The sequence below is a fragment of the Saccharopolyspora sp. NPDC049357 genome, from assembly GCF_040677225.1.
Taxonomy (GTDB): Bacteria; Actinomycetota; Actinomycetes; order Mycobacteriales; family Pseudonocardiaceae; genus Saccharopolyspora.
In genome coordinates, this window is the sequence record NZ_JBFAQJ010000004.1 from 168,921 (window position 1) to 263,268 (window position 94,348).

Genomic DNA, 94,348 nt, shown 5'->3' on the forward strand with positions numbered 1-94,348 from the left:
ATCATCGTCGACGGAGGCAACGCGAACTTCCACGACACCATCGCCCGGGAACAACGCATCGCCCCCACGGGAATCCACTTCGTCGGTACCGGAATCTCCGGCGGCGAGGAAGGCGCACTACGCGGCCCGTCCATCATGCCTGGCGGTTCACCCGAATCCTACGAAACCCTCGGACCGATCCTCGCCTCCATCGCAGCCGTCGCCGAAGGCGAACCCTGCGTCACCCACGTCGGCACTGACGGCGCCGGGCACTTCGTCAAGATGATCCACAACGGCATCGAGTACGCCGACATGCAGCTGATCTCCGAAGCATATGACCTGCTGCGCACCGTCGGCCGCCTCCAATCCGCGGCCATCGCCGACGTCTTCACCGACTGGAACGCTAGCCCCCTCGAGTCCTACCTGATCGAGATCACCGCCGAGGTGTTGCGCCAGGTCGACGCCACCACAGGCAAGGCGTTCGTCGACATCGTCCTCGACCAAGCCGGCTCCAAGGGCACCGGCGTCTGGACCGTGCAGAACGCCCTGGACCTCGGCGTCCCCGTCGGAAGCATCGCCGAGGCCGTGTTCGCCCGCGCGGTCTCCGGCAAATCCACGCAACGCGCGGCGGTGCAACGAACCATCACCTCACGCCCCGACGTGCAGGACGCCGATTCCTCCTTCGCCGATGACGTCGCCAAGGCGCTCTACGCGTCCAAAGTGGTTGCCTACGCGCAGGGATTCGACGCCATCGTCGCCGGCGCACAACAGTTCGGCTGGCACATTCGCAAGGATCAGATCGCCAAGATCTGGCGCGGCGGCTGCATCATCCGCGCGCAGTTCCTCAACCACATCGCCCAGGCCTACGACGACAACCCCGACATCACCACCCTGCTCGAAGCCCCTTACTTCGCCAAAGCCATCGCCGACGGCGAAGCCGCCTGGCGCCGAATCGTGTCAACCGCAGCCCTCTCCGGCGTCCCGATCCCCGGATTCAGCGCCGCACTGAGCTACTACGACTCACTCGCCGCCAAGCGCCTCCCCGCAGCGCTCGTGCAAGGCCAACGCGACTTCTTCGGCGCCCACACCTACAACCGCGTCGACACGCCCGGAACCTTCCACACCCGCTGGTCCAGCGACCGAACCGAAATCAAAGAGTGAACGGCTGCGAACACCGAAAACGAAACAACCCGATCACCACCTGATGCTCCTGCCACCAGCCCAATCAGCATCGAACTCCGTCGCGCCACAAGCCGCGTCGTGCTAGCACCAAGACCACCTCACGACCGCAATCCGCCCGCAACACGCACCAGACATGTCACACACGCAGCAACAGTCACCACCGGCTGCTGTTCGTCAAGGTCGGCGCCGGCATCGGCTCCGGCGTCGTCACAGCCGAGGGCACCGTGCTGCGCGGCGCCGACGGAGCCGCCGGCGACATCAACCACCTGCGCATCGCCCACGACAGCGAGGTCGTGTGCGCCTGCGGGCACACCGGATGCCTCGGCTCGGTCGCCTCCTACCGCGCCGTGCTCCACGACCTCGACATCCCGTTCACCGAGGACCCGCTACACGGCTCCCGGCAACTGGCCGAGCTCACCGCCAGCGGCGACCCCACCACACTGCGACGAATCCGCCGCGCCGCAACGCACCTCGGCGAAGCCGCGGCCCTGCTCATCCAGGTCCACAACCCCCGCACCCTCGTCCTCGGCGGACTGCTCGCCCAGCTCAACGACGAAGTGCTCTCCGGCGTCCGAGCCGCCGTCTACGACCGCGCCGCTCCCCTGTTCACCCGCAAACTCACCATCACCACCAGCACACTCAGCGACCGAGCGGGCGTCACCGGAGCCATCACCCTCGCCTTGGAGCGAGCCTTCAACCACGACGGCCTCAACAGACCGCTCTCCGGGACGCAGTGACCGCCCTCCGCACTTTCTGCCGAAGGACGGGCGGGCACGAGGCCACTCCCCAGTGCGAGCACCACCGGGCGCTCGGTGCGATCTAGAACGTCCGCAGCGCGCCCTTAATCGGCGGACCGACGGCGTTGCGAAGAGCTGTCATTGCGCCCCGTGGAGGCCGGCGGCGTGGAATCAGATCTGGCTGGGACGACCGCCGGTCGATCCGTGCTCCTGCGAATCGCTGAAACCACGGCACCGACCACGAGGCATGCCGTGATCGCAGCGCAGACCACGACACCGACGCTTCGGCCTCCAAGCAGGAGGGGCAAGTTGTTGATGGCGAGGTAAGCGACGCAGGACAACCCCGCCAGTGACAGGACAGGGGCGATCACAACCTTCCACACTGGCCCCCGGTCGCCACGTCGGCGGAAATAGACCACGACGGCCAGACTGGTCAGAGCCATAAGGATGATCACGCCAAGGGTCCCTGCCCCGGACAGCCAGGTGTAGATCTCGGCGACCGGATCCAGGCCCAGCACGGCGAGCGAACCGAGAACCGCGACGCAGACCGCCGTGACGACGGTGGAGGAGTTCGACGGAGCGTGATGCTTGGGGTTGACACGTCCGAGGCGATCAGGGAGCAGACCACCATGCGCCAGGTTGAACTGGTAGCGGGTCACCACGTTGTGGAAGGACAACAGGCAGGCAATCATGCTGGTGAGAAGCAGCACCTGGAAAACGTGCTGGAACGCCTGCCCCACGTAGGTGTGCGAGAGGCTGAGCATGAACCCGGCGGTGTTGGCCGTTGCCTCACCGACGACTTCATCGGTGCCGACTCCGACTGCCTGCGCCCAACTGGTGACTCCGTGGAGGAGGACGATGAGAAGGATCGCGCCATAGGTGGCTCGCGGGATCGTCCTGTCCGGATCGAATGCCTCGCTGCGGAACACGGCCGTAGCTTCGAAACCCACGAAGGCGAAGAAGGCGAACATCAGTCCGAGACCGGGTGCACCGTCGAACGCCTGGGAGACGTCCAAGGGTGCAGCTGAGAGACCGGACGCGCCCCCTCGGGCGATGATGGCCACGTCGACGGTCACGATCACGAGAATCTCCAGCACGAGCAGACCGCCGAGCACCTTGGCGCTCAAATCGACATCGCGATACCCAAGAGCCCCAACCAGTGCGATTGACATCAACGACAAGATCCACCACGGCGCCGAAACGCCCGCATATCCTTCGAGCAACACGGCGGCGAAGAAGCCGAAGTACGCGTAGATCGCAACGAGCAGCGCAACGTATGAGGCCAGCGCGAGAGTAGCCGCCGCAGCACCCGCTAAGCGCCCTAGCCCTGCTTGGATGTAGGTATAGAAGGCACCTGCATCGCGCACGTTGCGGCCCATCTGCGTGAACCCAACTGCGAATAAGCAGAGGATCACGCCTGCTCCGACAATGTAGAGTGGCGAGACCGGGTTTTCACTGGCCGCAAAGATGGTGGGGAGAACCACCGACGCAGCGCCCAGCGGCGCAACGGCGGCGACGACCATGAAGATGATCGAGGCGGTCCGGAGTGCGCGTGGTAGATGTGGGTGCTGACCGAGCGGATTGGTCCGTGCATTCGGTGATTCGCCTGGCATCGACATCTGCTTCTCTTTCCTGGTTCGCGATGACGGCAGTTCGTCGCGCGGGTCTGGAAACCTTGAGGGCAGGTTCAGAGGTCATAACAGTTGATGTCGGTCGATGCGGGTAAGTCAGTCTGGTTCTTCAGTTGTTCATGGCCGGCTCGAGACATTTGCTAGGAGAAAGCGAGCGCTCAGATCAACCCCGACTGAAGTGACGCTGGTTCGTCCAGGGTTACTGGAGCGTGTTCGAAACGCGGAACTTGGTCAAAGGCCCAGATCGCGACCAATGAGCTCTTTCATGATCTCGTTCGAACCGGCCCAGATCTTCGTGACGCGAGCGTCACGCCAGGCCCGGGCCGCGCGGTACTCGTTCATGAAGCCGTAGCCCCCGTGCAGTTGTACGCAGTGGTCGAGCACTTCGGACTGGGTTTGCGATGACCACCATTTCGCCTTGGCTGCCTCGATGGCCGTCAGCTCGCCCCTGCTGTGCGCAAGAACGCACTTGTCGACGTAAGCCTCGGCTACCTCGATCTGGGTAAACAGTTCGGCGAGCAGGAACTTGTTGTGCTGGAACGCGCCGATGTTCTGCCCGAACGCCCTGCGCTCCTTGGCGTACTGAAGCGTCTCGATCAGGATCTGCTTCGCATGGGAGACATTGGCGACGGCTGCTCCGAGCCGCTCCTGCGGCAGGTTCTGCATCATGTGGATGAAGCCCTTGTCGACCTCGCCGACCACCTCCGCATCGGTGACTCGTACTTCTTCGAAGAACAGCTCGGCCGTGTCGGATTCGTCCTGTCCCACCTTGTCGAGCTTGCGGCCTCGAGAGCATCCCTCCTTGCTCATCTCGATGGCGAAGAGGGTGATTCCACGAGCTCCCTTCTCCGGGGAGGTCCGAGCCGCCAGAAGCACCAGGTCTGCGGAGTAACCGTTGGTGATGAAGGTTTTAGATCCATTGATGACCCACCCATCACCGTCGCGCGTCGCCGTCGTCTTCAGCGCGGCGAGGTCGGATCCGCCGCCGGGTTCGGTCATTCCGATCGCGCAAAGAATCTCGCCTGAGGCGATTCCCGGCAACCAGCGCTTCTTCTGCTCATCGCTGGTGAGCGTGACCATGTACGGCGCCACGGTGTCAGCGTGGATCCCCCAACAGCTGACCAAGGCTGCGTTGACCTTCGCGAGCTCCTCGCCGACGACAGCGTTGAACCGGTAGTCCCGGGCCTCGCCGCCACCGTGCTCCTCCGGAATTTCCAATCCGAGCAGCCCCTGCTCCCCCGCTGCTAACCAGACTTCCCGGGAAATGGAACGATTCTCGGCGTACGTCTCGAGATTGGGGACCACCGATCGCTTGAGAAACTCGCGCACGGACTCCCGAAAGTCCTCGTGATCGTCGTTGTAGATGTCACGCCGCATGCGTTGTGCCTTTCGCGCTTGAAATTGCTCTTGGCCGCGGATGCTGACCTCCGACGGCGCGTTCGTCGTCTTTGCCACCTGGCCGCGGTACCTCCCGCCCAGGCCTACAACTGCATCGGGTGAATCGTTCACGTGAAGGCAGATCCGGGAGCCAGCCTGTGACCGGTCATGTGAGGATCGATGCGTCGCCGGCACGTCACCCGATTCTCGGGCTCATTCGAGCTGCGCGAGAACCTCTTCTGCCACACGATGACCAGAACGGACGGCCCCGTCCATGTAGCCGTTCCACACGTCCGAGGTCTCCGCACCTGCCCAGTGAAGTCGTCCAATGGGTTCGGCGAGTGCGGCACCGTACTGCGTCCACACGCCCGCACCCAAACGACCCCCGTAGCAGCCCCGCGTGTACTCCTCGTCCATCCAGTTCTGCTCGAGGTAGTCGAAGGGAAACGCAGCGTCGGACCCGAAGAGCTTCACCAAACTCCTCGCCACAACCGCACGACGCTCCTCGAGGCTCATGCGCACGGCTCTGCGGGCATGGGCGCCTTCGAAGAAGGCGACGAGCACACCGCAAGACCCATCCGGCGGGGAGGTGTCCAGGGTGACACTGACTTCATCGTCCAGGTTGAAAGCCAACCCACTCAGCCCCGCCTTCCGCCAGAAGGCGGTCTCATAGGCGACCTGCACTTTGATCACCGACCCCATCGGCATCTGTTGAGTGAGAGCGTCTCTGGATCCGGGTATCGCGGGTTCGTAGGTGAGTCGACCGGCCAGCGTCGGTGGCATCGCAACAATCACACGTTGCGCGGAGAACTGACCGCCATCGAAATGGACCCGGACCTCGTTCCCCACTTGTGAGATCTTCCGGACCGGACAGCTGAGGCGGACGGCGTCGGCGAGCCTGGCGGCCAGGCGTTCGGAGATCTGGTGGGCGCCGCCACGGACGCACATCTCCTGAGCGCCACCGGTGGTCCCCGTGAGCGTGCTCAGCATACCGCCCGATTTGATGTAGAACAGGAAGTGCAACAGCGACATCTCCGACGCCTCCGCCGAGAAAAGCGCGGGAACCTGCGTGGCCCAGAATTCCAGGGCTTCGGCGTTCTCGGTGTTGGCGCGCAGCCATTCGTCGAGGGTCCTGCGGTCCAACGCCTCCGCCTCCGGCGACAGCCAGGGAGATGACAGCGAGATCCTCTCGGCCAATGACTCCGCCGCCACCTGCAAGCGAACGACCTCGGAAGCCGCGTCCTCCGAAAGGCCGAGCTCCCGCCCGGTGTGCCGCGTCAGGACGCCCCGGTGGAGTGTGACGGCCGCGCCCTCGTCGTGCGTCCGATAGGTCTCCAGACCGAGATCTGTGACCAGCTTCAGCACCTCGGTCTGGGTCGGGCCGATCCACTGACCGCCCATGTCGACCGGAGTTCCATTGGAAAGTCGGCCACCGAAATTTCGTCCGGCCACGCGATCACGGGCCTCCAGTACCGTCACACCACGTCCCGCCGCATGCAGCGCCGTTGCCGCTGTCAGGCCCGCAAGTCCGGCTCCCACGATGATGACATCACGATCCGTCACCTTGCTCTCCCAAAAAATCGGTCGGTCGTCCGACTGACGGTAGTGCCACGTAACCTGTCCAGCAAGAGTTGGGCAGGGGAAGTTCTCGAACGAGGGGGGCCACGATGGCCTACGTCAAGGCAGCGGAACGTGAGGAACAGATCGTCGAGGCCGCGAGTCGAGTCCTTAGCCGAGAGGGCGTGCCGGGAACGACCCTCCGCGCAGTCGCTGCAGAGGCCGGCGTCCCGCTGGGCACCCTGCACTACGTCTTCCCGAGCAAGGACCAACTACTTCGCTCTGTCATCGCCGCCGTCATCCGCGACATCTCAGATGCCATGCGCGCCGAGGTCGAGCTCGATAAGGGGATGGAGCACGCCCTACGTCATGCCTGCACCAGCTTCTGGAACAAGCTGGTCGAAAGCGACATCAACCTCCAGGTCATGCAGTACGAGCTGACCACCTACTCCCTGCGGGCAGAGGGTCCGGGCGGGTTGGCCCAACTGCAGTACGAGCGCTACACCTCGCTCGTCACCGAGTTCTGCGAGCAGGCAGCACTGACCGCAGGGGAACGCTGCGAGATCGGTTTCGACACCCTCGGCCGGCTGACCGTAGCCGCAGTCGACGGCCTGATCCTGCAGTACGTCGCGAACCCTGACCATGACCGCGCGATGCACGACCTCAACTGTTCAATAGACATGATCACCAAGCTCGCCGACCCACAACCCTCCCCTGCTCGGCAATCATCGAGCCGCCGGGCCGCCCAGCGCTGAAAAGCGCACCGCGTCATCCTTCCCGCTGGTCCGCACACACGTGCACATGGTTGGTACTCGGAAGTGCGGTACTCCCGAGTGCCAACCGTCAGTCGTCCTCGCGTCGCCGAGTTGACGGTCCGCGTCAGTCCACCGGCCAAATCCTGGGCAATTCCAGAGCACTCGCGCGAGGGCACCAAGAACCATAGCCGGGCAGTCACTTCGCCGCGGACTTTGCAGCCGCGCGGCCCGCAACTTCCCTCGGAAAGTTCATGGTGGGTCCGAGGTCATGGTCGGCCTCGCCGGGTCTACGGCGACCGGCTCATAGTGCGGTTCGTGGTGATTGCCGTTCTTGGGAGTGTCGAAGACCTCGCACGTGCGGACGTCCACTGTGTCCTGATCGACCTTTCCTCTACCTCCCAGGACCGTCTCAAGTGCGTGGACCCAGTGCTGGTAGTAGGACCACGATGCGCCGGCGTCGTCGGCCGAGTCCTCCCACTTCCTGATGGATGCGATGAGTGCTTCCTGGAACTCAGGCCAGGCGTAACCACCCGCCTTGTGCGCCGCGACCACGAGAGCGAAGGCACGCAGTTCCCACGGCTCGCCGAAGGCGAGGTCGCCGGGCCGGCCGGGGAGGTCGCCGACCAGCTTTTCGAGGCTACGCCGCTGTTCTGCCGTCGACTCCGAGCGCGCCACGGGCGTCTTCACGAGATTGCCTTGACGGGAGCGACACCGATCATGGAGTCGCGGGTGACCAACGCGGCCAGCTGCTCCTCTGTCCATCCGTCGGTGCCCAGCGGACGCTGAGGCAGCACCCAATAGCGGATCTCCGAGCTGGAGTCCCAGACTCGGATCTCCTTGGTCTCCGGGATCTCGTACCCGAACTCCTCGGCCAGCACCTGTCGCGGCGCTCGGACCATGCGCGACCGGTACTGCGGCTCCTTGTACCAGTTGGGTGGCAGGCCCAGGACCGGCCACGGATAGCAGGAGCACAAGGTGCAGACGATGGCGTGGTGGACGTCGTCGGTGTCCTCGAGCACCACCATGTGCTCGCCCTGCGCCCCGCCGATGCCGAGCTCCGCGCACGCCGCTGTCGCGTCCTCGAGGAGCCGGGCCCTGAACTCCGCGTCGGTCCAGGCCTTGGCCACCACCTTCGCGCCGAGCTGCGGGCCGACTTCGTTCTCGTAAATGTCGACGTAGCGGTCGACCATCTCGGTGGTCAGCAGGCCCTGCTCGATGAGCAGAGACTCCAGGGCCTTCACCCGCGCCGCGATCTCCTCCGACGTGCGGTCAACTTCACTCAAGCTCTCGCTCCTTCACTCGCGCACCAGCTCGATGTACGGCTCCCAGACGTCGAAGGTCGAGGAGGTCCGCGGATCTGCATACTCCTCGCCCCACAGCTCGGCGCCGTCGAGCTGGATCGTGTACAGGTGCCGCGGGTCCTCGCCACGGTCGTTGCCGGCTGAGTCCGGGAACACAAACGAGCCCCGGTACGCCACCACGGTGCCCAACTTTCCGCGGACGTATCGAGCCATCCGCGTGTGTCCCAGGGGCGCGACGCCACGGACCCGGACGACATCTCCCACGTTGAAGCCGATCGGTGCGTCGGTCGGTCGCTGCGCCGGAGCACCGTGCTTCGAGGATGTCTCAACGACCTCGATCAGCTCCGGCTTCGGCTCGTGGCTCGGGAGCGGTGCGTCCGGGTTGTCCAGGAAGTACTGCGTGCGTCGGTCCAGCTCCTCGGGGTCGATGTGGCCCTTGGCGATCCCGTGATGCTCGAACGAATGGAGCCAGTGTTCGTAGTACGACGAGCTGAGATAGGCCGCCGGGTCCATGAGCTCGATGCCGTGCCGGAATGAGTCCAGGCCGAACCAGCCTCCAATCATGCAGGACAGCTGCATCGCGAAGACCGCCCGCTCCCAGTCATCGAAGAACGGCGGTTCCTCCGGGGTCGGGTCGATCCGCCCGAAGCCATCGGCTCCGCCTAGGTCGAACACTCCGTTCATGCGTCACCCTCCGATCGGTTTGGCCGTGGGAAGCCACCCACTTCTGCTTCGAAGGCGCGGGCCACGCGCAGCACGGTGGCATCCTCGAAGTTGCGCCCGACGATCATCATCCCGACCGGCAGGCCTCCGGCTATGCCTGCTGGCACCGAGCAGGCCGGGTGGCCCGTCACATCGAAGGCGGCGGTGTTGGCGAGCATCTCGGTACCTCGCGCGAGGACCTCGAGCACGCTCGCGCCCGGATCCGGAAGCGGGGTCGCGCGGATGGGAGAGGTCGGCATCACGAGCACGTCGTAATCGCGCAAGGCCGCGTCATAGGCGGCGGCAAGGGTACGTTCGAGATTCCGAGCCATGGCGTAGTAGCGGCCGTGGGCGCTGTTGCGGGCATGGCGCCCGGCGAGCATTGTCAGCTGGACGGACTCCGAGAAACCGGCGGGATCAGCCTGCCAGCGTGCACCGTAGTGGGCCATCAGCTCCGGGTCGTACCGGCCCTTCCAGCCGGAGCCGAACGTGTTGCCGTCGACGAGCTGCGAGAGCGCGCCTTCGAAGGCGATCACGCTGAACAGCGCTGGGGCGTTGCTGTGCCAGGGAACGGACACCTCCTCCGCGGCCATCCCGGCTGATCGAAGCCGTTCGATGGCAGCACGGACCGTCTCGTCGACCTCGGGCTCGGAGTTGACCTGGCCGAACCCCTCGACGACCACACCGACCCGCAGACCGGCCACCCCATCGCCGAGTCGGGCGGCGTAATCGGTCGCCTCTATCGAGGACGTCTGGCGCGGGTCGAGGCCATCGGCTCCGGCGAGCACCGTGAGCATCTGCGCGACGTCGGTGACTGTTCGCGCCGAGGGCCCGAGGTGGTCCAGGCTCAGCTCGACCGGCACCGCGCCCGTGTACGGCACGAGTCCCCATGTGGGCTTATGGCCGACCACACCGAGCCAGGCGGCTGGGATGCGGATGGAGCCGCCCTGGTCGCCCGACAGCGCCAGGTCGGCCTCGCCAGTCGCGACCAGCACACCGCTGCCGCTCGACGAGCCACCCGCCGAGCGGCTCGGATCCCACGGATTGCGCACTGGTCCGGTCTTGCTGGTGTGGGAGCCCGCTGACATGCAGAGGTCCTCGCACACCGACTTCCCGACGATCACCGCCCCAGCCGCCAGCAGCCGGGACACAACCGTCGCGTCCTCACGGGGGATGAAACCGTCAAGCATCGTCGAGCCGTCCATCAGCGGCACGCCAGCGACACTTGTGTTGTCCTTGATGACGACGCGCCGGCCGGCCAGCGGACCGTCGCTGCGCTCCTGGATCTCGGTCCTGACGAACCACGCCCCCCACGGGTTGTCGTTCTCGGAGGGACAGATCCACGTCCGGTTCGGCGGTGTCGGCGCATGCTCCGCGTAGAGAGCCTCAACGAGGTCCCATGCCGCCATCGAGTCGTCGGCCGCGACGCGGTAGTGCTCGAGGTCGGCCGGCGTAACCTCGAGACCGTAGCCTGCGGCGATCTGAGCAAGAGCCGACGCGGTGGGCCGCTCGATGGGCACGTGCACTCCTTCCCTCGTCCCGCTCGGATGTGTCGATGTTCACACGATCGCCGAGGCTGAGGAACAGACAGAACGCAGAGTTGGACGAGAAGCTTCTCGGAATCCGCAAGGTTTCGTCGTGGATCGATGCCGACCGGCTAGCAGGGCGGGGTCACAGGCCGAGATCGCGACCGATCAGCTCCTTCATGATCTCGTTCGAACCAGCCCAGATCTTGGTGACCCGAGCGTCCCGCCAGGCACGGGCCACCCGGTACTCGTTCATGAACCCGTATCCCCCGTGCAGCTGCACGCAGTGGTCAAGCACCTCCGATTGCGTCTGGGCAGCCCACCACTTGGCCTTCGCCGCATCGATGGCGGTGAGCTCACCACGCACGTGCGCCATCACGCACTTGTCGACGAACGCCTCCGCGACCTCGGTCTGGGTGACGAGCTCGGCCAGCAGGAACTTGTTGTGCTTGGAAGGATCCGACCTGCTGCCCGAACGCCTGACGCGCCTTGGTGTAGTCCAGCGTCTCAGTCAGGATCTGCTTGGCGTGCGCGACGTTGCAGATGGCTGATCCGAGCCGTTCCTGCGGGAGCCACTGCATCATGTGGATGAAGCCCTGGTCGAGGCCTAGGAGGCCCTCCTCGCCGGCCGCGAGTCACATCTCGCGCGGGAAAAGCCCGATTCGCCGCGTAGGAGTCCAGGTTGGGGATGACCGAACGCTTGAGGAATTCCCGAACAGACTGCCGGAAGTCCTCGTGGTCACTGTCGTAGATCTCGCGTCTCATGTAGGCACTGCCTTACCTTGCGTTCTTGGCTTTGCCTTGCACCGAGGGCCCGGTGGCGGAAGGAGCACCGCGCCCTTCCTGCTCAGCGGACGATCCGGACCATCTTCCGGTTGAGGAACTCCTCGATCCAGGCCCAATTCTCGGCCGAACCCGGAGCGCGTGGCGCTCCCGCAGGACTCAGCTCCCGGTCGTGAAATGTAGGAACCGAGCCCGTAGTCGGTGTCGTTGGCGACTCGAACGACCGCAATTCCGAAGTGATAGTGCACTCTCAATATAGGTGTGGAGGCGAGCAGCGGCAAGAGTCTCGCGAGGTTTGTCGGACGACCTGCGCGGTCGACGGGCCCTGGGGCACCGGCGGGACAGGGTTGAGCCGCTAACGTTCTCGAGAGCGGAGGGCGCGCACCACGGTCGCCGACGGCGTCACCGAACGCTGGGAGCAGGCGTCGAAAAGGACCAATGTGGAGCCCCCCGGCGAACCCGATCCCTCATGACTCACCACCGAGTCGATTGTCGCCGAACAGTTGCCAACGCGGGACACCCAGCTCCATACGTCCAACGCAGCCGGTTGCGCGACAGCGGGGCAATGGAAGTCGATGTTCGCTCTGAACAACCACGGTCGAGGTCGGTTCGAGATCCAACTCGGCCATCAGCGCGATGCGCGCCTCCTGCAGGTGCGGTGACAGGTCGGCGAAGCGGACGGACACAGGATAATGGTGGGCCCGCATAACCAGGGTCGGATCGAGAGAAAGCGTCCCAGAAGCAGGAGGCCACGGCCCGGATGCTTGCCGCAGCGCGCGAACTGATGTGGGACCGCGGCTACGACGCCGTGACGACAAAGGAGATCGCTGCCCGTGATGACGTCGGGGAGGCGACGCTCTTCCGCTATTTCCCGTCGAAGCTGGACCTGTTCTTGATGATCTACGGCGAGGAGTTCCAGCGGGTCATCGATGCGTGCGCCGAGCAGGAAGGCCAGAACCACGCGTCTCGATCGCCGGACGCCGAGACGTACGTCGACCGCATCCTGGCGAGCTACCGAATGTTCGCCGATCTCTACGCCAGGTCCCGGACCTGGCTTTCACATTCGTCAAGGAATCGTTCGGCGCCCACACTGACGTGGGCCAAAGCGGCCTGGCGTATGCCAATCGTTGATTCGAACTGCTCGAAGAGATCGTCGCGCAGGCTCAAGCAGCGCGGGTTCTCGCCGGCATCGACCCAGCGATCGTCGTACAGAACTGCCATGCCCTCGACGTCCACGAGGTGCTCCGCTCCCATGCGCGCGGCCTTCCGTCGGCCAAGTTGCCCGAACGACTCACGCACCGGCTGGAGGCGCTCCTGCGTCCGCTGCAGATCCTGCGCAAGGGCAAGTGGCGCGAGCAGTTGGCTTCGATCTGATCCATCCGGCCACGGGTGCACGCGATCGATGACTCGGGCTCCGCCGTTGATCGGCTTCCGGATCAACCACGGTGGCCGCCCACTCGCGCAGCCCGCCCTCCGGGATGACTGGCGGACAGCCGTCTGTTCCCCGGCTCCGCGATGTACTCGCGCAGAGTCTCGCCCTCATTTTCCTTCCACACTCGGCCACGCTTCTGCAGTTCGGGGATTGCGGTGTCAACGAATGCCTCGATGTCGTGTGGCGTGACTGCGTAGGACAGATTTGATCCCGTCAAGGTCGCCTTCGTCGATCCAACGCTCGATCTCATCGGCGACGTCGTTCTCGGCGCTGCCGAGAGAACGGGCTCGAATCCCCCGACGCCCATGTCGAGCTCTGGTGCCCCGCCGCGGTCATGTTGAAGGCATTGAGGGCGATGCGCTTGCTCACACCTGGCCTCCGAACTGTAGAGAGTTTACACTTCGATCGAAGTGTACTCTCCACGTCTTAGGATGTGGGAAACCATGCGACGGAGGCGAGTCCACATGGTCAACGCGGTGCAGAACATCTGGCGGCATGCTGACGCGATTCCCGACCACATCGCGCTGCGAGATGAACGTCGGTCGTGGAGCTATGGCGAGCTTCGGGCATGCGTCCGCAGCGCTTCGGAGGAACTCTCCGCGCGCGGGGTGACCCGGGGTGACCGCGTTCTCATTGTGCTGCCGACGAGCGCGGAGTTCGTCTTCGTGTATCACGGCGTGCTTGCCATCGGCGCCGTCGCGGTCACGGTCAACACACAGTGCGCACCGCGCGAGATCAACTACTTCCACAGCGACGCCGACTGCGTGTTGGCAGTCGGCTGTCCTGACACCCGTGACGCACTCCTTGCATCGCAGTCACCCAACAGCCGGCCCACATGGATCGTGGAACCCGACTCCCTCACGCCGTATGGGGCATTGTCAGACGACGGCGTCCCCTACGCCGACGCCGAGCAGAGTGAAGCGGCCGTCCTGCTCTATACGTCGGGAACCACGGGAAGCCCGAAGGGCGCTGTACTGACCCATGGGAACTTGCTCTCCTGTGGCGCATCTCTGTCGAAGGTCCAAGAGATCAGTCCGGGCGACCACGTGGGTACCGCGCTGCCGCTCTTCCATGTCTTCGGTCAGGCGTCCGTCATGGCCTCCGTCCAGCACGTCGGCGCAAGTCTCTCTCTCCTGCGGCGATTCGACGCCGTGCGCATGCTCGAACTCGCAGTTGCGCACCAACTGACCACGATGGCCGGCGTCCCCACCATGTGGAACGAGATGCTGCAGGCGGATACCTCAGTCACAGCCGACGATCTTCCGGATCTCCGGTACTTCCTCACCGGCGGAGCACCACTCCCCCATGCGGTGCGAAGGGAGTTCGAGTCTCGGTTCAGGGCACGCGTCATCGACGGTTACGGCTTGAGCGAGACCACCGGAGCCGCCACCTGCCAGTCCCTGGCGGAGGAGCCGAAGGAAGGCAGCGTCGGCCGCGCTGTTCCCGGCTGCCAGATCGCCATTCTCGGGCCAGATCACCAGACGCTGCCCGCTGGCGACATCGGTGAAGTCGCGGTCCAAGGTCCCAACGTTATGCGCGAGTACTGGAACCGACCCGACGCGACGGCCAGCATCCGTACCGGTCCCTGGTTCCTCACGGGTGACCTCGGCCGCATGGACGACGACGGGGACTTGTGGATCGTCGGGCGACTCAAGGAATTAATCATCCGCGGGGGCTACAACGTCTACCCCCCGGAGATCGAGGGCATCCTTTATCACCACCCAACCGTATTGGAGTGTGCGGTCATCGGCATCCCAGACGAGCGACTGGGCGAGGAGGTCGCCGCCGTCCTGGTCCGGCAGCCGGGACAAGACCTCGATGTCGCCGAGGTGCGGGCCTGGCTGGGTGAACGACTGGCCGCCTACAAGGTCCCGCGCGTGTACCACGTATGCGACGCTCTGCCGAAGGGTTCGACCGGCAAGATTCTCAAGCGCGACATCGATGTCGATGAGGTCGTCGAGCATGGCATCCGCGCACAGCACCGGACAGGCGCGCAGATGGTGTCCACTCGAGACGATAGGTTCTCCGCGACCTGAGCGGCAGTTGAGTTCGACGCCAAGTGCGGAGAAGGGGTGTGTCACAAGTAGTGGAGGCGTGAGAGCGCGACACGGTCAGCGGGTCGGCTGGCCAGGATCTCTCCGTCGATAGTCACGGTCCCCGTGATCGCACCGACCTCCACCGATCCGGTTCTCCCGTGCCGGACCATGCTGTCGAGGCCGACGTTGCGCGTCCCCTGGACCGCGATGCGAGCCCTGCGTGTGAGCATCGCGTCGCCAATGGCGAACCCAGCCTGACCCACGTAGTGCACGGAGAGTTCCGCCGTGGCAAACCCGTGGCCGCCGAAATGGGGCCATGACAGGTGCTTACGCCCGCGCGACGGAGGCGTTGTGGGCACCGCTGACCCTCAGGCCGGGAATCCGGATTCAGGACCATGGACGGCGTGGTGCCGAACCGGGCCAGCGGGACCAGAGCACGAGGTCGGCACGAAGTTCGGTGCGATTCGGCCGACATCGTGGCTCAGAGCGTGTGCAATGGCCTGGTTTGTGGTGAGCTTCGCGCGGTAACGCATGACGCGGTCGTTGTCATTGCGCTCGTGTTCCAGGCCGCGTTCCGTCTTCATCGTTCCGGCGAGCGCGAAGGTTCGACGAACCGTTTTCACCAGACCTGCCTTGCCGAGCGCATCGGAGGAGGTGATGGGGATGACACCGATATCGTAAAGCACATTCTCGCCCGCCATGGTGCCAGCGCGGACCCGTGAGGCCGACCGCCGCTGCACGGCTCCTGAGTCTAGCCCTGGTGGTCCCCGGTTACTTCCACAAACAAGATTTGCTCTTGCGTCACGACATGCGAGCCGGAGTACCCGAGGTGGGTCTCGACCGTCATTTCGACGAAGCCCGGAGCCACCGCATTCACGGTGACGCCGAACTTTCCCAGGTTCGAGTGCCAGGGTCTTGGTAAATCCCCGCAAACCCGCCTTGGCGGCGCAATAGTTCGCTTTCCCATAGTTGCCCAATGCGGACGCGCTAGACAGATTCACGATTTGGCCGAATTTCGAGGCGACCATGTGCCCTCACCGCCCTGCTCATCAGGAACGCCCCGCGCGGGGGCACCTCCATGACGTTGCCCCAGTCGGTCAGGCTGCGCCGATTCCTGGGGCAGCTCCCGTCACGATGGCCCGCGGGGCTCCCGGTGAGTTGCGACGGCATCACGAGAGGCGTTCCAGAACCATCGCCATGCCCTGACCGCCGCCGACGCACATGGTCTCGAGCCCGAACTGCTTGTCGTACCACTGCAGCGAGTTGATCAAGGTGGTGGTGATCCGTGCTCCGGTCATGCCGAACGGATGGCCGACCGCGATCGCACCACCGTTGACGTTGAGGCGGTCCTCCTCGATCCTGAGCTCGCGTGCGGAGGCGAGAACCTGTGCCGCGAATGCCTCGTTGATCTCGACCAGGTCGATGTCACCGATGCTCAGGCCGGCCAGTTCCAGGGCGCGCTGCGAAGCTTCGACCGGCCCCAGTCCCATGATCTCGGGCGAGAGCCCGCTGATGCCGGTGCTGACGATCCGAGCCAAGGGCGTGAGACCGAGTTCCCCAGCCTTGACGTCCGACATGATCACCAACGCCGCCGCACCATCGTTGAGCGGGCAGCAGTTGCCAGCGGTGACCGTCCCGTCCGGCCTGAAGACAGGATTCAGGGCCGAGACGCTGTCCAGCGTCACGCCGGCCCGCGGACCGTCGTCGGCGCTGACCACCGTGCCGACGGGAAGGTTCACCGGGGTAATCTCACGAGCCCAGAATCCGCTTGCAGCGGCCTTCTCTGCCAGATTCTGGCTCCGCACGGCGAAGGCATCCTGATCGGCGCGGCTGACTCCCTTCGTTTGTGCCACATTCTCCGCCGTCTGCCCCATGGCGATGTAGACGTCCGGCAGGTCCCCCGCCATCCTCGGATCCGACCACGTCTGCCCACCGTCCGCGAACTTCTCCGTGCGCGCCTGAGCCTCGGAGAACAGCGGGTTTTCGGTGCCGGGAGGGCCATCCGCGCCCCCATTCGTGTAGCGGCTCACCGTCTCGACGCCCCCGGAAATGAACACGTGGCCCTCGCCCGATCGAATCGCGTGCAGCGCCATCCGGGTGGTCTGCAGGCTCGCCGAGCAGTACCGGTTCACCGTCACGCCAGGCAGGTGGTCCATTCCGGCGAGGACGGCGACGGTCCGTCCGATGTTGCAGCCCGCCTCCCCGGCCGGCTGCCCCACGCCCAGCATCAGGTCCTCGACGTCTCGGCGATCCAGCTCGGGGACCTTCGCAAGAGCCGCCTCGACCATCTGTCTGGTCAGGTCGTCGGGACGCATCTCCTTCAGCGATCCCTTGCCGGCGCGGCCGATCGGCGAACGGGCGGTGGCGACGATGACGGCTTCTGGCATTTTTGTACTCCTTAGATCTCTTGGACCGGGGCGACTGCCCACGGCTCGCTCCGTTGTGCGCCACTTCCGCGGCAATGATCACTCGCGTCTCCGCCGGGTCGAGCGCTATGCGACCTCCGCGACGACGCGTGACTCCGCAGCGGCAGCTCGAACAAGAGCCGCCGCGCGCTGGTGAACCTCGCCTGGTGCCGTCAGGTACGACCTCCCCCCACAAAGACAGCATGTAGGCGATGCGGCCATCCGGACCGGAGACCGGGACGCTGAGCGAGCACAGTTCGACGTCACCATCGGGGCCATCCGGCCGGTTGTAGCCCGGAAGTGCGGAGAAGAACGCTTCGCGCAGCTCCTCCAGTGACGTGCCGGGGTCGCCGGCGTTGATCCGTGTCGCCACCGACTCGAGATGGGCTCCCTCACGGTGGCCCACGCCATGGCATAGCCCCGCTGGCGAACCAGCGCTGGCACGCGCCGGAGGGCCGCGAGCTCGTCTGCATCCGCTGCGAGCACCAGCTCGTACCCAATGAGAGCGATCGCGGTCACCTCAGTGTCCAACTACGCGGCCAGGAGCTCCGTCTGCGGGCGGGTCAGGTCGATCAGGCCGAGGTGTGCGAGCAGATCCGAATCACCCGAAGCCAACGACGACGGACTAAACGAACCGTAGCCACCAGAAAAGAACAGCAATGGTTGGCCGGGCGAACCGAAATCGAGTTCGACCACCCGACCCACGACGATGTCGTGTTCCCCACCGTCGTAGATCTGCTCGGTAACGCAGTCGATCCACACCACCGCGCCCTCCAGCACCGGATTCCCACCCGGAGAGCGGTGCCACTCGACGCCGCCGAACCTGTCGTTCTTCTGCATGGCCACGACACGACACAGCTCCCCCCTGGTCCGCACGGAGCACATTGATACAGAAACGATCACCGGTCGCCCGGAGAGCAGCCTGCGATGAGGAGATTTTGCTCGGCAGGAAAAACACCAGCGGAGGGTCGAGCGACACCGACGGGAACGAACCGACGGTCATGCCGATCGGCTCACCAGCGGCATCCAACGCTGTCACGACGACCACCCCTGTGAAGTACTGGCCCAACACCTCTCGGAAGCGTCACGCCTCGATCCGGGATCCTGTGGTCCCCGTCCGATATCTAACCCTGCTCCTCAGCCCGCATCATTCGCGTCAGTTCACTTTGTTTGAAAGCCTACTCTCATAGAGAGCATCGCGGAGGCGCCCACGCAAGTGCCCGCGGTCGGCTGGCACTGCCTCGACCTTCCCGCTGACACGCAACACACGTGCGCGCTGCCGGTGCTCGGGAGGGCAGGACTCCCGAGCACCGGCGGCCAGTCGTGCTCGCGTCGCCGAGCTGACGGTCCGCGTCAGTCCACAGCGGCGTAGCGCGCGTCTCGCCACGCGAGTGCCGCTCGAAGCCCCTCGGCCGCGACGAGTTCGGTGAACTCGGCACGCTCCGGTGTGTACGCGGAATTGAGAACTGCGGCGATGTCGTGGTTGGCCATGACAGCGTCGCGCAGTCCCATCGCCTCGTAGGCCCGGGTGATCGCACGCTTGGTGTAGCGCAGGATGGGCAGTGGCGTCAGTGCGATCTTCTCGGCGAGCTGCTCCACCGTCCTCTCAAGCTCGTCCGGAGAAACCACTCGGTTGACCAGCCCGAGCTCCAAGGCACGCTTCGCGTCGACGACGTCGCCCGTGTAGAGGAGCTCGTTGGTGGCCTTCTGCCCGAGCAGGAACGGCATCAGGAGCGTGACCGGGCCTGACCCGAAACGAATCTCGGGCTCGCCGAACTGCGCGTCGTCGCTGGCGACGAGTAAGTCGCAGGCCATCGCCAGCTCGCAGCCACCCGCCAGGCACCAGCCGGAGATCGCACCGATGACGGGCTTGCCCAAGCCCCAGACCTTCATCGTCAAACCGATGTTGTTGGCCAAGCCGGCGTGCCACTGCTCGGCGGTGGAGACGCCCATGCTGACTTCCTGGGCGATGTCGTAGCCGACGCTGAAGGCCTGCTCCCCGCCCCGCAGGACCACGGCCCTGACGGCGTCGTCGTGCTCGGCTTCGTCGAGCGCGTCCGAAAGTTCGCTCATGACCTCGACGGACAACGCGTTGAGCTTCTTCGGACGGTCGATCGTCAACCAGGCGATGGGACCACGAATTTCGCTGCGCACGAACTCTGCACTGGTCATGCTGCTCCTTCAGTTCGGGTGTTTGTGATCGGCTTGTCCCGTGGGCTCATCCCTGGCCCAGGACGGTGCGGACGCGCACCTCGTTGGCGAGGGTGTCCCGGATCGGCGAGCGCTGCTGAACAACATCGGTCAACTCCTGCAGGCCCTCCCGGGAAGTGTTCGGGGACTCGGCGTGCACCGTCACGCGAATCTCCTGCGCACCCGGACGGACCGACTTGTCGAGGCCGAGGAAACCCTGCAGGTCGAAATCGACCTCCATGTCCAGCCGCAGGGATGAGAGCTCAATGCCCCGGGCTGCGGCATTGGCGGCGAAGGTCACCGCGTAGCACCCGGCCAGGGCCTGCAGCACGTACTCCCCGGGGCTAGCAGCCGTGTCGGTGCCCAGCAAGGCGGCGGGCTCGTCGGATTCCAGCGTGTAGCGCGCAGTGCGCGCCTCGACCTGGGTTCCGGCCTGGCGGACTTCGCCAGTGGTGGCGACCTGGCGACAGCCTCGCTCCCAGTTCGTTCCCAGGGTGAAGGTGACCTCGGCCAACTCGGGCTGCCGGCGCACGGCATCGAGTGTGGCGGTCAGCGCATCGCAGTCGATGCCGTTGATGGTGTTCGCAGTCTCGGTCACGTGAATCTCCTGTCGGTGTGCGTTATCAAACCCGGTGCCAGGCACTGCAACGGGGCGGTCAGGCCTTGGTCGAGGCCGGTCCTGCTGCTCCAAGGGGCGCTTCGGTTCCCGAGTGAGCGACGAGGGTGCGGCGGAAGGTTTCGGGCGCGAGGTAAGCGCAGATGCCGGTGATCGCGCTGAGAACGACGAAGTAGGCGACGACCAGCCAGGGTCGGCCCCCGTTGAGCGCCAGCAGGCTGGTCGCGATCAGCGGGGCGAAACCACCCGAGACGACGGACCCGAACTGGTACCCCATGGACGCGCCGCTGTAGCGGACACCGGTGGAGAACATCTCGGTGAAGAACGCCGCCTGAGGACCGTACATCGCGTCGTGGAAGAGGTTCACGCCGACGACCATCCCGATGACGATGAGAAGCCCGTTACCGGTGTCGGCGAGCAGGAAGAACGGCGCCACGAACAGGGCACTGGCAACAGTGCCGAACAAGTAGAGCGGGCGTCGCCCGTACTTGTCGGACAGATGGGCCCACAGCGGAACCGAAACCAGGCCGATCGCGGACGCGATGAGCACCGACTGCAGGCCGACGTTCGAGTCAGTTCCGACAGTCCGTGCGATGTAGGCGATGCCGAAGGTGGTGTAGAGGTAGTAGACCGCGTTCTGCGACAGCCGCATGCCCGCGGTCAGCCAGATCGCACGGCGCTCGTTCTTGACGACGTCCACCAGCGGACGTTCCGAAACCGCGCTGTCGTGCTTCATCTTCGCGAACGAGTCTGGTTCGACCAGGCGAGCGCGGATGAGGAATCCGACGATGATCAGGAGACCGCTTGCCAGGAAGGGGATTCGCCAACCCCAGGCGAGGAACTCCTGTGGGCTCAAAGAAGTTTTCGCGAGGGTGAATGCACCTACCGCGAGCAGCATGCCGCCCGAAACTCCGATCTGGGTGAAGCTGCCGTAGAGCCCGCGGCGGTGGGCCGGTGCGGTCTCCACGGACATCAAGGCAGCGCCGCCCCATTCGGCGCCCACACCGAACCCTTGGACGAGACGCAGCGCGACGAGCATGAGCGGCGCCGCGAGACCGGCCTGGCCGTATGTGGGCAGGACGCCGACCAAGGCTGTGCCGACACCCATGACGATCAGCGACGTGACCAGCATGGCTTTCCGCCCGATGCGGTCTCCGACGTGGCCGCCGACGAGCGCACCGACAGGGCGAGCGAGGAATCCGACGGCGTAGGTGCCAAAAGCAGCGATGAGCCCGATCGCTGGAGAAACGTCGGGGAAGAACAGCGGGCTGAATACCAGCGCCGCAGCAGTGCCGTAGAGGAAGAAGTCGTACCACTCGATGGTGGTACCGACGAAACTGCCGATCGCCACCATTCTCACGGAGTTGGTGCGCCGCGTCATTGCTTGCGCCATGATCAAACACCGTTCTGATTCATAGGAAGGGCACGTAGATCTGCCCAAGTTTCACAATCGTGGCCTCGGAGACTGTCGTTTCGCCTCACGAGCGCGCCCGGAGCCAGGCAAGGCGGCCCGGGCACCCTGGCCCTATCCGGCGGCATTGCCGCGTGTCATGAAGTGGGCTTGAGCACTATGAAATCAAGAGCCAACCGGCGACTCAATGAGGAACTTCCAACAGCGCTGTGCATTCCTGCACAGGTCCGGAGAAGACGGTCATCCGACCTCACCCCGCAGCTTGGCGGAAACGTTGCGCGTCACTAGGTGAAGTCCGGGACACCGCTCGACGAACCCCTCCAGCAGGCCGGTAGTCGCGCGGACCCGGGCCAAGCGCACCAAGTTGCAAGGAACAAGCAGCCAGTAGCTGTGCGGCACGGCGTGGGGGAAGCCATCAACGCGCTCGAGCCCTGGGGTGATGTCCCCGATCCACGACGGCAGGAACGCCAAGCCGAGCCCCTGTTGTGCAGCAGCGATCTGCCCGGAGATCGTGTTGATTTGATATTTGGGCCGGGCGGTCGGCACTGCCCGGTAGAGGGTCTCCAGCGTCGGGCTACCGAGGGAATCATCGACGTACCAGATGAATGCGTCGTCGCTGATGTCGTCGGCCGATCGAATCGGCGAGTGGGCGCGCAAGAACGCCGGCGCGGCGTAGAGGCGCAACTCGTAATCGGCGAGCTTGACGGTGCGCACCGCCCGGGCGACGGGCCGCTCGATGGCGACTGCGAGGTCGAACTCGCGCGTGCTCAACGACGTGTGAACGTTGGCGATGATGAGCTCAAGGGACAACCCGGGGAGCGCGGCTTGGAACTCACCGAACCCGGAACCGACCAGGAAGGTGCCAAACCCGTCGGGGGTGATCAGCCGGACTGATCCGGTGAGGTGATGACTGGTCTGCAAGCAGTCCTCGCGCGCCGCCACGACTGCGGCTTCGACGGCCTCAGCATGAACGAGCAGACGGGTTCCCGCGGAGGTGAGACTCCAGCCAGAGGGGTCGCGATGGAACAGGCGCTGCTCAGCACTGCGTTCGAGCTGCGAGATGTGGCGCCCAACGGTGGCGTGGTTGAGGCCGAGGTGCTTGGCCGCCTCGGTGAGCCGGCCCCGACGTGCCACCTCCAGGAAGATGCCCAGATCGTCCGCCGAAATCATGAATGCCTCCAGACGCCTGCTCTCCCGTTCGTGCGTCTTCTGTGAACACGACCGCTCGGCTGCCGATCGGACTTCGCTTCCCGACGACGTGCGCAAGGGAGCGGCGACGATGCATGAGGGCGGAAACGTCGCTCAGGACGAACATTCCCGCTCTCATGCATCGGTATCTCGTGGGCATCGTGTCTGTGGACTCAGACTCGGCCTGAACCGGGCTCCTTCGCTCCCACGAGAATGGTGACGTTGCCGAACACGTCCTCGCCGCGGCTCATCACCGCGTGCGCCTCCGGGATGTCGGTGAACGGGAGGGTGCGGCCCACGCAGGGATCGATGTAGCGGTTGCGGACGAGCTCGTTGTAGGCGTAAGCCTGCTCGTCGTTGGTGCCGTGCGATCCCTGGAGCCGCTTCTGCCGGGTCCAGTGGTAGCGGAGGTCGACCATCGCATCGAATCCAGTCGTACCCGCGCAGATCACGACCATGCCACCGGGTTGGCAGAGGAAGATGCTCGTGGGGATGGTTGCGCTGCCGGGATGTTCGAAGACGATCGCCGGATCCTCACGGGCGCCGGCGATCTCCCACACCTTCTTGCCGAACGCGCGGGCGCCGGCCGACCACTCCTTCTGCCCAGCTGCGTCGTCAACCAGTGGAGGCACGCCCCAGTGGCTGAACTCGCGGCGGTTGATGTAGCCGATCGCGCCGTACTTCATCGCGTAGGCACCGCGCTCATCGTCGGAAACGACCGCAACAGCGCGCCCACCGGCGGCCTTGACCAGCTGGCACGCCTGCGTTCCGAGCCCACCGGAGCCGCCCCAGACCAATACCAGGTCGCCTTCGTTCAGCGTGTTTCCCGCCCAACCGTGGAGCATTCGGTACGCGGTCGTGCCCACGAGCGTGGGGGCTGCGGCCTCTTCCCACGACAGGTGCTCCGCCTTGGGCATGACCTGGTGGGCTTGCACGCGGGCGAACTGCCCGAAGGCACCATAGTTGGTGTCGTAGCCCCAGATCTTCGCGCTCGGCGCGATCATCGGGTCCTTGCCCCGCGCGATCCAGGGATCGTCGGCGTCCCAGACACCTGGGTGAATGACCACTTCCTGGCCGATCTCGACGCCGCTGACGTCATCGCCGACGGCGTAGACGATGCCCGACGCATCCGAGCCCCCGACGTGGAAGTCCTCCGGTTCGCCCCGCTTCTGCCGGATGGCGACCTGGTCGACCGGATACCCGCGGGCGGCCCAGACGTTGTTGTAGTTGACCCCGGCCGCCATGACCGCGATCAGAACTTCGTCCGGGCCGATGGGCGGGGTGTCGATCAGTTCGGGCTGGAATGCCTCGGCCGGGTCGCCGTAGCGGCTCTGCCGCACGACCTGGGCGTGCATCTTGGCCGGTACGACACCGACCGGTGGCACCTCGCCGATCGGTGTCGGCTCAGCGCCGGGAGTGACAACGCTGCGACGGTCGTCATTGGCCATCGGATTCTCCTTGTCTTGACTCCGTGATGTCCCTCGGACGGGATGTCGTTGCGAATCGCGTGGTACTTCTGGGTCGCCGCTGCCTGCGGTGGAATCGGGTAACGGTCTCCACGGCAGGCACCCCCACCGGGCCATCCCGGCTTCAGACGGTGGTGGCGCGTTGCACCGGTTCACGACCGATCAGCAGTCGCTGGACCCCGGTCACGCCGTCGGCGATCGGATGAGGTGTGGACATGGGATCGCTCCTCTCTCCTCAGCCCAGTCGACTCACGCGTTGCCAACTCGGGCCGTTTCGGCAGACATTCGGTCAGTACTCCGGTAGAACCGACCAGGGATCGAGATCCGGCGCAGGCTCCGGCGCGTTGAGCGCATCGCTCCACAGCGGCTCTCCCTCGGCATCGACACCGAGGTACGCGCTGTCCGTGGACCACGCGGGTGATCGGTCCTTGTCGACCAGCGCCGCTCGCACGCCCTCGATGAAGTCGAGGCTGTGCGTCACGTGGTGGGCGGCTCGCAGTTCAGCCGTCAGGCAGGCGATGAGCTTGCGCTCCCGCCCTCGTGTGAGCAGGTCAAAGGTGAGATCGAGGCTCTGCGGCGACATCCGGTCCAGGATCTGCAGGTGATCGCTGGCCCACGTGGTGTCCGCAGCCCGCAGCCTGCAGCGGATCTGCTCCACGCTGGTGGCACCGAAGATCTGGTCGATCGCTGGTCGATGTTCGGACAGCACGGCTGGCGTGGTCGGTGTGGTGCAGATGTTCCTGAGGACCTCATCGACGCTGTGCTGACCGCGAGAACGCAGCAGCTCGGGTAGCTCACCGATCGCGCTGGATGCGCAGTAGTGGGTCGCCAGCCCGGCCGCGAGGGCGTCGGCTGCGTCGAGGCGCTCGCCGGTCAGCCCGAGGTAGGTACCGATCGCGCCTGGCAGCCGCGGCAGGAAGTAGCTAGCACCGACGTCCGGGAAGAAACCGATCCCGGTCTCGGGCATCGCCAGGGTCGCGGACTCGGTCACGACGCGGAACGGCCCGTGCACGGACAAGCCCAAGCCACCGCCCAAGCAGATCCCGTCGATCAAGGAGATGACGGGATGCGGATAGTCGGCGAGCAGCGCGTTGACCCGGTACTCGGTGGCGAAGAATCGCTCGCTCACCTCGTGTCGGCCTTCAAGGGTGTTCTGCCGGATCGCCCGGATGTCGCCACCGGCGCAGAAGGCGCGCTCGTCGGAACTTTCGATGATCACCGTGCTCAGCGGCTGGGGTAGCCAGTCGAGCAGTGCGCGCTCGATGGCAGCGACCATCTCCAGCGTCAGCGCGTTCAGCGACTTCGGCTGGTCCAGGACGATGCGACCGAGGGTCCCGTCGCGCTCGATCCGCACGCCCTCCGCCCGGACTTCCGCGCGCTGCTGGTCAGGCATGGGTCGGCATGGCGAAGTCGGTGGTCACCTGGGCATCGCTGGGCCAGCGGGTGGTGGCGGTCTTGTTGCGGGTGTAGAAGCGCACGCCTTCGGGGCCGTGGACGTGGTGGTCACCGAACAGCGATCGCTTCCAGCCGCCGAACGAGTGGAATGCCATCGGTACCGGAATCGGCACGTTCACCCCGACCATGCCGGCCTTGACCTTGGCCAGGTAGGTGCGTGCGGTGTTGCCGTCGCGGGTGAAGATCGCGGTCCCGTTGCCGTACTCGTGCTCGTTGACGAGGGTGAGGGCTTCGGCGAACGAACCGGCCCGCGCGATCGCCAGCACGGGACCGAAGATCTCCTCACGGTAGATCTTCATGCTCGCGGTGACGTGATCGAACAGCGAACCGCCCAGGAAGAACCCATCGCCGGCACCGTTAACCTGCTGCTTGCGGCCATCTACGACCAGCTCGGCACCTTCCTCGACGCCAATGTCGAGATAGCCCGCGACCTTGTCCCGGTGTGCTGCGGTGACCAGCGGGCCCATCTCCACATCGGCTGTCATGCCGGGGCCGATCTTCAGCTCTCCGAGCGCCTTGACCAGGCGCTCCCTGAGGCGCTGCGCCGTCTCCTCCCCCACCGGGACCGCGACCGAGATCGCCATGCATCGCTCGCCGGCCGACCCGTACGCGGCCCCCATCAGGGCAGACACCGCCTGGTCGAGATCGGCATCTGGCATGACGACCATGTGGTTCTTGGCACCGCCGAGGGCCTGCACGCGCTTGCCGTTGGCGACCGCGGTCGTGTGGATGTACTCCGCGATCGGGGTGGAACCGACGAAGCTGACCGCCTCAACCCGGGGGTCGACGAGAAGCGCGTCCACCGCGACCTTGTCACCGTGGACGACGTTGAACACGCCGTCCGGCAGACCCGCTTCCTTGAGCAGCTTGGCCAACTCGACGCTGAGCGTCGGGTCCTTTTCAGACGGCTTCATCACGAAGGTGTTCCCGCACGCCAGGGCGACCGGGAACATCCACATCGGCACCATCGCCGGGAAGTTGAACGGCGAGATCCCGGTGACCACACCCAACGGCTGGCGGAACGTCACAGCATCGACAGCCCGGCCCACGTTCTCGGAGAACTCCCCCTTGAGCAGCTGCGGGATGCCGCAGGCGAACTCGACGACCTCGAGCCCGCGGGTCACCTCGCCCTGGGCATCGTTGAAGACCTTGCCGTGCTCGGCGGTGATGATCTCGGCGAGCCGGTCGCGGTGGGTCTCCACGAGGTCGCGGAAGCGGAACAGCACTCGAGCCCGCACGTGCGGCGGGGTGTTGGACCAGGCGGGGAAAGCCTCGGCGGCCGCGGTGACCGCGGCCGTGACGTCCTCCGGGGTCGCGAAGGCCACGCGACCGGTCAGGGCACCCGTCGCGGGGTTGTGGACCTCGCCGCGGGAGGCGACCGAACCGGCGGTGCTCTCACCTCCGATCCAGTGGTCGATATCGGTCGCGGTGATGTTGGCCGTACCAGTGCTGTTCATAGTCATCCATCCACTTACCGGTAGATCTGGGAATAGAGGTGCGCGATCTCCTCCGCGGAGGGCACGCGCGGATTGTTGGCCGGAGACCCCGAGGCGAGCGCTTGTTCGGACATGGTCGGGATGAGGCGTTCCCACTGCGCCTCGTCGATGCCGTAGTCGTGCGGCGTCGGAACCTCCAGGTCGGCGCACAACCGGCAGATTCCCTCGACCAGAGCGTCCGCAGCGACCTCGTCCCCGTCGCCGGCCGTGGCGCACCCGAAGGCGCGGGCGCAGTCGGCGTAGCGGGAGAGCGCCGAGCCGGCCGAGAACCTCGTCACCGCGGGGAACAGCATCGCGTTGGACAACCCGTGCGCCACGTGGAAGTGGGCGCCGATCGGGCGGCTCATGCCGTGCACGAGGGCCACGCTGGAGTTGGAGAAGGCGATCCCGGCCTGGGTCGAGGCGAGCATCATCGCCGCACGTGCCTCGTGGTCGGCCCCGTCGGCCACCGCCCGGCGCAGGAAGCGCCCGATCGTCGAGATCGCAGTCAGGCACAACGAGTCCGAGAGCCGGTTGGCCTTCTTGCTCACGTAGGCCTCGACGGCGTGGGTCAACGCGTCGATGCCGGTGTGCGCGGTCAGGCGCGGCGGCATCGACAACGTCAGCTCGTAGTCCACGATCGCAGCGACGGGCAGGAACGAACGCCCCGAGCACAGCATCTTCTCGTCGGAGGCGCTGTCGGTGATGATCGTGAACTGGGTGGCCTCCGAACCGCTGCCCGCAGTGGTCGGAACGGCCACGACGGGAAGGGCCGGCCCGGTGTTCTGCGCAGGCGCCTTGTAGTCGCTCATCTCGCCGCCCTGAACCGACAGCAGCGCGAGCGCCTTGGCGGTGTCCATCGGACTGCCACCACCCAGTCCCACGACCGCATCGCAGTCCCCGGACTTGATCGCCTCCAGCCCCTGGGCCAGCGAATCAGTGGTCGGATCGGGGACCGTGTCGGCGAACAGGGCCGGGCTGAGGCCGACTCGGCGCAGCGAGGTGATGACCCGATCGGCCAGGCCGATCCCCACGGCGAATCCGTCGGTAACGACGAGGGGCCTGCTCGCGCCCAACGAGGTCATGACGTCGCCGAGTTGCTGCAAGGCCCCGCCGCCGACGCGGATGTCGCGCGGCTGCGCGAAGTGGCAGATCGCATCGGGAGTAACGCTGCTCATCGACCAGTCCCCTATCGATTCGAGTAGTGGGCGTCGCGCTTGTCGAGGAAGGCGGCCATGCCCTCGCTCTTGCCCGAGGTGGCGAACGCGGCGTGGAACATGCGCCGCTCGAATCGCAGTCCCTCGGCCAACCCGGTCTCGAAGGCCCGACCGACGCTCTCCTTGGCCATGAGCACCGCCGGCCGCGAGAACCCGGCGATCGTCGTCGCGGCTGCGACGGCCTCCTCGATCAGCGAGTCGACCGGCACCACTCGCGCCACGAGCCCCATCCGCTCGGCTTCCGAGGCGTCGATCATCCGCCCGGTCAAGACCATGTCCATGGCTTTGGACTTGCCCACCGAACGAGCCAACCGCTGGGTGCCGCCCGCTCCCGGCAGGATCCCGATGGTGATCTCCGGCTGGCCGAACTTGGCGGTGTCGGACGCGATGATGAAGTCGCACATCATCGCCAGTTCCGCGCCCCCGCCAAGCGCGTAGCCGCTGACCGCGGCGATGACCGGTTTGCGCATCCTCGCCACCCGTTCCCACGAGGCGGTGATGAAGTCCTCGAGGTAGACGTCGACGAAGCCCTTCGGCTGCATCTCCTTGATGTCCGCCCCCGCAGCGAACGCCTTCGCGCTGCCGGTCAGGACCGCAGCGCCCACCTCGTCGTCGGCTTCGATCGCGTCGAGCACAGCGGTCAGCTCGCGGGTGAGCTGGTCGCACAGGGCGTTGAGCGCCTTCGGGCGGTCGAGCGTGACCAGCGCGACCGCGCCACGTTTTTCCGCCCGGACTAGCTCGCAGTCCTCCGCGACGGCGACTGGATCTGGGGTGCTGCTCACGGGCAAACCTCTCTGTCAATCCGGCAACGCCCCACCGGTAAGCACGTGCCTCGTTCACACCTCGCGAAGGCGTGCGACGGCATCGCGCGGCCGGTGGGTTCGACCAGGTCACGGCGCTCAGGCCGGTGCATCCGGCCGATCGCCTTTCCTGGGCCGACTCAGACGTTAGGACTGGCCAGTAATCCCCGTCATGAGAGAAATCGAGAAGTTTCTGCTGCTACTCTCTCGTTTTGTTCGAGCCCGGCACCGGGCGACGAATGAGAGACTGGCCGCCCATCCCCACAACCAGCCGACGCTGTCGGAGACCAACCAGCAGGCGGCGCCACCGGCCCACGAGAAGCGATCATGACCGTCGAGGAACACAACACCCCGGACCGATCCGCCTACGCCGCGCGCCGCCGCGCAGTGCTGCAGGAGGTCCACGCCCGACGCCATGAGCTGGCCAACGGCCTCGTCGAGGAGTACCGCACGGCCATCGCCGAGTACCGCGAGCTCCCGGAGTCCGTCCTCATCCGCGACGTCGCCGAAGCCGCCGTGCACAACATCGAGTACCTGGTCGAGACCTTCCAGAACGGCTTCGACGTCTCCGAGCACGACGTCGAGTGGATTCGGCGCTCGGCCGCCCGCCGCGTCCACCAGCACGTCAGCTTGCCGTCCCTGCTGCGGACCTATCGCTTGTGGGGAATCCACCTCTGGCGCACGATCGTCGACGCCGCCGGCCAGGACGACGTCGGCAAGGAGCTCGCGATCGAAGCCGCCGGCGCGATGATGGGCTACCTCGACAGCATCTCGTTCAGCCTCACCCAGGCCTACGTCCAGGAATCCACGAGCGCGGCGATCGACAGCCAAGCCCTGCGCACCGATGTGCTGGAAACCCTGCTGACCGGCGAACCGGTCAGCGAGCGAGCCCGTCGGCAAACCGCGGTGCTCACGATGACCCTGCGGGGACCCGTCGTGGTCGTCGTCCTGCAGATCCCGGATCGCGACGACCCGATCACCGGCCTGCAATCCGCCATCCGCGCGGTCCGCAACCGGCTGTCACCGCTGAGCGGCACCTGCCTGGTCGGCGCACGCGATACCGAGGTCGTCGGCATCTGCGCCCTCGACCAGCGCGACGACGAGCAACAGATCGAGGAGGCGTGCCACGAGATCGCTTCCTCGGTCCGCGTCTGGACCGTGGGCCTGGGGAGGATCGCCGAAGGCATCGCAGGAGTCCAGCGCTCCTACGGTGAAGCCCGCGAGGCTGCCGACCTCGGCTTCTCCACCCGTCAGCCGGGACGGGCCATCCTGTTCGCCGACGTCCTGCTCGACCAGATCCTGCGTGCGAGCCACCACACCGACGCCCTGCTCGAGGAAACGGTCAGGCCGCTGGCCGACTACGACCGGCGGAAGAACGCCGAGCTCCTGCCGACGTTGCGCGCCTACGTCAACGCCAACTTCAACCTGACCAAGGCCGCTGCAGAGCTCACCGTCAACCCCAACACCGTGGTCTACCGGCTCCGCCGCATCCACGCCCTGACCCGCCGCGATCCCTCGACCACCGACGGCCTGCTCCTGCTCGCGCTCGGGCTGCGGCTGTTCGACTCCGCACCACCGGTGTGAGCACCACGCTCTCGTACGTTCCGAGAACCCGGCGCTGAGAACTTCTCGATTCATCGCATGACGCGGCTTACGCGGCGGTTCTAACGTTTCGTCACACGTTCAGCCCGCAGCCCCGTGCAAGCCCGCTGATCTCCCGGCCCGAACTGAGCCGATGGCGCGCAGAACCATCGGCGGCCGAAGGACACCCGCGGGGCCGCGCAGCACCCACAACGACTCAAAGGAGAGTCCTGATGGGCGAAACACCTAGCCAGCGCCAGCCTCAGACGACGCGGCCGGCTCGTCCGCTGCTCCTCGTCCTCAGCGGCGTGTTGATCCTCGTTCCCGTCGTCCTGGGATTGGCCGTACCGCTCTACCAGCGGACCAGCCCCACGCTGATCGGCATCCCCTTCTTCTACTGGTTCCAGATGGCGATGGCGATTCTGGCCGCACTGGCGACCAGCGTGGTTTTCCGCCTGTTGTTCACCGGCGAGGATGACGGGGAGGCCAAGCAATGAGCTTCAACTCCGTCACCTTCGCGGTTTTCCTCGCGTTACTGGTCCTGATCACCGGAATGGGGTTCATCGCCAGCCGATGGCGCAAGGCCGCAGATGCGAACAACCTCGACGAATGGGCCCTGGGCGGACGCACGTTCGGCCCCTTCATCACCTGGTTCCTGCTCGGCGGCGACCTCTACAGCGCCTACACCCTCATCGCGGTGCCCGCCGCGCTGTACAGCATGGGCGCCTTCGGCTTCTACTCCGTGCCCAACGCCATCGTGCTCTACGCCCTGGGCTTCCTCTTCCTGCCGAAACTGGTGTCGCTGGCGCACCAGAAGGGCTATGTGACGCTCACCGACTTCGTCAACGACCGGTTCGGGTCGAAGTCGCTGAGCCTCGCGATCACGCTGACCGGCTTGCTGGCAACGCTGCCGTACCTCGCGCTGCAGCTGGTCGGCCTCGAGGTCATCTTCGGCTCACTCGGCATCGGCGGTGCGGCGGCCAGCAACTGGCTGATGCGCGATCTCCCACTGCTGATCGCCTTCGGCGTGCTAGCGGCCTACACCTACTCCTCCGGTTTGCGGGCGCCGGCCCTCATCGCGTTCGTCAAGGACGGTCTGACCTACCTCGTCGTCATCGTCGCGGTGATCTACATCCCGATCAAGCTCGGCGGTTTCGACGACATCTTCGACCGCGCCTCGCAGGCCCTGGAAGCCAAATCCACCACTCCGTCGACGGCCGACCCCGCGGTCGCGGTGAACCCGAACGTCTACATGACACTCGCGCTCGGGTCCGGACTGGCCTTCTTCCTCTACCCGCACGCGATCACCGGGGTGTTCGCCTCGCGGGGCGCCAAGACCGTCCGGCGCAACATGTCGGTCCTGCCGATCTACACGGTGCTGCTCGGCTTCGTCGGAATGCTCGGACTCATGGCCCTCGCCGTCGGGATCAAGCCGCAAGGCGGCAACCCGCAGTACGTCGTACCGCAGCTGCTGTCGCAGTTGTTCCCCTCCTGGTTCGTCGGCATCGCCTTCGCCGCGATCGCCATGAGCGCACTCGTGCCGGCCGCCATCATGGCCATCGCCGCCGGCAACCTGGTCAGCCGCAACATCTACCGACAGTTCGCCCGAGGCCCGGTCACCACCAAGTCCGAAACACTGGTATCCAAGATCGTCTCCGTGCTGGTCAAGGTCGGGGCACTGGTCTTCGTGGTCACCCTCGACACGAAGTTCGCCCTCAACTTCCAGCTGTTGGGCGGTATCTGGATCCTGCAGACGCTCCCGACGGTCCTCTTCGGGCTGTTCACCAAGCGCTTCGCCGATCGGCGTGCCTTGCTCACCGGTTTGCTGATCTCGATCGCCTACGGAACCTGGGCCGCCTACGAGGTCAAAACCGCTGCGGGTGCGCCGTTCGGCGGCTCGACAGCGACACCCTTCTTCCTCTCCAGCCCGATCTACATCGCGATCTCGGCCCTGCTGATCAACCTCGTCATCGTCGTCGGCGGCAGCCTGGCCGCCCAGCTCATCGCACCGGCTGTGCAGAACACCTCCGAGGACGACCAGACCACCGCACCGCCCACGACCAACGTCGTCGGTTTGCGCGACTGAGCACTCCCACGCGACCAGACAGGACAGGAGCAGTAACCCATGACACCAGGCATCCGAGTGTCGGACAAGGCAACAACCCGCATCCTGACCATCGACAACCCCGGCAAGCGCAACGCGTTCACCGGAACCATGGCGACGACACTGCTGAAGGAGCTCGACCGCGCCGAAGCCGATCCCGAGGTTCGGGCGATCGTGGTGACCGGATCTGAAGGATGCTTCTCCTCCGGCCACGACTTGCAAGAAGTCCTGGCCAATCCGGAGACCGCCGGTGACCCCGTCGCCAATGCCGCCTTCGCACGGCCCTCAGAGATCCTGACCCCGGTCATCGGCGCGATCGACGGCCCCGCCTACGCGGCCGGGTTCATCCTCGCCCTCAACTGCGACCTGCGCGTCGCCTCCCCCAACGCGCGGTTCTGCGGGGTCGGTGCGGCCATCGGACTCGTTCCGGTCGGCGGGCAGCTCAGCCGATTGCTGGACCTCGTCGGCTACCCCGTGGCGTACCGCTGGCTCGCGACGGCGGCGCCGTTCAGCGCAACCGAGGCCGAGCGCCACGGGTTCGTCACCGAGATCCACGACGGTGATGACGCGCTCGAGGGCGCCCTAGGCCTGGCCGAGGCAATCACCTCGGTCTCACCTTCGGTCGTTGCGGCTGTCAAAGCCGGCCTCCTGCACACCCTTCGCCACGGCAGCGACGCCGGTCGGGCAGCCGAGCCGCACTTGGCCGCGCTGATCCGATCCCTTCCGGATGGCGACGAGGGCGTCAATTCCTTCCTGGAACGCCGACCCCCCACCTACCCCGATCGCCCCGCGGAACTCCACGACCAGATTGCCGAGGTACTCGCGTGACCGCCCACGAACCGAACCCCCGCTTGCGCGAGGACACGATCCGCGACCTCGCCATCCGGTACGGCATCCCGGCCAATCCCGTCACCTTCGTCGACACACCTGAGGCGGCCGCCGAAGTCGCGATGGCGGCCGGGTGCCCGGTCGCGGTGAAGCTCGTCGCCGACGGCGTCGTCCACAAGAGCAAGGCCGGTGGCGTCCTGCTCGGACTCTCCCCCGAAAGCGTCTCCACCGCCGTGGAGACGATGTTCGCCGAACAGCGCGCCCGCGGGGTCGAAGTTCGCGGCGCAACTGTGGAGCCGATGATCGCCCCAGGGCCCGAAGTCGTCGTCGGGGCACTCCACGAACCTGGCTTCGGCCCGATCGTCATGGTCGGCTCCGGTGGCGTCGACGTGGAGGTTCTGGGCGACGTCGCCTTCGCCCAGGCGCCCCTCTCCCTCGACGCAACCCTGCGCCTGATCGACCGCACGCGAATCGGGGCGATCCTGCGCCGCAGGTTCCCCGCCGGACGTGACCAGCTCGCGGATCTCCTGGTTCGCGTCGCCGGGGCTGACGGCCTGCTGCTGTCCGAACCGGTCGACCAAATCGACCTCAACCCGGTGGTGGTGGGGCCCGACTCGATCGTCGCCGTTGACGCCCGCGCCGTGGCGCGTGGCCAGGACGTGGCGGTCAACGTCGCCCTCCCGGACCCCGAGCAGCTCCACGAACAGCTCAGACCTGCGATCTATCCCCGTTCGATCGCGGTTCTCGGTGCCTCGGCGGACCCGACCAAGATGGGGCACCGCGCCGTCCGCACCGCAGTCGACCAGGGCTTCGACGGTTCGCTGCACCCGGTCAGCAGGTCCTCCACCGAGATCCTCGGTCATCCCGCAGTGCGCACGATCGCCGAGCTCCCGGAGAACATCGACCGGGCCGTGGTCGCCCTGCCTGCGGGCGCAGTCCCGCAAGCCTTGCGTGACCTCGCCACCCGCGGCACCAAGACGGCACACGTTCTGACGGCCGACACCACCGATCTCGCCGATGCCGTGTCCGGCAGCACCATGCGAGTGCTCGGCCCCAACTGCATCGGCCACTACACACCGCACTCGAACCTGACGATGATCGGGCATGATGCCTCCTCCTCGGAGAAGGGTTCCATCGCGGTGGTTTCCCAGTCCGGGACCTATGCGGGAGATGTGGTGCGCCGCGGCAACGAGCTCGGGCTCCGCTTCAGCTTCGCCAGCTCCGTGGGCAACTGCGACGACGTGTCCCCCTCGGAGCTGCTGGCGTTCTGCGAGGCCGACCCCAACACCAAGATCGCCGCGTTCTACCTCGAAACCGACAGCGATGCACGACGCTTCTTCGGCTTGGCATCGAAGATGACCACCCCGGTAGTGCTGTTCAAGGGCGGCCGGAGTGCTGCCGGTGGCGCGGCTGCCGCATCACACACAGGCGCTTTGGCGAGCGATCCTCAGCTGCTGCGCGATGCTGCGGCCGAAGCCGGCGTGGTCCTGGTCAACAGCCTGGACGAGTTGCTCGACACGCTGCTGGTGGCCCAGCACGCCGGCGATCTCAGCGGCAACGGCCTCGGGTTGGTCGGCACCGGTGGCGGCGTCGCCGTCGTCGGCACGGACACCGCCTACGAGCACGGCCTCGTCGTGCCGCAGTTCTCCGAACAGACAGCGCGAGCCCTGGCACCCTACGACGCGCCCGGCAGCAGCTTGAACAACCCGATCGACATCCCGACCTGGTCGATGTTCGACGACAACGGCAGCTTCATGGGGGCACTGGTGGAGGCGGTCGCCGCCGACCCCTCGATCGATTGCGTCTGCGCCTACACCGACATGGGCACGGTCTACGACATGAAGGATCCGGACGAGGCAGCGCAAATCCTCACGGCCATGACCAAGGACATCGCCACCGCCGACCGCGGTGAGGTTCCCGTGGTCCTCGTCATGCGCAGCAGCTACAGCGCCGAGCAGGACGAGGTCGCCCGCGCGCTGCGCCACGAGGCGCTGGCACAAGGTGTTCCGATGCTGGAGTCCGTGGATCGTGCGATCGCCGCGTTCGGCCGGGTCCGCGCGCTCAACCTGGGCCGCAAGAACACACCGGAGAGCTGAGAGGTGAGGGCCCTGCCTGCGTTGCCCACCTTGGACGATCAGCGTCGCAGCGTGGTTGCGCTCGGCCTGATCGCCTTGGCCACGTTGCTTTCGATGAGCGTCTGGTTCTCGGCGTCGTTCGTCGTGCCGCAGCTGCGGCAGCTGTGGCACCTCACCAGCGGCCAGAGCTCGCTGCTGACGATCGCGGTGCAACTGGGCTTCGTGGTCGGGGCCCTCGCCCTCGCGGCGAGCGGCCTCGCCGATGCCATCCCAGGCCGCCGACTGATGTGCGTGGGCGCGCTGGGGGCCGCTGCGATCAACCTCGGCCTGCTGTGGGCTCCGGGCTTCGCCTCAGCGTTGCTGCTGCGCACGCTCACCGGAGCCTTCCTCGCCGCTGTGTACCCACCAGCGCTCAAGGAAGTGTCGTCGTGGTTCCAGCGCGGGCGCGGCACCGCGCTCGGGGTCATGATCGGGGCACTCACACTGGGATCGGCGGCACCACAGCTGGTCAAAGCCACCGGAGGTCTCGGATGGCAGCTCGTGATCGCGGCGACTTCCGCCCTGACGGCCCTCGGAGGGGTGACCACGCTGCTCATTCGCGGCACAGGACCTTTCCCCTTCCCGAAGTCGACCTTCAGCCTCAGCTCCGCGCTGCGTGCCAGCCGCGACCGACGAGTCGTGCTCGCCAACCTCGGATACGCCGGCCACATGTGGGAGCTGTACGCCATGTGGGCTTGGGTCGGGACCTTCCTCGCGAGCCTCGACGGGTTCTCCGCCCCCTCCACCGGCGCCCAGAACGCCGCGTTGGCGGCCTTCGCCTGCATCGGCGTCGGCGCCATCGGCTGCCTCGTCGGCGGCCGCATCAGCGATCGCATCGGCCGAGCTCGATCCGCGCTCATCAGCCTCGTGTGCTCCGGCGGAGCCGCAGTCGTGCTCGCGTTCGTCCACACGCTCCCGTTGCCGCTGGTCTTGGCCGTGACCGCGTTCTGGGGTTTCTGGGTGATCGCCGATTCGGCGCAGTTCTCCGCGCTGGTCACCGAGAACGCCGACCAGCGCTACGTCGGCAGCGCCGTGTCCTTTCAACTCGCCATCGGCTACATGACAACCGCTGCGACCATCTACCTGGTTCCCATCCTCGCCGAGGGCGTCTCCTGGACCGCAGCCCTGCTCGTCCTCGCCGTCGGTCCCGCCGTCGGCATCGGAGCCCTCCTCACCTACCTCCGCTCGCAGTAACCAGGCCATCACGGCTCCTCGGCTGGAGCGGACCCCTGCAACGAGACCGACGTTCACCATCCGGAGGATGAGATCGTGACCGAAGACGGTCGTCCGACACTGATGCGCGCATGGCAGGTCACCCAACTGGGCGAACCCTCCCAAGTCCTGGCCGCGACCGAGATTCCCGAGCCCGAACCAGGCCCGGGTCAAATCCGGGTGAGCGTGGCGGCGGCAGCGTGCAATTTTGCTGATGTGCTGCTATGCAGGGGCGAATACCAGGTGAAACCCGATCTTCCCTTCACGCCGGGCGTCGAGCTGTGCGGCGTGGTCGACCAGGTGGGCACGGGTGTCCCATCGGAGCTGCTTCACGGCCGCGTGGTCGGGCAACCGACCCTTCCCCACGGCGGTTTCGCCGAAAGCGCCTTGCTGGAAGCGCATTCGGCGTTCACCGTTCCCGACAACCTCGACGACGTCAGGGCCGCCGCTCTGCACTTGACCTACCTGACTCCGTGGCTCGGCCTGCACCACCGCGCCCGGCTCCAACCCGGCGAGGTACTGGTCGTCACCGGGGCCGCCGGCGGCGTCGGCACCGCCACCATCCAACTCGGACTGGCCGCTGGTGCGCAGGTCATCGGCATCGTGTCCGATGCGCGCAAGGCGGAAGCGGCACGCGAGCTGGGTGCCACCCATGTGATCGACCGAAGCGAGACGGACGCGATCAGCGCGGTCAAGGAGCTCACCGACGGACGCGGTGCCGACGTGGTCTTCGAGTCCGTGGGTGGCGAGGCCTACCGCCAAGCGACGAAGTACGTGGCCTTCGAGGGGCGAATCCTGCTGGTCGGCTTCGCCAGCGGCACGATCCCGCAACAACGCCTCGACCACGTCTTCGTCAAGAACTACAGCCTGCTCGGCTTGCACTGGGCGCCTTACCTCAACCGACACCCCGAGCTGGTCCGAAACGCCCAAGAGGAACTCTTCGACCTAGCCTCGGCGAACCAGATCGCTCCGCTGGTGCGGACCGCGCACATGGACGAGTTGCCGCACGCACTCGAGGAGCTGGGCGATCGCCGGGTTCTGGGAAAGACCGTTCTGACCTATCGGCCTGCGAGCGCTCAGCACTGAGCCGTTGGCGGAAGGAATCGCCTTCTCGGTGGGTCTCATTCGCGCTGCCGCCGCCTGACCGCTCTCCGCGATCGGCGTTTCGCCGGTTGGTCTTTTCCCGTTCTCGGGTCGGCCGCGGCCAGGGACAGATCCTGTTCGGCCCTGCGCTGATCCTCGAGGTACCAGGTTCGTCGCGTTCCCACATCAGTCGAGCAAGCCCTGGCTTGGTTTTCGGATCGGCGAGATGAGCATCTGCGTGAGGGCGGCGTTCCGAGCGACTGCTGCCTCAGGCTTTGGCGGCACCCCCTGCGCGCACGCGACAGTCGAAGCCCGCGCGTCGCCGTGGGACGCGCGGGCTCTCCGACCAGCGGAGCAAGCACTCATGCCTGCGAATCGCGGACCTGCACTCGGGGACGTCCCGCCTCGGCTCGATCCTCGTCGTGGAGGTCGGCGTTGAGGTCCACGCCCTTCGTCTCCCTGATGGAAACGGCAACAACGATGGTCACGACGGCCAAGGCCACCACGTACGTGTAGTAGGCCCACAAGCGGTCGGTGCCGGAGAACCACGTGTAGAGGTACGGGGCGGTGCCGCCGAAGACAGCCGCCGCCGCGGAAGTCATCAGGCCCACGGTGCGGGCGCGAGCTGCGGTCGGGGCGAGCTCGGCCATGAGCGCCGGGTACAGGCCGACGATCAACGCCCAAGCGGTGAGCCCGAGCCCCTGGGCGACGAACAGCGTCCACGGCTGATCGGTCAGCATTCGTTGAATCGGCACGACCAGGGCGATCACCACGACGCCGAAGGCGATGACCATCGGACGTCGACCGACCCGGTCCGACAACCGACCGAAGCCGACGATCGCGAACAGCGCCACGAACTGGGCCAGCAAGCTCGCCGTGTACGCCCCGCTCGGAGACATGCCCTCGATGCTGATCGCGTTGACCGGGGCGAAGGTGACCCACGTGTAGTAGACGACGTTCGTCGCCGAGGACAGCAAGAACATGGCGAGGCAGGCACGCCAGAGCCTCCGCCGGTCGACACCCCGCCCGGCGTGATGACTCGGCTGCTGCTCAGCGACCGCTTGCTGCTCTTCGAAGACCTGCGACTCCCCGGCCGACCGCCGCATCACGAGCACGTACACGGCCAGCACCGCGCCGACCCCGAACCCGAGACGCCAGCCCCATTCGCCCATCGCGGCATCACCGAGGACGTTGGCGAGAACGGCCGCGGTGGCGGTCGCACCCATGACACCGATCATGACGCTCACGTAGACGGCACTGGTCCACAGTCCGCGGCGCTCGGGCGGCGCGATCTCCGCGACGTAGGTGTAGGAGATCCCCGCTTCACCGCCGTGCGCGAGCCCCTGAATGATCCGCAGCAGCAGGAGCAGGAGCGAGGCCCACACCCCGATCTGGTCGTAACTGGGGATCAGCGCCATGGCCAGGGTGGAGAACGACAGGGTCAGCATGGTGACGAGCAACGTGACGCGGCGGCCCACTCGATCGCCCAGCCGTCCGAAGAGGAAGCCGCCGAGGGGCCGAGCGACAAATCCTCCCGCGAAGACCGCCAGCGTCGACAGCAACGCCGACTGGGGGTCCGTCTTGCTGAAGAAGGTGGCGGCCAAGTAGGTCGACAGCACGCCGTACAAGGTCCAGTCGAACCACTCGAGCATGTTGCCCATCGCGGCTGCCCGGAGCGAGCGGCGGCGATCCGCGGTTGGTGGCGCTCCGGAATCCGAGCGGTTGTTCCAGGTACTCACAGGCCTAACTCCATTCCTCGCGACTTCCTTGTCGCAGTGCAGGCAAAAGTGCTTGAGCCGGCACGGGTGAAAACCAGAGGCAACGGCCCACGGGTCAGTCCGCGCTCGAGGCAGCGGGGCCCGACAGCCGGTCCGAATGCAGGCTCGTCAATGAATGAAAGTGCACTTTGTTTCGAGTGGACTCTCATTAGAGCACAAAGCGGATGCCCCAACAAGGACCGACCGAGACCCCGCACCGGCGGACGCGACACCTCCACCAAGCCGGATCCAGGTGCCACCCACCGCGCGCTCGGACCGAGCCTGGGGTTGCGTCAGCGGTCGACACTTGCTTGACTGCACTTCGAACGGAGCGCGCTTTCATTTTCGTGGTCGGCATGGCCTTCCTCGATGGGGTCCCGCTGATCTCCCGCCGACCCGGCCGCTGCGGGCTCCGCCACCTGACCTCGAAAAGCCCACTGCCCCTGGGCACGCGCAGACCCTCGTCACGAATTGGAGTCACTCATGGGCGATCGGATTCACCTCGCCTGCGGGGTGCACCCTGGTGCCACCGAGAACGAGCCCGCCGCCACATGTCGTGTTCCGGCGTGAGCCCGGCAGGGATGGCGCGTTCCGCGGAAGCGCCCGGGTCGCAGCGGGCCATGATCGCAGGAGTGCAGGTCATGGCCCTGGCAGTGTGGTTCTCGATGTCGGCGGTCGTCCCCAGCTTGCGACAGGAATGGGGAATCGACACCACCGCAGCTGTGTGGCTCACGGGCACAGTGCAAATCGGATTCGTCGTCGGCGCCCTCGGATCAACGCTGCTCAACCTCGCCGACAGGTTCCGCCCGCACCGACTGCTCGGCACCAGCGCGGCCGCAGCAGCCGCCTGCACCCTCGCCCTCGCCGTCGCGGTCGAAGGTATGACCGGCGCGATCCCGCTGCGGTTTCTGACCGGCGTCTTCCTGGCAGGCGTCTATCCGGTCGGGATGAAGCTCATGGCCTCCTGGGCCGAACCCGCCGGACGCGCCCACGCCCTGGGTCTTCTCGTTGGCGCGCTCACGCTCGGGTCGACGCTCCCCCAGCTGATCGCCGGGTTCGGCTCACCGCCTTGGCAACTGGTTCTGCTGGTCGCGTCCGGCCTGGGCTTCGCGGGGGCAGCCCTTGCGTTCGGCTTGGTCCGGCCCGGCCCCCGGCTGGCTTCGTCCCAGGAAGCCCTGCAACCCCGCTACGCACTGCGGATGCTCGCCCAACGAGGCCCGCTGCTGGCGAACCTCGGCTACTTCGGTCACATGTGGGAGCTCTACGCCCTCTGGACCTGGATGCCGACCTTCCTGCTCGCTTCGCCGGCCGCTTCGAACCTGCCGGTGACCGTCGGTGTCCTGGCTTTCCTCACGATGGGAGGCGCGGGAGCCCTCGGATGCATCATCGGCGGCCGAGCCGCGGACCGCTTCGGCCGTTCCCGGACCGCGGTTGCCGTGCTGACGATCAGCGGCCTGTGCTGCGTGGCCTCCCCCTGGATCACCACCGCTCCCGCAGTAGCGGTGATCATCGTCTGCACGATCTGGGGAGCCAGCGTGATCGCTGACTCCGGCATCTTCTCCACCGCGTTGAGCGAGACCGCCGATCCACGCTACGTCGGGACGGCGCTGACCGCCCAGACCGCAGTCGGGTTCGCGCTGACCGTCGTCAGCATCCAAATCGTCCCGATCGTCGCGCAGGCGGTCGGATGGCGTTGGGCGTTCCTCGTCCTCGCCGTCGGCCCCCTCGTCGGGGCGACTGCGATGTGGCTCTTCGGCAGGGTCGAGCAAGAACGACGCGAAGAGACCGCACCACATGCCGTTCCCCGCGCTGGAGACGAATTCTGAGCTGCAGTCGTGGAGCACTACCCCCACCGCGCACTGCGAAACGGAGAGACATGACTACTTCGTCCACGATCGAGACCGACTACCTGGTGGTCGGAGCCGGTGCCTCTGGCATGGCCTTCGTCGACACCCTGCTCGAGCACTCCGATGCCGACGTCGTCATGGTCGACCGCCGTCACCTGCCCGGCGGTCATTGGCACGACGCGTATCCGTTCGTCCGACTGCACCAGGCCGCTGCGTGCTACGGGGTCTCGTCGACACAGCTCGGTGAGGACCGCGTGGATGAGTCGGGGCACAACACCGGGATGTACGAGCTGTCGTCAGCTCAGGAGATCTGCCACTACTTCTCCGAGGTGCTGAACCGAGTGCTGCTCCCGTCGGGCCGGGTTCGCTTCCTCGGGATGACGGAGTTCCACGAGAACGAGCCCGGGGACTACCGGCTCGTGTCACTGCTCACCGGACAGGAGACAACCGTCCGCGTGAGACGACGGCTCATCGACGCGACCTACATCGAACCGGACATCCCGTCGAAGCGGAAACCGGCTTTCGAAGTCGATCCGAGCGTGACGCTCGTGGCGCCGAACGACCTCGTCGACCTGGGTAGCGCCCCTGCCGGGTTCACCGTCGTCGGCGCCGGCAAGACCGCGATGGACGTGTGCACCTGGCTCCTGGAGCACGGCGTCGACCCGAGCTCGATCTCGTGGATCCGCTCCCGCGATGGCTGGTACATCGACCGCTCGTGGACTCAGCCCTTCGATCTCGTTCACTCCCGCATCCGCTACCAGAGCACGTGGGTCCAGTCCGCCGCAGAGGTCTCGAACGGGCGCGAGCTCGCACGCCGCCTCGCCGACTCCGGGCTCTTCCTCCGATTGGACAGCGGCACCGATCCGACCGCGTTCCGCGGAGCGACCATCAGTCGCTCAGAGCTCGAGGGACTGACATCCATCGAACGGGTGTCACGCAACGGCAGAGTCCGGCGCATCACCGCGCGCGGCGTCGACTTCGACGGAGGCCAGGAAACCCGGCCACCGGGAGAGGTCTACGTCGACTGCACCGCAACTGGGCTCAGGACGATCGAGACCAGGCCTGTTTTCGAGCCGAACAGAGTGACGCTGCAGTACGTCACCCCCGGGTACGCCTGCTGGAGTGCGGCAACCCTCGCCTACGTCGAAGCCACGCGTGATCGGGACGACGAGAAGAACTACTTGTCGTTGCCCGTGGTGTACACCGGTCACGTCGATGATCTGCTGACCTTCACCGGCGCGTACCTCCACAGCGCTGCCCGCCGCCAGGCGCATCCGGACATCGCCGCGTGGTCGAGCAGCACCCGCCTGAACCCTGCGCGCGGTCTCGACGAGCGACGGCATCAACCACAGGTGCTCGCCGAACTCGCTCGCCTCGACCAATGGCTCGAACCGGCCATGAACAACCTCAAGAACCACGTCGACTTCCCCACTTCGACCGCTCTCGGTGGCGACCACTGAACACGCCATTTTGACAGTGCGCTTTCAAACGGAGTACACTTTCATCATTGTGTGACTCCGCGCCGGAGACGGATGGCTTCACCGACCGCCGCAAGCGTTGGCGCCCGGGATCCTTCAGTCGTCTTCCTGCAGGAGCAGGCTCTATCGGCGCACAACCCTCAGCCCTGCAGCAGGCTGCGGTTGGCGACGTGGTTTGGTCAAGGGAAGGACTTTTCGACGATGAGCGCATCCTCCGAAGCTGTCCAGCGCGGTCTCGCAGCGCTTTCTCAGGGCGAGATGATCGTTGTGATCGACAGCCCTGATCGCGAGAACGAAGGCGATCTCGTCGTCGCGGCCGAATTGATCGACGAGACGCAGATGTCTTTCCTCGTGCGGAACACCACGGGGATCGTCTGCACACCGATGCCGGCCGACCGCGCCGACGAACTCGGGCTCGGACTCATGGTCAATTCGAGCACCGATCACCACGGCACCGCTTTCACGGTCAGCGTCGACGTCATCGGATCGGGCACCGGGGTGTCAGCGGCAGACCGCACGCGCACCGTGCGAGCACTGGCCGATCCGGCAACTCGCTCCGAGGACCTGCTGCGGCCCGGGCACATCTTTCCGCTGCGCGCACGAGCCGAGGGCGCTCTCGCTCGACCTGGCCACACCGAAGCCGCGGTGGACCTCACGAGGATGGCCGGGCTGTCCGGCACCGCGGTGATCGCCGAGATCGTCGCGGAGGACGGCTCGATGCGGCGGGGCCATGACCTGCTCCGCTTCGCAGAAGAGCACGACCTTCCGGTGTTGGCGATCTCCGACCTCATCCGCTACCGGTGGGAAACGGAACGGCTCGTGCAGCCGGTCGCCAGTTCCGCGATGCCGACCGCGTTCGGAGAGTTTCGCGCGGTCGGCTACCGCAGCTCGTTGGACGGGAGCGAGCACCTCGCCTTGATCATGGGCGACGTGGGCGAGGCCGGCCGCAGTGAGGCCGGAGCGCTCGTGCGCGTGCACTCCGAGTGCTTGACGGGCGACATTCTCGGGTCACTGCGATGCGACTGCGGCAGCCAGCTCGAACACGCTCTGCAGGCGATCGCGGGCGAAGGCACCGGCGTCGTGATCTACCTTCGTGGCCACGAGGGTCGAGGAATCGGCCTCGCCCACAAGATCCGAGCCTACGCCCTGCAGGACGAAGGCCTCGACACCGTGGAGGCCAATCTGGCGCAAGGGTTGCCGGTCGATTCCAGGAGCTACGGCCTCGGCGCACAGGTCCTCCAAGACCTCCGCGTTCAGCGGCTGCGTCTGATGACCAACAATCCGGCCAAGTCCCGTGGTCTCCAGGAATGCGGGCTCGACGTGGTCGCACGATTCCCCCTCCCCAGCGGCGAAACCCCGCACAACGCCCGGTACTTGAGAACCAAACGCGATCGCATGGGCCATCAGGTCGCCGCATTTGCGCAGTAATCCGGGCTGAGGCGCGGTGATACCTCTCCGCGCCTCAGCCCGCGCAGCCCTTTCGAGTTCGGGCGCCGAAACCAGATCCTTCCCGGTATTCCTGCGACATCGATCCCACGGCGAGAACACGCATCGCCCGAGTTCGGTACCCCTTCGTTCGATTAAGCCCAATGAGCCACACGCCCTCATCCGAGCGCCAGTCCTCTCCGAGGTGCAGCGGCCCGTTACCGTCGGCGATGTCCTACACTGGGCGAAGTTGTTCTAAGCAATAGAACGAAGGGCACGTTGTATGGCGACGAAGTCTTCCGACAAACCGCTCACCCTGCGGGAGCGAAAGAAACGCGACGCCATGGCGCGCCTGCTGGAAGCAGCCAAAGACCTGATGTGGGAGAAGGGCTACGACGACGTCACGACGAAGGAGATCGCGGCCCACGCCGATATCGGAGAGGCGACGATATTTCGGTACGTCCCCTCCAAGCTCGACTTGTTCCTCCTGGTCTACGGGGCGGAGTTCGAGAAAGTCATCGCCAGCTGCGAAGCGGCGGAAGAGAAATTGTTGAGCGGCGATCCGCCCACCGATCCCGAGAGCTATTTGAAGCGCTTTTTCGACAGGTATTCGGCACTTTCCGAGCTCTACGTGCAATACCCGGAACTCGGCTACACCTACGTCAAAGAATCGTTCGGCTCTCGTACCGACATCGGGCGAACCGGCCTCGCGCACGGAGATCGCTGGTACGGAATCCTGGAAGCCATTCTCAAGCAGGGACAAGAAGCCGGCGCCTTCGTCGCGATCGATGCCTCAGCCGTGGTGCAGAACTGCCACGCGCTCTACGTTCACGAAGTGCTCCGGTCCCACGCTCGCGGCCTTCCCGCAGCAGAGATGCCGCAGCGGCTGCTGCACCGGCTCGACGTGCTCCTGCAGCCCCTGAAGAACACGCGGTGAAACGGACCCGGCGGGGCTCTGGACTGACGGCCTGATGCGGCGCACCCGCGTGGCGTGGAATCGCCTTCTACGGGTGCGGCCGCTCAAGCTCCAGCCGGATCGTCCGCTCCGAGCCTCGGCCTCCGACGCCGCGGCTCGCCAAGTCACCCATCCTGGTCCGATCGGCTTCCGACCACGCGTGGTTCAGTCGGCGTTCCGGCTGACGAGAGACCCGGGGTGGGTCGGCGAAAGCCGATTGTTGCCCGGGCCGGAGAAGTACTCGCGGAGCGTCTCGCCCTCGTAGTCCTTCCACACCCGGCCGCGCTTCTGCAGCTCCGGAACGACGGTGTCCACGAACGCCTCGATGTCGTGCGGGGTCACCGCGTAGGACAGGTTGATGCCGTCGAGGTCTCCCTCATCGATCCAACGCTCGATCTCATCGGCCACCGTCTCAGGACTTCCGACGAGCACAGGTTCAACACCGCCGATGCTCATGTGATCAGCGATGTCCGCCGGGGTCCACTTCTTGCTCGGGTCGAGCTTGGTGAACAGGTCGAGCACGGTCTGGATCGCGTTGGTGTCCCCCGCGGCCAGCGGGGAGTCCTTGTCGAACTTGGCGAGGTCGAGGCCCGAGAAACCGCCGAAGAGCGTCATGGCCCCCTCGCCCGATGCGTATTCCTTGTACTCCCTGTACTTTCGCTCGGCCTCGGCATCCGAGTCCGCGATCACCGCCGTGAGGATCGTGCTGATCGAGACGTCGTCGCGCTTGCGGCCGGCCGCCTCCGCCTGAGTCCTGATGTCATCGGTGATGGCCCGGCTCAGCTTCGAGTTGAGGACGTTGACGAACAGCCCCTCGCCGTGTCGCGCCGCGAACCTCCGGCCGCGGGAGGACGCACCCGCTTGGAAGATCACCGGCGTCTTCTGCGGGGACGGCTCTGCCATGTTGAAACCGTCCACATCGAAGTAGCGCCCCTTGTGACGAATCGGGTGGACCTTGTCCGGGTTCACGAACACACCGCGCTCACGGTCGACCTCGACGGCGTCGTCGTCCCAGGACTGCTCCCACAGCTTGTACATGACGGTCAGGAACTCCTCGGCCATCTCGTAGCGCTCGTCGTGCGGGAGCGCGGAGACGCCGAAGTTCCGGGAGGCGCTCGGCAGGTAGGAGGTGACGATGTTCCAGCCCACCCGCCCCTTGGTGAGGTGGTCGAGGGTGCTGAAGCGACGGGCCAGCGGATAAGGGTGCTCGAACGTCGCAGACGCCGTGAGCGCGAAGCCGAGTCGCGACGTCACCGATGCCATGGCGGACACGTACTGGAAGGGGTCGTTGGCGGGAATCTGCATGCCGTTTCGCAGTGCTGCATCCGGCGAGCCCCCATAGACGTCGTAGGGCCCCAGGACGTCGGCCAGGAAGATCGAGTCGAAACGACCGCGCTCGAGGGTGCGTGCGAGGTCGACCCAGTAGTCGAGGTCCTTGTACCGGGCCGCCTGGCTCTGCGGGTGCCGCCACATGCCGGAGCTCTGATGTCCCGCTGCGGTCATGTTGAAGGCGTGAAGCCCGATGCGCTTAGCCATTCCGTCTCCTGTTGCAGAAAGCCGACGAGGACCGCCGGAACTTGATGATAGTGCACTTCGTTATGAGCCGACTATCATATTGGCACAGAAGCCCAGCCAGGTGAAGGACCGCCGCCGAAATTTGAGCCTCGCCCCAACAGGGACGACTCGTAGCCGACCCAAGGGGATCCCTGGTCCGGTTCGAGCGAGGGCCAGCGCCCCCTGGCGGGCGCGGACGCACCCGTGATGCGAATCAATGCCTTGCAGACGCCGGCACCACCTGCTGTACTGAGTTCACTCCCTTCGGAGTGAACTTTCACAATCTCGACTCCACCGCCCACTCGCCCTGTGGCGCGACGAAACCAGGAGGACCGGCAGTGCAGAACGTCTCAGCTCTCGATCTCGTGCGACTCCGGGAGGTGTACGGGCGATTCCCGTCGGCAGTGGTGGCCGTGGGCGCCTGGGTCGACGACCGCCCGAAGGTGCTCGTCGCCTCGACCTTCACCGTCGGGATCTCGTTGGATCCGCCACTCGCCCTGTTCGCCATGCGCAAGGAGTCCACCACCTGGCCGCACCTGCGCACAGCAAGCAGGCTCGGGATCTCCCTTCTCAGCGACGCCCAGGACGACCTGTGCTCCCGACTCGCCGCTCGAACCGGAGAGATCGAAGGCACGTCCTACCGGACGAGCGAAGGAGGTGCCATCGTCTTCGGCGGCGCCGCAGTCACTCTCGACTGCTCCATCCATTCGGAAACCGATGCGGGCGACCACACGGTCGTGCTCGTCCGGATTCACGCCGTCGAGGACAGCTCCGACGTCGAGCCCTTGATCTTCCACCGCTCCCGATACCGCCGACTGCAGCACGCCGTCTAGTTCAGGTTTTCCGCGGGATCGCGTCATCCGTCAGGCCGCTGTGCGCACCGACCGCATGGCGATGCCGACCACGTTCCGATCCGCGAACTCATGCGAGCGCGACACGCAAGAAGCGACCAGGGACAACCCCGGTTCGCAGCGTCTCCGCCTCGCTTCCGCAACGGCCTGTCCAACCCCGAGAGGAAACCCATGAGCACGAACACGACCACCAGCACTTCCCTCGAGACGAAGGTGCTTGGCCGACTGCCCGACGGACTGCTCGTGGACGGCTCCTGGCGCCCGGCCGCCGACGGATCGACCTTCACCGTGTCCGATCCAGCGACCGGACAGCCCCTGGCACGAGTGGCCGACGCAGGCGCATCCGACGGGGTCGCGGCCGTGGACGCCGCAGCCAGGGCCGCGGACAGCTGGGCGGGCACGGCACCGCGGGAACGAGCGGAGATCCTCCGACGTGCCTACGAGCTGATCATGGCTCAACGCGAGGAGTTCGCGTTGCTGATCACGATGGAGATGGGGAAATCCCTGGAGGAATCGCGCTCCGAGGTGACCTACGGCGCGGAATTCCTCCGCTGGTTCTCAGAAGAGGCCGTGCGGATCAGTGGACGCTACGGCACCAGTCCCGAAGGCAACGGGACGATCCTCGTCTCGCACCGGCCGGTCGGCCCGTGCTTTCTCATCACCCCGTGGAACTTCCCCCTCGCGATGGCGACCAGGAAGGTCGCACCGGCGCTCGCCGCGGGCTGCACGGTCGTCCTCAAGCCGGCCGAGTCCACGCCTCTGACGACCCAGCTGTTCGCCTCGGTCCTGCTGGAGGCAGGGGTTCCCGCAGGTGTGCTCAACGTCCTCACCTCCTCCCGTGCAGCGGAGCTCTCCGAACCCATCATCCAGCATCCTGAACTGCGCAAACTCAGCTTCACCGGATCCACGCCGGTCGGTCGCCACCTGCTCGCACAGGCAGCTCCTCAGGTCCTGCGCACCTCCATGGAACTCGGAGGCAACGCCCCCTTCTTGGTGTTCGACGACGCCGACGTGGACTCAGCCGTCGAGGGAGCGATGCGCGCGAAGTTCCGCAACATCGGGCAGGCCTGCACAGCGGCCAACCGCTTCCTCGTCCACGCCGACCTCGCTGATGACTTCGCCGAGCGAATGGCCGAGCGGGTGCGCAGCCTGCGCATCGGCCGGGGCACGGAGCCGGGTGTCACGATCGGGCCCTTGATCGACCGCAAGGCACTCGCCTCGAACACCGCTCTCGTGCAGGACGCGGTCGCCGGCGGCGCCACCGTGCTCACCGGCGGTCGCGCTCTCGATCAGCCAGGGACCTTCTTCGAACCCACCGTGCTCACCGACGTCCCATCAACAGCCCGCCTGCTCGACGAGGAGATCTTCGGCCCCGTGGCCGCCATCGTTCCGTTCGCCGACGAGGAATCCGCCATCGAGATCGCCAATCGGTCCGAGTACGGCCTGGCCGCCTACGCCTACACCCAGGACCTCTCGCGAGCACATCGCCTCGTCCGTCGGCTCGCGGTGGGGATGATCGGGCTCAACTCCGGTGTCCTCTCCAACGCCGCAGCTCCCTTCGGCGGCGTCAAGCACTCAGGACTCGGCCGCGAAGGCGGCGCCGAGGGGATCCACGAGTACCTCGAAACCGTCTACGCCTTCGTCGCGTCAGACTGAGCTCCCCCTTCGCCACCGTCCCAGATTCGGCCACTCAAGGCTCTCGAAAACCGTGAGGCCTGCCGTCGCACCCATGGCCCCGGCAGGCCCCGCGGGTGCGTGGGCGAGGCGTTCCGCACTCAAGTTCCACGGCACCCCGCAGGCACGAAAGCCCGTCGTTCACAGCAGATCCATTCAGTCGCGCTGTCGGCACCTCGTCACCGATGTCCTTGCCGTGCAGTGAGAGGTGCGACGCCTTCGGCGGCCACAGCTGTCATGCGATGGTCGATTCTTCGACGTGCGGACGTCGGTACTGAGCTCGAAGCGGCAGCGCAACACCAGTGAGGACAGCGGCGGCTGCCGTGCACAGCAGGACCGTTGGTAATCCGGAGGCGGGGATGAGGGCGCCGCAGGCGGCTGGAGCTGCGATGGAGCTGATGGCGCCCACGACCAGAGCTGCGGTAAACCCTGCGCTCGGTCGATCGGCCACCGCATCGGCGGTCCAGATCGACAGAACCGCGGAACCGGTCATGTATCCCACACCGAAGATCACCGACGACGAGAGCACCATCGGCAGCGACCCGCTGTCCATGCCGAGCAGAGCAAGCGCCACCCCGACCGCCGCGACGGAACACGCCGCTACCCGGCTCGTACCGTACCGATGCACGAGGCGCCCCGTCCGCAAGGCGATCACACCGGTCAGTCCCAGCACGACGAAGAGCACCGGCCCGGCCGCTGCGCCGAGCCCTCCGCTTCGGGCCGCATCGCTGGCATAGGTGAAGTAGATGGTGCAGGACGCGAAGTAGATCGTGGCGAACAGCAGGGGCCGCACCAGTGCACGCCTCAACAACGGCTCCCGGGAGGGCAAATCGGTGATGACCGAATCGGGTTCCAGGCGCGGAACCCACCGCAGATTCAGCATCGCCGCCCCACCAGCAGCGAGGGCGATGCTCGCCCAGGTCAGCCGCCACGACCCGCCCGCAGTGGCCACCGCGGTCAGCCCGAGCAGCACAAGACCACCGCTGGTCCCGGTAGTGATGGCAGCGAGCAGCCGTGCACGACGCGAAGCGGGAGCGACCACGGAAACGATGTCGGAATACGGTGCCCACACCCATCCCGCGGCACTGCCGGCGACGAGCGCACCGAGTGCCAGCACCCCTGATGAGGGAGCCACCGCCACCAAGGCGCTGCCGGCCACACCGCACCCGCCGCCCACCGTGGTGGGAGCACGTGGGCCGAACCGGGCGGCCAACGGGCCGGCGAGCAACAACGCGGCGAGGTACCCGGCGAAGGTACCGCTGGCGATCAGGCCCAGGACCAGTTCGGATGTCCCGAGCTCCTGGCGCACCTCGGGCAGCGTGAGACCGTAGGCGTAACGGGCCATGCCGAACGCGACACCGACCACTGCCGCACCGGCGATCCCCACGTGGCTCGTAGCGCTCAAATCCATTGACCAACCTTCTTCTCAACGTGGACGGAAGAGGTCGACCCATCCCACGCGGTCGAATTTCCCGCCCATCAACCACACGCGCCGCGCTGCACGAACCCAGCGTTCACGACCTCGCACGGCTCGCCGGCTCGACGCCGTCTGCGCGTTCCTGCACGGCTGTTCGCCTTACCAGTCACCTGCACCATCTGCAGCTTGCCCGTCGACGTAGAGGGCCCTCTTCAGACCGAGCAAGAGCAGCAGCAGTTGGTCCGGATCGTTCGGGTCGTACCCGGTGAGCTTGTGGATGCGGCGCAGCCGGTAGACCACGGTGTTCGGGTGGACGTTCAACTGAGCGGCGCTGCGGGCGAGGCTGAATCCGTGTTCGTGGTACACGCGCAGGGTCAGCGCCAGTTGCGCATTCCTCGTTCGGTCGTACGCCTGGAGGCGGCCGATCGTCTCGTCGTGCAGCGTGTCCAGGTGCGGGCTGCTTGACACCAGGTGATCGAGCAACACCTCGGTGAAGGTGGTCGCATGTGGGTGTCCGCCCGCACTGCCGAGCCGGACGGCTTCTTCTGCCTCCGCGTAGCTTGACGCGATCCCGTCGGCGGCCTGGTGGGGGCGGCCGACCCCGACCGCGAACCCGCTGAGCTCCACCGCCCATTGCCTGGCCTCTGCCACCAGTGCCGAGTACTCGTCGTTGTCTGCAACGGGGTAGATCGTGACGACCTCGTCCTCACGAATTCCCACCAGGATCGGCGAGCTCGATGGGCGCAGGTGCCGACGGGCGCCGACCCGGGCGTTGCGCAACGACTGGCGATCGTCTCCCAGTGGTTGCAGCGAACGCGCGAGCACGACAGCGTACTGGCCATCCACGTCGAGCGCGGATGTCCTCAGTCGTTGCCGCATGCGCTCGTTCAACGGGGAGCCGCTGATCAGGGCTTCCAGCAAGTCCCGGCGCATCGCCTCTCGATCTCCGAGCACGCCGGTCACTTCGTCCAGATATGACTGCGCGACGGCGACGGAAACCGTATCCACGTAGGACATCACGCGACCGGCGATTTCCAGAGCGCATTCGCGTCCCTCTGCGACGTTCGTATCGGTGACGGCGAGAACCTCCTGCCAGACGACCTGTCCCCAGACGCGGTAGGCGTGCAGAAGTGCTTCCAACGACACGCCCTGGTGCACGCGCCGGACCGCACTGCGCCGAAGTCCGTCCAGCGTCGCCTCGGTGAACGCGCGTTCCTCTCGGAGAGCCGTGAGAAGTTCTTCAACGTTGCGCTGAGCAGTGGGAAGAACGTCCCCGTACAGCGTGTTCCTGTCGAGTCCGCGGTAGTCGAGGATGTCGGTCGTGTAGCTCTCGACCAGGCGGTCGCCCACCGTGTCGAGCCGGCGCTCGATCTCGTCGACGGCGGTGTGCAGCACCTCGCTCATGGCTTGCTCGCCCGATCCAGCACCTGTGCTGCGGTCGCGCGGGCGACGTCGGCCGCCGATGGATCGTTCTCGACGAGCGCGTTGGTGATCGCGCCTTCCATCAGTTGCACGATCTGACGCGCAACGAACTCCGGGTCGTCGACCCCGTGCTCGGTGAGCAGTTCGGCAACCCATTCGCGAGTGTGCAGCTTGTGCTCGACCACGGCTTCGTGCGCGGGGTGATCGGGGTCCGCGAGCTCGATCGTGGCGTTGACGAAGGCGCAGCCGCGAAAGCTCGGCGTGCCGAACCACTCGCGCAGGGAGTCGAAGATGCCGAGCACCCGTTCTCCGGCATTTTCTCCCGCAGCAACACCGGCTTCCAAACGCTCTTGGTAGCGCTGCCCCACGTATCGCAGACAAGCCGTGATCAAGTCGGCCTTGTTCGGGAAGTGCTTGTACAGCGTCATCTTCGCCACGCCGATCTCATCGACGAGCACGTCGACACCGAGGGACGTACCGCGCTCGTAGAACAGGCGCGCTGCTTCTTCCACGATCAGATCGCGTTTGCTCGGCTGCTTGCGAGCGGCCCTGTTCATCTCGGCTCCTCGGTCGATGCGTTCAAGGTGTGCAGGAGCTGGTTCCCGGCCACGAGCAGCGGATCCCACACCGGAGCGAAGGGCGGCGCGTAGCCCAGGTCGAGGCCGGTGAACTGTTCGACGTCCATGCCGCTGTGGAGAGCTGTCGCGATCACGTTCGTCCGACCGGCCACGCCCGTGCGTCCGGTGATCTGCCCACCGAGAAGGCGATTGCTCTTCCGATCAGCCACCAAGGTGACGGTCGTCGGAGCGGCGTTCGGGTAGTAGTGAGCACGATCGGTGCTCGTGATCGTCGTGGTAGCGGCATCAAAGCCCTCGGACAACGCTTGTTCGGCGGTGAGTCCTGTGCTGCCGACCTCAAGGTCGAACACCTTGACCAGGGATGTTCCGACGACTCCTGGAACCCGCGCGGGCAAGCCCAGCATGGCATCAGCTGCGCTCCGGCCCTGCTTGTTGGCTGCCGGGCCCAGCGGGATCCAGGCGCGCTGCCCGGTCACGGCATGGGTCGTCGTCGCGCAATCCCCGGCAGCCCAAACCCCTTCGGCGTCCGTCCGCAGGCTGATGTCGGTGGCGATGGCACCCGACCGGCCATCCACCGCGATCCCGGCCTCGGTGGCGAGCGCCGTCTCAGGGCGAACACCAACTCCGACGATCACGGCGTCGCATTCCCACTGCCCGTGGGTGGTGCGCACCGCACGACCTCGTCCTGCGGCGGTCACGATCTCAGTGACCTGCTCGCCGAGGCGGACCTCAACGCCGCGCGACCGCAGCTCCTCTTCGGCCAGCTTCGCGGCAGCCGCGTCGAGGGTGGTCGGCATGAGTTGCGGTGCTGCTTCGACGAGAGTCACCGCCAGTCCCCGTTGGGTCAGCACGTCGGCGAGCTCGATGCCGATGTAACCGCCTCCGACGACCGTCATACGTCGAGGCCTGTCCCGCTCCAGGTACGCGGTGAGCGTCGTCAGGTCGGCGTAGCGCCGGAACAAGAACACGTTGTCCGCATCACGGCCGGGCAAGGCCGGCAGTACCGCGCGTGCTCCGGTGGCGAGCAACAACTTGTCGTAGTCCTCAGCGCGTTCCGCCCCGTCGCCGCGCACGAGCACCTTGCCCGCCGAGGGGTCGATCGCAACGACCTCGTGCCCGAGCCGGACGTCGATTCCAGCATCGGCGAACTTCTCCGGTGCGCGCACCAACAACGTCGATGCATCGGGGATGCGCCCGTCGAGGTGATAGGGCATGCCACAAGCCGCGTAGGACACGACGTCCTCACGTTCGTACACGATGACGCGCGCACCCGGAGCCCACCGAGCAAGGCGACTGGCTGCGCTCATGCCGGCGGCGTCACCACCGACGATCACGATGCGCTCCATGGCCGCCATCAGCGCCCTAGCCACATCGGGGTGCGCTTCTCCACGAAGGCGCTCATACCTTCCTGCGCATCGCAGGCCATGGCGTTGGTGGCCATCACCTCGCTCATCTCGGCGTAGGCATCGCGCTGCGGGAGGTCGATCTGCCGGTAGAAGCCCTGCTTGCCGATCTTCAACGTCAGCGGGCTGGCGAGGGCCACTTGGCCCGCCAGCTCCCTGGCACGAACATCCACCTGCTCCGGCGGAACGACTTCGTTGACCAAGCCCCAGTCGGCGGCTGTCACCGCGTCGACGGTCTGGCCGGTCAGCAGCATCTGCAGGGCGCGTTTGCGGCCGATCGCCCGGCTCACCGCGACCATGGGGGTGGAGCAGAACAGGCCGATCTTCACGCCGGGTGTTCCGAAGACCGCCTTCTCCGAAGCGATTGCCAGGTCGCACGTGGCCACGAGCTGACAACCGGCGGCGAGCGCCGCCCCCTGCACGGAGGCGATGACGGGCTGCGGGATCTCCTGGATCGTCTCCATCAGCTCGGTGCACACCGCGAAGATGTGCCGCTCGTCCTCCAGCGTGCGATCGAGCAGTTCGGTCAGATCATGCCCAGCGGAGAACGCGGGCCCCTCGGCGCGGATGACGATGGCTCCCACCTCCCCTGAGCCGCCCAGTTCTCGTAGCGCGGTGGTGAGCGCGGTCATCGTCGTCACCGACAACGGGTTTCGCCGGGCTGGGTTGTCGAGGGTGAGCGTGGCGACGCGTTCGTGAACCTCGACCGCAACCGGCGAAGCAGAGACCTCAGCCATCAGACTCCCTAGGGATGACGTACAGGTCCGTCTACCCTAGGTTCCCCGAGCCGAGATGTCGATACCGCACGTGTGCCGGATTGGGATCGCCACGAGCGTGTGGCCTCTCGGCGCCTCACCGCAGTTCACTGCTCGATCAAAGGTGCCGCTCGCCGCGGCAGAGCAGAGCCCGGGTCGGCTCTGCCGCAGCAAGACCGGCGCAAGAGCGCTACAGCCTGCGCAACAGCACAGCCTGCCCCTGACCACCACCGCCGCAGATGGCCGCCACGCCGTATTCGGCGTTCACGCGCGGCATCTGCGCGGCCAATGTCTGCACGAGCCGGAAACCGGAGGCGCCGAGCGGATGACCGAGCCCGATCGCTCCGCCGTTGACGTTGACCGCGTCGAGATCGATCCCGAGCTTCTGGGCGCTGGCGAGCACGACGCCGGCGAAGGCCTCGTTGATCTCCCAGAGGTCGATGTCGCTCACCGCGAGCCGGTTGCGCTCGAGCAGCATGCCAACGGCGTCGGCCGGCCTCAGGTGCAGAGTCGGGTCCGGACCGGCGACGACCGCCCGGTCCACGACTTCGACCAGCCCGCTGAGGCCGCGTTCCCGCGCGATGCGCAATGACGTGAGCACACCGGCGGAGCCCGCGTCGGACATCTGGGAGGCATTGGCCGCAGTGATGGTGCCGGACTCGGTGAACGCTGGACGCAGCCGTGCGAGCGACTCGGCCGTGCTTTCCGGCCGGATGCCCTCGTCGACCGCCAGCGGCACACCGGTGACCGGCACGATCTCCTCTGCGAGCAGGCCCCGCTCGGTCGCCTCCGCCGCACGCCGATGACTGCGCGCAGCGAACTGGTCCTGTTCAGCTCGGCTGATCCCGAGGCGGGCGTTCTCGGCGTCGGAGAGCTCGCCCATGCCCGTCCCGGCAAGGCCGCACCACAGTCCATCGTGGACGAGAAGGTCGATCAGTTCGGCATCGCCGATCTTCGCGGCGTTCCGGACCAGCATGGCGTGCGGGGCCCTGGTCATCGAGTCAAAACCGCCCACGACCGCTGAGGCGATCTCTCCCACGCGGATCTGCGCGGCAGCCCAACCCACGGCGCTCATGCTGGCCAGGCAGACGTCGTTGAGCGTGATCGCCGGGACCGTGATCGGCACACCGGCGCGCGCCGCGGCGAGCCGCGCCGGGTTTTGGCCGTTGGCCGCTTGCACGACATTTCCGAGGAACACGTAATCCGGTGTGACACCCTCGATCCGTGCGAGTGCGCCCGCCACCGCCGTGGCCCCGAGATCGATTGCCTCAGTTCCGGCTAGCGCGCCGCCGAACTTGCCGATGGGAGTGCGGGCCGCAGATGCGAGCACCGGCAGCCGATCGTCCTGGGAGTTCACGGTGCTCACTTCCCCGTGGTCATCGTGTAGCAGACAGCGGTTCCGGACAAGGCGACCGTTTCGTCGTCCCGAGTGACGCTCACCTTGAGCTTCGCGATGGGCTTGTCCTCTCGAGCCTCGGTGACCTCGACCCTGCCGGTGATGATGTCGCCGGGCCGTACCGGCGCGGAGAAGTCGAAGTGGGTGTTCAGGAAGACCGTCCCGGGGCCCGGCAACTTCTCGGCGACGACCGCGTTGAGGATCGCGCTCGTGATGCCGCCCTGCACCACGATCTCGCCGAATCGGGAGCCCGCAGCCGCCTCGGAGTCGTAGTGCAGCGGGTTGCGGTCACCGCTGATCTCGGTGAACAGTTCGATGTCCCGCTTCGTCACGAGCCTGCTCAGCTCGGCGGTCTCGCCGACGGATGGTGCTCCGCTGGGCCAGCACGAGGTCATGAGACGTCTCCAATCGGTTGGTCGTTCCGGACGGCGCGTTCCGCCCGGCTACCGAGTGCGCGCATGGCCAACGCCCCTACCAAGGGACCTGGAGCGAGCACCAGGAAGGCGTAGCGCCAGCCGACCAGGTCGGCCAGCGCGGGGACGAGGTTGATCGTGATGACGGTCAGCAGGAAACCGATCGCCGTCTGCGCGGTCAACGCTGTACCGACGTAACGCGAATCCGCGACCTCGCTCAGCGACGTCGAGAACACCCCCGAGTCGGCGATGACCGCTGCGCCCCACACCACCAACAACGCCACGAGCACCGGCAGCGCCGCCCCGTAGAACAACGGCGAGAGCACGCAACACGCACCGCTGACCACCAGCGCCGCACCTGCGGCAGGCGCCCGGCCACATCGGTCGGCGGCCCAGCCGCCGAGCAGGCAGCCCGCCACACCGGCCACACCGATCGCCGCGAACGACACCCACCCCACGGTCGTGTCGGCGACCGCTGCGCCGGCCGCCACGAACGAGGGCAGCCAGGTCCACAGGGCGTACAGCTCCCACATGTGCCCGAAGTAGCCCAGGTTCGCCAGAAGCGGCCCGCGCTCGGTGAACATCTCCAGCGCGTAGCGCGGCCGGTGCCCGGATCCGCCTCCGGAAAGATGGGGCCCCGGCCGTACCAGCGTTTGCGCGATCACCGCAGCGACCGCCCCGAGGGCGGCTGCGGCGCCGAGCACGCCCTGCCACGGCAGCGTGCCCAGACCCTTGAGCAGCTGCGGCAACGCCGAGCCGAGAGTGAGCGCCCCGACCAGCACGCCCAACGCCAACCCCCGGCCGGCAGAACCGAACCACGAAGCCATCAGCTTCATCCCCACCGGGTACACACCGGCCAGGAAGAACCCCGTACCCAACCGCAACACCACCGCCACCCCGAAGCCATCGGCCAGCACCGGAACTGCGGCCGTCAACACCGCAGCACCCAGCGCCGAGCACGCGACCACCCGCTGCGGAGCGAACCGGTCGGGCAGGTTCACCGCCGCCGACAAGACCGCACCGGCGACGAAACCGACCTGAACCGAAGCGGTGAGCCACACGGCCTGGAGATCACTGATGCGCCACACCTCTCGCAGCGCCGGCACGACGGCGGATGCGGAGAACCACACCGCCAGGCCGAGCACCTGCATCGCAGCGATCAAGCCGAGCTGGGCGTACCGGTGGTCACGTGCCATCAACGCGTCCCGTCCACCCCTCGTGGGCCGCGGCTGTCACCGCGGTGCGTCTCCGGGCCGACTGCCAGCGTCACGATGCTGATCACGCCGACCACGACCATGTAAGCCGCGATCGGCCAGTGGTGGTTGCCCGCGACTCCCAGCAGGGCCACGGCGATGAGCGGTGAGAGCCCACCCGCGATCAGCGAGGACACCTGATAGCCCAGCGAGGCTCCGCTGTAGCGCACCCGCGCGTCGAACAGCTCGCTGAAGTACGCGGCCTGCGGTCCGTACATCATGTCGTGGGCGACCATCCCGATGACCATCGCCAACCAGATCATCATTGCCGAGCGGGTGTCCAACATCCAGAAGTACGGGAACGTGAACAGCGCCGAAAGCACCGCGCCTGCCAGGTACACCCGCCGTCTGCCGTAGCGGTCGGAAAGCCAGCCGAAGAACAGCAGGCTGAACAGGCTCAGCGCCGAGCTGATGAGGACGCCGGTGAGCGCGACCGACTGGTCGAGCCCGAGCACCGTCGTGGCATAGGTCAGCACGAACACGGTGAAGATGTAGAAGATCGAGTTCTGCGACAGCTTGATGCCCGCGGCCAGCAGCACGCTGCGCCACTGGGTGCGCAGCAGCGTCACGAACGGATGCCGGTCGACCTCACCCGAGTTCACCACGTCCTGGAACGTGGGCGATTCTTCCACCTGCAACCGGATGAACAGGCCGACCAGCACCAGCACGGCCGAGAGCAGGAACGGAATGCGCCAACCCCACTGCAGGAACGCTTCCTCGCCAAGTGCGGAGGTCATCACCATGAACACGCTGTTGGCGAGCAGGAGGCCCGCAGGAACACCGACCTGCGGCCACGCGCCGAAGAAGCCCTTGGACCGCGGCGGAGCGTGCTCCACCGCCATCAGCACGGCGCCTCCCCACTCGCCTCCGACTCCGAAGCCCTGAACCACTCGCAGCACGACGAGGAGCACAGGAGCCCATATTCCGGCGACCGCGAAGGTGGGCAGCACGCCGATGAGGGCCGTAGCGATGCCCATCATCAGCAGGGAGAGCACCAGCATCGACTTGCGGCCCAACCGGTCGCCGAAGTGCCCCATGATGATGCCGCCGAGCGGGCGAGCGACGAACCCGACCGTGTAGGTGGACAGTGCCAGCAGCGTTCCGGCCAGCGGCGAGAACGACGGGAAGAACAGCTTGCTGAACACCAGCGCTGCGGCCGTGCCGTAGAGGTAGAAGTCGTACCACTCGATCGCGGTGCCGATGAAGCTGGCTACAGCGACCTTGCGCGGTGACATCCCGCGCGTGGCAACGCTGGTCGTGACTGTCGAACTCATGAACATCACCTCGTTGTGAAGCTCGTGATGACTTGTCTCGGTGAGGAATCCGGCTTGGAACTGTTGAGGAATTGCATTGCACAGCGGTGCGGGTAGCAGAACCTGAGCGGTTCCGTGGACTCCGTAAGCCGCTCCTGATGTCCTGAACAGCTCTTAGCTCACGGCCGGTTCGAATTGGACGAGCGGAGCGTCCTCGTCCTCGGCGAACCTCGCGGTCACGCGAAGGTCGACGGCCACCTCGGCGGGCTCGATCCCGATGACGTTGGTCAGCAGGCGTGGGCCCTCATCCAGCTCGACGATGGCCAGCACGTAGGGCACTTCGGTGTCCCACGCGGGATGCCCAGGCCGGTGCACCACCGTGAACGTCCACACGCGACCTCTCCCGGACGACGGCACCCACTCGTGCTCGCGGTGCCAGCACCGCGTGCAGAGAACGCGGGGGTAGTGCTGGTGGTGGCCGCACTTTCGGCAACGTTGGAGCAGCAGTTCGCCCCTGCGCGCCGCTGCCCAGAACGGCTCGGTCAACGGGACCGGGGTCGGCGTCGGCTTGGCGATGCTCATGTCGCGGCCTCCAGCACCAGGGCGACCTCTTCGCTCATCGTCGCGCCGTTGCCGGTGACGAGCGCGAGCTCTGGATCACGGACCTGCCTGCCCACGGCCGTGCCGCGTAGTTGCCGAACCGCCTCCACCACGTGGGCCATGCCTCCGGCCAGGTCGGCCTGCCCGCACGCGAGCTGACCGCCGTGGGGGTTGCACGGCAGATTGCCGGAATGTGAGAAGTCCTGGTCCGCGAGCCACGGGCCGACCTCGCCCTTCTTGCACAGACCGGCGTCCTCGAAGCTGACGGCCAGCATGATCGAGTAGCAGTCGTACAGCGACAGCAGGTCCAGATCGTGCGGGCCGATCGAAGCCATGGCGTACGCGTCGGCGATCGCGGCGGCGAGCGGCGAGGTGGTCAGCTCGGGCGCCTGGCTCAGCGCGCGATGCGTGACCTTCTCCCCCGCTCCGCGCAACCACACCGGACGGTTGCGGGCCTTTCGTGCCCGCTCGGGCGAGGTGACCACGACTGCGGCCCCGCCGCCGCACGGCATCACCACCTCCAACAACCGCAGTGGCGACACCACCAGAGGGGAGGCGAGCACGTCCTCGACCGTGATGGGATCGCCGTGGAACACCGCCTCCGGGTTGAGTTGCGCGTTGCGCCGTTCGAACACCGGGATGTGCGCCAGTTGCTCGGGCGTGGTGCCGAAATCGGCCATGTGCCGGGTGGCGACCATGGCGTAGGCCTGGTTGGCACCGCTGCCGCCGTAGGGCACGTCGAACTCGCGGATCGGGTTGCGATTGGGCGAGCGGGGTGCCACCTCCGTGCGCACGTTTCCCAGGACGCACAGCGCGGTTTCACACAGACCGCCCGCGATCGCCGCGGCTGCGCGCCACACCATCCCGGTGCCGGTGGCGCCACCGAGATCGACCAGATCGGCATGAGCCGGTTCCAGTCCGAGGTACTCGGCGACAGTGGCGGGCACGTGTTGCGGGGTCTCCCCCACCTGTGGGCCGACGAGCAATCCGTCGACCTCTCCCGGCTCGATGCCGGCATCGGCGACTGCTTTCGCCGCCGTCTCCGCGATCATGTCCAATGTGGTCATACCAGGGGTGGTGCGGCGTGGTGGGATCTCGGCCGCGCCGATCACCGCGGCAGCTCCTCGCAAGCTCATCGGACCTCCTTCACAGCGTCGATCGACTCCGGGTTGTCCAGCGAGGACAGATCACCAGGTGAATTGCCCAAGTACACGGCGCGAATCACGCGACGAAGGATCTTGCCACTGCGGGTTCGCGGCAAGCTCGGCACCACGTGCACGGAATGCGGGCTCAGAGCCGCGCCCAGCCGCTGGCGAACGAGCCCGGTGACCTCGTCCGCCAGCCCGTCCCGTTGTGCCTGCGCGGCGGGCACGACGAACACCACGACCCGCTCGCCCTTCACCGGGTCGGGCGTGCCGAACGCCGCGGACTCGCCCACGCCGGGATGCTCACCGACCACCTGCTCGATCTCGGCAGGGCCGAGTCGCTTGCCCGCGACGTTCATGGTGTCGTCGCTGCGCCCGTGGATGAACCACACCCCGTCGTCGACTTCCGCGAAGTCCCCGTGCAGCCAGGTCCCCGGCCACTGCGACCAGTAGGTCCTCTCGTAACGCCCGGGCTCTCCCCAGAAACCCAACGGCATACCGGGCGAAGGGCTGCGCAGCACGAGCTCCCCGACCGCGCCGGTGACGGGCGCGCCGTCGGCATCGGCCACCTGAGCACCCATGCCCGGAACCGGGCCAGCGAAGGCGCACGGCACGATCGGTTGCAGCGTGGTGTTGCTCAGAATGGCACCGGAGACCTCGGTACCACCGGAGTAGTTGATGATCGGAATGCGCCCCCTGCCAACCCGGTCGAACAACCAGGAGAAGGCATCCGGAGTCCACGGCTCGCCGCTCGAGGCCAGGACGCGAATCGTCGAAGGTTCATCCGGCACCGCCGCCTCGCCGCCCCGGGCCAGCGTCCGCACCAGGGTCGGCGACACACCCAGCATGGTGACCCCGGCGGCCTCGGCGAACCGCCACACGCGCCCGTGGTCGGGGTAGTCGACGCCACCCCCGTACACAGCGACAGCACTTCCGGCGATCAACCCACCGAAGACGGTGATCGGACTCATGATCCAGCCCGGGTCGGTGACCCACGTGCACACGTCGCCCTCGCCGGCGTCGAAGCACCACGCCACGTCGGTGCCCGCCTTGATCGCGAAGCCGGCGTGCCCGAGCGTGATGCCCTTCGGCGCCCCGGTCGTACCCGAGGTGTAGGCGATCATCAGCGGATGCGTGCTCGGGCAGCGGGCCGCCTCCAACGCCCCGGAATGCGGACCGGAGCCGAGCGCGGCCCACGCGACCTCGCCGGGCAACCGTGGTCCCGGCACGTCGGCATCGCCGAGAGCAACGACCACGCACGTGCGCAGACTCGGCGTGCGCTCGGCGACCTTCGCGATCACCTCGCGCAGCGGAACGATCTTGCCCCTGCGGGGGAAGCCGTCGGCGCAGATGAGCGCCACCGCCCCCGAATCGCCAAGTCGCTGCGCCACGGCCGCCTCTCCGAAGCCGGAGAACAGCAGCACCGAGATGGCGCCGATCTTCGCGCAAGCGAGCGACGCGACCGCGGCCTCTCGAACCATCGGCAGCTGAATGCCCACCCTGTCTCCGAAGGAGACGCCGCACTCCAGCAGACCTCTCGCGACTCGGTCGACCTCGACAGCCAGCTCGGCGAAGGTCAGGCAACCGCGTTCGCCGTTCTCGGATTCCCAGCGCAGTGCCGGCTCCCCGCCGCGCCCACGGCGGACCCAGCGGTCCACGGCGTTGTCGGCCAAGTTGAGCTCGCCACCGGGAAACCAGCGGGCGCATTGCGGCTCGTCGAGATTCTCGACGACGGCGTTCGGCTCTCGCTGCCAGTCCAGACCGAGCCAGGATGCGGCCTCGCCCCAGAACCAGCCGGGGTTCTCGCGGGCCTTGCGGTCGAGCAGTTGCGGACTGGCGCATCCGGTGGCGGCGAGGAACTCGCCCAACCGGCTTCGCGCCACCGTCTTCTCGTCGGGCACCCACACGGGCAAACCGGCCACGTGAACCTCCGAAAGACTTCGCTGACCTGCGGTAACCGGTCCATGCCGAGCCGGCTGAAGTGACCGTAGAGCCACCGATCGGTCGACGTCTGTGCGGCGATCCGAGAAGTTCAGCCCGTTGCTGTTGCCGAAAACGCAAATCTGGTGGATTCGCGGTGCGGTGCTCGGTGATGTCGGTGAGCCACGTGACGTTCGGCGCGTGCGTCCGCAGATGGGCGGACGAGAACGGACTCCGGGCGCCGTCAGGATCGCCACGCCCTGCTTCGACGGATCGGCCGTAGCTGATTCGAGCCCCTGGCCCATTCACAGGTTCGGCGAGGATGAGCTCATCTGCCCCGCCTGCGGTCCAGGTCGGCTGCCGTTGACTTCCCTGTCGATCTGCACACTGCCCTTGCCAGCCTCGGAACTGGCACTTGGACTCAGAGGGTGAGCAGTCTGGTGATGCGAGCAGCGGCCTGCGTGAGCGTGGTGCCGAGTCCGGCGATGTCGAGTTCGTCCTTGCGGTAGCGCGGGATCGTCAGCGTCACCGAGCCCGCGATGCGCGCGTCCTCGAAAAACGGTGCTGCGATCCCGAAGGCGTCGGGGATCCGCTCCCCGTCGCCTTCGGCCCAACCGCGATCGCGGACAAGAGCGAGGTCGCGTTCCAGCTCGTCTCGCTCCGTCGTCGTGTTGGCGGTGAGGGGTTCGAGCGTTTGCTCCTCGATCAGCTCAGGGGTGCAGTGGGCGAGGATCGCTTTTCCCGCGGCGCCGGCGTGCAGCGGGATCGGGGAGCCGGCGGCGAGTCCGTAGTGGACGGGGTTCTGACCCGGAACGACGGTGGTCAGGACCGCGGTGTTGGTGGCGCGGTCGAACACCGTGAGCGCGGTGGTCTCACCGGTTGTGGCGGCGAGTCGGGTGAGGTCCTCGGTGAGCAGGTCCGGCAGCGGTGGCCGTGGTCCGAGTGCCGCCGCCCAGCGGAGCAACAGCGGGCCTGCGGCCAGATCGCCCTCGTCGGTGGTTCTGGCAATCGCCGATGTTTCCGCTGTCGCGCGAAGGCGGGCGACGGTGGAAGGGCTGGCACCGATGCGAGAGAGGAGTCCGATGCCTGACGACACCCCGCCAGGGTTGTCGGCGAGCATGGCGAGGAGGCGTTCGAACCTGCCGAGCGCGGTCGTATCGGCCTCGTCCGACCCGTTGAGGCCGTTCGAGCGGGGATGCTCAGGCTTCTCGACGCCGTTGAGCTCGCCGAGTGCCGCGGCGGCGTCGCGCAGGAGCGGTCCGATCTTGGCGATGTCCTCGTCGGACGTGCTGTAGCGGGGGCGCGTGGCCGACACGGCCGCCGTCTCCCCCATCGCGGTCTGGAACGGTGCGGCGACTCCGGCTGCGAGCGGGATGTGTTGCCCGACGCTGGTGACATATCCGGCGGTTTCGGCTTCGGCCAGGTCCGCGGCGAGTTGTTCCCGGTCGACGATGGTGTCCTCGCCGAAACGCTGCAGCTCGACTCCATCGAGGACGTCGAGGCCGATGCTGGAGAGCAACGCTTTGCCCGCGGCTCCGGCGTGCAACGGCAGGATCATGCCAGGAGTGAGGTGGTAGCGGACCGGACCGTCGTGTTCGTGCAGAACGGCCAGGAATCCCGTGGTCGGCTGCGGACCCCGCAGGACGACCATGATCGTGGCCTCGCACCGGGCGGCGAGCTCGGCCATGACACCGGGAGCCTGGCTCAGGATCGGGTACCGCTCGTGGAGGCGTCCGGCGATGACGCGAAGTCGCGGACCAGTCCGGTAGGTGGCGGTGGAGTCGACGTCGGCCAAGCGGCGCTCGACCATGCCTTGGAGCAGGCGGTTGACCGTGCTGCGGGTCTCGCCGATGGCACCGGCGAGCTCGCGGACGCCCCACCCGTTCGGCGACTGCTGAGTGGCCAGGGCATCCAGGATGCGCACGATGCGGTCGTTGCCGGCGATGGGCCCCGCGTTCCTGTAGGCGTCGTCGCCCGTCATCCCACCTCGATCCGACGCCACCGAACTCCGTCCACGTTGCATCGTAATCGCCTGCCTCCGTCGGTCTGGCGCTGTCGCGGACGTGCGAGTCATCCGCCATGTCTTGACAGACACGTCGACAGCAGCCAACACTCTAGCTCACATCTGAGACGCTGTCCCATTTTTTTACAGCAATGGAGCTGGCATGTCCATGACCGAAATCGAAGGCGACGCGAACTCCGCGTCCACGCGGGAGCGCAAGGCCAAGAGAGCCACCGCGGCCGCGGTGTTCGGCACGCTCGTCGAGTACTACGACTTCAGCGTGTACGGCTACGTGGCCGCCACGCTGGCCACGGTGTTCTTCCCCAGCGAGGACCCGATCCTGGGCCTGCTGAGCACGCTGCTGGTCTTCGGCTCGGCGTTCCTCGTTCGACCGCTCGGCGCGATCTACTTCGGCCGGCTCGGTGACAAGGTCGGGCGGCGCAAGAGCCTGATCGCCTGCATCACCTGCATGGGCCTGGCCGCCGGTCTGACCGGTCTCCTGCCCGGCTACGCCCAGATCGGCATCTGGGCACCCATTCTGCTGGTCGCTCTGCGCCTGCTGCAGGGCTTTTCGACCGGCGGGGAGATCGGTGGCGCCGCCGCCTACATCCGCGAGTGGGCTCCTGAACGACGTCGCTCGCTCTACATCTCCTTCGTTCCCAGCATCGGCAACGTCGGCAAGGGCCTGGCCGCCGGTGTGACCGCCCTCGTGGCCGCGACCGTTCCCGCCGAAGTGATGCTCGACTGGGGTTGGCGAGTGCCGTTCCTGCTGGCGATCCCTCTGGGCGCGCTGGTGCTGGTGGCGCGCCTGAAGGTCGAGGACAGCCCCGAGTACGTCGAGAACAGCGCGAAGCAGCACAACAGCGACCACCGCCCGGTCCGAGAGCTGTTCGCCGGTCACCGAGCAGCGCTGATCAAGGTCGTTGCGATCGCCCTGGTGCAGAACATCGGTACCTACGTCGGCACCGTCTTCGTCGCGGTCTACCTCAGCGACGTCCTGAACTTCTCCAAGGCCGCCTCGTCGACGATCGTCCTGGTCGCCGTGCTGCTCGCCGCCGTGCTCATCCCGGTCGCCGGGCAGGTCGGCGCCCGCGTCGGCGGCAAGCGCCTGCTGGTGTGGTCCTACCTCGCCTACATCGTGATCGTCATCCCGTCGTTCATGCTGATCGGTCTGGGATCGGTCGGCATGGCCGTGCTGGGACTCGGGTTGAGCATGATCCCCTACGCGCTCTGCCAGGCGGGCACCTACACGACGATCCCGGAGTTCTTCCCGGTGCAGGTGCGCCACACCGGTGTCGCCTTCGGCCACAGCGTCGGCGCCGTCATCGGCGGCGGTGGCGGTCCCTACCTCGCGACCTGGTTGATCGACACCACCGGCAACAACCTCATCCCCGCTTTCATCCTGGTGCTGGCCGGTGCTCTGGGCCTGGCGGTGTCAGCAACGGTGCGCCGCAACCCCGAGAACGTCACGCACCTCTACCGATAGGTGAGCAGCACTGTGCCAACGATCTACGTCTCCGACCCCGTTCACGACTCGGTCGTCGCCGCCCTTCGCGCCGAGCACACCGTTCACCTGGGTTACGGCCCGGACGCGGTGGACTACGCGACGGTCAGCTCTGACGTCGACGCCGTGCTGTTGCGGGCTGAGGACTTCGGCCGCGACAAGATCGAAGCCTCGCCCAAGCTTCGGATCATCGCCCGGCACGGGGTCGGGACGAACAACGTCGACCTCGACGCCGCCCGGGAGCACGGCATCTGGGTCACCATCACGCCCGGCGGCAACAGCCGTGCCGTCGCCGAGCACGTCTTCGCTCTGACTCTCACCCTCGCTCGCAAGGTTGCCGCGGGGTCGAACCGCACCCGTGACGGCATCTGGACGGAGGGCAAGAGCGAACTGACCGGCATCGAGCTCCAGGGCCGCACGCTGGGGTTGCTCGGACTCGGCAACATCGGCGGTCACGTCGCCGAGATCGGGCGCGCACTCGGGATGGACCTGCTGGTCAGCGATCCCGCTGTCGAGGACTCGACGGTCGCGGCGATCGGCGGCCGGCGCGTGGATCTCGACGAACTGGTCAGCGGCTCGGACGTGCTCAGCCTGCACGCCCCGCTGGTGCCCTCGACCCGTCACATCATCGGATCCGCCCAGTTCGACCGGATGCGCCCCGGCGCGCTGCTCATCAACACCTCCCGAGGCGGCCTCGTGGATGAGAACGCGCTGCTCTCCGCCCTGCGCTCCGGCCGACTCGGTGGAGCCGGACTCGACGTCCTCGACGCCGAAAGCACCGAGATGCGCGATCCCCTACCGCACAACGAACTTCCGCTCGATGAGCTGGACAACCTCATCGTCACCCCGCACATCGGCGGCCAAACAGACGAAGCCCTCAGCAAGGTCGGGCACGCCGCCGTCAACTGCATCCAGCAGGTCCTCGCCGGCGACACCCCTGAAAACGCCGTCGTCGCGCCCGCCCGCACCGCGGCCTAGCTTCCGGAGGAGCACCCGTGTACATCAACGCCCCTACCGACACCATCTCCGTCGCCGAACCGCACGCCCGACCCGACCCCCAGTTGCTCGACCGACTCGGCAAAGCACCAGCAGCCAACATCGGCGACGTCTTCCAACGGATGCTGGTCCTCGACGGAGGCATCCGCGCCTACTCCGAGAAGACCTCGCTCGTCGGCACAGCTCTGCCCATCCACACCAGAGCCGGCGACAACCTCGCCATCCACCGCGCCCTCGACGAAGCACAGCCCGGCGACGTCCTCGCCATCAACGGCCAAGCCGACCTCTCCCGCGCCGTCATCGGCGACCTCATCGGCGAGATCATGGTCAACCACGGCGTGCTCGGCGCCATCGTCGACGGCGCCGTCCGCGACGTGGAAGCCCTCTCCGCTCAAGGCCTCGTCGTCTTCGCACGCGCCGTCACCCCCGCAGGGCCCTTCAAGAACGGACCCGGCACGGTCGGCTCCCCCATCGCCGTCGGTGGCGTGGTCGTCTCGGCGGGCGATGTCGTCGTCACCGACGCCGACGGCGTGGCCATCGTCCCTGCCGACCGCGCCGCGTGGGCAGCCGACCGCGTCGAGCACGTCATCGAACACGAAGAGCAACTCCGCCACCGGATCACCGCCGCCCGCAGCACCAACACCTCGCATTGAGCGCACGTGCCGACACCTCGCCCTGCACGAACGGATGCGGCACACACCGTCGGTCTGCGCCCTCCACTCGGTGGACGCAGGCCGACTTTCAAAGGACCACTGCTTCAACTGATCTCAGGAATCAGTAGGCGGGTGAATCGTGTGCAAGTCCGTCCCACGACACCACACACGGTTTTCTACGCGAGGCGGCGAGGTGCACCGGACGGGTCAGTGGGCGGATTGGCCTTGCACGGCTGAGGTTCCGAGGTCGCTCTTGTCCAGGGGCTGGCTCGCCGAGACCGCCTCGGTCCAGGTGGCGGTGTCGGTGACCGCGGCCCAGTTGGAGTGGAGCAGGACCATCAGCGTGTCGTGCACCTGCTGAGCCGAGACCTTGCCCGCCTCGTTCGCCAGGTGGATGGCGCCGGTGGCGTCCGAGAGCACCTCGACGGCGAAGCCGAGCGGTTCGGCGGCCGCGGCCGTGGCCAGCACGCAGTTGTTCGTCATGTACCCGACCAGGGTGATCGTGTCGATTCCGTTGGCGCGCAGCCATTCGGTCAGCTCACCGGCGGTGAACACGCTGGAGAATCCCTTGATCACGTGCTTCGCCGCCGACGCAGCGCGGCGCTCGACCTCGGGGTGCAGCTGCCACCCCTCCGATCCCGCCGCGAAAACCGGTGCGCCTTCCGGCATCTCGTGCTGAACCGTGATCACCGGCAGTCCTGCGTCAGCGGCGGCGTCCATCGCACGCGCGATCCGGGCCAGCGATTCGTCCCGGGGCGGGTGCTGAACGGAAAGCGGCCCTTGGAAGTACTCCTGCTGGGCGTCGATGACGACGAGGGCTCGGCGTGGGGCGTTCATCGAGAATTCCTCCTGGCGACGGGGGTGACGGGCGGTCGCACCATCACGTCCCATCGTGCTGGCCCAGGCTCCGGTACCGTGAGTGGCAGAAATGCCGCTCTTCGATGAAATCAGGACAGCCATGCGGATCGCCATCCACGCCTTCGACGGGATCACCACGTTCCACCTCGCGGCGCCACTGCTCACCTTCGGCGAGGTCTCCCGCCAGAACCTCGCCGAGGGCTGGAGCACGACCGTCTGGAGCTCCGATGGAGGTCCCGTGCGCGCCGACGAAGGCGTCGTCATCGACGACCTCGCCGGCCCCGACGCGACCACGTCGGCCGACGTTCTCGTGTTCCCGTCCTGGCCAACGCACCTGCCCGCCCCCGGTCCGGATTTCCTCGACCGCATCCGCGAGGCGCATGCGCGCGGCGCGACGATCATCGGGCTCTGCCTGGGCGCGTTCCCGGTGGTCGCCAGCGGCATCCTCGACGGCCGCACCGCGACCACCCACTGGGGCGCCGCCACCGAGCTGGCCGACCAGCACCCGACCGTGCAGGTCCAGGCCGATGCGCTCTACCTAGACCACGGAGACGTCCTCACCTCGGCGGGCACCGCCTCCGCCCTCGACGCCTGCCTCCACCTCGTCCGGGCCCGGCTCGGATCCACGGCCGCCACCACCATCGCCCGCCACCTCGTCATCGCCCCTCACCGCGACGGCGACCAGGCCCAGTACATCGAACGACCGCTCTCCAGCAGCGATGACGGCCCCATGGGTGAGACCATCACGTGGGCGCTGGCGAACCTCAACCAGTCGCTCACCGTCGAGGACCTGGCCGCCCACGCCTCGATGAGCCCGCGGAACTTCACGCGTCGCTTCCGCGACACCACCGGCATGAGCCCCGCGCGATGGGTGCTCACCCACCGCCTCGACGAAGCGCGCCGACTCCTGGAGACGACGACCTGGAGCGTCACCCGCATCGCCGACGCGTGCGGTTTCGCCAGCGCCGTGACCTTCCGGCAGAACTTCGTCAAGCACTACAACACCACCCCCACCTCCTACCGACACCGATTCACCACCGCGCCTTGATTCACGCGCGGTGCGCGCGCTTCGAGGAGACGGCGATGACCGCGGCAACGGTGAGGAGCGCGAGCGCGGCGCCGCCCAGGGCCAGCAGCGGGTAGCCGGTGGCTGCGACGACGACACCGGAGGCGATACCGCCGGTGGCGCCGGCGATGGCAACGGCGACATCGACCACGCCTTGGGTCTTCGCGCGAGTGGCGAGCGGCACGGTGTCGGTGATGATGGCGGTGCCGCTGACGAGACCGAAGTTCCAACCGAGGCCGAGCAGCACGAGTGCCAGGGTGAGCAGGACGACGGAGTCATCGGGCGAGGCGGCGGCGATGATCCCGGCTGCCAGCAGGGTCACGCCGGAGGCGGTGACCGCGGCGATCGGACCGAAGCGGTCGGTCAGCGCTCCGGTGAGCGGCGAGGGCAGGTACATCGCGCCGACGTGCAGGGCGATGACGAGGCCGGAAGCTGCGGTGCTGTGGCCGTGATCGTGCATGTGCACCGGTGTCATCGTCATGATCGCGACCATGACGAGTTGGCTGATGACCATCACCACGACGCCGAGCCACAGACCCGGATTGCGGCGCTCGGGCATCGCGCCGACACCTGAATCCTCCGGTTCGGCGGGCAGCGAGCGGGCGAGCACGAGCGGGTCCGGGCGTAGCCAGAGGATCAGCACCAGCGCGGCGACGAAGAAGGCGGCAGCGGAGATGAGGAACAGACCCGTCAGAGGGGGCAGGCCGACAGCGGCGGCGAGGTGACCGGCGGGAGCGGCGAGGTTCGGACCGACGACGCCACCCACGGTGGTCGCGACCAGGACGGTGGACACGGCGCGCGCCCGGTTTCCGGTAGCGGCGAGGTCTGTCCCGGCGTAGCGGGCCTGGAGGTTGGCCGCCGTGCCGGCGCCGTAGAGGAACAGCGAGACGAGCAGCAGGGCCGGGAGGTCGAGTCCGGCTGCGACGACGACTCCGGCGCCGCCGAGCGCACCGGCGAGGTAGCCCGCGGCCAACCCGGGACCGCGGCCCCGGGCGTGGGAGAGGCGACCGATGCTGACGGCGGCGACGGCGGAGCCTGCGGTGAGAAGCGCGCTGGGTAGTCCGGCCAGGGCGGTGGAGTGGAGCATGTCCTGGACCAGGAGTGCGCCGACGGTGACGCCGGCCGCCAGCCCCACTCCGCTGAAGATCTGGGAGACCAGCAGGATGCGGAGGGTGCGCTGCTGCGTCTCGGCCGTCGAGCGTGCGGTGGGCGGGGTGTCCGCCTGCGGGCGCGGCGTGGATGCGGCGTTGTGCATGGTGTCTCCATGTCCGGTGAGGCCAGTGGCGTGCGCCCCGCGACTGTTCGACGAGGGGCGGCGCGAAAACCGCGCAGCACCCGGGGTTTCGGGCGGCGCGGGCCGATCAGGGCGTGGCGGCAGGCTGGGTGCACGGCATCGCGTAGGCGTCGGCGAGGAGTTCGGTGGAACGCAGCAGTGCCTGCGGGGTGTGCCCCACGGAGCCGACCATGATCTCGTCGGGGCGGGCTTGCTCGTGCAGTCGGTTGAGGAGCCCGGTGACGTGGTCGGGCGTGCCGTGCAGCACGCTGCCGGTCCAGTGATCGAGCACCTGCTTCTCGGCTCGCGCGTACGGGTAGGACGCGGCCTCGTCCGGAGTGGGCAGCAGGAACGACTTGCCCTGCAGCATCCGCATCATCGCGTGGGCGTAGCTGCGCGTCTGCCGCTGGGCCTCGGCCTCGTCGTCGGCCGCCATGACGCTGACGCTCACGAGTGCGTACGGCTCGGCGAACGTCGCGGATGGGGTGAACCGGTCGCGGTAGAGCTGGAGCGCCGGTGCGACGCCGTCCGGGGAGAACTGCGCGGCGAAGGCGAAGGGAAGACCGAGGTGGGCGGCCAGCTGGGCGGAGTAACCGGAGGAGCCCAGCAACCAGACCGGCGGCCGACCGGCGGTCTGCGCGACGTCGTTCTCCCTGTCCTGGCCAGGTCCGGGCACCGCGTAGACGCGGTCGCGGTAGGGGTGCTGCTCGGGGAAGTCGTCGTCGAGGAACTGCAGGAGTTCGAGGACCTGCCGCGGGAAGTCATCGGCGGAACCGCCGCGGCGCAAGGCGTCGGCGGTGGCCGGGTTGGTGCCGGGGGCGCGCCCGAGGCCGAGGTCGATCCGCCCCGGGGCGAGGGCCTGCAGCAGGCCGTACTGCTCGGCGACGATCAGCGGTGGGTGGTTGGGCAGCATCACCCCTCCCGCCCCGAGCCGCAGCCGCGTCGTGTGCGCGGTCAGCCGCGCCAGCAGGACGGCGGGGCTGGAGGCCGAAACCCCTGGCATGGAGTGGTGTTCGGTCACCCAGTACCGGGTGAAGCCGCGCTGGTCGGCGAGCCGGGCCAGCGCGATGCTGCCGGACAGCGAGTCGGCGGCGCTGATGCCGCGGCCGGCCAGAGCGGTGTCGAGGACGGACAGCGGTGCGGGAGCGCAGCCGCGGACCGCGCCCTTGATCGGGTCGTTCACGAGGTGTCCTTCGGGGAGTTTCCCGGTGCGGTGATGCCCGGCCGTGGAGGTGCGGCAGCACGGCACGACCTCACGGAAGGGATGATTTGTATCCGTGACCATAGCGGTTTGTCACGGATATTGCCACCATGTACCGTGATAATCGTGAGCGGGTCCGAGCATCCGACCGCCCCCGCCTCGCACGTCGCGGCCTGCGGGCCTCACAACCTCACCCCGGCGCGGACACCCGTCCTGCGACCGGCACTGCCATCGATCCACCGCTTAGGAGCACCGCGTCCGATGACCGCCGCGTTCACCCTGTTGACCTCCGGCTACGACGTCCGCGACCCGCGCAACGCCGGTCGGGACGGTTTCGAGAAGCCCTGGCACGTCGCCTCGACCGTCTCGCTGCTGCGCGACGGCGACCTCGCCGTCGTCGTCGACCCCGGCATGGTCGACGACAGCAAGCGCATCCTCGATCCGCTCGCCCACGCCGGCGTGAGCCCGGAGCAGGTGACCGACCTGGTCTTCAGCCACCACCACCCCGACCACACCCTCAACGCCGCCCTGTTCCCCCACGCGCGAGCCCACGATGTCTGGGCCATCTACCAGGGCGACCTCTGGTACAACCGCCCCGCCGAGGGCTACCAGCTCTCACCCTCGATCCGGCTGATCGAAACCCCCGGTCACACCCCGCAGGACATCAGCACCGTCGCCGAGACCGACCAGGGCACGATCGTGTTCACCCACGCCTGGTGGAGCGCCACCGGCCCCGCCGAAGACCCCACCTCCAGCGACAACGAGACCTTGCGCGTCTCCCGTCGGAAGATCCTCGACCTCGAACCCGCCCTGATCGTCCCCGGCCATGGGGAGGCGTTCGTCCCCGACGAGAGCACCCCGGTCTGATCTCCGGCAGGCGTGGCTGGCGCGCGTTCGGGAGATCAGCCCCGAACGCGCGTCATCCCACCTCGGCGCGGGTGCGACGAGCGTAGGCGCGGGCCGCGCGAGCGCGATCGCCGCAGCGAACGGAGCACCAGTGCCGACGCCCCTGGCGCAGGAGGAACCGGTTGCAGGGCGTGGAAGCGCACGCGGTGAGGCGTTCGGCCTCGGACGAGGTGAGCAAGTCTGCGGCGTCGGCCGCCAGGGTGGCCAGGGCATGCTCGACGATCGCGGTGGTGGGGTGCGGCGGCGTGCGGTACGGGCCGGTCTTGTCGTCCCACTGCAGCAGCGGCGCGGTGGGAACGCGCGTCATCGCGTCGTTGATGGCCGCCACCGCAGCGGGCAGCGCCGGGACTCCAGCGGCACGCGAGGCGAACAACGACCTGATCTGCTCGCGCAGCGAACGCAGTAGCGCCGCGCACATCTCCTGCACGTCGGCGTGCGCCGGAGCCAGGCCGCGTTCCACCAGCCAGCCGTTCGCCTGCGCGGGCGTTCCCAGGAAGTCGACCGTCTGCTCACCCGGCAGAGCGATGGCCGTGTTGGCGAGGGCGAGGGCCGAGTGCTCCTCCTCGCCCTGCGCAGGAGGGAGACCCGTCTGCGCACCCGAGGACTCCTTCATACCTCTCATGCTACAGCCCAGCCGCATCCGTGATGTGCAGTTCGTCCACCGAGCTAGGTCTTCGGCACCGGGCAGGCCCACTCGATGATCTCGACACGCACCGCGGTGCGGGGACGCCGTATTCCGTACTGGGCTCCGGTGTGCACCGCGGCCATGCGGTCGACGATGTCGAGGTCGACGTCGTCGAAGAACTCGACCGCTCTGCCCTGGACGGTGATGGCGTCGTACCAGCTCTCGCGACCCAGTGCCGTGATCGAGATCAGCGGGTGGGCGCGCAGGTGGGCCAGCCGATCACCTCGGGCGTTGGTGGCGTCGATGCTCAGCAGCAGGTGCCGGTCGTCCTCGACGAGGTACCAGGTCGGGACGGTGACGGGCCGGCCGTCCGGGCGGACCGTGGCGATCACGGCCGGGACCGGCTCAGCCAGCGCGGCCCGGACCTCGGTGGGAAACGGTGGAGTGGGCATCAGTTCTCCTCCGTGAGCAGCAGGGTCAGGCGGACATCACCGAGGCCCCGGGCGATCAGCAACTCGGCGGCGGGCAACGGGTTCCAGGTCCGCTGCTCGGGATCCCATCGGCGTTGGACTCGCCGGTCGCAGGACACCTCGACCGTCGCGGTGCGGCCGGGTTCGACGCGGGCGCCGGCCCAGCCGATCAGTCGGATCGGTTCGTCGAGATCGGCCGGCCGGGCGTAGACCTGGACGACCTCGCGGGAGGTGCGGTCACCGGTGTTGGTGACCTCAACCCGCGCGCTGCGCGCGATGCCGTGCTCGGCCACGGGTTCGGCGGTCTCGTAGCGCCAGGTTCCGTAGCCGAGTCCGTAGCCAAACCAGAACAGCGGGTCCCGCCCGCACCAGCCCCGGTAGCCGACCGCGCCGCCCTCGGCGTAGGTCAGCACGCCGTCGGCGGGCGTGGTGTTCCAGGCCGGTCCGTCGCCATCCGCAGCGGGAAACGTGGTGACCAGCCGTCCTGCGGGTTCGACCTCGCCGAGCAGCGCGGCGGCCACGGCATCGCCCGCCTCCTGCCCCGGCAACCCGGCCCACAGCACGGCATCGACGTCGTCGATCCACGGCATGAGCGCCGGTGTCGCCGCGTTGACCACGACCACGGTGCGCTCGGCCACGGCTGCCACGGCGCGCACCAGCTCGTCCTGGCGTCCCGGCAGCGCGAGCGTCGTCTTGTCGACGCCCTCGGTCTCCTGCTCCTGGGTGAAGCCGACGACCACCACCGCCACCTCGGACTCACGAGCCGCGGCCGTGGCGATCCGGATCGCCTCGTCGTCGGAAGGCGGGGCCGGGGCAGCGACCAGGCCGATGATCCGCATGCCCGAATCCGCCCGCGTGACAGCGCTGATCCGCGCACCCGGTGACTGCTCGACGTCGAAACCGCGCGCCGGCGGTCGGTGCAGCCCGCCACCGGGCCCAGGCGCCCGGTACAGCTCCAGCGCCTCGTGCAGGCCGGGGGCGGTGAGTTCCCATAGCCCGGGGCCGCGCACGCCGATGCGCGTGCACGCGGGCGCGGCGAGGACGAGTTCGGCGCACAGCTCGATGCTCGCGGCGGAGCCGAGCCAACCGTCCTCGACGACCTCGATCTCCGTCGCCTCGACGTGGCGGGATTCCACCACCTGGCCGCAAGCATCCCGGGCGGTCACGCGCATGCCGCTCTCCCCCGTTTCCGGGTCGCGCACGGCATCGGATAACGCCGCGATGGGCCGAGTTCGCACCTCGACACCGTCCACAACGGACACCCGATCAGGTCCCAGCGCGCCGGCAAGCCCGTCAGCGATGCTGACCACGTGTGGCGGGCGGATCTGCGCGGAACCGCCGCCCTGGGCGACGGTGTCGAACGCGTGCCGTCCGATCACGGCGATAGGACCGCCGGTAGCGGCCAGTGGAAGTGTGTCGTCGCGGTTGACCAGGACGGTCATGCCACCTGCTGCCAACCGGCGCAGGCGTTGCCGGGTCGGCGGGCTGTCCGGGGTCGCGTTCGCGGTCCTCGGCGCGGGTTCGCCCGGGAAGCAGCCGACGCGGGCGGCGAAGCGCAGCAGGCGCCGGAGGTGTTCGTCGACGGTCTCCACCGGGACCTCACCGGCCTCGACCGCGGCGACGAGCGCATCGCCCCACGGTCCTTCCGGGCCGGGCATGACCAGGTCGAGGCCGCCGTTGGCGCTGGCGGTCGTGGAGTTCGTGGCGAACCAGTCGGACATCACCAGTCCGTCGTAGCCCCACTCCCCCTTGAGGACGTCGTTGATCAGCTCGCCGTGCTCGGTCGCGGGCGTGCCGTTGACGCGGTTGTAGGCGGCCATCACCGACCACGGGTGGGCGTCGTCCACGACCATCTCGAACGGCAGCAGGTAGAGCTCGCGCACGGTCCGCTCGTCGAGGGCGCAGTCGACGGTGAAGCGCTCGGTCTCGGACTCGTTGGCCAGGAAGTGCTTCGCCGAGGTCGCGATGCCCCGCGCCTGCAGGCTGCGCACGTAGCCGGTGGCCAGCGCACCGCTGAGTAGCGGGTCCTCGCTGAACGCTTCGAAAAGCCTTCCGCCGAGCGGACTCCGGTGCAGGTTGATCGTTGGACCGAGCACGACGTGGACGTCGTGCGCCGCCGCTTCGTCGGCGAGGAGTTCGCCCACCTGCTCGGCCACGCCGACATCCCAGTGCTGAGCCAGCAAAGTCGCGTTGGGCAGCAGGCACGACTTGCGGCCGCCCGCGAGCTCAGCACCGCGCAAACCGGTCGGGCCATCGGACATCCGCACCTCGGACAGCCCGATGGCGGGCTCCGCGGGAAGGGCGAACATCGCCGCTCCGGTCAGCAGGCGCACCTTGCGCGCGAGGTCCAGGACGCCGATCGCCTTGTCGATCACGATCGTCAGCTCGCCCTCGTCGTACCCGGTCATGTCTTCCTCTCAGAATCGTCAGCGCACCGACCGCACGGGCACGATGGCCAGCGCACCGACCACCGCGATCACGGCGGCCGCGGTCAGCATCAGGTCGTAGTTCTGGCCCGCGCCCGCGGAGATCAGCGCGGCCGCCAACCCGGGAGCGAGCGTCTGCGGCAGGGACATGGCGATGTTGAACACGCCGAGGTCCTTGCCCGCTTCGTCGGGGTTCGGCAGGACGTCGAGCACCAGGGCGAGGTCGATCGCCACGTAGACGCCGAAGCCCACACCGAGCACGACCTCGGCGGCGTAGAAGCCCGTCACCGATTCGGCGTGGGCGAGCATCCAGGTGCCGATCCCGAAGATCACCGCGGAGGCGCCGATGAAGACCTTCCGGCGCGAGATCCGGTCCGAGACCCAGCCCGCGAGCTGACCGGCCAGGATCACCGCGACGGTGTAGATCAGCACGCCGGTGGCCATCACGCTCGCGGCCTCCTTGGCGGACATGCCCAGCTCGTGCTGCAGGTAGAACAGCCGGAAGGTGAGGAACATCCACGCCGCCAACACGATCAAGAACCGCGACACCCACGCGAACGCGAAGTCCGGGTACCGGCGCGGGCTCACCCAGAACGTCTTGAGCATCGCGCGCAGGCCGCCGTCGGGTGCCGGACGCTCCGGCAGCGGCCGGTCGGGCAGGACCAGGACGAACGCCAGGACCAGCAGCAGGCCGATCGCACCGGGCACCAGGAACAGCAGGAGCATGTCCTGCCCGAGGAGCTTCCCGGCGTAGGCCGAACCGACCGTCGACGCCTGCTGCGCGATGCCGATCAGGCCGCCGACCTTGCCTCGCTGGGCGGTCGGCAGCTGGTCGGCCAGCGAGGCCGTGTGCGCGGCCACCGCGGCGTTGCCCGCGATCTGCCCGAACAACCAGCCCAGCGCCAGCACCCACACGTTCGGCGCCAAGGCGATGACCAGCAGTCCCAGCATCAGGCCGAGCGAACCGGCCACCAGCCACGGGCGGCGGCGGCCGAAGCGCCCGGTGGTGCGGTCGCTGATCCGGCCGAAGATCGGGTCGAAGATCAGCGCGCCGATCGCACCCGCCGTCGTCACGACACCGACCACGGCCACCGCCTGATCGGGTCGGACCAGCGTCTGCACCTTCAACGCGAGCCCGGCGATCAGGGGCGCGGTCAGGCTCAGCATCAGTCCCAGCCGCGCGAGCGTCATGGTGGCCACCACGCGTCCGCTGGCCTTCTGCTGCGGCGGCGGGAGCAGCGGTGCCGGCGGCGCGGCGATCTCTCTGGACACGGAGTTCTCCCTTGAACTCGACGAAGCAGACGAACCATCGAACGCACCAGGCGAACGATGGAGCAAAGCCTGAATTAGTCCATTGACCGACACAAGATGCCGCATTTAGTTTGATTCAGTGCATAAAGATGACGTCGCGCTGCGCAAGGTTCTGGCACTCGTCCGCAGCGGCGAGGCGACCAGCAGAGCCGAAATCGCCCGCCGGACCAGTCTCGCCCGCTCGACCGTGGGCCAGCAGGTCGACCACCTCGTCTCCTGCGGCCTGGTCAGCGAGGACGAGGGCAGCGAGACGGTGCGCGGCCGACCACCGCGAGTGTTGCGAATCAGTCCGCAGGCGGGCGTGATCGCCGCCGCCGACGTCGACGGCACGGCCACCCATCTCGCGCTCAGCGACCTCACCGGGAAGGTCCTGGCCCGGGAGACCACGTCGATCCCGATCGAGGCTGGACCGCACCGAGCGCTGAACGATCTGGGAGAGCGGATCCGGTCCTTGCTGGCAGACCACGCCCCCGACCGGCCGTTGCGTCACGTCGTCGTCGGTTTGCCCGCCCCGGTCACCCCCGACGGGTGCACTGTCAAGGCCCCGGTGACGCTGCGGGCGGCGACCATGTCCGGCTGGGACGGCACCCCGGTGGCCACCCACCTGGAGGAGGTCCTGTCGGCACCGGTGACGGTCGACAACGACGTCAACCTCATGGCCCTCGGCGAGTCCTGCCACGACGACGCGCAGGGACCGCTGCTGTTCATCAAGGTCGGCGCCGGCATCGGCTCCGGCGTCGTCACAGCCGAGGGCACCGTGCTGCGCGGCGCCGACGGAGCCGCCGGCGACATCAACCACCTGCGCATCGCCCACGACAGCGAGGTCGTGTGCGCCTGCGGGCACACCGGATGCCTCGGCTCGGTCGCCTCCTACCGCGCCGTGCTCCACGACCTCGACATCCCGTTCACCGAGGACCCGCTACACGGCTCCCGGCAACTGGCCGAGCTCACCGCCAGCGGCGACCCCACCACACTGCGACGAATCCGCCGCGCCGCAACGCACCTCGGCGAAGCCGCGGCCCTGCTCATCCAGGTCCACAACCCCCGCACCCTCGTCCTCGGCGGACTGCTTGCCCAGCTCAACGACGAAGTGCTCTCCGGCGTCCGAGCCGCCGTCTACGACCGCGCCGCTCCCCTGTTCACCCGCAAACTCACCATCACCACCAGCACACTCAGCGACCGAGCGGGCGTCACCGGGGCGACCGCGCTCGCCCTGGACCGGGTCTTCCACGACGACGGCCTGACACGCCTTCTCAGCCACCGATGATTGCGGCCGCCCGGAGATTCGGATGATGGTCGCGGCGAGGTGACGCTGAGTTCGCCGGCCATAGAGCGGCTGCGGGCCGGTTTCGCCAGAGAGAGCAACCACGAGGACCAAGATGACCTTCACGGCGCTGCGCGCACCTGATCCTGGGACGGGAATGCGCCGCCTACCCCAGGACGGATGTGTTGCGCTCAGAAGGTCAGGGCCTCGCCGTCTTCCGGCACGAGGACTTGCTGGGCGATGCCGTGCCGGCGGGCGAGTTCGCGCACGTCGTCGCGAGTGACGACGCAGTGGTTGAGCGCCTGCATGTGCACGGCGACGATGCGCGCCTGCGGAGCCGTCCGGTGCACCTCCAGCACATCCGCTGCGCCCATGATGATCGGGCTGCCGTCCTGCCACGTCGCTTCCCCGGTGTTGAGCACGACGATGTCCGGCTGGTGCTCCTCCAGGGCTGCGCGCACGTGCTCGTTCCAGACGGTGTCGCCTGCCACGTACACGGTTGGCTCGCCAGAACGGCGGACGACGACACCGCTGACCTCGCCCAGCCTCGGCCAGGCGGCCACGGTGGCATCCGAACCGTGCTGCCCGTCCGTGCGGACGAACTCCGTCCCTCCGACCTCGACGGGCTCGTCCATGACGCGCACGTCGGTGAAGCCCTCGGCGGCGATGATCTCGGCGTCGCCGGTGTTCTGCACCAGCAACGGCACTTCCCGGGGCAGCAGGGCGGCCGCAGCGACGTCCCAGTGGTCGGGGTGCGTGTGCGTGACCACCACGACGTCCACATCCAGGAGATCGTTCAGCGGCACGGTGAGGTCGACCGTGGGGTTCCGCGAAGAATCACCGACCGAGGTGGGCGCGGGACCGAACGAGCCCTTCGCCCCGAGCATGGGATCGACGAGAACGCGCTGGCCACCGGCCTCCAGGAGGATCGTGGCATTGCGAACCTGCGTGATCTTCATCAGTTGGACCTATCTACTCTCACGTCTAATCGTCATTTTTGACGTGAGGTCGACGCTACCCGATTATCACGCGTAGCGGCAATTGATACCGTGAGAGGGTGGATGTTGAGACGGTCACGCCGAGCACTCCCCTGCCACCGGCACCGGGTGCGGACGAGCACGTGTCCCTGGAACTGGCCAACAGCGCGGTGCAGGTGCCCACCAGGGGCGTCGTCGAGCTGCTCGACACCCCGGCGGCAGCCACCCGCTGGCTCGTCGAACGAGGACTGGCCCCCGAAGGCGCCGAACTGCAGGACTACTGCGCGGGCCTGCTCACCGATCTGCGCGGACCTGTGCGCGCCCTGTTCGACGCCGCCGTTCGAGCAACACCACCACCGGAACGGGCCCTCGCCGAAGTCAACCGGGCCCTGACCCTCACTCCGACCGCGCAGCTGCTGGGCTGGAACCCCGCGGAGGGGTTCCACCGCGTCGCCTCGCACCCCACGACCCGACTGGTGGAACACGCTCTGGTCACCATCGCGGCCGACGCGGTGTCCCTGGTGACCGGCCACGAAGCAACGCAGCTGGCCACCTGCGGCGCCGAGCCGTGCAACCGGTACATGCTGCGCACCCATGCCCGTAGGCACTGGTGCTCGAAGCGCTGCGGCGACCGAGTGCGCGCAGCACGCTCGTACGCACGCCGCACCGCTGACGCGGACTCCTGACCTCGACGACGTCGAGTGGTCGCGCAGAAGCCCCGGCAGCGCCCCACCGGCATCCACCGCCGTCCTAGAAGGGATAACTGCCGATCGAGCCCTGCGCCGTGATCCACTGCGTGTCGCAGAACGTGTCGAGGTTGGCGCGAGTGCCTCCGAAGTGACCGCCCGCGGCGGAGGCCTTCATCCCTCCGAAGGGGATGGTCGCCTCGTCGTCCACGGTTTGGTCGTTGACGTGAATCATTCCGGCCTCGATCCGATCGGCGAGCTCCATCCCAGCGAACGCATCCCGGGTGAGGATGCCGACGCTGAGGCCGTACTCGCTGTCGTTCAGCAGCGCGAGCGCCTCGTCGAGCGTGTCGTAGGTGATGACCGGAGCTACCGGACCGAAGATCTCCTCGCCGAAGGCCGGACTGTCCGCCGGGACGTCGACCAGCACGGTCGGCCGGTAGTACAGGCCCTCGTACGTGCCGCCAGCGGCAAGTCTGGCACCTTGCGCGACGCTGTCGGTGACGATGGCGTGGACCTTGTCGCGCTGCTGAACATCGATGAGCGGGCCCAATGCGTTGGCGGAGTCCGCCGGGTCGCCGACCGTGATGCGCTCGGCCGCGGCGACCAGGGCGGCGGTGTACTCCTCGGCGATGGAGGAATGGACGATGTGCCGACCGGCGGTCATGCAGATCTGGCCCTGGTGCAGGAAGCTGCCGAACGCACCGGCGGAGGCCGCGGCCTGCACGTCGGCATCGGGCAGCACGAGCAAGGCGTTGTTCCCTCCCAGCTCGAGGTGGACCCTCTTCAGCAGCGGGGCGGCCGCCGCAGCGATGGCCCGGCCTGCCATGGTGGAGCCGGTGAAGGAGATGCACGCGACGTCAGGATGTGCGACCAGAGCCTGACCGACCTCCGCGCCACCGGGCACCACGTGCAGAAGCCCTTCCGGAAGACCGGCCTCCGTCAGGAGTTCGGCCAGGGCCAGGCCACCGGAGACGGAAGTCCGCGGATCCGGCTTGAGGATGACCGCGTTGCCGACGGCAAGGGCGGGAGCCACCGACCGCAACGACAGGATGGCGGGGAAGTTGAAGGGCGAGATGACCCCGACCACGCCGAGCGGCACGCGACGCGCCACCGACAGCCGGGGACGGTTGGACCGCAGCAGTTCACCGTAGGGCTGGGAGGCCAGCGCGGCGCACTCGTTGAGCTCGGCGACGAGCAGCGAGACCTCGAAAGTGGCCTTTCCCAGCCCGGATCCGGACTCGGGGACCAGCCACTTCAACATCCGTTCCGGCTCCGACTCCAGCAGGTGGGCAGCCCTGCGCAGGACGGCGGCGCGCTGGTCGAAAGTGCGCGCCGCCCAGTCCTTCTGCGCTCGCTTCGCCGCGGTGGCCGCAGTGGCAACGTCGTCTGCGCTGCCCGCCGCGATCGTGGTCAACACCTCCCCCGTTGCCGGAGCGCTGATGCTGATCTCTCCGGAACTGCTGCCGGCACTGGAAAGAGGCGTCGACTGCCACAGCGACCAATCGGCGGCGTGCGGTGCGGGTGCGGTGGTCACGAGATGTTCCTCCAAGCGGGAAAACGTCGGGCATCGAGATGAGGTTGGGCGGGCTCCCGCTCCCGGAGAACCTGCTCAGTCAACGGGGCGACCTTCTGGGCTGCCCGCAACAGGGGTTTTCGCAGCGAAACCGGCGGAATTGACCACCGGCGCGACCAGCCGCACGGGACTCCTGCGCAGGGAGGCCACCGCCCCCGCGGCGAGCGACAACACACCTGCGACCGGGATCAGCCACGGCAGCAGCGAAGCCGGACCACCCGTGATTCCGGTGAGGACATCGAAGTTGGCCAGTGCCAGCACGATTCCACCGCCAAGACCCACGGCCCCCAGCATCGGCGCCACCATGGTCTGCCAGAACCCGCCTCGCCCCGCGCGCCGGCGGAAGTAGACCACGACAGCGACGGCCACGGCCGCCTGCAGCGTCAGGACGGCGATGGTCCCAAGACCAACCAGCCAGGAGTACAGCTGCGCGAACGGATCCGCACCCGCAGCCATGAAGGCACCCAGGACCGCCAAGGTCAGCACGCTCTGGACCACGCTCGCCCGATGCGGGCTGTGGAATCGGTGGTGGGTGTTGCCGAGCGCCGGGGGCAGCAAGCCAGCGCGACCCAAGGAGAACATGTAGCGGGACAGGGTGTTGTGGAAGGCCAGCAGCACCGCGAACACGCTGGTCACGACGAGGATCTCCATGACCTCCGTGGACAACGCGCCCACGAATGCGGTGTTGGCCGTGGTGACGAATCCAACCGGGTCCTCGGCGGCGGCCGATTGGGCGTCAGGTCCGTGCGCAAGCCCGATCGCCCACGTGGTCAGCGTGTAGAAAATGCCGATCAGGATCACGGCGACGTAAGTCGCGCGCGGCACGGTGCGGTGTGGATCCCGAGCTTCTTCGCCGTAGATGGTCGTGGCCTCGAAGCCGACGAAGCAGGTGAAGGCGAACAGCAGTGCGATACCCGGAGTGCCGGACAGCACGTTGCTCGGGGCGAAGGCGTCCACGTTGAGGCCCTCGGAGCCGCCCCGGCTGATCACCACCGCGTCGAAGACCAGCAGGATCAGCACCTCGGCGATCATCAGGACGCCGAGAACCTTCGCCGAGAGGTTGACCTCCAGGTAGCCCAGGACTCCTACGGCGAGCAGTGCTACGACGGCGGGAACCTGCCAGGTCACCTCCACTCCATATCGCGCCAGCAGATCTGCTGCGAAGACACCGAACTGCCCGAACAGACCGAGTAGCATGCAGTTGTACGCGAGCAGCGCGATACCAGCCGAGGCATGACCTGCCCGATCACCGAGACCGGCGGCGATGTAGGCGGTGAACCCACCCGCGCTGGTGAGGTGGCGGCTCATGGCCGCGTAGCCGACCGCGAACAGCAGCAGGACCACACCAGCCACCAGGTACATGCCGGGCGCTCCCGTACCGTTGGCCGAAAAGGCCACCGGACCCGCTCCGAGGGTGGCCCCCAATGGTGCCGCAGCGGCTACGACGAAGAACACGATGCCGGACGTGCCCACGGCCGAGCTCTTGAGCTGCCCGGATACCTCTGCGCTCATCAACCCACCTCTCGAGAATCAGCCAGCGTCGGCTGGCGCCGTGCGTGCTGCAAACTATGGGAAGGCTCCGGCTGCTAGACAACGACGACTTCGCGAACGCACAATCGTGTACCGCGATCGCCCAGGTCAGGAGCGGTACGACGGTCATATACCGGCCGCGCTGAGCGCTGTGGCACCTGTGCTGAGAGGACATGCACCATGGAAATTCGCCAGCTCCGGTACGTCGTTCGCTTGGCCGAGACCTTGCACTTCGGCCGTGCCGCACAGCTGGAGCACATCGCCCAGTCCGCCTTCAGCGGGCACATCGCCAAACTGGAACGCGACCTGGACGTGAAGCTGTTCGACCGGAGCCATCATCGGGTCGCGCTGACACCCGCCGGAGTCGCGTTCGTCGAGCGCGCGGAGGAAATCCTCGCGCAGGTCGCCGGTGCGGCAGCAGAAGCCAAGTCGCTAGCACCTCAGCACGAAGAGGTTTTGCAGGTGGGCATCTTCGCGGAAGGCGCCGGCGAGCTGACCCCGGTCATCCTGTCCGTCTACCGTGAACTGCAGCCTGAGGTGCGGCTGGAGTTCACCGAGCTGACCATGGTCGACCAGCTGGACAAGCTCGTTTCCAACGAGGTGGACGTGGCGTTCGTCCGCGCGCCCTTCGACGACGAGCGCATCTCCCTGCGGCCGATCTTCTCCGAGCCCCGGGTGGCAGCCGTGCCACAACATCATCCGCTGGCGGACGCCGAAGAGATCTCCGTGACCGACCTGCTGGATGAACCCTTCGCGGCGGCGGAAACCGGCGCGCCCGCCGGGTGGTCCTCGTACTGGAGCTGCGACGACCACCGCGGTGCCCGAGGTCGGGTGGCAACGCACGTCCGGTCCATCGGGGAATGCCTGATGGCGATCTCCTGCTTGGGCGCCGTCGACACCTTTCCCCAGACAGCCGCGCGCCTGTTCCACCACGCCGGCGTCTCCTACGTGCCCGTCCCTGATGCGGCACCGAGCACGGTCACCGCTGCGATGCGGAACAACGATCTCCGGCCGCACGTCCGCGCCTTCGACCTAGCGGTCCAGCACGCCGTCAGGAATCACCTCGGTCTGGTGCCGAGCGCCGTGTTCGCGCCAGCGGCCTGACGCGCGACAGACTTCGCCGGTCGGACACGCACCCGTCACGCCGACAGCGGGTTCCCTACCGCTCGCCGGGGCCATCTCGCTCCGCGAACGGTCGATCTCAGATCGGGCATTGTGCGGAGGAAGCGCAGGGGAAACAGTGACTGAAGCGCCCTGATTGATTGCAGGATGCCCGTCACCCTGTCCTCAACTCATCGGTGGAATCTTTCCAAGGCCGGTGACGTGCAAGATGGAGTTGTTGATGCCCAAGCTGAGCATCGAGGCGAGCCTCGAAACCTTCACCGCGAAATTCGCCAAGTCCGCAGAGCTCACTCGCGCCGGAAAGCACCTGATTCCGGGCGGTTACAGCAGAAATTCCTTCAACTTCGGTCCGCATGCGGTCTTCGCCGCGAGCGGAGACGGAGCACACGTGGAGACGGTGGACGGACATCGACTCCTGGACTTGAACAACAACTTCACGGTGAACGTCCTCGGCCACAACCCTCCTTCGGTCACCTCTGCTCTGCAGAACGCCATCCCCTCGGGGATCTCCTTCGGCAATCCGAGCACGGCCGAGGCCGATCTGGCTCAAATCTTGATCGAGCGGATTCCTTCGGTCGAGAGGGTGCAGTTCTCCTGCTCAGCCACGGAATCCTGCATGAGCGCCATTCGGATCGCGCGCGCCCATACCGGCAGGACGAAGGTCGCCAAGTTCGAGGGCGGATATCACGGGTTCAGCGATCCCCTGCACATCTCGTCCCACACACCGCCTGAGCAGGCCGGCACGGACGAGGCGCCGCGGGCGGTCGCGGACAGCGGAGGCGTCCCCGCAGACGAGGTCAACAACCTCGTCGTTCTCACCCAGAACGACATGACGAGCACCGAACGGATCCTCCGGGCCAACGCGAGCGATCTCGCTTGCGTGATCCTGGAGCTGCAGAGCGGCGCCGGAGGCCTGGTCACACTGGACCAGGAGTTCGTGCAGGGAATTCGGGCGTTGACCAAGGAGCTCGGCATCGTCCTGATCTTCGATGAGACGATCAGCCTGCGCGCCGGCTACCACGGGTTGCAGGGCGTGTACGGGGTGACACCGGACCTCACCGTCATGGGAAAGATCATCGGCGGAGGACTCCCGCTCGGGGCTGTAGGGGGAACAGCCGCGGTCATGAACGTTCTGGAGACGGGAAAGGTCACCATCTCGGGCACGCATCACGGGCACAAGCTCTCCCTCATCGCCGGCGCAGCGTGCATGAGAGCCTTGGATCGAGAAGCGTTCGACAGGCTCAACGCGCACTCGGCTCGGATCCTGTCCGAGCTCAACGAGTGGAGCCTGGCCAGGGGAAGCTCCTTCAAGGTCTACGGGAAGGGCTTCTCCCACATGGCCTACGGTTACATGAACGCACCCGGGCTGGAAGTGCGGACCCACCGCGACTACTGGCGCAACGTGGACGGCGCCAATACGCAGATCATCTCCCTCGAACTCGCCAACCGCGGGTTCTTTCCGGTGCACCGCGGCGAACTCTCGCTCTCCCTGCCCATGACCGACGACGACATCACCTCCTTCATCGACACGATGAAGGAGATCGTGGTGGAACTCGAGGAATAGGCGGAACGGCCGACTGCGTTCAGAATGCAGTCGGCCACCTCCATGCCCCTTTCCGTCCTCGGCTGAGCCGGCACGTCGGTTCTATTCGAATGAGCGGCCCGGTCATGGTGATCGGGAAGGACGGCCGTCTGGACAGGTGATTGCAGCGCAGTGATACTCGGGGTGTGCGTGCCACCGTCGATCGCCACACCTATGCTCAGCTCAGCACAGCCGAAGTGGCCGAGCCAGACGCATTTGCCTACTGGCGGGAGATGATCTGCGCGACCTTCGTGCGGCTCACCGCCGACCGGGTCGACGAACGTCCGTTCAGCGGACTGATCGAGCACGTGCCAGTCGGCGAAATCGAAATGACCACCGTGCAAGCGGCAGGGCAGCACGTGCGACGCACTCGGGCGCTCATCGCCGACGATACCGAGGATTTCCTGCTGGCGAGCATTCAAATCGCGGGCTCCGGACGCGTCGAACAGGATGGCCGCACCGCCACGCTGTCCGCAGGCGAGATGGCTTACTACGACAGCACCAGGCCGTACGCCTTGCACTTCGACGATCCGTTCCAGCAGCTGGTGGTGCAGGTGCCGAAGCACGCGCTGATGCTGCACAACACCCGCAAGCTGACCGCCCGACCTCTTGGACTGGGTACTCCCGGCACCGCGGTCTCCGCGTTCTTCCGCTCCCTTGCCGAGTCCACCAAATCTGGCGACACCAGTGGAGCGTTCCTGGTGCCGCATGCTCTCGGCCTCCTCTCCGCCGCCGCGTCGTACGCCGGGCAGCGTGCCCCGGTCGCTCCGGCGAGCGAAGCAATGGCCCGACAGCGCGTGTTCGACTTCTTGCATCGCAATCTGGCAGATCCGACCTTGAACGCAGACGCCGTCGCGCGGGCTTGTCATGTATCGAGGCGGACGCTCTACCGGATCATCGGCGGAGCAGGCGTCGCAGCACAGCTGCGACGGATGCGCATCGAACACGCCCGCGCGTTGCTCGTCTCCGCCCCGGAACGGCCCGTGAGCGCCGTCGCCGCGGCATGCGGATTCAACAGCGAGTCCGGGTTCTTCCGGGCATTCCGCGCCGAAACGGGCCGGACACCGGTCGCGTACCGACGCGACTACGGCACGGTTGGTCAGTGACCACGGCACGCCCAGTCACCCGCGGCCACCCCCTGCAGGACATCGTGGCCTCCATCACGAAGCCAACGGCTCTCAGGAGGTCACCATGCAAGGCACCGTTCGTGTCGCGGCGGTCCAAGCCGAGTCAGCCTGGCTCGATCTCAACGCGGGCGTGGACAAGACCGTCGAGCTGATCGGACAAGCCGCTGCCGGACGGGCTCAGCTCGTCGCGTTCGGTGAGACCTGGATTCCCGGCTACCCCTGGTGGATCTGGCTCGACTCACCCGCTGCAGGCATGCAGTTCGTCCCCCGGTACTTCGCGAACTCGATGACGCGCGATGGCGACGAGATGCAACGCATCAAGAACGCGGCCGCCCAACACGGCGTCCACGTCGTTCTCGGCTTCAGCGAACGCGACGGAGGGACGCTCTACCTGTCGCAAGCGTTCATCTCCGACACCGGCGAGCTGATCTCAGTGCGGCGCAAGCTCAAGCCGACGCACGTCGAACGCTCCGTCTTCGGCGAAGGCGACGGCAGCGACCTGCAGGTCCACGCCACCTCGCTGGGCAAGGTCGGCGCGCTCTGCTGCTGGGAACACCTGCAGCCGCTGACCAAGTACGCGATGTGCAGCCTCGGAGAGGAGATCCACGTCGCCTCCTGGCCGAGCTTCTCCCTCTACCGGGGCGCCGCGAACGCGCTCGGCCCAGAGGTCAACACCGCGGCGAGCCTGCTGTACGCGGTGGAGAGCCAGACGTTCGTGGTCGCGCCGACCGCTGTCATCGGCACCGCCGCGCAAGAAGTCTTCTGCGACACCGACGTCAAGCGGCAGCTGCTCCAGCCCGGCGGCGGGTTCGCCCGCATCATCGGGCCTGAAGGCTCCCAGCTCGCCGAGCCGCTGCCGGAGACCGAAGAAGGCCTTCTGTTCGCTGACCTGGACCCAGCACTGCTCGCCATCGCAAAGTCGGCCGCCGATCCGGTCGGCCACTACTCGCGACCCGACGTCATGCGTCTGATGGTCAACCGCAACCCCGCCCCAAGAGTCGTCGAGACACCCGCTCCAGTAGCACGAGAGGCCGATGTCGAGGAGTTCCCACCGTCCATGTCCCCGACCTGACCGGCGACGGTCCCGTCTTCATGGAGCGTCCGATCATCAATGAGCCGACGGCGGCCACGCGTGCCGAAGCAATACGGCCACCGCCGACCCTCACCAAGCTGACCAAGAATCCGTTCACCCCAATTCCGGCCAGATCCGGACCGGTTACTTCACGCCGGTCTCCAATGGCCAGCCCGTGTAGGCCTCGGCGAGGAACGTGCGACCGGCACGTGATTCGACGACCGAGCGCAATTCGCCGATCTGGCGTCGACGTTCGAAATCACTCGCGGCGGGCTGCAGGTGCAGCATGCTCGTCATCCACCACGAGAAGTGCTGTGCCTTCCAGATGCGCTTGGCCGCAGCCTCGGGAAATGCGTCGAGCGGGGTTTCGTCGTTGTCGAGCAGCAGCGCGCGCAGCGCCTCGGTGAGCAGCACGACGTCGGCGACGGCGAGGTTCATGCCCTTCGCGCCCGTGGGCGGCACGGTGTGCGCGGCGTCGCCGACGAGCACCACGCGGTTGCGGCGCATCTCGTGGGCCACGAAGCTGCGGAAGCGCAGCACGTCCCGCTGGAAGATGCGCCCTTCGTTGAGGGTGGTGCCGGGCACGCGCGACTGCAAGATTTCCCAGAGCTGCGCCTCGGAGTAAGCCTCGACATCGGCGTCCGGATCGCACTGGAAGTACATCCGCTGCACGCCCGGGCTGCGCTGGCTGATCAACGCGAACCCGTGAGGCGAGTTGCTGTAGATCAACTCCTCCGCGCTGGGCGGCGCTTCGCAGAGAATCCCGAACCAGGCGAACGGATACTCGGTGAAATAGCCGCCGAAAGTGCCCGTCACGGCTTCCCGCACCACGCTGCGCGATCCGTCCGCGCCGACCACCACGTCGGCAGCGATTTCGACCTGGTTGCCTTCCGCATCGCTGGCGAGCACGCGTGGACGATCCGAACCCGCCTCCTCCACGCGTTGGGCGGTCCAGCCGAAACGCAGGTCCTGACCCGCGGCGACGCGGGAGGCGATGAGGTCCTTCAACACCTCGTGCTGCGGGTACAGCCAGACGGCACGGCCGACGGTGTCGGTGAAGTCGATGCGGTGCCCTACACCTCCGAAGCGGAGCTCGATCCCCTCGTGCTTGTGACCCGCGGTCAACACTCGGTCAGAGGCTCCCGTTTCGCTCAGGACCTCGACGGTGCCCTGCTCGAGAATCCCTGCCCTGATCGTGGTTTCGACCTGCTCACGAGTGCGGGAATCGATCACGATCGAGTCAATCCCGACCTTGTCGAGCAAGTGAGACAGCAGCAGACCCGCAGGACCGGCACCGACGATGGCAACACGGGTGCGTTCGAGCATCTTGAATCTCCCTCAAAGCGAACTTCACCGACGTCGGTGAATGCCGGGAGTCTCACGGCCGCCGGACACCGCGGGCGACACCGGCCTTCCACTGAGTGGAAACAGCACTACCCGAGGAGCGGGCATGGGACGGGGGCACTCCGCTGGCCGCCGACATAGCCGTCCCGCGATCGCCCAGAGTCCGGTGCACAACCGCCGGCCGCGTTCCTGCCCTTGTGACGTCTTGACGACCAGCCGCAAGCGTCGAGCAGGAACAGACGCACCTCGGCCATTGCGCTCGCCGGCACGGCGCTGGGAGCCGACATCACACCCGCGCTCACGGCCGCTGAGCTGCCGATCACAATCAGAGTGATCGCCGCCAGCGTTGGCGTTGTTCTCGTACTGGAGACGTGCCACTCGCAGAGCACGCACAGCCAGAAGACGGCCCCCGCGAATGGGCCAACTTCACGCACACGCGTACCCAGACACTCAACAGCCGTAGTGAACAGACACCTCGGGGACACCTATGACAGGAGACTCCAACCACCGTTGAATCCGCGCAGGAGTAAACGCCGGGACATGCCGGGACACCCCGCACGACCCGTCCCCGCCCACGTTCACTCCACGTTTTCGCTGCTCACAAGGCAACCCAACCTGTCCCGGCACGGTGTCCCAGCTGGCGCCTCGTCGGGACACATGGGACAGCAAAAGGCCCCTGCTTCAACCTGTCTCGGGAAGCAGGATTCGGGTGAATAGTGCGCAAGTCCGTCCTCGGACACCAGTGGGTGGGATCCGTCCCACGACACCACAGATGGTTTCAGACGCGAGACGGCGAGGTGCATTGCACCCGCCGTCTCGTCGTGTTTTCTGCCCCTGAGTCTTGGTTCGGGGGTGAGGGCTGTGGCTGAGTCCGCCGTCCCCGGGATCGAGCTGCATCCGTTGTCGGTGGATGAGCGCGCCGAGTTGATCGCCGCACGCGGCACGGCCCGGCGGGTTCCGCTCACGCAGCTGGCCGCACTGCCGAGCACCACCTCGATGGTCTATCGGACCGCCTCGGTGGACCCACAGGGGCGCGTCGCCGACAGCAGCATCGTCAACGCCTTGGGTTGGCAGGCCGGGCGGCGGCTGCGCCTGGAGGTGCTCTCCAACACCACGGTGACCATCCAGGCCGACCCGGATGGGCTGTTCACCCTCGCCCGCCGCGCCCACCTCCCTCTGCCGGTCGCGGTGCGCCGCTGGTGCGGCCTGAACCCCGGCGACCGGGTGCTGCTGGCCGCCCCCGATCCCGGCCTCCTTCTCATTCACACCATGCGTGCCCTCGACGCGATGGTCGCCGCCTTCCACACCCCCGGAGCTGATCCCGAATGACCCACCACCCCGACGCCCCCGAACTCGACGCCGCCCGCCTACTGCTGGCCAAAATGGGCGTGACCCCCGAAGACCTCCTCGGCGCCCCGGCACCAAAGCCGCAGGCGCCGACGTTCGCCGGATACATCCCCGAGGTCGCCAAAGCCGTCTCCCCCGGAACCCGCCGCGTCTACGGCACCTACTGGAACCGCATCCTCGAACACTGGGGACACCGCCACCTCGACGAACCCACCACCCTCGAAATCCAGCAACTCGCCGAAACCGTCCGTTCGCAGGTCGTCGTGCGGCGCAACGGCCGCGGCGGCCGCGGCGCGGCCGAGCACCTTATCGCCGCCATCCGCTGCGTCTACAACCACGCCGTCGACGACAAACTCATCACCGAGGCCGATAGCCCCGCTAAGAAGGCCACCAAGCCCCGACGACTCGCCAGCACCCGGCGTGGTCTGCCGGATACCCGCCTCAACGAGATCAATCACGTTGCTGCCACCACCGGCGATGATCCGGCGCTCGACACCCTCCTGTTGCGCCTGCACATCGAAACCGCCTGCCGACGCGGCGGAGCACTCGCTCTCACCCTGCGCGATCTTGAGCCCGACCAATGCCTCATCCGCCTGCACGAGAAAGGCGAGACCGTCCGCTGGCAGCCCGTCTCCCCCACCCTCATGACCCACCTGCGCGAACACGCCCAACAACGCGGTGCCACTAAACCTGGGGACCAGCTGTTGCGCTATCACAACCACCGGCCCATCACCAGACGCCGCTACGACCACCTCTGGAACCGGATCGGCGAGCACTTGCCCTGGGTGTACACCCAGGGAGTCAGCACTCACTGGCTACGCCACACCACCCTCACATGGGTCGAACGCAACCACGGCTACGCCGTCGCCCGCGCCTACGCAGGCCACACCACCAGCAGCGACACCGGAACCACCGCCGCCTACACCCGCGCCGGCATGACCGAAATCGCCACCGCCCTGGCCACCCTCACCGGCGAACCCCACCCACTCGCCACCAACAAGTAAGAACGCTGAACGACAATCATCCTGAGTGGGCTCGTGTCGAAGCCTTAAGCTCGACCCGAGCCCACTCACGGGCCTCTGATCTTCGCCAGCCTGCGGTAGTGCTTCGAGTGCCGACCGCCAATCCCAACCAGGTGGGCACGTCGAGCTTGATGCTATGACGCACACCGATCTTCGATAGGTGGATCCGCAAGAATGTCGCAGCGCGTAATCTCCACGATCATTCTGTTGGGACTTCTTAGAGGTCCTAACAGATTGAGTTGTTCTTGAGTTTGCGCCAGCAGATGATGCTGCAGCCGAGGCTGAGGAAGGCTTCATGGATGTCATCGCGGATCTCCCACCGGATGCGCAGGCGGCGGAACCAGTGCAGCAGTGCGATGGAGCTCGGGTGCTTCCGGGCCGAACCTTCCAGGAGGACCGACCGGTTGAGCATCGGAGCGTTCTCCCTCGGGAGCAGTGGTCAGCGGCTCGGTGCGGGCTGAAATCCGGTCGTGGCCAACAGTTCGTCGAGGAGCTCGGTGGCGCGGGGCCATGTGCCGTATCCGGAGGCGGGGTTGAGGTGTCCGACCTCGCCGAGGTCCACCAGCCGACTGCCCCACGCGCGTGCGAGATCCACGACCGCCGCGAAGTCGGCCAGCTGGTCGTTGGTGCTGGCCGCGACGATGCTGGGGAACGGCAGCGGGCTGCGCGGGACCGGGTTCCAACCGTTCGCGTCTAGATCCGGTCGGGTCGGGTAACCGGCGGGCAGCGGCGTGGTGAAGTCCGGCGGGGTGGCCAGGATCGCGCCCGCGACCGGGCGATCGTGCCGGGCCGCCCAGTGCACCGTGATCACCGCCCCGGCGCTGTGGGCGACGAGCACGACGGGCCCGTCGACCTCACCTAGGACTGCGTCGAGCGCCGCCACGCGGCCATCCAAGCTCAGCTTGTCGCTCTCGAGCGGCGGGACGATGCGAACCTTGTCCAGGCTGGCGGCCAACAGGGTCTGCCAATGGTCCTCGACGTGGTCACGAAGGCCGGGAACGATCACGACGGTCGGGGAAGCGGAGTTTGTCAAAACTTCCTCCAGGAGTGGAACGTGCGAGGCGTCCGATGGAGTGGGCACACCGGTGGTGTGCCCCCACCCAAACACAAAATCAAAACAAATAAAAAAAAACAACGGATTTACAAAAAAGGTTTGTGGGGGTGGGGGT

Annotated in this window: 78 protein-coding genes and 5 pseudogenes (1 of these 83 running past the window's edge); 31 read left to right on the top strand and 52 right to left on the bottom strand. The window is 67.1% G+C overall.

The window, feature by feature from the left end; translation table 11 throughout:
• Window positions 1-1,140, top strand: the 3' portion of a protein-coding gene (gene gndA / locus AB0J91_RS05395; RefSeq protein ID WP_363864380.1) for an NADP-dependent phosphogluconate dehydrogenase. It extends 300 nt beyond the left edge of the window; only the last 1,140 of its 1,440 coding nucleotides appear in the window; its start codon lies beyond the left edge, outside the window; the stop codon is at window positions 1,138-1,140.
• Between the two features lie 173 nt (window positions 1,141-1,313).
• Window positions 1,314-1,898 (top strand): annotated as a pseudogene (locus AB0J91_RS05400) (ROK family protein); the annotation flags it as partial.
• Window positions 1,899-2,002: 104 nt separating this feature from the next.
• On the opposite strand, the gene AB0J91_RS05405 reads toward AB0J91_RS05400, so the two are convergent.
• From AB0J91_RS05405 to AB0J91_RS05415, 3 genes are all read right to left on the bottom strand, one after another.
• Entirely contained in the window at window positions 2,003-3,517 is a 1,515-nt protein-coding gene (locus AB0J91_RS05405) for an APC family permease (RefSeq protein WP_363864382.1), read from the bottom strand.
• A 243-nt stretch (window positions 3,518-3,760) separates the two neighbouring features.
• Window positions 3,761-4,984, bottom strand: a complete 1,224-nt coding sequence (locus tag AB0J91_RS05410) for an acyl-CoA dehydrogenase family protein (protein WP_363864384.1) — start codon at window positions 4,982-4,984, stop codon at window positions 3,761-3,763.
• A gap of 135 nt (window positions 4,985-5,119) precedes the next feature.
• The gene (locus AB0J91_RS05415) at window positions 5,120-6,469 is read right to left on the bottom strand and encodes an FAD-dependent oxidoreductase (protein ID WP_363864386.1); all 1,350 of its coding nucleotides are present in this window, start codon (window positions 6,467-6,469) and stop codon (window positions 5,120-5,122) included.
• 104 nt (window positions 6,470-6,573) lie between these two features.
• On the opposite strand from AB0J91_RS05415, the gene AB0J91_RS05420 reads away from it, so the two are divergent.
• Complete coding sequence (locus tag AB0J91_RS05420; RefSeq protein WP_363864388.1) at window positions 6,574-7,218, top strand: TetR/AcrR family transcriptional regulator; 645 nt, start codon at window positions 6,574-6,576, stop codon at window positions 7,216-7,218.
• A gap of 249 nt (window positions 7,219-7,467) precedes the next feature.
• Here the strand turns inward: AB0J91_RS05420 and AB0J91_RS05425 are convergent, their stop codons facing one another.
• The 7 genes from AB0J91_RS05425 to AB0J91_RS05455 all read right to left on the bottom strand — a co-directional run bounded on the left by AB0J91_RS05425 (window position 7,468) and on the right by AB0J91_RS05455 (window position 12,216).
• A complete protein-coding gene (locus AB0J91_RS05425; RefSeq protein ID WP_363864390.1) occupies window positions 7,468-7,905 on the bottom strand; it encodes a nitrile hydratase accessory protein in 438 nt (145 codons plus the stop codon).
• Complete coding sequence (gene nthA / locus AB0J91_RS05430) at window positions 7,902-8,501, bottom strand: nitrile hydratase subunit alpha (protein WP_363864392.1); 600 nt, start codon at window positions 8,499-8,501, stop codon at window positions 7,902-7,904. The genes AB0J91_RS05425 and nthA overlap by 4 nt, the downstream gene beginning before the upstream one ends.
• 12 nt (window positions 8,502-8,513) lie before the next feature.
• Complete coding sequence (nthB, locus tag AB0J91_RS05435) at window positions 8,514-9,203, bottom strand: nitrile hydratase subunit beta (protein ID WP_363864394.1); 690 nt, start codon at window positions 9,201-9,203, stop codon at window positions 8,514-8,516.
• Entirely contained in the window at window positions 9,200-10,741 is a 1,542-nt protein-coding gene (locus AB0J91_RS05440) for an amidase (protein ID WP_363864396.1), read from the bottom strand. Before AB0J91_RS05440 ends, nthB begins: the two co-directional genes overlap by 4 nt.
• Window positions 10,742-10,892: 151 nt before the next feature.
• Window positions 10,893-11,183 (bottom strand): acyl-CoA dehydrogenase family protein, encoded by a 291-nt coding sequence (locus tag AB0J91_RS05445; protein ID WP_363864538.1) that lies wholly within the window; start codon window positions 11,181-11,183, stop codon window positions 10,893-10,895.
• Window positions 11,104-11,331, bottom strand: coding sequence for an acyl-CoA dehydrogenase family protein (locus AB0J91_RS05450; protein WP_363864397.1), 228 nt, complete (start codon window positions 11,329-11,331; stop codon window positions 11,104-11,106). The genes AB0J91_RS05445 and AB0J91_RS05450 overlap by 80 nt, the downstream gene beginning before the upstream one ends.
• A gap of 666 nt (window positions 11,332-11,997) precedes the next feature.
• The gene (locus AB0J91_RS05455) at window positions 11,998-12,216 is read right to left on the bottom strand and encodes a hypothetical protein (RefSeq protein ID WP_363864399.1); all 219 of its coding nucleotides are present in this window, start codon (window positions 12,214-12,216) and stop codon (window positions 11,998-12,000) included.
• Window positions 12,217-12,290: 74 nt separating this feature from the next.
• On the opposite strand from AB0J91_RS05455, the pseudogene AB0J91_RS05460 reads away from it, so the two are divergent.
• Window positions 12,291-12,413 (top strand): annotated as a pseudogene (locus AB0J91_RS05460) (helix-turn-helix domain-containing protein); the annotation flags it as partial.
• Between the two features lie 149 nt (window positions 12,414-12,562).
• Here the strand turns inward: AB0J91_RS05460 and AB0J91_RS05465 are convergent.
• Window positions 12,563-12,766 (bottom strand): hypothetical protein, encoded by a 204-nt coding sequence (locus AB0J91_RS05465; protein WP_363864542.1) that lies wholly within the window; start codon window positions 12,764-12,766, stop codon window positions 12,563-12,565.
• 660 nt (window positions 12,767-13,426) lie between these two features.
• Between AB0J91_RS05465 and AB0J91_RS05470 the strand changes: the two genes are divergently transcribed.
• Window positions 13,427-14,998 carry an AMP-binding protein gene (locus tag AB0J91_RS05470; protein ID WP_363864401.1) on the top strand — a complete coding sequence of 524 codons (1,572 nt, stop codon included), beginning with the start codon at window positions 13,427-13,429 and terminating at the stop codon, window positions 14,996-14,998.
• Between the two features lie 368 nt (window positions 14,999-15,366).
• On the opposite strand, the gene AB0J91_RS05475 is transcribed toward AB0J91_RS05470, so the two are convergent.
• The 13 genes and pseudogenes from AB0J91_RS05475 to AB0J91_RS05535 all read right to left on the bottom strand — a co-directional run bounded on the left by AB0J91_RS05475 (window position 15,367) and on the right by AB0J91_RS05535 (window position 29,203).
• The gene (locus AB0J91_RS05475) at window positions 15,367-15,699 is read right to left on the bottom strand and encodes a hypothetical protein (protein ID WP_363864403.1); all 333 of its coding nucleotides are present in this window, start codon (window positions 15,697-15,699) and stop codon (window positions 15,367-15,369) included.
• A gap of 140 nt (window positions 15,700-15,839) precedes the next feature.
• Window positions 15,840-16,108 (bottom strand): annotated as a pseudogene (locus AB0J91_RS05480) (SDR family NAD(P)-dependent oxidoreductase); the annotation flags it as partial.
• A 59-nt stretch (window positions 16,109-16,167) separates the two neighbouring features.
• Window positions 16,168-17,385 (bottom strand): acetyl-CoA C-acetyltransferase, encoded by a 1,218-nt coding sequence (locus AB0J91_RS05485; protein ID WP_363864405.1) that lies wholly within the window; start codon window positions 17,383-17,385, stop codon window positions 16,168-16,170.
• Between the two features lie 549 nt (window positions 17,386-17,934).
• Window positions 17,935-18,475, bottom strand: a pseudogene (locus AB0J91_RS05490) (flavin reductase family protein).
• A gap of 281 nt (window positions 18,476-18,756) precedes the next feature.
• A complete protein-coding gene (locus AB0J91_RS05495; RefSeq protein WP_363864407.1) occupies window positions 18,757-19,575 on the bottom strand; it encodes an enoyl-CoA hydratase/isomerase family protein in 819 nt (272 codons plus the stop codon).
• A gap of 46 nt (window positions 19,576-19,621) precedes the next feature.
• The gene (locus tag AB0J91_RS05500; RefSeq protein WP_363864409.1) at window positions 19,622-20,191 is read right to left on the bottom strand and encodes an OsmC family protein; all 570 of its coding nucleotides are present in this window, start codon (window positions 20,189-20,191) and stop codon (window positions 19,622-19,624) included.
• Window positions 20,192-20,249: 58 nt separating this feature from the next.
• Window positions 20,250-21,650 carry an MFS transporter gene (locus AB0J91_RS05505; RefSeq protein WP_363864411.1) on the bottom strand — a complete coding sequence of 467 codons (1,401 nt, stop codon included), beginning with the start codon at window positions 21,648-21,650 and terminating at the stop codon, window positions 20,250-20,252.
• 210 nt (window positions 21,651-21,860) lie between these two features.
• Entirely contained in the window at window positions 21,861-22,790 is a 930-nt protein-coding gene (locus tag AB0J91_RS05510; protein WP_363864413.1) for a LysR family transcriptional regulator, read from the bottom strand.
• A gap of 191 nt (window positions 22,791-22,981) precedes the next feature.
• Complete coding sequence (ccrA, locus tag AB0J91_RS05515) at window positions 22,982-24,256, bottom strand: crotonyl-CoA carboxylase/reductase (protein WP_363864415.1); 1,275 nt, start codon at window positions 24,254-24,256, stop codon at window positions 22,982-22,984.
• Window positions 24,257-24,563: 307 nt separating this feature from the next.
• Window positions 24,564-25,667, bottom strand: a complete 1,104-nt coding sequence (locus AB0J91_RS05520) for an enoyl-CoA hydratase/isomerase family protein (protein WP_363864417.1) — start codon at window positions 25,665-25,667, stop codon at window positions 24,564-24,566.
• A complete protein-coding gene (locus AB0J91_RS05525; protein WP_363864419.1) occupies window positions 25,660-27,186 on the bottom strand; it encodes a CoA-acylating methylmalonate-semialdehyde dehydrogenase in 1,527 nt (508 codons plus the stop codon). Before AB0J91_RS05525 ends, AB0J91_RS05520 begins: the two co-directional genes overlap by 8 nt.
• 14 nt (window positions 27,187-27,200) lie before the next feature.
• Entirely contained in the window at window positions 27,201-28,382 is a 1,182-nt protein-coding gene (locus AB0J91_RS05530; protein WP_363864421.1) for an iron-containing alcohol dehydrogenase, read from the bottom strand.
• Between the two features lie 11 nt (window positions 28,383-28,393).
• Complete coding sequence (locus AB0J91_RS05535; protein ID WP_363864423.1) at window positions 28,394-29,203, bottom strand: enoyl-CoA hydratase; 810 nt, start codon at window positions 29,201-29,203, stop codon at window positions 28,394-28,396.
• A 345-nt stretch (window positions 29,204-29,548) separates the two neighbouring features.
• On the opposite strand from AB0J91_RS05535, the gene AB0J91_RS05540 reads away from it, so the two are divergent.
• The 7 genes from AB0J91_RS05540 to AB0J91_RS05570 all read left to right on the top strand — a co-directional run bounded on the left by AB0J91_RS05540 (window position 29,549) and on the right by AB0J91_RS05570 (window position 38,146).
• Window positions 29,549-30,805: a helix-turn-helix domain-containing protein gene (locus AB0J91_RS05540; protein ID WP_363864425.1), complete on the top strand. Its 1,257-nt coding sequence runs from the start codon at window positions 29,549-29,551 to the stop codon at window positions 30,803-30,805.
• A gap of 230 nt (window positions 30,806-31,035) precedes the next feature.
• Window positions 31,036-31,299 carry a DUF3311 domain-containing protein gene (locus AB0J91_RS05545; RefSeq protein WP_363864427.1) on the top strand — a complete coding sequence of 88 codons (264 nt, stop codon included), beginning with the start codon at window positions 31,036-31,038 and terminating at the stop codon, window positions 31,297-31,299.
• The gene (gene mctP, locus AB0J91_RS05550; protein ID WP_363864429.1) at window positions 31,296-32,888 is read left to right on the top strand and encodes a monocarboxylate uptake permease MctP; all 1,593 of its coding nucleotides are present in this window, start codon (window positions 31,296-31,298) and stop codon (window positions 32,886-32,888) included. The genes AB0J91_RS05545 and mctP overlap by 4 nt, the downstream gene beginning before the upstream one ends.
• A 39-nt stretch (window positions 32,889-32,927) precedes the next feature.
• Window positions 32,928-33,734 (top strand): enoyl-CoA hydratase/isomerase family protein, encoded by an 807-nt coding sequence (locus tag AB0J91_RS05555; protein ID WP_363864431.1) that lies wholly within the window; start codon window positions 32,928-32,930, stop codon window positions 33,732-33,734.
• On the top strand, window positions 33,731-35,830 hold the full coding sequence (locus tag AB0J91_RS05560) for an acetate--CoA ligase family protein (RefSeq protein WP_363864433.1): 2,100 nt from the start codon (window positions 33,731-33,733) through the stop codon (window positions 35,828-35,830). Before AB0J91_RS05555 ends, AB0J91_RS05560 begins: the two co-directional genes overlap by 4 nt.
• Before the next feature lie 51 nt (window positions 35,831-35,881).
• Window positions 35,882-37,042 carry an MFS transporter gene (locus tag AB0J91_RS05565; RefSeq protein WP_363864435.1) on the top strand — a complete coding sequence of 387 codons (1,161 nt, stop codon included), beginning with the start codon at window positions 35,882-35,884 and terminating at the stop codon, window positions 37,040-37,042.
• A 102-nt stretch (window positions 37,043-37,144) separates the two neighbouring features.
• Window positions 37,145-38,146, top strand: a complete 1,002-nt coding sequence (locus AB0J91_RS05570; RefSeq protein WP_363864540.1) for an NADPH:quinone oxidoreductase family protein — start codon at window positions 37,145-37,147, stop codon at window positions 38,144-38,146.
• Between the two features lie 359 nt (window positions 38,147-38,505).
• Here AB0J91_RS05570 and AB0J91_RS05575 read toward each other — a convergent pair whose 3' ends face one another.
• Window positions 38,506-39,804 carry an MFS transporter gene (locus AB0J91_RS05575; RefSeq protein ID WP_363864437.1) on the bottom strand — a complete coding sequence of 433 codons (1,299 nt, stop codon included), beginning with the start codon at window positions 39,802-39,804 and terminating at the stop codon, window positions 38,506-38,508.
• A 737-nt stretch (window positions 39,805-40,541) separates the two neighbouring features.
• Here AB0J91_RS05575 and AB0J91_RS05580 point away from each other — a divergent pair.
• The 4 genes from AB0J91_RS05580 to AB0J91_RS05595 all read left to right on the top strand — a co-directional run bounded on the left by AB0J91_RS05580 (window position 40,542) and on the right by AB0J91_RS05595 (window position 45,587).
• Window positions 40,542-41,726 carry an MFS transporter gene (locus tag AB0J91_RS05580; protein ID WP_363864439.1) on the top strand — a complete coding sequence of 395 codons (1,185 nt, stop codon included), beginning with the start codon at window positions 40,542-40,544 and terminating at the stop codon, window positions 41,724-41,726.
• Between the two features lie 50 nt (window positions 41,727-41,776).
• The gene (locus AB0J91_RS05585) at window positions 41,777-43,207 is read left to right on the top strand and encodes an NAD(P)-binding protein (RefSeq protein WP_363864441.1); all 1,431 of its coding nucleotides are present in this window, start codon (window positions 41,777-41,779) and stop codon (window positions 43,205-43,207) included.
• A gap of 219 nt (window positions 43,208-43,426) precedes the next feature.
• A complete protein-coding gene (locus tag AB0J91_RS05590; protein ID WP_363864442.1) occupies window positions 43,427-44,653 on the top strand; it encodes a bifunctional 3,4-dihydroxy-2-butanone-4-phosphate synthase/GTP cyclohydrolase II in 1,227 nt (408 codons plus the stop codon).
• A gap of 280 nt (window positions 44,654-44,933) precedes the next feature.
• Window positions 44,934-45,587, top strand: a complete 654-nt coding sequence (locus AB0J91_RS05595; RefSeq protein ID WP_363864444.1) for a TetR/AcrR family transcriptional regulator — start codon at window positions 44,934-44,936, stop codon at window positions 45,585-45,587.
• A gap of 183 nt (window positions 45,588-45,770) precedes the next feature.
• Here AB0J91_RS05595 and AB0J91_RS05600 read toward each other — a convergent pair whose 3' ends face one another.
• The gene (locus AB0J91_RS05600) at window positions 45,771-47,141 is read right to left on the bottom strand and encodes an LLM class flavin-dependent oxidoreductase (RefSeq protein ID WP_363864446.1); all 1,371 of its coding nucleotides are present in this window, start codon (window positions 47,139-47,141) and stop codon (window positions 45,771-45,773) included.
• 356 nt (window positions 47,142-47,497) lie between these two features.
• Between AB0J91_RS05600 and AB0J91_RS05605 the strand changes: the two genes are divergently transcribed.
• The gene (locus AB0J91_RS05605; RefSeq protein ID WP_363864448.1) at window positions 47,498-47,992 is read left to right on the top strand and encodes a flavin reductase family protein; all 495 of its coding nucleotides are present in this window, start codon (window positions 47,498-47,500) and stop codon (window positions 47,990-47,992) included.
• A gap of 189 nt (window positions 47,993-48,181) precedes the next feature.
• A complete protein-coding gene (locus AB0J91_RS05610; RefSeq protein ID WP_363864450.1) occupies window positions 48,182-49,666 on the top strand; it encodes an NAD-dependent succinate-semialdehyde dehydrogenase in 1,485 nt (494 codons plus the stop codon).
• A gap of 253 nt (window positions 49,667-49,919) precedes the next feature.
• On the opposite strand, the gene AB0J91_RS05615 is transcribed toward AB0J91_RS05610, so the two are convergent.
• From AB0J91_RS05615 to AB0J91_RS05675, 13 genes are all read right to left on the bottom strand, one after another.
• On the bottom strand, window positions 49,920-51,071 hold the full coding sequence (locus AB0J91_RS05615) for an MFS transporter (RefSeq protein ID WP_363864452.1): 1,152 nt from the start codon (window positions 51,069-51,071) through the stop codon (window positions 49,920-49,922).
• Between the two features lie 189 nt (window positions 51,072-51,260).
• Window positions 51,261-52,505, bottom strand: coding sequence for a helix-turn-helix domain-containing protein (locus AB0J91_RS05620; protein ID WP_363864453.1), 1,245 nt, complete (start codon window positions 52,503-52,505; stop codon window positions 51,261-51,263).
• The gene (locus tag AB0J91_RS05625) at window positions 52,502-53,080 is read right to left on the bottom strand and encodes a TetR family transcriptional regulator (protein ID WP_363864455.1); all 579 of its coding nucleotides are present in this window, start codon (window positions 53,078-53,080) and stop codon (window positions 52,502-52,504) included. Before AB0J91_RS05625 ends, AB0J91_RS05620 begins: the two co-directional genes overlap by 4 nt.
• The gene (locus AB0J91_RS05630) at window positions 53,077-54,471 is read right to left on the bottom strand and encodes an FAD-dependent oxidoreductase (RefSeq protein ID WP_363864457.1); all 1,395 of its coding nucleotides are present in this window, start codon (window positions 54,469-54,471) and stop codon (window positions 53,077-53,079) included. Before AB0J91_RS05630 ends, AB0J91_RS05625 begins: the two co-directional genes overlap by 4 nt.
• Window positions 54,456-55,241, bottom strand: coding sequence for an enoyl-CoA hydratase (locus AB0J91_RS05635; protein ID WP_363864459.1), 786 nt, complete (start codon window positions 55,239-55,241; stop codon window positions 54,456-54,458). Before AB0J91_RS05635 ends, AB0J91_RS05630 begins: the two co-directional genes overlap by 16 nt.
• Before the next feature lie 208 nt (window positions 55,242-55,449).
• On the bottom strand, window positions 55,450-56,625 hold the full coding sequence (locus AB0J91_RS05640; RefSeq protein ID WP_363864461.1) for an acetyl-CoA C-acyltransferase: 1,176 nt from the start codon (window positions 56,623-56,625) through the stop codon (window positions 55,450-55,452).
• Window positions 56,622-57,050, bottom strand: a complete 429-nt coding sequence (locus AB0J91_RS05645) for a MaoC family dehydratase (RefSeq protein WP_363864463.1) — start codon at window positions 57,048-57,050, stop codon at window positions 56,622-56,624. The genes AB0J91_RS05640 and AB0J91_RS05645 overlap by 4 nt, the downstream gene beginning before the upstream one ends.
• Window positions 57,047-58,264 (bottom strand): MFS transporter, encoded by a 1,218-nt coding sequence (locus AB0J91_RS05650; RefSeq protein ID WP_363864465.1) that lies wholly within the window; start codon window positions 58,262-58,264, stop codon window positions 57,047-57,049. Before AB0J91_RS05650 ends, AB0J91_RS05645 begins: the two co-directional genes overlap by 4 nt.
• Window positions 58,264-59,595: an MFS transporter gene (locus AB0J91_RS05655; protein ID WP_363864467.1), complete on the bottom strand. Its 1,332-nt coding sequence runs from the start codon at window positions 59,593-59,595 to the stop codon at window positions 58,264-58,266. Before AB0J91_RS05655 ends, AB0J91_RS05650 begins: the two co-directional genes overlap by 1 nt.
• A gap of 153 nt (window positions 59,596-59,748) precedes the next feature.
• Entirely contained in the window at window positions 59,749-60,156 is a 408-nt protein-coding gene (locus tag AB0J91_RS05660) for a Zn-ribbon domain-containing OB-fold protein (RefSeq protein WP_363864469.1), read from the bottom strand.
• Window positions 60,153-61,310 (bottom strand): thiolase family protein, encoded by a 1,158-nt coding sequence (locus tag AB0J91_RS05665; RefSeq protein ID WP_363864470.1) that lies wholly within the window; start codon window positions 61,308-61,310, stop codon window positions 60,153-60,155. The genes AB0J91_RS05660 and AB0J91_RS05665 overlap by 4 nt, the downstream gene beginning before the upstream one ends.
• Complete coding sequence (locus AB0J91_RS05670) at window positions 61,307-63,241, bottom strand: AMP-binding protein (RefSeq protein ID WP_363864472.1); 1,935 nt, start codon at window positions 63,239-63,241, stop codon at window positions 61,307-61,309. Before AB0J91_RS05670 ends, AB0J91_RS05665 begins: the two co-directional genes overlap by 4 nt.
• A 419-nt stretch (window positions 63,242-63,660) precedes the next feature.
• On the bottom strand, window positions 63,661-65,220 hold the full coding sequence (locus tag AB0J91_RS05675; RefSeq protein ID WP_363864474.1) for an IclR family transcriptional regulator C-terminal domain-containing protein: 1,560 nt from the start codon (window positions 65,218-65,220) through the stop codon (window positions 63,661-63,663).
• Window positions 65,221-65,404: 184 nt separating this feature from the next.
• On the opposite strand from AB0J91_RS05675, the gene AB0J91_RS05680 reads away from it, so the two are divergent.
• The 3 genes from AB0J91_RS05680 to AB0J91_RS05690 are packed head-to-tail and all read left to right on the top strand — an operon-like array spanning window position 65,405 to window position 68,394.
• A complete protein-coding gene (locus AB0J91_RS05680; protein ID WP_363864476.1) occupies window positions 65,405-66,727 on the top strand; it encodes an MFS transporter in 1,323 nt (440 codons plus the stop codon).
• Window positions 66,728-67,723, top strand: coding sequence for an NAD(P)-dependent oxidoreductase (locus AB0J91_RS05685; protein WP_363864478.1), 996 nt, complete (start codon window positions 66,728-66,730; stop codon window positions 67,721-67,723).
• Window positions 67,724-67,740: 17 nt separating this feature from the next.
• On the top strand, window positions 67,741-68,394 hold the full coding sequence (locus AB0J91_RS05690) for an RraA family protein (protein ID WP_363864480.1): 654 nt from the start codon (window positions 67,741-67,743) through the stop codon (window positions 68,392-68,394).
• Window positions 68,395-68,601: 207 nt separating this feature from the next.
• Here AB0J91_RS05690 and AB0J91_RS05695 read toward each other — a convergent pair whose 3' ends face one another.
• Window positions 68,602-69,231: an isochorismatase family protein gene (locus AB0J91_RS05695; RefSeq protein ID WP_363864482.1), complete on the bottom strand. Its 630-nt coding sequence runs from the start codon at window positions 69,229-69,231 to the stop codon at window positions 68,602-68,604.
• Between the two features lie 121 nt (window positions 69,232-69,352).
• Between AB0J91_RS05695 and AB0J91_RS05700 the strand changes: the two genes are divergently transcribed.
• Complete coding sequence (locus tag AB0J91_RS05700; protein ID WP_363864484.1) at window positions 69,353-70,300, top strand: helix-turn-helix domain-containing protein; 948 nt, start codon at window positions 69,353-69,355, stop codon at window positions 70,298-70,300.
• A gap of 1 nt (window position 70,301) precedes the next feature.
• On the opposite strand, the gene AB0J91_RS05705 is transcribed toward AB0J91_RS05700, so the two are convergent.
• Both AB0J91_RS05705 and AB0J91_RS05710 read right to left on the bottom strand, forming a co-directional pair.
• Window positions 70,302-71,573: an MFS transporter gene (locus AB0J91_RS05705; protein ID WP_363864486.1), complete on the bottom strand. Its 1,272-nt coding sequence runs from the start codon at window positions 71,571-71,573 to the stop codon at window positions 70,302-70,304.
• 106 nt (window positions 71,574-71,679) lie between these two features.
• A complete protein-coding gene (locus AB0J91_RS05710) occupies window positions 71,680-72,774 on the bottom strand; it encodes an LLM class flavin-dependent oxidoreductase (protein ID WP_363864488.1) in 1,095 nt (364 codons plus the stop codon).
• Between the two features lie 279 nt (window positions 72,775-73,053).
• Here AB0J91_RS05710 and AB0J91_RS05715 point away from each other — a divergent pair, with 279 nt between their 5' ends.
• On the top strand, window positions 73,054-73,659 hold the full coding sequence (locus tag AB0J91_RS05715) for an MBL fold metallo-hydrolase (RefSeq protein WP_363864489.1): 606 nt from the start codon (window positions 73,054-73,056) through the stop codon (window positions 73,657-73,659).
• Between the two features lie 52 nt (window positions 73,660-73,711).
• Here the strand turns inward: AB0J91_RS05715 and AB0J91_RS05720 are convergent, their stop codons facing one another.
• Genes AB0J91_RS05720 through AB0J91_RS05735 form a run of 4 tightly spaced genes read right to left on the bottom strand, consistent with a single transcriptional unit; the run spans window position 73,712 to window position 78,491 of the window.
• Complete coding sequence (locus tag AB0J91_RS05720; RefSeq protein WP_363864491.1) at window positions 73,712-74,311, bottom strand: ABATE domain-containing protein; 600 nt, start codon at window positions 74,309-74,311, stop codon at window positions 73,712-73,714.
• A gap of 53 nt (window positions 74,312-74,364) precedes the next feature.
• Window positions 74,365-74,775 (bottom strand): pyridoxamine 5'-phosphate oxidase family protein, encoded by a 411-nt coding sequence (locus AB0J91_RS05725; protein WP_363864493.1) that lies wholly within the window; start codon window positions 74,773-74,775, stop codon window positions 74,365-74,367.
• Window positions 74,775-77,201, bottom strand: a complete 2,427-nt coding sequence (locus tag AB0J91_RS05730) for a glycoside hydrolase family 3 C-terminal domain-containing protein (RefSeq protein ID WP_363864495.1) — start codon at window positions 77,199-77,201, stop codon at window positions 74,775-74,777. Before AB0J91_RS05730 ends, AB0J91_RS05725 begins: the two co-directional genes overlap by 1 nt.
• Before the next feature lie 18 nt (window positions 77,202-77,219).
• Entirely contained in the window at window positions 77,220-78,491 is a 1,272-nt protein-coding gene (locus tag AB0J91_RS05735; protein ID WP_363864497.1) for an MFS transporter, read from the bottom strand.
• A 118-nt stretch (window positions 78,492-78,609) separates the two neighbouring features.
• Here AB0J91_RS05735 and AB0J91_RS05740 point away from each other — a divergent pair, with 118 nt between their 5' ends.
• Window positions 78,610-79,797, top strand: coding sequence for an ROK family transcriptional regulator (locus AB0J91_RS05740; RefSeq protein WP_363864499.1), 1,188 nt, complete (start codon window positions 78,610-78,612; stop codon window positions 79,795-79,797).
• A gap of 188 nt (window positions 79,798-79,985) precedes the next feature.
• Here the strand turns inward: AB0J91_RS05740 and AB0J91_RS05745 are convergent, their stop codons facing one another.
• Window positions 79,986-80,753, bottom strand: a complete 768-nt coding sequence (locus tag AB0J91_RS05745) for an MBL fold metallo-hydrolase (RefSeq protein ID WP_363864501.1) — start codon at window positions 80,751-80,753, stop codon at window positions 79,986-79,988.
• Window positions 80,754-80,851: 98 nt separating this feature from the next.
• Here AB0J91_RS05745 and AB0J91_RS05750 point away from each other — a divergent pair, with 98 nt between their 5' ends.
• Window positions 80,852-81,457 (top strand): CGNR zinc finger domain-containing protein, encoded by a 606-nt coding sequence (locus AB0J91_RS05750; RefSeq protein WP_363864503.1) that lies wholly within the window; start codon window positions 80,852-80,854, stop codon window positions 81,455-81,457.
• A gap of 64 nt (window positions 81,458-81,521) precedes the next feature.
• Here the strand turns inward: AB0J91_RS05750 and AB0J91_RS05755 are convergent, their stop codons facing one another.
• Entirely contained in the window at window positions 81,522-82,994 is a 1,473-nt protein-coding gene (locus AB0J91_RS05755; RefSeq protein ID WP_363864505.1) for an aldehyde dehydrogenase family protein, read from the bottom strand.
• A 75-nt stretch (window positions 82,995-83,069) separates the two neighbouring features.
• Entirely contained in the window at window positions 83,070-84,545 is a 1,476-nt protein-coding gene (locus AB0J91_RS05760) for an APC family permease (protein ID WP_363864507.1), read from the bottom strand.
• A gap of 198 nt (window positions 84,546-84,743) precedes the next feature.
• Here AB0J91_RS05760 and AB0J91_RS05765 point away from each other — a divergent pair, with 198 nt between their 5' ends.
• From AB0J91_RS05765 to AB0J91_RS05780, 4 genes are all read left to right on the top strand, one after another.
• Window positions 84,744-85,667 (top strand): LysR substrate-binding domain-containing protein, encoded by a 924-nt coding sequence (locus AB0J91_RS05765; RefSeq protein WP_363864509.1) that lies wholly within the window; start codon window positions 84,744-84,746, stop codon window positions 85,665-85,667.
• A gap of 154 nt (window positions 85,668-85,821) precedes the next feature.
• Window positions 85,822-87,249: an aminotransferase class III-fold pyridoxal phosphate-dependent enzyme gene (locus tag AB0J91_RS05770; RefSeq protein WP_363864511.1), complete on the top strand. Its 1,428-nt coding sequence runs from the start codon at window positions 85,822-85,824 to the stop codon at window positions 87,247-87,249.
• Between the two features lie 164 nt (window positions 87,250-87,413).
• Window positions 87,414-88,373 (top strand): helix-turn-helix domain-containing protein, encoded by a 960-nt coding sequence (locus AB0J91_RS05775; protein ID WP_363864513.1) that lies wholly within the window; start codon window positions 87,414-87,416, stop codon window positions 88,371-88,373.
• An 85-nt stretch (window positions 88,374-88,458) separates the two neighbouring features.
• The gene (locus AB0J91_RS05780) at window positions 88,459-89,466 is read left to right on the top strand and encodes a carbon-nitrogen hydrolase family protein (RefSeq protein WP_363864515.1); all 1,008 of its coding nucleotides are present in this window, start codon (window positions 88,459-88,461) and stop codon (window positions 89,464-89,466) included.
• 144 nt (window positions 89,467-89,610) lie between these two features.
• Here AB0J91_RS05780 and AB0J91_RS05785 read toward each other — a convergent pair whose 3' ends face one another.
• Window positions 89,611-90,792, bottom strand: a complete 1,182-nt coding sequence (locus tag AB0J91_RS05785) for a 4-hydroxybenzoate 3-monooxygenase (RefSeq protein ID WP_363864517.1) — start codon at window positions 90,790-90,792, stop codon at window positions 89,611-89,613.
• Window positions 90,793-91,671: 879 nt separating this feature from the next.
• Between AB0J91_RS05785 and AB0J91_RS05790 the strand changes: the two genes are divergently transcribed.
• Window positions 91,672-92,139 carry an AbrB/MazE/SpoVT family DNA-binding domain-containing protein gene (locus AB0J91_RS05790; RefSeq protein WP_363864519.1) on the top strand — a complete coding sequence of 156 codons (468 nt, stop codon included), beginning with the start codon at window positions 91,672-91,674 and terminating at the stop codon, window positions 92,137-92,139.
• Window positions 92,136-93,161: a site-specific integrase gene (locus AB0J91_RS05795; protein WP_363864521.1), complete on the top strand. Its 1,026-nt coding sequence runs from the start codon at window positions 92,136-92,138 to the stop codon at window positions 93,159-93,161. Before AB0J91_RS05790 ends, AB0J91_RS05795 begins: the two co-directional genes overlap by 4 nt.
• Window positions 93,162-93,405: 244 nt before the next feature.
• Here AB0J91_RS05795 and AB0J91_RS05800 read toward each other — a convergent pair.
• A pseudogene (locus tag AB0J91_RS05800) lies at window positions 93,406-93,534 on the bottom strand (IS5/IS1182 family transposase); the annotation flags it as partial.
• An 84-nt stretch (window positions 93,535-93,618) separates the two neighbouring features.
• Window positions 93,619-94,212: an alpha/beta fold hydrolase gene (locus tag AB0J91_RS05805; protein WP_363864523.1), complete on the bottom strand. Its 594-nt coding sequence runs from the start codon at window positions 94,210-94,212 to the stop codon at window positions 93,619-93,621.
• Between the last annotated feature and the right edge of the window lie 136 nt (window positions 94,213-94,348).

Excerpts from the sequence above, each read along its gene's own strand:
- AB0J91_RS05695 (WP_363864482.1), bottom strand. The coding sequence starts at position 69,231 with ATGAACGCCCCACGCCGAGCCCTCGTCGTCATCGACGCCCAGCAGGAG.
- AB0J91_RS05405 (WP_363864382.1), bottom strand. The coding sequence starts at position 3,517 with ATGTCGATGCCAGGCGAATCACCGAATGCACGGACCAATCCGCTCGGT.
- AB0J91_RS05720 (WP_363864491.1), bottom strand. The coding sequence starts at position 74,311 with ATGAAGGAGTCCTCGGGTGCGCAGACGGGTCTCCCTCCTGCGCAGGGC.
- AB0J91_RS05590 (WP_363864442.1), top strand. The coding sequence starts at position 43,427 with ATGAGCGCATCCTCCGAAGCTGTCCAGCGCGGTCTCGCAGCGCTTTCT.
- AB0J91_RS05650 (WP_363864465.1), bottom strand. The coding sequence starts at position 58,264 with ATGGCACGTGACCACCGGTACGCCCAGCTCGGCTTGATCGCTGCGATG.
- AB0J91_RS05570 (WP_363864540.1), top strand. The coding sequence starts at position 37,145 with ATGCGCGCATGGCAGGTCACCCAACTGGGCGAACCCTCCCAAGTCCTG.
- AB0J91_RS05510 (WP_363864413.1), bottom strand. The coding sequence starts at position 22,790 with ATGATTTCGGCGGACGATCTGGGCATCTTCCTGGAGGTGGCACGTCGG.
- AB0J91_RS05595 (WP_363864444.1), top strand. The coding sequence starts at position 44,934 with ATGGCGACGAAGTCTTCCGACAAACCGCTCACCCTGCGGGAGCGAAAG.
- AB0J91_RS05450 (WP_363864397.1), bottom strand. The coding sequence starts at position 11,331 with ATGATGCAGTGGCTCCCGCAGGAACGGCTCGGATCAGCCATCTGCAAC.
- AB0J91_RS05580 (WP_363864439.1), top strand. The coding sequence starts at position 40,542 with ATGGCCCTGGCAGTGTGGTTCTCGATGTCGGCGGTCGTCCCCAGCTTG.
- AB0J91_RS05545 (WP_363864427.1), top strand. The coding sequence starts at position 31,036 with ATGGGCGAAACACCTAGCCAGCGCCAGCCTCAGACGACGCGGCCGGCT.
- AB0J91_RS05700 (WP_363864484.1), top strand. The coding sequence starts at position 69,353 with ATGCGGATCGCCATCCACGCCTTCGACGGGATCACCACGTTCCACCTC.
- AB0J91_RS05785 (WP_363864517.1), bottom strand. The coding sequence starts at position 90,792 with ATGCTCGAACGCACCCGTGTTGCCATCGTCGGTGCCGGTCCTGCGGGT.
- AB0J91_RS05520 (WP_363864417.1), bottom strand. The coding sequence starts at position 25,667 with ATGCCTGACCAGCAGCGCGCGGAAGTCCGGGCGGAGGGCGTGCGGATC.
- AB0J91_RS05555 (WP_363864431.1), top strand. The coding sequence starts at position 32,928 with ATGACACCAGGCATCCGAGTGTCGGACAAGGCAACAACCCGCATCCTG.
- AB0J91_RS05765 (WP_363864509.1), top strand. The coding sequence starts at position 84,744 with ATGGAAATTCGCCAGCTCCGGTACGTCGTTCGCTTGGCCGAGACCTTG.
- AB0J91_RS05585 (WP_363864441.1), top strand. The coding sequence starts at position 41,777 with ATGACTACTTCGTCCACGATCGAGACCGACTACCTGGTGGTCGGAGCC.
- ccrA (WP_363864415.1), bottom strand. The coding sequence starts at position 24,256 with ATGGCCAATGACGACCGTCGCAGCGTTGTCACTCCCGGCGCTGAGCCG.
- AB0J91_RS05725 (WP_363864493.1), bottom strand. The coding sequence starts at position 74,775 with ATGCCCACTCCACCGTTTCCCACCGAGGTCCGGGCCGCGCTGGCTGAG.
- AB0J91_RS05530 (WP_363864421.1), bottom strand. The coding sequence starts at position 28,382 with ATGAGCAGCGTTACTCCCGATGCGATCTGCCACTTCGCGCAGCCGCGC.
- AB0J91_RS05475 (WP_363864403.1), bottom strand. The coding sequence starts at position 15,699 with ATGGCGGGCGAGAATGTGCTTTACGATATCGGTGTCATCCCCATCACC.
- AB0J91_RS05600 (WP_363864446.1), bottom strand. The coding sequence starts at position 47,141 with ATGGCTAAGCGCATCGGGCTTCACGCCTTCAACATGACCGCAGCGGGA.
- AB0J91_RS05470 (WP_363864401.1), top strand. The coding sequence starts at position 13,427 with ATGGTCAACGCGGTGCAGAACATCTGGCGGCATGCTGACGCGATTCCC.
- mctP (WP_363864429.1), top strand. The coding sequence starts at position 31,296 with ATGAGCTTCAACTCCGTCACCTTCGCGGTTTTCCTCGCGTTACTGGTC.
- AB0J91_RS05655 (WP_363864467.1), bottom strand. The coding sequence starts at position 59,595 with ATGAGTTCGACAGTCACGACCAGCGTTGCCACGCGCGGGATGTCACCG.
- AB0J91_RS05625 (WP_363864455.1), bottom strand. The coding sequence starts at position 53,080 with ATGAACAGGGCCGCTCGCAAGCAGCCGAGCAAACGCGATCTGATCGTG.
- AB0J91_RS05420 (WP_363864388.1), top strand. The coding sequence starts at position 6,574 with ATGGCCTACGTCAAGGCAGCGGAACGTGAGGAACAGATCGTCGAGGCC.
- AB0J91_RS05660 (WP_363864469.1), bottom strand. The coding sequence starts at position 60,156 with ATGAGCATCGCCAAGCCGACGCCGACCCCGGTCCCGTTGACCGAGCCG.
- AB0J91_RS05525 (WP_363864419.1), bottom strand. The coding sequence starts at position 27,186 with ATGAACAGCACTGGTACGGCCAACATCACCGCGACCGATATCGACCAC.
- AB0J91_RS05705 (WP_363864486.1), bottom strand. The coding sequence starts at position 71,573 with ATGCACAACGCCGCATCCACGCCGCGCCCGCAGGCGGACACCCCGCCC.
- AB0J91_RS05575 (WP_363864437.1), bottom strand. The coding sequence starts at position 39,804 with ATGGGCAACATGCTCGAGTGGTTCGACTGGACCTTGTACGGCGTGCTG.
- AB0J91_RS05675 (WP_363864474.1), bottom strand. The coding sequence starts at position 65,220 with ATGACGGGCGACGACGCCTACAGGAACGCGGGGCCCATCGCCGGCAAC.
- AB0J91_RS05665 (WP_363864470.1), bottom strand. The coding sequence starts at position 61,310 with ATGAGCTTGCGAGGAGCTGCCGCGGTGATCGGCGCGGCCGAGATCCCA.
- AB0J91_RS05645 (WP_363864463.1), bottom strand. The coding sequence starts at position 57,050 with ATGACCTCGTGCTGGCCCAGCGGAGCACCATCCGTCGGCGAGACCGCC.
- AB0J91_RS05760 (WP_363864507.1), bottom strand. The coding sequence starts at position 84,545 with ATGAGCGCAGAGGTATCCGGGCAGCTCAAGAGCTCGGCCGTGGGCACG.
- AB0J91_RS05495 (WP_363864407.1), bottom strand. The coding sequence starts at position 19,575 with ATGACCAGTGCAGAGTTCGTGCGCAGCGAAATTCGTGGTCCCATCGCC.
- AB0J91_RS05635 (WP_363864459.1), bottom strand. The coding sequence starts at position 55,241 with ATGGCTGAGGTCTCTGCTTCGCCGGTTGCGGTCGAGGTTCACGAACGC.
- AB0J91_RS05620 (WP_363864453.1), bottom strand. The coding sequence starts at position 52,505 with ATGAGCGAGGTGCTGCACACCGCCGTCGACGAGATCGAGCGCCGGCTC.
- AB0J91_RS05780 (WP_363864515.1), top strand. The coding sequence starts at position 88,459 with ATGCAAGGCACCGTTCGTGTCGCGGCGGTCCAAGCCGAGTCAGCCTGG.
- AB0J91_RS05540 (WP_363864425.1), top strand. The coding sequence starts at position 29,549 with ATGACCGTCGAGGAACACAACACCCCGGACCGATCCGCCTACGCCGCG.
- AB0J91_RS05485 (WP_363864405.1), bottom strand. The coding sequence starts at position 17,385 with ATGCCAGAAGCCGTCATCGTCGCCACCGCCCGTTCGCCGATCGGCCGC.
- AB0J91_RS05795 (WP_363864521.1), top strand. The coding sequence starts at position 92,136 with ATGACCCACCACCCCGACGCCCCCGAACTCGACGCCGCCCGCCTACTG.
- AB0J91_RS05730 (WP_363864495.1), bottom strand. The coding sequence starts at position 77,201 with ATGACCGGGTACGACGAGGGCGAGCTGACGATCGTGATCGACAAGGCG.
- nthB (WP_363864394.1), bottom strand. The coding sequence starts at position 9,203 with ATGAACGGAGTGTTCGACCTAGGCGGAGCCGATGGCTTCGGGCGGATC.
- AB0J91_RS05610 (WP_363864450.1), top strand. The coding sequence starts at position 48,182 with ATGAGCACGAACACGACCACCAGCACTTCCCTCGAGACGAAGGTGCTT.
- AB0J91_RS05745 (WP_363864501.1), bottom strand. The coding sequence starts at position 80,753 with ATGAAGATCACGCAGGTTCGCAATGCCACGATCCTCCTGGAGGCCGGT.
- AB0J91_RS05680 (WP_363864476.1), top strand. The coding sequence starts at position 65,405 with ATGTCCATGACCGAAATCGAAGGCGACGCGAACTCCGCGTCCACGCGG.
- AB0J91_RS05715 (WP_363864489.1), top strand. The coding sequence starts at position 73,054 with ATGACCGCCGCGTTCACCCTGTTGACCTCCGGCTACGACGTCCGCGAC.